95 protein-coding genes and 5 tRNA genes (2 of these 100 only partly in view) are annotated in these 115,343 nt (G+C 54.7%); 62 read left to right on the forward strand and 38 right to left on the reverse strand.

The annotated features are described in order from the left end of the window. The 5 genes from nhaD to ACQE3E_RS03045 form a co-directional block, all read right to left on the reverse strand. A protein-coding gene (gene nhaD, locus ACQE3E_RS03025; RefSeq protein ID WP_409521103.1) for a sodium:proton antiporter NhaD crosses the window boundary here: on the reverse strand, window positions 1-632 show its 5' portion. The gene continues 658 nt to the left of window position 1, outside the view; only the first 632 of its 1,290 coding nucleotides appear in the window; the start codon lies at window positions 630-632; its stop codon lies off the left edge, out of view. Between the two features lie 269 nt (window positions 633-901). Beyond that, a complete protein-coding gene (locus tag ACQE3E_RS03030; protein ID WP_313729121.1) occupies window positions 902-4,582 on the reverse strand; it encodes a pyridine nucleotide-disulfide oxidoreductase in 3,681 nt (1,226 codons plus the stop codon). Between the two features lie 110 nt (window positions 4,583-4,692). Beyond that, window positions 4,693-5,619: a protein translocase subunit SecF gene (secF, locus tag ACQE3E_RS03035; protein WP_064031587.1), complete on the reverse strand. Its 927-nt coding sequence runs from the start codon at window positions 5,617-5,619 to the stop codon at window positions 4,693-4,695. Between the two features lie 85 nt (window positions 5,620-5,704). Continuing rightward, window positions 5,705-7,162 (reverse strand): TrkH family potassium uptake protein, encoded by a 1,458-nt coding sequence (locus ACQE3E_RS03040; protein WP_064031632.1) that lies wholly within the window; start codon window positions 7,160-7,162, stop codon window positions 5,705-5,707. Between the two features lie 202 nt (window positions 7,163-7,364). After that, window positions 7,365-10,304 carry an EAL domain-containing protein gene (locus ACQE3E_RS03045; protein WP_313729120.1) on the reverse strand — a complete coding sequence of 980 codons (2,940 nt, stop codon included), beginning with the start codon at window positions 10,302-10,304 and terminating at the stop codon, window positions 7,365-7,367. A 237-nt stretch (window positions 10,305-10,541) separates the two neighbouring features. Between ACQE3E_RS03045 and ACQE3E_RS03050 the strand changes: the two genes are divergently transcribed. Next, window positions 10,542-11,066, forward strand: coding sequence for a phosphatase PAP2 family protein (locus ACQE3E_RS03050; protein ID WP_071155866.1), 525 nt, complete (start codon window positions 10,542-10,544; stop codon window positions 11,064-11,066). Then, complete coding sequence (locus ACQE3E_RS03055) at window positions 11,063-12,103, forward strand: MJ1255/VC2487 family glycosyltransferase (protein WP_313729119.1); 1,041 nt, start codon at window positions 11,063-11,065, stop codon at window positions 12,101-12,103. Before ACQE3E_RS03050 ends, ACQE3E_RS03055 begins: the two co-directional genes overlap by 4 nt. Before the next feature lie 8 nt (window positions 12,104-12,111). Here the strand turns inward: ACQE3E_RS03055 and ACQE3E_RS03060 are convergent, their stop codons facing one another. Continuing rightward, window positions 12,112-13,128 (reverse strand): efflux RND transporter periplasmic adaptor subunit, encoded by a 1,017-nt coding sequence (locus tag ACQE3E_RS03060; RefSeq protein ID WP_313729118.1) that lies wholly within the window; start codon window positions 13,126-13,128, stop codon window positions 12,112-12,114. Between the two features lie 159 nt (window positions 13,129-13,287). On the opposite strand from ACQE3E_RS03060, the gene gcvH reads away from it, so the two are divergent. From gcvH to ACQE3E_RS03085, 5 genes are all read left to right on the forward strand, one after another. Continuing rightward, entirely contained in the window at window positions 13,288-13,671 is a 384-nt protein-coding gene (gene gcvH / locus ACQE3E_RS03065) for a glycine cleavage system protein GcvH (RefSeq protein ID WP_064031582.1), read from the forward strand. 8 nt (window positions 13,672-13,679) lie between these two features. Further along, window positions 13,680-14,039: a diacylglycerol kinase gene (locus ACQE3E_RS03070; protein ID WP_064031581.1), complete on the forward strand. Its 360-nt coding sequence runs from the start codon at window positions 13,680-13,682 to the stop codon at window positions 14,037-14,039. Between the two features lie 100 nt (window positions 14,040-14,139). Further along, window positions 14,140-15,072 carry a carbohydrate kinase family protein gene (locus ACQE3E_RS03075; RefSeq protein ID WP_064031580.1) on the forward strand — a complete coding sequence of 311 codons (933 nt, stop codon included), beginning with the start codon at window positions 14,140-14,142 and terminating at the stop codon, window positions 15,070-15,072. Continuing rightward, on the forward strand, window positions 15,069-15,872 hold the full coding sequence (gene mazG / locus ACQE3E_RS03080) for a nucleoside triphosphate pyrophosphohydrolase (protein WP_313729117.1): 804 nt from the start codon (window positions 15,069-15,071) through the stop codon (window positions 15,870-15,872). The genes ACQE3E_RS03075 and mazG overlap by 4 nt, the downstream gene beginning before the upstream one ends. Next, a complete protein-coding gene (locus tag ACQE3E_RS03085) occupies window positions 15,869-16,294 on the forward strand; it encodes a hypothetical protein (protein WP_313729115.1) in 426 nt (141 codons plus the stop codon). Before mazG ends, ACQE3E_RS03085 begins: the two co-directional genes overlap by 4 nt. Window positions 16,295-16,309: 15 nt before the next feature. On the opposite strand, the gene ACQE3E_RS03090 is transcribed toward ACQE3E_RS03085, so the two are convergent. After that, window positions 16,310-17,116, reverse strand: coding sequence for a UDP-2,3-diacylglucosamine diphosphatase (locus tag ACQE3E_RS03090; protein WP_064031578.1), 807 nt, complete (start codon window positions 17,114-17,116; stop codon window positions 16,310-16,312). A 219-nt stretch (window positions 17,117-17,335) separates the two neighbouring features. Here ACQE3E_RS03090 and ACQE3E_RS03095 point away from each other — a divergent pair, with 219 nt between their 5' ends. After that, window positions 17,336-19,702 carry a phosphoketolase family protein gene (locus ACQE3E_RS03095; protein WP_313729114.1) on the forward strand — a complete coding sequence of 789 codons (2,367 nt, stop codon included), beginning with the start codon at window positions 17,336-17,338 and terminating at the stop codon, window positions 19,700-19,702. Window positions 19,703-19,951: 249 nt separating this feature from the next. On the opposite strand, the gene ACQE3E_RS03100 is transcribed toward ACQE3E_RS03095, so the two are convergent. After that, window positions 19,952-21,040 (reverse strand): IS5 family transposase, encoded by a 1,089-nt coding sequence (locus ACQE3E_RS03100; RefSeq protein ID WP_427501634.1) that lies wholly within the window; start codon window positions 21,038-21,040, stop codon window positions 19,952-19,954. Window positions 21,041-21,584: 544 nt separating this feature from the next. Between ACQE3E_RS03100 and ACQE3E_RS03105 the strand changes: the two genes are divergently transcribed. Both ACQE3E_RS03105 and ACQE3E_RS03110 read left to right on the forward strand, forming a co-directional pair. Beyond that, a complete protein-coding gene (locus ACQE3E_RS03105; RefSeq protein ID WP_313729113.1) occupies window positions 21,585-22,256 on the forward strand; it encodes a hypothetical protein in 672 nt (223 codons plus the stop codon). 160 nt (window positions 22,257-22,416) lie between these two features. Next, window positions 22,417-22,956: a DUF1697 domain-containing protein gene (locus ACQE3E_RS03110; RefSeq protein WP_313729112.1), complete on the forward strand. Its 540-nt coding sequence runs from the start codon at window positions 22,417-22,419 to the stop codon at window positions 22,954-22,956. A gap of 341 nt (window positions 22,957-23,297) precedes the next feature. On the opposite strand, the gene ACQE3E_RS03115 is transcribed toward ACQE3E_RS03110, so the two are convergent. From ACQE3E_RS03115 to pyrF, 20 genes are all read right to left on the reverse strand, one after another. Then, window positions 23,298-24,335, reverse strand: coding sequence for a coproporphyrinogen III oxidase (locus ACQE3E_RS03115; protein ID WP_313729111.1), 1,038 nt, complete (start codon window positions 24,333-24,335; stop codon window positions 23,298-23,300). 74 nt (window positions 24,336-24,409) lie between these two features. Next, on the reverse strand, window positions 24,410-26,272 hold the full coding sequence (locus ACQE3E_RS03120) for a polysaccharide biosynthesis protein (RefSeq protein WP_313729110.1): 1,863 nt from the start codon (window positions 26,270-26,272) through the stop codon (window positions 24,410-24,412). After that, the gene (locus ACQE3E_RS03125) at window positions 26,269-27,294 is read right to left on the reverse strand and encodes an MraY family glycosyltransferase (protein ID WP_313729109.1); all 1,026 of its coding nucleotides are present in this window, start codon (window positions 27,292-27,294) and stop codon (window positions 26,269-26,271) included. Before ACQE3E_RS03125 ends, ACQE3E_RS03120 begins: the two co-directional genes overlap by 4 nt. Window positions 27,295-27,299: 5 nt before the next feature. Next, window positions 27,300-28,265, reverse strand: coding sequence for an NAD-dependent epimerase/dehydratase family protein (locus tag ACQE3E_RS03130; protein ID WP_313729108.1), 966 nt, complete (start codon window positions 28,263-28,265; stop codon window positions 27,300-27,302). 31 nt (window positions 28,266-28,296) lie between these two features. Further along, window positions 28,297-29,439, reverse strand: a complete 1,143-nt coding sequence (locus tag ACQE3E_RS03135) for a glycosyltransferase family 4 protein (RefSeq protein ID WP_313729107.1) — start codon at window positions 29,437-29,439, stop codon at window positions 28,297-28,299. 15 nt (window positions 29,440-29,454) lie between these two features. Further along, window positions 29,455-31,392: an asparagine synthase (glutamine-hydrolyzing) gene (gene asnB, locus ACQE3E_RS03140; protein ID WP_313729106.1), complete on the reverse strand. Its 1,938-nt coding sequence runs from the start codon at window positions 31,390-31,392 to the stop codon at window positions 29,455-29,457. A 36-nt stretch (window positions 31,393-31,428) separates the two neighbouring features. Next, window positions 31,429-32,529 (reverse strand): glycosyltransferase, encoded by a 1,101-nt coding sequence (locus ACQE3E_RS03145; protein ID WP_313729105.1) that lies wholly within the window; start codon window positions 32,527-32,529, stop codon window positions 31,429-31,431. 15 nt (window positions 32,530-32,544) lie between these two features. Then, a complete protein-coding gene (locus ACQE3E_RS03150; protein WP_313729104.1) occupies window positions 32,545-33,579 on the reverse strand; it encodes a glycosyltransferase family 4 protein in 1,035 nt (344 codons plus the stop codon). After that, on the reverse strand, window positions 33,579-34,670 hold the full coding sequence (locus tag ACQE3E_RS03155) for a glycosyltransferase family 4 protein (RefSeq protein WP_427501211.1): 1,092 nt from the start codon (window positions 34,668-34,670) through the stop codon (window positions 33,579-33,581). The genes ACQE3E_RS03150 and ACQE3E_RS03155 overlap by 1 nt, the downstream gene beginning before the upstream one ends. An 84-nt stretch (window positions 34,671-34,754) precedes the next feature. After that, window positions 34,755-35,969 (reverse strand): hypothetical protein, encoded by a 1,215-nt coding sequence (locus tag ACQE3E_RS03160; RefSeq protein WP_427501212.1) that lies wholly within the window; start codon window positions 35,967-35,969, stop codon window positions 34,755-34,757. Between the two features lie 64 nt (window positions 35,970-36,033). Further along, the gene (locus ACQE3E_RS03165; protein ID WP_427501213.1) at window positions 36,034-37,113 is read right to left on the reverse strand and encodes a polysaccharide pyruvyl transferase family protein; all 1,080 of its coding nucleotides are present in this window, start codon (window positions 37,111-37,113) and stop codon (window positions 36,034-36,036) included. A 2-nt stretch (window positions 37,114-37,115) separates the two neighbouring features. Then, window positions 37,116-37,991, reverse strand: coding sequence for a nitroreductase family protein (locus ACQE3E_RS03170; protein WP_071155899.1), 876 nt, complete (start codon window positions 37,989-37,991; stop codon window positions 37,116-37,118). A gap of 59 nt (window positions 37,992-38,050) precedes the next feature. Beyond that, on the reverse strand, window positions 38,051-39,253 hold the full coding sequence (locus tag ACQE3E_RS03175) for a glycosyltransferase family 4 protein (RefSeq protein ID WP_427501214.1): 1,203 nt from the start codon (window positions 39,251-39,253) through the stop codon (window positions 38,051-38,053). A gap of 303 nt (window positions 39,254-39,556) precedes the next feature. Further along, window positions 39,557-40,015 (reverse strand): DUF411 domain-containing protein, encoded by a 459-nt coding sequence (locus ACQE3E_RS03180; RefSeq protein WP_064024111.1) that lies wholly within the window; start codon window positions 40,013-40,015, stop codon window positions 39,557-39,559. A 10-nt stretch (window positions 40,016-40,025) separates the two neighbouring features. Further along, a complete protein-coding gene (locus tag ACQE3E_RS03185; protein ID WP_071155903.1) occupies window positions 40,026-40,445 on the reverse strand; it encodes a secondary thiamine-phosphate synthase enzyme YjbQ in 420 nt (139 codons plus the stop codon). Then, window positions 40,445-41,515: a uroporphyrinogen decarboxylase gene (gene hemE, locus ACQE3E_RS03190; RefSeq protein WP_427501215.1), complete on the reverse strand. Its 1,071-nt coding sequence runs from the start codon at window positions 41,513-41,515 to the stop codon at window positions 40,445-40,447. The genes ACQE3E_RS03185 and hemE overlap by 1 nt, the downstream gene beginning before the upstream one ends. A 21-nt stretch (window positions 41,516-41,536) precedes the next feature. Beyond that, window positions 41,537-43,114 carry an SPOR domain-containing protein gene (locus ACQE3E_RS03195; protein WP_427501216.1) on the reverse strand — a complete coding sequence of 526 codons (1,578 nt, stop codon included), beginning with the start codon at window positions 43,112-43,114 and terminating at the stop codon, window positions 41,537-41,539. After that, window positions 43,104-44,186 (reverse strand): 3-dehydroquinate synthase, encoded by a 1,083-nt coding sequence (gene aroB / locus ACQE3E_RS03200; RefSeq protein ID WP_427501217.1) that lies wholly within the window; start codon window positions 44,184-44,186, stop codon window positions 43,104-43,106. Before aroB ends, ACQE3E_RS03195 begins: the two co-directional genes overlap by 11 nt. Then, the gene (locus ACQE3E_RS03205) at window positions 44,167-44,712 is read right to left on the reverse strand and encodes a shikimate kinase (RefSeq protein ID WP_064024119.1); all 546 of its coding nucleotides are present in this window, start codon (window positions 44,710-44,712) and stop codon (window positions 44,167-44,169) included. The genes aroB and ACQE3E_RS03205 overlap by 20 nt, the downstream gene beginning before the upstream one ends. Window positions 44,713-44,875: 163 nt before the next feature. Beyond that, window positions 44,876-45,601, reverse strand: a complete 726-nt coding sequence (gene pyrF, locus ACQE3E_RS03210; RefSeq protein ID WP_427501218.1) for an orotidine-5'-phosphate decarboxylase — start codon at window positions 45,599-45,601, stop codon at window positions 44,876-44,878. Window positions 45,602-46,582: 981 nt separating this feature from the next. On the opposite strand from pyrF, the gene ACQE3E_RS03215 reads away from it, so the two are divergent. Then, window positions 46,583-47,959 carry an undecaprenyl-phosphate glucose phosphotransferase gene (locus ACQE3E_RS03215; RefSeq protein WP_254786686.1) on the forward strand — a complete coding sequence of 459 codons (1,377 nt, stop codon included), beginning with the start codon at window positions 46,583-46,585 and terminating at the stop codon, window positions 47,957-47,959. On the opposite strand, the gene ACQE3E_RS03220 is transcribed toward ACQE3E_RS03215, so the two are convergent. After that, window positions 47,956-48,771: a VanZ family protein gene (locus tag ACQE3E_RS03220; RefSeq protein ID WP_427501219.1), complete on the reverse strand. Its 816-nt coding sequence runs from the start codon at window positions 48,769-48,771 to the stop codon at window positions 47,956-47,958. The two genes, ACQE3E_RS03215 and ACQE3E_RS03220, sit on opposite strands and share 4 nt — an antisense overlap. Before the next feature lie 570 nt (window positions 48,772-49,341). On the opposite strand from ACQE3E_RS03220, the gene ACQE3E_RS03225 reads away from it, so the two are divergent. The 12 genes from ACQE3E_RS03225 (at window position 49,342) to ACQE3E_RS03280 (ending at window position 62,072) form a co-directional block, all read left to right on the forward strand. Continuing rightward, window positions 49,342-50,826 (forward strand): lipopolysaccharide biosynthesis protein, encoded by a 1,485-nt coding sequence (locus ACQE3E_RS03225; protein ID WP_313729093.1) that lies wholly within the window; start codon window positions 49,342-49,344, stop codon window positions 50,824-50,826. After that, a complete protein-coding gene (locus tag ACQE3E_RS03230) occupies window positions 50,826-51,917 on the forward strand; it encodes a glycosyltransferase family protein (protein WP_313729092.1) in 1,092 nt (363 codons plus the stop codon). The genes ACQE3E_RS03225 and ACQE3E_RS03230 overlap by 1 nt, the downstream gene beginning before the upstream one ends. A 14-nt stretch (window positions 51,918-51,931) precedes the next feature. Then, a complete protein-coding gene (locus ACQE3E_RS03235; protein WP_313729091.1) occupies window positions 51,932-52,531 on the forward strand; it encodes an acyltransferase in 600 nt (199 codons plus the stop codon). Next, on the forward strand, window positions 52,521-53,762 hold the full coding sequence (locus tag ACQE3E_RS03240) for a glycosyltransferase (protein WP_313729090.1): 1,242 nt from the start codon (window positions 52,521-52,523) through the stop codon (window positions 53,760-53,762). The genes ACQE3E_RS03235 and ACQE3E_RS03240 overlap by 11 nt, the downstream gene beginning before the upstream one ends. A gap of 148 nt (window positions 53,763-53,910) precedes the next feature. Continuing rightward, complete coding sequence (locus ACQE3E_RS03245; RefSeq protein WP_313729089.1) at window positions 53,911-54,630, forward strand: class I SAM-dependent methyltransferase; 720 nt, start codon at window positions 53,911-53,913, stop codon at window positions 54,628-54,630. A gap of 80 nt (window positions 54,631-54,710) precedes the next feature. Next, window positions 54,711-55,988 (forward strand): O-antigen ligase family protein, encoded by a 1,278-nt coding sequence (locus tag ACQE3E_RS03250; RefSeq protein WP_313729088.1) that lies wholly within the window; start codon window positions 54,711-54,713, stop codon window positions 55,986-55,988. After that, window positions 55,988-56,863 (forward strand): glycosyltransferase family 2 protein, encoded by an 876-nt coding sequence (locus tag ACQE3E_RS03255; RefSeq protein WP_313729087.1) that lies wholly within the window; start codon window positions 55,988-55,990, stop codon window positions 56,861-56,863. Before ACQE3E_RS03250 ends, ACQE3E_RS03255 begins: the two co-directional genes overlap by 1 nt. 62 nt (window positions 56,864-56,925) lie before the next feature. Further along, window positions 56,926-57,543, forward strand: a complete 618-nt coding sequence (locus ACQE3E_RS03260; RefSeq protein WP_313729086.1) for a CatB-related O-acetyltransferase — start codon at window positions 56,926-56,928, stop codon at window positions 57,541-57,543. Window positions 57,544-57,558: 15 nt separating this feature from the next. Next, window positions 57,559-58,701 (forward strand): glycosyltransferase family 4 protein, encoded by a 1,143-nt coding sequence (locus ACQE3E_RS03265; protein WP_313729085.1) that lies wholly within the window; start codon window positions 57,559-57,561, stop codon window positions 58,699-58,701. Window positions 58,702-58,975: 274 nt separating this feature from the next. Beyond that, window positions 58,976-59,746 carry a WecB/TagA/CpsF family glycosyltransferase gene (locus tag ACQE3E_RS03270; protein WP_313729084.1) on the forward strand — a complete coding sequence of 257 codons (771 nt, stop codon included), beginning with the start codon at window positions 58,976-58,978 and terminating at the stop codon, window positions 59,744-59,746. Window positions 59,747-59,760: 14 nt separating this feature from the next. After that, complete coding sequence (locus tag ACQE3E_RS03275) at window positions 59,761-60,855, forward strand: Gfo/Idh/MocA family protein (RefSeq protein ID WP_313729083.1); 1,095 nt, start codon at window positions 59,761-59,763, stop codon at window positions 60,853-60,855. Window positions 60,856-61,205: 350 nt separating this feature from the next. After that, window positions 61,206-62,072: a hypothetical protein gene (locus ACQE3E_RS03280; protein WP_313729082.1), complete on the forward strand. Its 867-nt coding sequence runs from the start codon at window positions 61,206-61,208 to the stop codon at window positions 62,070-62,072. 365 nt (window positions 62,073-62,437) lie between these two features. Here the strand turns inward: ACQE3E_RS03280 and ACQE3E_RS03285 are convergent, their stop codons facing one another. From ACQE3E_RS03285 to ACQE3E_RS03295, 3 genes are all read right to left on the reverse strand, one after another. Beyond that, window positions 62,438-64,543, reverse strand: a complete 2,106-nt coding sequence (locus ACQE3E_RS03285) for a right-handed parallel beta-helix repeat-containing protein (protein WP_313729081.1) — start codon at window positions 64,541-64,543, stop codon at window positions 62,438-62,440. A 654-nt stretch (window positions 64,544-65,197) separates the two neighbouring features. After that, on the reverse strand, window positions 65,198-67,057 hold the full coding sequence (locus ACQE3E_RS03290; RefSeq protein ID WP_313729080.1) for a right-handed parallel beta-helix repeat-containing protein: 1,860 nt from the start codon (window positions 67,055-67,057) through the stop codon (window positions 65,198-65,200). A gap of 1,302 nt (window positions 67,058-68,359) precedes the next feature. Continuing rightward, complete coding sequence (locus ACQE3E_RS03295; protein WP_313729078.1) at window positions 68,360-68,698, reverse strand: hypothetical protein; 339 nt, start codon at window positions 68,696-68,698, stop codon at window positions 68,360-68,362. A 202-nt stretch (window positions 68,699-68,900) separates the two neighbouring features. On the opposite strand from ACQE3E_RS03295, the gene ACQE3E_RS03300 reads away from it, so the two are divergent. The 7 genes from ACQE3E_RS03300 to ACQE3E_RS03330 all read left to right on the forward strand — a co-directional run bounded on the left by ACQE3E_RS03300 (window position 68,901) and on the right by ACQE3E_RS03330 (window position 77,732). After that, entirely contained in the window at window positions 68,901-69,308 is a 408-nt protein-coding gene (locus ACQE3E_RS03300; protein ID WP_231883784.1) for a transposase, read from the forward strand. Next, complete coding sequence (gene tnpB, locus ACQE3E_RS03305; RefSeq protein ID WP_313727828.1) at window positions 69,284-69,634, forward strand: IS66 family insertion sequence element accessory protein TnpB; 351 nt, start codon at window positions 69,284-69,286, stop codon at window positions 69,632-69,634. Before ACQE3E_RS03300 ends, tnpB begins: the two co-directional genes overlap by 25 nt. A 31-nt stretch (window positions 69,635-69,665) precedes the next feature. Then, window positions 69,666-71,225 carry an IS66 family transposase gene (tnpC, locus tag ACQE3E_RS03310; protein ID WP_313728405.1) on the forward strand — a complete coding sequence of 520 codons (1,560 nt, stop codon included), beginning with the start codon at window positions 69,666-69,668 and terminating at the stop codon, window positions 71,223-71,225. A 447-nt stretch (window positions 71,226-71,672) separates the two neighbouring features. Then, a complete protein-coding gene (locus ACQE3E_RS03315) occupies window positions 71,673-72,317 on the forward strand; it encodes a hypothetical protein (RefSeq protein WP_313729077.1) in 645 nt (214 codons plus the stop codon). A 157-nt stretch (window positions 72,318-72,474) separates the two neighbouring features. Then, window positions 72,475-72,750 carry a hypothetical protein gene (locus ACQE3E_RS03320; protein WP_313729076.1) on the forward strand — a complete coding sequence of 92 codons (276 nt, stop codon included), beginning with the start codon at window positions 72,475-72,477 and terminating at the stop codon, window positions 72,748-72,750. Window positions 72,751-73,714: 964 nt separating this feature from the next. Then, complete coding sequence (locus ACQE3E_RS03325) at window positions 73,715-74,311, forward strand: hypothetical protein (RefSeq protein WP_313729075.1); 597 nt, start codon at window positions 73,715-73,717, stop codon at window positions 74,309-74,311. A 406-nt stretch (window positions 74,312-74,717) separates the two neighbouring features. Further along, window positions 74,718-77,732 (forward strand): hypothetical protein, encoded by a 3,015-nt coding sequence (locus ACQE3E_RS03330; protein ID WP_427501220.1) that lies wholly within the window; start codon window positions 74,718-74,720, stop codon window positions 77,730-77,732. A 93-nt stretch (window positions 77,733-77,825) separates the two neighbouring features. Here ACQE3E_RS03330 and ACQE3E_RS03335 read toward each other — a convergent pair whose 3' ends face one another. Further along, window positions 77,826-78,350 carry a helix-turn-helix transcriptional regulator gene (locus ACQE3E_RS03335; protein WP_427501221.1) on the reverse strand — a complete coding sequence of 175 codons (525 nt, stop codon included), beginning with the start codon at window positions 78,348-78,350 and terminating at the stop codon, window positions 77,826-77,828. 102 nt (window positions 78,351-78,452) lie between these two features. On the opposite strand from ACQE3E_RS03335, the gene ACQE3E_RS03340 reads away from it, so the two are divergent. Continuing rightward, window positions 78,453-79,130 carry a cytochrome b/b6 domain-containing protein gene (locus ACQE3E_RS03340; protein WP_427501222.1) on the forward strand — a complete coding sequence of 226 codons (678 nt, stop codon included), beginning with the start codon at window positions 78,453-78,455 and terminating at the stop codon, window positions 79,128-79,130. 44 nt (window positions 79,131-79,174) lie between these two features. Continuing rightward, entirely contained in the window at window positions 79,175-79,921 is a 747-nt protein-coding gene (locus ACQE3E_RS03345; RefSeq protein WP_427501223.1) for a VIT1/CCC1 transporter family protein, read from the forward strand. 349 nt (window positions 79,922-80,270) lie between these two features. Here ACQE3E_RS03345 and ACQE3E_RS03350 read toward each other — a convergent pair whose 3' ends face one another. Beyond that, on the reverse strand, window positions 80,271-81,038 hold the full coding sequence (locus ACQE3E_RS03350; RefSeq protein WP_427501224.1) for a symmetrical bis(5'-nucleosyl)-tetraphosphatase: 768 nt from the start codon (window positions 81,036-81,038) through the stop codon (window positions 80,271-80,273). 1,004 nt (window positions 81,039-82,042) lie between these two features. Here ACQE3E_RS03350 and ACQE3E_RS03355 point away from each other — a divergent pair. The 4 genes from ACQE3E_RS03355 (at window position 82,043) to ACQE3E_RS03370 (ending at window position 87,630) form a co-directional block, all read left to right on the forward strand. Beyond that, complete coding sequence (locus ACQE3E_RS03355) at window positions 82,043-83,659, forward strand: OprO/OprP family phosphate-selective porin (RefSeq protein WP_313729069.1); 1,617 nt, start codon at window positions 82,043-82,045, stop codon at window positions 83,657-83,659. Between the two features lie 146 nt (window positions 83,660-83,805). Next, window positions 83,806-85,233, forward strand: a complete 1,428-nt coding sequence (locus ACQE3E_RS03360) for an ATP-binding protein (protein WP_313729068.1) — start codon at window positions 83,806-83,808, stop codon at window positions 85,231-85,233. A 66-nt stretch (window positions 85,234-85,299) separates the two neighbouring features. After that, window positions 85,300-86,238: a cation diffusion facilitator family transporter gene (locus ACQE3E_RS03365; protein ID WP_064025726.1), complete on the forward strand. Its 939-nt coding sequence runs from the start codon at window positions 85,300-85,302 to the stop codon at window positions 86,236-86,238. Window positions 86,239-86,244: 6 nt separating this feature from the next. After that, window positions 86,245-87,630: a sigma-54-dependent transcriptional regulator gene (locus tag ACQE3E_RS03370; RefSeq protein ID WP_064025728.1), complete on the forward strand. Its 1,386-nt coding sequence runs from the start codon at window positions 86,245-86,247 to the stop codon at window positions 87,628-87,630. A 5-nt stretch (window positions 87,631-87,635) separates the two neighbouring features. Here the strand turns inward: ACQE3E_RS03370 and ACQE3E_RS03375 are convergent, their stop codons facing one another. Genes ACQE3E_RS03375 through hemA form a run of 4 tightly spaced genes read right to left on the reverse strand, consistent with a single transcriptional unit; the run spans window position 87,636 to window position 91,271 of the window. Then, window positions 87,636-88,058, reverse strand: coding sequence for a M67 family metallopeptidase (locus ACQE3E_RS03375; protein WP_427501225.1), 423 nt, complete (start codon window positions 88,056-88,058; stop codon window positions 87,636-87,638). Then, entirely contained in the window at window positions 88,055-88,936 is an 882-nt protein-coding gene (gene prmC / locus ACQE3E_RS03380; protein WP_427501226.1) for a peptide chain release factor N(5)-glutamine methyltransferase, read from the reverse strand. The genes ACQE3E_RS03375 and prmC overlap by 4 nt, the downstream gene beginning before the upstream one ends. Then, a complete protein-coding gene (gene prfA / locus ACQE3E_RS03385) occupies window positions 88,929-90,014 on the reverse strand; it encodes a peptide chain release factor 1 (protein ID WP_064025734.1) in 1,086 nt (361 codons plus the stop codon). Before prfA ends, prmC begins: the two co-directional genes overlap by 8 nt. Before the next feature lie 6 nt (window positions 90,015-90,020). Continuing rightward, window positions 90,021-91,271: a glutamyl-tRNA reductase gene (gene hemA, locus ACQE3E_RS03390; protein ID WP_313729064.1), complete on the reverse strand. Its 1,251-nt coding sequence runs from the start codon at window positions 91,269-91,271 to the stop codon at window positions 90,021-90,023. Window positions 91,272-91,419: 148 nt separating this feature from the next. Here hemA and ACQE3E_RS03395 point away from each other — a divergent pair, with 148 nt between their 5' ends. The 26 genes from ACQE3E_RS03395 to rplC all read left to right on the forward strand — a co-directional run. After that, a complete protein-coding gene (locus tag ACQE3E_RS03395; RefSeq protein WP_427501227.1) occupies window positions 91,420-93,144 on the forward strand; it encodes a tetratricopeptide repeat protein in 1,725 nt (574 codons plus the stop codon). After that, on the forward strand, window positions 93,144-93,710 hold the full coding sequence (lolB, locus tag ACQE3E_RS03400; RefSeq protein WP_064025740.1) for a lipoprotein insertase outer membrane protein LolB: 567 nt from the start codon (window positions 93,144-93,146) through the stop codon (window positions 93,708-93,710). Before ACQE3E_RS03395 ends, lolB begins: the two co-directional genes overlap by 1 nt. Further along, on the forward strand, window positions 93,707-94,576 hold the full coding sequence (gene ispE / locus ACQE3E_RS03405) for a 4-(cytidine 5'-diphospho)-2-C-methyl-D-erythritol kinase (RefSeq protein WP_313729062.1): 870 nt from the start codon (window positions 93,707-93,709) through the stop codon (window positions 94,574-94,576). The genes lolB and ispE overlap by 4 nt, the downstream gene beginning before the upstream one ends. A 9-nt stretch (window positions 94,577-94,585) precedes the next feature. Next, window positions 94,586-94,660, forward strand: a tRNA-Gln gene (locus ACQE3E_RS03410). Window positions 94,661-94,696: 36 nt separating this feature from the next. Beyond that, window positions 94,697-95,650 carry a ribose-phosphate diphosphokinase gene (locus tag ACQE3E_RS03415; RefSeq protein ID WP_064025744.1) on the forward strand — a complete coding sequence of 318 codons (954 nt, stop codon included), beginning with the start codon at window positions 94,697-94,699 and terminating at the stop codon, window positions 95,648-95,650. 55 nt (window positions 95,651-95,705) lie between these two features. Further along, the gene (locus tag ACQE3E_RS03420) at window positions 95,706-96,302 is read left to right on the forward strand and encodes a 50S ribosomal protein L25/general stress protein Ctc (RefSeq protein ID WP_082885371.1); all 597 of its coding nucleotides are present in this window, start codon (window positions 95,706-95,708) and stop codon (window positions 96,300-96,302) included. A 12-nt stretch (window positions 96,303-96,314) separates the two neighbouring features. Continuing rightward, the gene (gene pth / locus ACQE3E_RS03425; protein WP_313729061.1) at window positions 96,315-96,869 is read left to right on the forward strand and encodes an aminoacyl-tRNA hydrolase; all 555 of its coding nucleotides are present in this window, start codon (window positions 96,315-96,317) and stop codon (window positions 96,867-96,869) included. Between the two features lie 52 nt (window positions 96,870-96,921). Then, window positions 96,922-97,006 (forward strand) — tRNA-Tyr (locus ACQE3E_RS03430). Window positions 97,007-97,030: 24 nt separating this feature from the next. Beyond that, a tRNA-Gly gene (locus ACQE3E_RS03435) sits at window positions 97,031-97,104 on the forward strand. A 19-nt stretch (window positions 97,105-97,123) separates the two neighbouring features. Further along, window positions 97,124-97,199, forward strand: a tRNA-Thr gene (locus tag ACQE3E_RS03440). A gap of 35 nt (window positions 97,200-97,234) precedes the next feature. Continuing rightward, window positions 97,235-98,425, forward strand: coding sequence for an elongation factor Tu (gene tuf, locus ACQE3E_RS03445; RefSeq protein ID WP_281022268.1), 1,191 nt, complete (start codon window positions 97,235-97,237; stop codon window positions 98,423-98,425). Window positions 98,426-98,463: 38 nt separating this feature from the next. Beyond that, a tRNA-Trp gene (locus ACQE3E_RS03450) sits at window positions 98,464-98,539 on the forward strand. 38 nt (window positions 98,540-98,577) lie between these two features. Continuing rightward, window positions 98,578-98,958 (forward strand): preprotein translocase subunit SecE, encoded by a 381-nt coding sequence (gene secE / locus ACQE3E_RS03455; RefSeq protein WP_281022269.1) that lies wholly within the window; start codon window positions 98,578-98,580, stop codon window positions 98,956-98,958. Beyond that, window positions 98,959-99,492, forward strand: a complete 534-nt coding sequence (nusG, locus tag ACQE3E_RS03460) for a transcription termination/antitermination protein NusG (RefSeq protein ID WP_064023908.1) — start codon at window positions 98,959-98,961, stop codon at window positions 99,490-99,492. Window positions 99,493-99,593: 101 nt separating this feature from the next. Next, window positions 99,594-100,025 (forward strand): 50S ribosomal protein L11, encoded by a 432-nt coding sequence (rplK, locus tag ACQE3E_RS03465; RefSeq protein ID WP_064023907.1) that lies wholly within the window; start codon window positions 99,594-99,596, stop codon window positions 100,023-100,025. Continuing rightward, window positions 100,025-100,720 carry a 50S ribosomal protein L1 gene (gene rplA, locus ACQE3E_RS03470; protein ID WP_064023906.1) on the forward strand — a complete coding sequence of 232 codons (696 nt, stop codon included), beginning with the start codon at window positions 100,025-100,027 and terminating at the stop codon, window positions 100,718-100,720. The genes rplK and rplA overlap by 1 nt, the downstream gene beginning before the upstream one ends. 181 nt (window positions 100,721-100,901) lie before the next feature. After that, a complete protein-coding gene (rplJ, locus tag ACQE3E_RS03475) occupies window positions 100,902-101,396 on the forward strand; it encodes a 50S ribosomal protein L10 (protein WP_427501635.1) in 495 nt (164 codons plus the stop codon). Between the two features lie 47 nt (window positions 101,397-101,443). Next, window positions 101,444-101,815 (forward strand): 50S ribosomal protein L7/L12, encoded by a 372-nt coding sequence (gene rplL, locus ACQE3E_RS03480; protein ID WP_064023905.1) that lies wholly within the window; start codon window positions 101,444-101,446, stop codon window positions 101,813-101,815. Between the two features lie 129 nt (window positions 101,816-101,944). After that, window positions 101,945-106,021 (forward strand): DNA-directed RNA polymerase subunit beta, encoded by a 4,077-nt coding sequence (rpoB, locus tag ACQE3E_RS03485; protein WP_313729060.1) that lies wholly within the window; start codon window positions 101,945-101,947, stop codon window positions 106,019-106,021. A 69-nt stretch (window positions 106,022-106,090) separates the two neighbouring features. After that, complete coding sequence (gene rpoC, locus ACQE3E_RS03490) at window positions 106,091-110,290, forward strand: DNA-directed RNA polymerase subunit beta' (protein ID WP_071158708.1); 4,200 nt, start codon at window positions 106,091-106,093, stop codon at window positions 110,288-110,290. 145 nt (window positions 110,291-110,435) lie between these two features. Further along, complete coding sequence (rpsL, locus tag ACQE3E_RS03495; RefSeq protein ID WP_013820393.1) at window positions 110,436-110,810, forward strand: 30S ribosomal protein S12; 375 nt, start codon at window positions 110,436-110,438, stop codon at window positions 110,808-110,810. Window positions 110,811-110,823: 13 nt separating this feature from the next. Then, complete coding sequence (gene rpsG, locus ACQE3E_RS03500; protein WP_064023902.1) at window positions 110,824-111,294, forward strand: 30S ribosomal protein S7; 471 nt, start codon at window positions 110,824-110,826, stop codon at window positions 111,292-111,294. A 27-nt stretch (window positions 111,295-111,321) separates the two neighbouring features. Then, the gene (gene fusA / locus ACQE3E_RS03505; RefSeq protein WP_281022270.1) at window positions 111,322-113,415 is read left to right on the forward strand and encodes an elongation factor G; all 2,094 of its coding nucleotides are present in this window, start codon (window positions 111,322-111,324) and stop codon (window positions 113,413-113,415) included. 28 nt (window positions 113,416-113,443) lie between these two features. After that, window positions 113,444-114,634 (forward strand): elongation factor Tu, encoded by a 1,191-nt coding sequence (gene tuf, locus ACQE3E_RS03510; protein ID WP_281022268.1) that lies wholly within the window; start codon window positions 113,444-113,446, stop codon window positions 114,632-114,634. A 6-nt stretch (window positions 114,635-114,640) separates the two neighbouring features. Then, window positions 114,641-114,952: a 30S ribosomal protein S10 gene (gene rpsJ / locus ACQE3E_RS03515; RefSeq protein WP_020484801.1), complete on the forward strand. Its 312-nt coding sequence runs from the start codon at window positions 114,641-114,643 to the stop codon at window positions 114,950-114,952. Between the two features lie 30 nt (window positions 114,953-114,982). Continuing rightward, window positions 114,983-115,343, forward strand: the 5' portion of a protein-coding gene (gene rplC / locus ACQE3E_RS03520) for a 50S ribosomal protein L3 (RefSeq protein WP_064027404.1). It continues 281 nt past the right edge of the window; 361 of the gene's 642 nt are visible here — the first part of the coding sequence; it begins with the start codon at window positions 114,983-114,985; its stop codon lies off the right edge, out of view.

Raw genomic sequence — 115,343 nt, forward strand, 5'->3', positions numbered from 1 at the left:
AAAGCTCCTCGTTTCATTTTCGGAGCTTTTCCGACGGCGGCCGGGTGTTCGTTGGGTATCCAAAAATGCATCACGGCGGCTGGCAGCGCGAAATTGACGACGGCCGGAATGAACAGCGAATAGAAATCCACGAAGGGCACAACGCCGCTTTGCCAAACCAGTAATGTGGTGATATCGCCGAACGGACTGAACGAACCGCCGGCGTTGGTGGCAACAACAACATTGATGCAGGCCATCGTCATAAAGCGCTTATTATGCTTGCCCATTGCGACGATGACCGCGCCCATTAGCAGCGCGGTGGTCAGGTTGTTACACACCGACGACATAAAGAATGACATCACGCCGGTTATCCAGAACAACTTGCGATAACTGAAGCCCTTGCTGAGCAACCAGACACGTAGGTTGTCGAATACGCCGCGGCTTTCCATCGCATTCAGATAGGCCATCGACACCATGATAAACAAGAACAGTTCGGCGTAACTTTCCAGGCACGCACGGAAGGCGCGGCCGGCTTGTTCGCCCATCCCGCCTTGCACGTAAATCGAAGCAATGAAGGCCCAGATCAAGCTGGCCGCCAGCACCATCGGTTTGGACTTGTTCAGCTCGGTGATTTCCTCGGTCATCGCCAGCATGTACGCCAGCGCGAATATTGCGATCGACAGATAGCCGACCCAATGCCGAGTCAGGTTGAGGGCGACTTGGTTGGCATCGGCGTCAGCCCAGGCCAGTAGCGGTAGGAAAATTAACGAAATGGCAAGCAGGGTGCGCTGCAACACGTGTGAACTCCAATTTCAAAGGCTGTCGGCGAGGTGTCCGGCGCGGAATACTAAGGTTCGCGGCGCCTCGCGAGCGGTTCCGCCACCCGGTTCGGCGGGTGGCGGTGGGCCGAGCTGGATTGGCTCTAGCCGCGTTCGCTTTCCAACAAATAGGTTAGCCACAAGGACGACAATTTCTCCTGCACCGTATTTTGCCTCAATCGCGCATTCAGGTTGGGAAAGTCGACGTAATCCAGCGCTTGATCCTGGTTGTAGCAGGAATACATAAAGCTTTCCTCGCCGGTTTCCGGATCGACGTGTTTGCACATACATTGTGCGCAAACGCCTTTCATCATGCATTGCATCGGCGAATTGATCGAGCCGACGGCTTCGTGGCCTTCTTTCAGGTAAGGCTTCAATGCGCCGAAGCGGGCCGCCTTAACCGCCGCCATCATCCGGTCGGAACCGATCACGATCAAATGCTCGACATCCTGCAGTTTCAACGCGGTGTCGCCCAGTTGGCCCTCGGCATAGGCGATCATCGCTTCGACGATGTTGCCGACGAACGTTTTGTCCTGTGGACGGGTGACCGGAATCGCCTCGTTGCCCGGCAATTTATCGACCGCCCAGACGATGACGTCGGAAGCGTCCTCGATTTCAGGCACCTTGAACAAGTCGATGCGGTTGCGGTAGCCGGCAAAATACAACACCTTGTTGCCGGCGGCGCGCATGGCCTTGCCGATCGAGAACAATACCGCGTTGCCCAAGCCGCCGCCCAATAACAATACGGTTTTGCCGGTCGGGATTTCGGTCGGTGCGCCGGTGACGCCCATCAATACCAACGGATCGCCGGCCTTCCAGGTCGCACATAGACGGCTGGAGCTGCCCATTTCCAATGCAATCAAGGATACCAGGCCTTGGTCTTTGTCAACCCAGGCACCGGTCAGAGCCAAACCTTCGGCTGCCAGCGCGGTGCCTTCGACGACGGGCGCCAAGGACTCGTAGTTCTGTACTCGGTAGAATTGACCCGGCTCGAAGTTTTTCGCCGCCGCCGGAGCCTTGATCACGACTTCGATAATGGTCGGTGTCAGGCGGTTGACTTCGACGACATGGGCCAGGAACAATTCGTCGAGTCTATCCTGCATGGCCCGCCAGGCCGCGTCGCGCTCGGCTTGTTTTCCGGCATCCAGCTTGGCGATTTCGTTTTCGAACAGCTTGACGATATACGGATAACCGTCCTTGGCGCTGGCCATCGCTTTGACGACGTTGCCGGCATAAACCGGATGGTTGTCGCCGTAGAAGCTGATGTAACGGCCTTCGCTTTGGTACGAGGTAAACGGTGCGGGCTTGCCGACCTTGACTTGCGCCTCGTCGGCCATCGGTACCAGTTTGGCCTTGCCTTGCAGCCAGTCGGGTTCGTGGCGTTTGTAGAACTTGCCTTCCATCGCGAAAGTGCGTGGGTGTTCGGACTGGTAAATCGTATTCGGCGCGGTGCCGGCGGCGATAAACAGGCCGCGCAACGCGACTTCCTGTTCACCGACGGTGCGCCAACGGCCTTCCTGCAATTCCAGCTTCTCGAAGCGCACCGCTTTTAGGTGGCCGTAGTCGTCGTTGATGGCTTCCAGCGGACTCATGCCTTCGGCCAGATAAATCCCTTCCGACAGCGCTTCGTGGATTTCTTCGTGGTTTTGCCGATAGGCCGGCGAATCCTTGATGCCTTTGCGATAGAACATCGTCACGCCGCCCCATTGTTTCAGGAAGGGCAGGAAGTTCGGCGTTTCGCCGGCCGCCGCCGCGCGGGCGCGTTCGGCTTCGATCACCCGGCCGTGGGCTAGGAATTCTTCCAGGATTTCCAGTTCTTCCTTGTCGTAACGGCCGCGTACTTCGGCCTCGCCGTATTTGGCGACCAATTTGTCGTAACGTTTGGTGATTTTGCTGACTTGCAACGGATAGTAAGCCAGCAATTCGGTGGCGGTATCGATAGCGGTCAAACCGCCGCCGATCACGCCGGCCGGCATTCTGACTTGCAGGTTGGCCAGTGACGATTCCTTGGCCGCGCCGGTCAATTGCAAGCCCATCAAGAAGTCCGAGGCCTTGCGAATGCCGCGGGTCATGTTGTTTTTCAGATCGATGACAGTCGGTTTGCCGGCTCCGCTGGCGATGGCGATGTGGTCGAAACCCAGACCCCAGGCCTCGTCGATGGTGATCGTGCCGCCGAAACGCACGCCGCCGTAACATTTGAAGGCGCTGCGGCGCAGCAGGGTCAGGTAAATCACTTTCAAAAAATTCTTGTCCCAACGCACGGTGATGCCGTACTCGGCGACGCCGCCGAAGCCGAGCATTACTCGTTTATCCAGATCCTCGTAAAGCGCTTGGAAATCGATGATCGGTAACGGCGGATTGTCCCGGTCGCCGGTCAAATGCAAGGGCAGCGGTTCGATTTTCAACGCGTCGATGCCGACCACGCCGAAGCCTTCGTTGAGCAAATAATGCGATAGCGTGTAACCGGCGGGCCCCATGCCGGCCACCAAGACGTTTTTACCGTTGTAGGGCAGTGCGACCGGGCGCTTGACGTTGAGGGGGTTCCAGCGGGTCAACAGGCTGTAAATCTCGAAACCCCACGGCATGAACAGCACGTCGGTCAGGACGTTGGTTTCGATTTGCGGAATGTTGACGGCCTCGGTTTTTTGGTAAATGCAGCCGCGCATGCAGTCGTTGCAAATCCGGTGGCCGGTGCCTGGGCACATCGGGTTGTCGATGATGATCATCGCCAGCGCGCCGATGTTGTCGCCTTGACGCTTGACCAAGTGCATTTCGGAAATTTTTTCCTCCAGCGGGCAACCGGTCATCAACGAACCCAGGTGGTTGGCCTTGAAGGTGTTGTCTTTTTTGTTCTTGATGCCTTTCGAGCACGAATCATTGTCGCGATCGTGGCAGTAAATGCAGTGATCGATTTCGTACAGTGCCTGGCGTTGTTTGAAGCGCTTGTCGGTCAATGCAAAACCATCGCGGCGGCGGTGATGGTGTTCGTCGCAGGCCCAGACTTCGTAGCCGTCTTGCAAGACGCTGGCGTGCGCCACCAAGTTGTCCAGGTCGGTTTTTTCGGCGATCTTGAAGCTCAGCCATTTTTCGACGACGGCTTGCAGTTCCGGCACTTGTTTGGCGGCGAAGCTCCAGCGGCGGACGATGTCGAGCAGCGCGGCGGCGAAGGCGGCCGGGCCGTCGCTGATGACGGCCTTGCTCAATATCGGTGAATCGGTGACTTGTTGCTTCAATGCGGCAATGTCGGCATCGCTGAGATCGGCATTTTGGGTTAAACGCCAAAAGTCGGCGCCGAGCTGGCTGACCGCCAGTTCCGGATCGGTTGCATATAGCTCGGATCTGCCGGTTGCCGCCAGCAGGGCATCCAACTGTGCGCCGAGTTCGGCGATGTCCCAGTCCTCGATAGTCTGGCCTTTGAACAGTTTGGCCAAATTGCCGACGATTTGCGTGCGGTAAGTGAACACGCTGTCGAACTCGCCGCGAATCTTGTCGATTTGTTGATCGCGCACATCGCCGACGTTGAACAGTTTCGCGACGAAGGTGCCCACTAGCGGCGCCATTTTGACCAGAAGTTCCGAGATGTCCTCGGGCCTCATGCCCGCTCCGCCGCAGGCGCGGTAAGCCGCGATTTCCTTGAACAAGTTAGGATCGTGTTGCTCGACCGACAGGTCGAACACGGTCATCAGGTCGTTCAGTCGCCGACTGTCGTACAGGTCTCGATAGTCGAAACCGGGGATGCCTAAAGTGAGTTGAGTCAGGTCGCGGGTGTTTAACTGTTTGGTCATCAAGTGTTTCCGTGATAGTTCGCTTGAAGTGGAAAATCGTAGTCTGGCATCGCGGCCGTCGTCACGGCCGCGATATGGAGCGCGCCGTGGCGCTCCTTGCGTGGAATGTTTTACGGCAGTTGATCGACGGTTTCATCTTTTTCGGGCGGCATCAGGTCTTCCCGGGTCAAGCCCAGGCTTAACGCCAAGGAGCTGGCGATATAAATCGACGAATAAGTACCTTTGATGACGCCGATCAACATCGCAATCGCGAAGCCGTGTATGGTTTTGCCACCGAGGAATGCCAAGGCCAACAGGGTCAGGAATACCGTCAGCGAGGTCAGAATGGTCCGGCTCAAGGTGTCGTTCAGGGCGCGGTTGGTGATGTCGGCGATCGGTTCGCGGCGGCTGGTACGGACGGTTTCGCGAATTCGGTCGTAGACGACGATGGTGTCGTTGATCGAGTAACCGATCAGCGCCAGGATCGCCGATAGCACGGTCATGTCGAATTCCCAGCCGAACACCGAGAAGAAGCCCATCGTGATGATGGTGTCGTGGAACAGCGCGGCGATCGCGCCGACCGACAGCTTCCATTCGAAGCGTATGCTGACGTAGACCATGACGCCGACGAAGGCGAAGAACAGCGCCAAACCGCCGTCGTTGATCAATTCGTCGCCGACTTGCGGGCCGACGAACTCGACGCGGCGCAGCTCGCCGGCTTGGGCTTGACTGCTGTTGGCGACGGACAGGACTTTCTCGCTGAGTTCCTTTTGGCTGATGTTTTCGATCGGCTTTAGGCGGATCAAAATATCTTGCGAGCTGCCGAAATTTTGTAGGTTGGCGTCGGCGAAGCCTTGTTGTTCCAGGGTCGAGCGCATTTTGTCGATGTCGACCGATTGGTTGTAATGCATCTCGTAAACGCTGCCGCCGGTAAAGTCGATGCCCAAGTCCAGGCCCTTGACGAAAAACGAAATCAGAGAGATCAGGAACAGGGTGCCGGAGAAGAAATAAGCCAGCTTGCGCTTGCTGAGGAAGTCGATATGGCGTTCGGCGGTCATGACTAGGGTTTCCGATAATTGAAGTGGTGGCGGGGCCAATGCCGGACGGCGATGGCGCCCTCGGGCGATAAGGCTGGGAATTGTACTATTTTCTCCAGAAAGTGGGAGTAAAAAGCACGATCAGCGTGATAATTTCCAAACGTCCGAGCAGCATTGCCGCCGAGCAAATCCAGGTTTGAAAATCGCCGAGGCTCTGATAGTTGGTAGCCGGGCCGACTTGGTTTAGTCCGGGGCCGGCATTGTTGATGCACGCCAGAATCGCGCTTAACGCCGAGATCGCGTCCAGCCCGGAAAAAATCAGCGAAAAGGTCAGCACCACCACCGAGATAAAGTACATAAAGATAAAGGCCAGAACCGCGAAAATGATCTTATTGGGTATCGGCATGTCGCCGATCCGGATCGGGTTGATGGCCCTCGGATGGAGAATGCTGAACATCTCCCGGCTGGCCTGCTTCCAAAGCAGCAGTGTGCGAAACATCTTGATGCCCCCGCCGGTAGAGCCGGTGCAGCAGGTAATACAACTCAAATACAGCATCCACCAGGGGACGAACGGTGGCCATTTGTCGTAATCGACGCTGGCGAATCCGCAGTCGGTCGCGATCGAGACCAAGTTGAACGCCACGTGTCGCAAGCTTTCGAGAAAGGTGGAATACACACCGTTATCCCAAATGTACCAACTGCACAGCCAGATGCTAAACGCGACCAAGGCCAACATAGGCAACACTTCGGCATCCTGCTTGTAGGGCATTAGGCTTCCGAGGTGTACGGCCTGGTAATGCAGCGCGAAGTTCATTGCCGAAATCAACATGAACACGATCAAAACCAGTTCGATGGCCGGCGAGTCGTAATAGCCGACGCTGGCGTCGTGGGTGGAGAAGCCGCCCAGGCCCATTGCCGAGAATGCATGGCATATCGCGTCGAACCAACTCATTCCGGCCATTTTAAGCGAGGCGATGCACGCCAGCGTGATGCCGGCATAGACTAGCCACAGCAGGCGGGCGGTTTCCGTGATGCGGGGCGTGATTTTGCTGTCCTTGATCGGCCCGGCGATTTCAGCTTTGTAGAGCTGCATGCCGCCGATACCTAAAAGCGGCAGAATCGCCACCGCCAACACGATGATGCCGAGGCCGCCGATCCAGACCATTTCGTGCCGCCACAGATTCAGCGACGGCGCTAGCGCGTCCAGACCGATCAATATCGTGGCGCCGGTGGTCGTAAAGCCGGAAACCGTTTCGAAGAAAGCGTCGGTAAACGACAGGCCAGGGATGCCCCACAGTAGCGGTAGCGTTGCCGCCGCCGACATCAATATCCAAAACGAGGCGACCAGTAGGTAGCCGTCGCGGGTTTTAATGTCGCCGCGAAAGCGCATCGTCAGACCGGCCAGCACGCTGCCAAGGCCGATATTCAGCGACATGCCGCGGACGAAATGATCGGCCATGCCGTCGTCGAAGTAGAGCGAGGTGGCGATGGGCAGTGCGTAAGTCAGGCCGAAGACCATCAATATCAGGCCGAGTACGAATCCTAATGTACAAAAACGTTGCATAGTGCCCCGAGGTTGCCGGAGTGGGAACGGATCGATCATGGGTTGCCGGTAGCGCAAGGTCTTGCGCGACGCCGGGCGCGACCGTAAATTGTAGCAAACCTGGCGCGCGGCTAAAAATTCAATCGCCGCGCGCTCCATCGCGCCGGAAATTGCCAACCGGAGTCCGCCGGGATTGAAATCGCGCGAAGAAACCGTAGGCGATTCATTTGGTATAGCTTGCTCGGCCGGAGTCGAGCAACCATTGCTCGAATTGCTCCGCCGGCAAGGGAACGGTATACCAATAGCCTTGCGCGTAATCGCAGCCGGCCGCGGCCAGCAAGTCGCGCTGCCGTTCGGTTTCGACGCCTTCGGCGATGACCTGCATGCCCAGCGTGTGGGCCATGGCGATCATCGCCGCGCATAACACCCGGTCGTTCTCGTTGCTGTCCAGGTTGCGGACGAAGCTGCGGTCGATTTTCAGGAAATCGATGTCGTAGCGCTTCAGGTAGGCGAGCGACGAGTAGCCGGTGCCGAAGTCGTCGATCGCCACCTGGATGCCGGCATCGCGAAACAGTTGCAGCTTTTCGGCGACGATGGGTTTGCCGCCCAAGGTCAGGCTCTCGGTGATTTCGATCGTGACGCTGTCGCCCGGCAAACCGGCGTCGAGCAGAATTTGCAGCCAGTTCTTGTAAAAGGTTTGATCGGTCTGAAACTGTACCGGCGACTTGTTGACGCTGATCTGGAAATCGGGGCGAAAGCGCTCCCGCCATTCGCCGACTTGGCGGATCGCCCGCCGGAAAACCCAGTCGCCGATATCCAGGATCAAGCCTTGTTCTTCGGCCAGCGGGATGAAAATATCCGGCCCAATCAGGCCGCGTTGCGGATGTTGCCAGCGGATCAGCGCTTCGGCCTTGTAAACCGAACCGTCGCGCAGGTCGACGATGGGTTGGTAGTAGAGTCTGAGTTCGGCGTTGGCCAGGGCTTGGCGCAGGCCGTTGACGATGCTCAGTCGATTCAGCGCGACTTCGCGCATGTCCGAGGTAAAGTAGCTATAGCGATTGCGACCCTGGTGCTTGGCATCGTACATCGCTTGATCCGCATTTTTGCGTAAGTCGTCGAGCGCCTCGGCGTCGTCCGGGTAAAACGTGATGCCTATACTGGCCGAAATGTAAAAAACCTCGCCTTCCACATGAAAACTGGTCGCCAGTTTTTCCAGGATATGTTCGGCGATACGCGAAGTGGCGCTCGGCGACTCGATGTCTTCGAGAATCACGGTAAATTCGTCGCCGCCCAAGCGCGCGACCGTGTCGGTGGCGCGCACGCTGCCGCTCAGACGCCGAGCCGCTTCCTGCAGCAATTTATCGCCGATGTCGTGGCCCAGCGTATCGTTGATTTCCTTAAAATGATCCAGGTCGATAAACATCAAGGCCAGCGGAATGCCGCTGCGCTCGGATTTTTTGACGGCTAAACTGAGGTGTTCTTGAAACATCCGGCGGTTGGGTAGGCCGGTGAGCGGATCGAAATTGGCCTGGGTCCAGATCAATTCCTCGGCGCGCTTCTTTTCGGTGATGTCGGAGAACAGAGCCACACGCCGGTGCGGCGCGCCGGCTTCGTCGAAAATCGTATTGATCGTCAGCCACTCGGCAAAGATTTCGCCGTTTTTGCGCTTATTCCAGATTTCGCCCTGCCAGGAGCCGCAAGTGTTCAAACGATGCCACATTTCCTGGTAAAAGCCGGCATCGTGGCGGCCGGAATTGAGCATGCGCGGTTTTTTGCCGACCACTTCGTCCAGCCGATAGCCGGTCAATTCGGTAAAGGCCGGATTGATGTTCAGGATCGCCCCGTTGGCGTCGGTGACCATCATCGCTTCGCCGCTGTTTTGATAGATCAGCGAGGCCACTCGCATTTCGTCCTCGTTGCGCTTGCGTTCGGAGATGTCGCGAATGAATGCGGCAAATTCCCGGCCTTGCGCGGTTTCGACCAAGGTAACCGACAATTCCACCGCGAAATGCCGGCCCTGCCGATCGATCGCCAGGGTTTCGACGCGCATGTTCAGGCGGTTGGCGCCGGATGCCAGAAAGGTCCTCACGCCTTCTCGATGCTGCTGCCGATAAATCGGCGGCACGATGGTTTCCAACAGTTTCCGGCCCAAGGCCTGGTCCCTCGGCCAACCGAACATCGTTTCCGCCTGATGGTTCCAGCCGCTGATGGCCCCGCTTTCATCCATCAGCACGATAGCGTCCAGTGCGTTTTCGATGATCGCATCGAGCTTGAGTTGTTTTTCCAGGACCCGGTTTTCGCTGGCCAACAGTGCCGCCTGATAGGTCAGCTCGGCGATTTTGGCTTGGTGCTGGCGCAATTCGTCCAGTTGTTCGTGAATGATCTGATTGAGCAGGTCGATGTACTGGCCTTCGGTGTGCTTGACCACGTCGTGTTCGCCGACGGTGGCCAGCATGTCGCCCCGGTCGTCGACAACGACCAGGTGACGGACGCCGCGAGTCTGCATCAGTTGAACCGCGTCGATGACCAGATGCTCGGGAGACACGCTGAGCACCGGACTGCTCATCGCGTCGCCGACCAGCATATCGGCGGCTTGGCGGCGATAAAGGCGGACCATGTCGCGTTCGGTGACGATCCCTACCGGCTTGACGCCGTCGACGACGATCGCGCAACTGGCGCGGTTGGCGTGCATGCGGATGGCGGCGTCGCCGACGGTCGTGGTGCGGCGTAGCGACAGCACGTTGGTGTCCATGATGCTGGCGATCGTGCGCAGCCCGACGAATTCCTCGATCCCGCTGTGCCGGCGAAAATCGGTTTCAGTGACGATGCCGGTGAGCCGGCCTTCGTCGTCAACCACCGCCAGATGGCGTATTCCGTGCTGGATCAGCAGATGAACCGCGTCCCGGAAATCGGTGTCCGCTGGCGCGGTAATCAGTGGGGCGGCCATGAAATCGCCGACCGGCAACGCCAGATCGGTGCCGTTGCCGAGCAATTTGACCATGTCCCGTTCGGTGACAATGCCGAGCGGCATTTGCTGTTCGCCGATGACCAACGAGCTAATGCGGCGGCGCGCCATCATATCGGCGCAATCCGCCAGCGGTGTCGCGGGCGCGACTTGCACGACCTCCCTGGTCATCAAATCGGCAATGGTTTTTCGACTCATCCTAATCTCGTGGTGCCCTATGCGGTGTCAGGCCCGGCCGAGCCTTCCGCTATTTTAGCCCTTTCGCGCCGGATCGGGTTGTCACACAACCTTAAACAAACCTTCATTCCACTGTCACACGGCCAATTTAAGCTAGTCCCATCGCGTTAAGGACCAAATAACAAAAGGAAAAACGGTTTTCCAACGCCGTGCGGCCGTCGCGGTCGACACGCGCGGCAAAGTTGAGGGGGAAGGGCCATGAAGCTGATTTATTCGATACACAAATACGACGTTTCGTTATTTACCTGGCTGAACGGCGTCGGTGCGCACGCCAATTTGGTAGGTGTATGTCGATCGATTTCCAAGACCGGCGACGGCGTGCCGTATGTGATGCTGGCGATTTGGTTGTACTGGGACCAGGGCGGTCACGACCGGCTGCTACAAGCGCTGTTGCTGGCATTTTTGTTGGAGCGTCCGATTTATTGGTTGCTCAAAAACGGTTTCAAACGCAACCGGCCGCAGCAGGCGCTGCGCGATTTTCGCAGCACGATCAAGCCGTCCGACCAGTTTAGTTTCCCGTCCGGCCATACCTCGGCCGCTTTCATGGTGGCGACTCTGCTGGGCAATTTCCTGCCGACGCTGATGCCGTTGTTGTATCTGTGGGCGGCGTCGGTGGGGTTTTCGCGGGTAGTGTTGGGCGTGCATTTTCCGACCGATACGTTGATGGGGGCTCTGCTGGGCGTTGCCATCGCGATTTTTAGCTTAAATCAAACCTTATTATGAAAATATTTTACGGGGTGCAGGGGACCGGCAACGGTCATATCACCCGCGCCAGAGTGATGGCCAGGGAGCTTAACGCGGCCGGTTTCGATGTGACGTTTCAATTCAGCGGCCGGCCGGCCGACAAGTATTTCGACATGGAAGTGTTCAACGGCTACCAGCTCAAGGATGGCTTGACCTTCAATACTCACAAGGGTCAGGTCAGTTACGTTAAGACCGCGTTGCAAGCCAAGCCTATCCGCTTTGTCAAGGACATCGGCAGCCTGGACTTGAGCGGCTACGATTTGATCATCAGCGATTTCGAACCGGTGACGGCTTGGGCCGCCAAACGCCAGCGCAAGCCGGTGTTGGGTATCGGTCATCAATACGCCTTTGGCCACGACATTCCGCGGGCCGGCGGCGACCCCATCGCCGAGCGGGTCATGAAGTATTTCGCGCCCGCCGACATTGGTGTCGGCCTGCATTGGCATCATTTCGGCCAGCCTATATTGCCGCCCATCATTGAAACCCCGGCGTTTCCGCAAAGCGTGCAGGCGAACAAGATTCTGGTGTATTTGCCGTTCGAGGACATCGGCGAAGTGATGACGCTGCTGAGTCCTTTCGAAAATTACCAGTTTCATGTCTACGCGCCGGAGCCGATCGCCAGCCCCTACTCGCATATTCAGTGCAAACCGCTGTCTCGACAAGGCTTTCAAACCGATTTGTACGACAGTGCCGGCATCATCAGCAACGCCGGCTTCGAGCTGGCCAGCGAATCCCTGCAATTGGGTAAGAAGATACTGGTCAAGCCCTTGCACGCCCAGATGGAACAGATCTCCAACGCCGCCGCGTTGAAACAACTGGGTTACGGGCACACGATGTACAACCTGGACGCGGCGGTGATCGACGAGTGGTTGCGGCATCCGCACGCGGTGCATGTGACTTATCCGAACGTTGCCAAAGTCATCGTCGATTGGCTCAAGGACGGCATGCCGGCAATGGACGCCGACTTCACCGAACGGGTCTGGGAAAAAGTGGACGTGCTACAGGTCAGCTATTGATCCCGTCTTCAATCATCGCCTTCGCCGCTGGCGGTGCCTTTCAATTGCTGAGACAGCAACGTCTGCGCGCCGGTCGTGACGACTTCCTCGCCGGCTTGCAGGCCGGCCGTCACGAAATAGTCAAGACCGTCCGCCGCGTAGTCCAGCAACGGCCGCGCGCTGAAACGGTCGTCGGCCGCTTTGACGAACACCGTGGCTTGCCCCAAATGCCAGACCAGCGCGGAGGCCGGAATCCGCACGCCGGTCTGGCCGGTTTCGGCGCCGGGCAGCCAGGCCGTTAGCGGCGCGCCGTAGGGCAGGCGGCAGGCCCGACACAACATAAAGTAGCGGCGGCCCTGGCTGACCGGATCGACTTGCGGCGCCGGGGCGATGGCTTCGGCGGTCAGTTCGGTCTGGCGTTGGGCGTCGGCCTGAATTCGGGCCTTGCCGACGGCAAGATCGACGGGTGCGTCGGCCGGTAAGGTGATTTGCAATAGCTGGGCTTGGCCGGTCAGTAGCTGTTCGGCTTGCGGATGATTCGGGCGGGTGAACCAGTCGGTCAGCGTGACGCCCCAGGTCAGGCGGCTGGCGGCGGCGATCGCTTGTTGTTGGTAGCCGCTACTTGCCAGGCCGGATTTGTCGGCCTGCCACAGCGCTTGTTGTTCCTGGAGGCGGCGAGTGGAAACAATGTCTTGCCGGTGCAGGTCGCGGGTCCGGGCCAAGTTATGGGCCGATTCGTCGAATTTGGCCCGAGCGCTGTCCTGTTGGACTTGCGCGGCCAAATATTGCTGGCGGATTGCCAACAGCGGCTCCGGGTTCAGCGCGCTGCCGTAGGCCGAAAATTCGGAACGGCGCCGGCTGCTTTCCAGGCGACGGGTGACGATGCCGGCCAAACGTTGGCCGGACCGAGTCAGCGTCAGCGCCTCGGTGGTGGCGCCTGCGGCCGGGACCTGGCCGGGCTCGGCATCGTCCGGGTCGGTAGCCGCGGCGGCGCTGGCCGCGACCGAGGCAGCGAGCAGACAGGCCGGAATACGGAGATTGCGCATGATGTGATCGAGTGAATGTCTGAGAAACCGGCCGATTCGACGCCGGCGGATCGTCGAAATTATAAGGGTGCGCGCCAATGGCGCCCTGAATTTTTTGTTGTGTAAAAAAATTAGCCCGTTATGCTGTTGGGCTACCGTTAGGCTTTACAGGATATCGTCATGAGTGAAACGCCAGAAAACTTGAAATACGCGGCCACCCACGAGTGGGCCAAGCTGGAGGATGCCAACCTGGTTCGGGTCGGGATTACCGATTTCGCCCAGTCCGAACTGGGCGACATCGTGTTCATCGGCTTGCCGGAAGTCGGCAGGACCGTCAAGCAAGGCGAGCAATGCGCCGTGGTCGAGTCGGTAAAAACCGCGTCCGATCTGTACAGCCCGGTTGGCGGTAGCGTCGTCGCGGTCAACGACAGCGTGGCCGACGCGCCGGAGCAGGTCAACGACGCGCCGTACGCCACTTGGCTATTCTGCGTGCAGGCTGCCGATCCCGGCGAATTGGACGGCTTGCTGGACGCCGCCGCGTATACTGCTCAAATCGAGGCTTAGGAAACGGCATGGCCAATCAAAACGCAAAAGGATTGAAGCGCTTGGTGAATGCCTGCTTCTTCTCGATCGCCGGCTTCAAAGCCACCTGGCAACATGAGGAAGCGTTTCGCCAAGAGGTGGTTTTGTTCCTGGTGACTACGCCGCTGGCGATCTGGTTGGGGCATACCCCAATCGAAAAAGCCTTGCTGATCGGCAGCGTGGTGTTGGTGCTGTTGGTGGAACTGTTGAATTCGGCGGTTGAGGCCGTCGTCGATAGAGTCGGTTTCGAGCATCACGAATTGTCCGGCCGGGCCAAGGACATCGGCTCGGCGGCGGTGATGCTGTCGCTGATTTGGGCCGCCGCGACCTGGGCTCTGATCTTGTTGTAACGGCCGGACCGGTTCGGCCGGTTTGCTATCTTTGCCTTGTACCGGGCGCCAACATCCGGTACCTTAGCGCCCGCCGAAAAACGTTATTTCAAGGACAACAATGAGCGCACTTATCTGTGGATCGATGGCCTACGACACCATCATGGTGTTCCACGACAAATTCAAAAATCACATCCTGCCCGAGAAATTGCACATATTGAACGTGTCATTTCTGGTACCGGCGCTGCGCCGCGAATACGGCGGTTGCGCCGGTAATATCGCGTATAACCTGAAACTGTTGAACGAGGAACCGCTGATCATGGCCACGGTCGGCCACGATTTCGAACCCTACGCCCATTGGCTGAGCCAATGCGGCATTTCCAGTCGTTACATCAAGGTGCTGGACGACCATTACACCGGTCAGGCTTACATCACCACCGACGTGGAAGACAATCAAATCACCGCCTTCCACCCCGGCGCGATGAATTTCTCCCATCTGAACAGCGTGCCGTTGGCGTCCGAGATCAGCGTCGGTATCGTTTCGCCGGACGGCAAGCAAGGCATGCTGGAGCACGCCGAACAATTCGCCGAACTGGGAATTCCGTTTATCTTCGATCCCGGCCAGGGCATGCCGATGTTCGACGGCGACGAATTGTTGAAGCTGATGGATCTGGCCAATTACGCCACGTTTAACGATTACGAGTCGGAATTGATGCAACAGCGCACCGGCTTGAGTCTGGAACAACTGGCCGAGCGGGTCGACGCGTTGATCGTGACCTTGGGCGGCCAAGGGTCGAAAATTTATACGCGCGGCGAGTGCATCGACATCCCGTCGGCCCAGCCCAAGCAACTGGCGGACCCGACCGGTTGCGGCGACGCATTCAGGGCCGGCTTGTTGTACGGTCTGATGAACGACTACGATTGGGACGTGACCGGCCGGATCGCGTCGTTGCTGGGCGCGATCAAAATCGAGCACAACGGCACTCAAAACCACACCTTCACACTGGCGGAATTCAAGGCCCGTTACGAACAAACCTTCGGATCGACGTTTTGAGTTTAGCCAAAACCCAAGCCTTGCTGGCCTTGATGGCCCGGCTGCGCGACCCTGAGACCGGTTGTGCCTGGGATGTCAAGCAGGACTTCCGCAGCCTGATTCCCTACACGATAGAAGAAGCCTACGAAGTCGCCGACGCGATCGAGCGCGACGACTTCGACGATCTGCGCGGCGAACTCGGCGACTTGCTGCTGCAAGTGGTGTTTCATTCCCGAATCGCCGAAGAACGCGGCTTGTTCGATTTCGAGCAAGTCGCCGGCGCGATCGGCGACAAGCTGGTGCGCCGCCATCCTCACGTATTCGCCGACGCCAAATTCGACAGCGACGAACAGCGCCAGCAAGCCTGGGAAACCGCCAAGGCCGAGGAACGTCAACAAAAGCGGCCGGCCGACGCCGATGAAAGCGTGCTGGCCGGCGTCGCCCAAAGCCTGCCGGCTCTGGTGCAATGCGAGAAAATTCAAAACCGCGCCGCCAGTCACGGCTTCGATTGGCCGGCCGTCGAACCGGTGTTCGACAAGGTTCGCGAAGAATTGCAAGAAGTCCATGAAGCCTGGCAATCCGGCGATCAAGCTCACATCCACGAGGAAGTCGGCGATTTGCTGCTGGTGGCTGTCAATCTGGCCCGCCATCTGAAAGTCAATCCGGAAATCGCGTTGCGCGAAGCCACTCGTAAATTCACCCGCCGCTTCAATTTCATCGAACGCGAGGTCAAGGCCAGCGGCCGGCAATTGTTGGATTGCGAGCTGGCCGAACTGGACGCGTTGTGGAACGAAGCCAAGCGCCGCTTGCAAAGCCAATGAGTCGCTTGGCCGGTCCGATCAGGGGGGCGTGTCTCGCCGGGGCGCTATCGTTGGGGGTATTGGTGGCCGGGACCGTCCGCGCGGAAGTGCTGGGCACGATTTCCGAGGACTCGGCCCCGCCAACGGTGCCGGCCGAGAGCAGCGGCCGCGACGATCGGCGAATTGTTTACCGGGTCATTTGTACGCCGGAAGACCACGATTTACCTGATTGCGATCAATCCACTGTCGATGGCGGCGTTGTCCCGTCTTCGGCCAATGCGGTTGCGGTACCCGATTTACCGGCCGATGCCGAGGACGACGCCAAACTGGAGCGCGCGGCCGCCGAACCGGCGGCCGCCCATGCCCGAAAATCCGGCAAGTCTAAAAAAGCCGGAAAAAAGACCGCGGCCAAATCCAGCACCGGCAAGAAACGGCATCGCTAGCCGCCGAATCGGGTTTCAGGCCGCCTGGGCGTAACCGCCGGTGGCGGTTTGCGGCTCCGGCGCGGCATCCAGCAGGCGTTGGCTGTCTTCCAGCCAATGTACGATGCTCAACTGGCCGGCGGCATTCTCGACCAGGGCGGTACAACTTTCCACCCAGTCGCCGCAGTTGGCGTAAGTCTTGCCGAACTCCATATCGCTGATGTCGGCGTGGTGGATGTGGCCGCAGATGATGCCGTCCACCTTGCGCTTTTGGGCTTCCAGACTGAGGATGTGCTGGTAGTTGTCCATGAACGCCACGATATTCTTGACCTTATGCTTCAAATACGCCGACAGCGACCAGTATTTGTAACCCAAACGGGCGCGGATCGCGTTGAACCAGCGGTTGATGTACAGCAGCACTTCGTAAGCCTCGCCGCCGATGTAGGCCAAGCTCTTATTGTGGCAGACGATGCTGTCGAACTCGTCGCCGTGCAACACCAGAAAGCGCCGGCCGTCCTGGGTCTTATGGACCGCGTTTAGTTGAATGTCGATGCCGTTGAAATGCATGCCGGCGTGTTTGCGGAACATTTCGTCGTGGTTGCCGGGAATGTAGACCACGCGGGTGCCGGCCTTGGCTTTTTTGATGATGCGTTGCACGATGTCGTTATGCAGCGCCGGCCAGTAAAAGCCGCTACGAAATTTCCAGCAATCGATGATGTCGCCGACCAGATACAGGTAGTCGGACTCGCTGTTGTCTAGAAAGTCCCGCAAGTACTCGGCCTTGCACCCCTTGGTGCCGAGATGGGTATCGGAAATCCAGATCGAACGATAGTGCAATTTCATGGCACGCTCACCATAGCAGTTTGACATGAGTTCAGCATAAATCCGTTATGTGACAGCTCGGTAAAGCTTGCGTGACATTTCGGTTAAAGCTGCTTGGGCCGCCACTTTCGGCGTTGTCGGCTATGCTTGTGGCGTGGCGTCCAGCTTGATCGCTCCGTCGATCGGCATGGTTGTCGTTATCCGAATCGCCATCGTTTCAGCCGAACCTACGGAGTAGTCATGAGTACCGAAATCAACCTGTCCGACACCGAACTGCGCCAGATCGACGCCTACTGGCGCGCGTGCAATTACTTGGCCGCCGGGATGATTTACCTGCGCGACAATCCCTTGCTGCGCGAGCCGTTAAAACCCGAGCACATCAAGCGCCGCCTGCTTGGCCATTGGGGTTCCAGTCCCGGTTTGAGTTTTGCCTACGTGCATCTGAACCGCTTGATTAACAAGTACGACCAAAGCGTGCTGTTCATCGCCGGCCCCGGCCACGGCGCGCCGGGCGTGTTGGCGCCGGTTTACTTGGAAGGCACCTATAGCGAGATTTATCCGAACAAGGGCGAAGACGAAGAAGGCATGCGTCAGTTTTTCAAGGAATTCTCGTTTCCGGGCGGTATCGGCAGTCATTGCACGCCGGAAACGCCGGGCTCGATTCACGAGGGCGGCGAGCTGGGTTACAGCATTTCCCACGCCTTCGGCGCGGCTTACGACAATCCGGATCTGCTAGTCGCGGCCGTGGTCGGCGACGGCGAGGCCGAGACCGCCGCGTTGGCGACCTCCTGGCATTCCAACAAATTCCTGAATCCGGCCCGCGACGGCGCCGTGCTGCCCATCCTGCATCTGAATGGCTACAAGATCAACAACCCGACCTTGCTGTCGCGCATCTCGCATCAAGAGCTGGAAGACCTGTTCAAAGGCTACGGCTGGACCCCGTATTTCGTCGAGGGCGACGATCCGCTGACAATGCATCGGAAAATGGCCGAGACCCTGGAAACCTGCCTGCTGGAAATCCGCAAGATACAACAGGCCGCCCGTGCGGGCAGTGACGTGGTAAGGCCGCGCTGGCCGATGATCGTGTTGCGCTCGCCCAAGGGTTGGACCGGCCCCAAGTTTGTCGACAATCGCAAGGTCGAAGGCTTCTGGCGCGCTCACCAAGTGCCGATGGCCGAAGTCAGGGAAAAGCCGGCGCATTTGGCGCAATTGGACGAGTGGCTGAGGAGCTACCGGCCGGAAGAATTGTTCGACGCCAACGGCAGTTTAATTCCGGAATTGAAAGCACTGGCGCCGAAGGGGCCGCGACGGATGAGCGCGACGCCGCACGCCAATGGCGGCGTATTGCGCCGAGCATTGCGGATGCCGGATTTTCGCGACTACGCGGCGGCCTTGCCCGGCCCCGGCAAATCGGTCGCCGAGAACACCCGGCCGCTCGGCCTGTTCCTGCGCGACATTATGGCGGAGAACATGCGCAACTTCCGGGTATTCGGCCCGGATGAAAATTCGTCCAACAAACTGGATGCGATCTACGGTGCCAGCAAAAAAACCTGGCTGGCCGACTATTTGCCGGAAGACGCCGACGGCGGCGAATTGGCGACCGACGGCCGGGTCATGGAAATGCTGTCCGAGCACACGCTGGAAGGCTGGCTGGAAGGCTATCTGCTGACCGGCCGCCACGGTTTTTTCTCGACTTACGAAGCCTTCGTTCACGTCATCGATTCGATGTTCAACCAGCACGCCAAATGGCTGGCGATGATGAAGGCCGTGTCTTGGCGGGCGCCGGTGTCGTCGTTGAATCTGCTGATTACCTCGACGGTCTGGCGCCAGGACCACAACGGTTTCACCCACCAAGACCCCGGTTTCCTGGACGTGGTCGTCAACAAAAGCCCGGAAATCACCCGAATCTACCTGCCGCCCGACGTCAACTGCCTGTTGTCGGTCGCCAACCATTGTTTGCAAAGCACCAATTACATCAACGTCATCGTCTGCGACAAGCAAAAACACTTGCAATACCTGGACATGGACGCCGCGATCAAGCATTGCACCAAGGGTATCGGCATTTGGGAATGGGCCAGCAACGACAACGGCAGCGAGCCGGATGCGGTGTTGGCCAGCGCCGGCGACATTCCGACCAAGGAAGCCTTGGCGGCGGTGGTCCTGCTACGCGAGCATTTCCCGGACTTGAAAATCCGCTTCGTCAACGTCGTCGATCTGTACAAGCTGACCCCGGCCGCCGAGCATCCGCACGGCTTGAGCGACAAGGACTTCGACAGCCTGTTTACCGTCGACAAGCCGGTTATCTTCAATTTCCACGGCTATCCGTGGCTGATTCACCGTTTGACCTACCGCCGCACCAACCACAAAAATCTGCACGTGCGCGGCTACAAGGAAAAAGGCAGCATCAACACTCCGCTGGAATTGGCGATCCAAAACGAAATCGACCGTTTCAGTCTGGCCATCGACGTGATCGACCGGATACCCGCGCTCCGAGTCGCCGGCGCCCACGTCAAGGAAAAGCTCCGCGACCGCCAAATCGAATGCCGCAACTACGCCTACGAAAACGGCGTGGATCTACCGGAAGCCGACAACTGGCTGTGGCCGTGATCGTTTGCTAAACCCGTCGGCAGCCAGCCATTCCGGCGCCGCCGGAATGGCTGGGACATCGCCTCGGGCGCGGCGGAAACCTAACAGGCTGTTGAAATTTGCCGATATACCTTCGGTTTCGACGCCATTTTCCGAAGCACCGGGTGGTCTGGAAGCCTGATTGGGCCTCAAAAACCGGTTTTAGCCGGTTATATTCACCCCGAAGGGGGGGCAATTCCGCCTTTGGGCGGATTTCAGGCGCACTAGCGCCTAGGCGGTCGTGTAACGCCAGCCGAAAATGGCGCCCATCCGCGTTAGGTTATAGGCCGCAAACGTAAAAATCGTTTGCGCGGCGACTTTCTTCAAACCCCGGAATTTGGTCTGCCGTAGTGGGCCAACGGTCTTGGCCCAGCCGAAGACCTCTTCGATCCGCTTACGGATTTTGAGGCTTTTGCGGTAGCCGTTGTGTCGGGTGGTGCGGCCGTCGATGGCCGAGCCTTTGTCCTTGCTGGCGACATGCGGGGTCACCTTGCGCTGGCGTAGATTGGCGACAAAGTCTTGGGTGTCATAGTTTTTATCGGCACCCAAGGTCGCGCCCGGCTTGTGGATCGTACGCTTGACCATGGTTTGAGCCGCTTCGCGTTCCGCTGTTCCCTTGGCCTGAGTGACTTCGACATCGACCACCAGGCCGTTACGGTTTTCCATCAAAGCATGACCAAGAAATGCCAACTGCGATTTGTCGCCCTCGCTCTTTTTGTACAGCCGCGCATCGGGATCGGTACGTGATACGTGAGTCTCGTTACTGCGCTGCTCGCCCTTGAAGTTGACCGTGGGATTACGGCCGCCGTCTTCCGGCGGAGGGGTCGAGCCGTCTTTTTTGACGAAACTCTTGTGCGAGGCCCAGGCCTGAATCAGCGTACCGTCCACGGAAAAATGTTCGTCGGACAGCAACTTTTGCCAGTCCGCCAAGGCCAACACCCGTTCGAAAAACAAACGACTGATGCGCTCGTTCAGCAAGCGGTCGCGGTTGGCGCTGAAGGTGGAGTGGTCCCACACGGCGTCATCCATGGTCAAGCCGACGAACCAGCGGTAAAGCAGATTGAAGTCGATATGCTCCACTAACTGCCGCTCCGAGCGGATGGACAACAAGACTTGCAGCAGGCTGGCGCGTAACAGGCGCTCCGGCGGAATGGAATCCCGGCCGCGACGGGCGTAGAGCGCATCGAACTCGTCATCCAATGTGGCCAGCAACAGATCGACCACTTTGCGCAGCTTGCGGAGCGGATGTTTTTTTGGAATCCGTTCTTCCAGGGTTCGGTAACTGAACAGTTCTTCTTGGGTAATGTCGGCGCCGCGCATGGATTCGATGGAATATGTGGAAAACAAAAGCATTTTACCATGAATAACAACGTGTTACGAATATATCCAGCACCTAACTCAACGAATCAATGCGGCTTGCGGGGGAGATAAAATCAACAGCCTGCTAAGTGTTGTCGCCTGGCGCTTGGCTTGATTCAATGGCCGCGCCTTAACCGCGATTGCAGATCGTAAAATGATATATGGAAAGAACAGCACGAATTTAAACAACAGGTTTCCGCGCGGGAATCGTGGTTTGGTGGTATGCGGAAACTGTTTAATTGCTTGTTAGGCACACTCGTTATTTCAATAAATATATGGATTCTAAGAAGGACCGTAGGTCCGATTAGCGGTAGCGTAATCGGACGTATGCGATTTCGTTCCTCCGATTAAGCTACGCTAATCGGAGGAACTCTAACTGGGATACGACAAAAATCTCCAGGCAGCATAGTTTGTTTGTTTGACTGAAATTGCCCGCTTCTATAGAATCCGCGCAGCCTAGCCAAAGGTTAGGAAGCCTGCCAATTCAACAATTCAAGGAGAACTCATGTTTAGATTTTTGGATATTTCACGCGGGATCGCTCTGCTAGGCGGCATGCTGGCAATCAGCTCGGCACAAGCCACAGTAGTTGCCGGAGTGGATTTCGGCAAAACCGCAACCGCTCATTACGTTATTAACGCAACGGGGAGTTCGGCTACCTACAGACCCTCTTTAATCGTAATCGGCGCGGATGGCTCGGAGCCAAGCGAGAACTTTGGACCATTCAGCATATCCGGTTCATTTGACGTCGAACGCTATCAAAGCACGGCAAGCCCTTCTTCAACGTCGGCAAGCGGAGAAATCGCCAACAGGATATTGTTTACCAACGCCAATATCACGCTGAACGGCGCAATCCATAGCTTCGATTTTCCCAGCTTCTTTAGTGCCATGATTAGCGGCACGGCATTTCAGTCGGAGCCTGAATCTCTCGGTTGTTCCATCCCGTCAGGCGTCATTGCTTCCTGCGTGACAATGCCCAATCTAAACCCATCTTTTTGGTCCGGAACACTGAGCGATCAATCCATAAGCATTGACGGTTTCGCGGCGGTAGATAGTATAAAAGCGGGGTATAACTATCACATAGAAGCTTCCGTCATTCCGTTGCCAGGAGCCATATGGTTGTTTGCTTCCGTACTGAGTTTGGTTGGAATGAGCCAAAGAAAACGCCATAGCAATTAAGTTTTTCGCGAAGGACCGTAGATACTGTTAGCGGTAGCGTAATCGGACGTATGTGATTGCGTTCCTCCGAATACGCTGCGCTAATCGGAGCTTGTACTGTGGCGCGCGCCTTTTATGTCGAATGTTCGGTCGCTTAGAGATTTACTCTGGTACTGACAATATGAATACTTACGTTGCCTTTTTTCGCGGTATCAATGTCGGTGGCAGCCATTCGCTACCGATGAAGGAACTTGTTGCCGCCTTGGAACACATCGGGGCTCGGAAGGTTCGGACATATATTCAAAGCGGCAACGGGGTATTTGAGAGTACTGAAAATAACCTGGCTCATCTTTCCAAGCAACTTTCCGCCGAGATCAATATGCGCCGTGGTTTCGAGCCGCATATTCACATTCTTACTCTCGAAGCACTCTCCAAAGCCATCGCGGAGAATCCATTTCCCGAGGCGGTGATTGCCCCGAGTAGCTTGCACCTCGGTTTTCTCTCCGCATCGCCACAAAATCCAAATTTGGAGAAGCTTGCCGCCCTAAGAACGAATAGCGAACGTTTTCTGTTAACCGAGCACGTGTTTTACCTTCATGCGCCGGAGGGGATTGGTAGGTCGAGGCTCGCTGCTAACTCAGAGAAACTTTTGGGTATCTCAATGACGGATCGCAACTGGAAAACGGTTTGTAAAGTCATGGAAATGGCGAGTTCGGGATAGCAGCTTCCTAAGCTCGCAATGCGCCGGAGCCGCGCAAAAAGCCGCGCAGTTCATGGTTCGTTACTATGTTGGTTAAAGCTCGGCGGCCGGGTTTTCGTAGAGCCGAAGGCTAGGGGGACGGCAACAGTGGTGTCCGAGACAGCAATTGCGAAGCGCCTGCGAAAGCCGGCGTTCTAAAACCCTTCAATTTCATTGTGATTCGGCTCATTCCCGACAGATTTGACTTCTTTGCTTAGTTTGAGCAGTTGAGCCGTCACCTTGATGCTCTTCTAAATGGTAAGCAATGCCTACCCAAAGCCCGAGTTTTGAGACAAACCCAGCCGTCGAAGGCTTCATTTTCGTCAACGATGATTGCTGACCGTCGGCGGAATGGAGTTGCCGCTGGCTTGCAAGTCTATGGCCTCCGGATGCGCGGTGTAGTGTTGCCTGAGGCAAGCCGCGAACGCTTGCTTGGTCGCGTCTTCGATCGGGCAGGGGTCGGTTTCCGGCAGACAGGCCAGCAGGCCGCGCAATAAAGCGTCCTGCGGCGCCGGTATTCCGGCGAGCCACGAGGCCAGCAAGCCGCGATGAATTTGGGCCGGCAACGAAGCCAGAATGCCGATGTCGTTCTGATCGTGTACCAGCAAGCCGGAAGTGGTGCCGCGATCCAAGGTCAACACTTGGAAAAGATACAAGGTGTGGTAGTCGAGCTGGCGTTGGCGGTGTTCCTCGCTGGGTTGGGTGCGGGTCGCCAGCGCCGCCGCCAATATCGCGCAATAGGTATCGATCGCGGCCGTGCCGACGGCCTGGGCCAGCTCCAGATCGGCGTCGAAATCGCCGCTATTATGGTTTTCCAAATAAAAGTGGCTGACGCCGCGATGGCGCCGTAACGCCGGGATATAGAAGTAGCGGTCGCCTTGTCGCGCGGCTTCGTCGTAGAGCGCCGGCGCGGCTTGTTTCAGGCAGTCGGCAAACCGGGTCGTGTCCGATTCGATCGGGTTCGACGGATTCAGGTCGGCCATCATCCGCCAGTAACCGTTGCCGTCCTTCATTTCGGTCCAACTGATGTGGATGTGTACCGACGGCGCCAGCGGGTTGTTCGGATGGATGATCGTGGAAAGCGCCGACGCGGAAGCCAGCTTCTTGGCGGGGTCGTCGTCGTACTGAACTTGCGAGGTGTTGACCGAGGCGCGGTTGAATGCGTTCAGGTCGGTGGCCATGTAGCGGGCGCCGCCGCCGTGCCGGCCTTGGTCGCGCAGCCATTCGATCGGCTCGAATGGCTGGCCGTCGCCGAATTGGACCGCGATTGGGTTCAGTTGGCTCACGAAACGCCGCCTAAGCTCGCGGAGCATCGCGTAAGCGCGCTCGGCGCGCGGGGATTTTGCGTGAATCGCTGGCATATTCTGATTTCCGAGATTTAACGAGTTGGTTGAGGTGGGTTAGGCAACGGTCGCCGCGATGCGCCGATCGGGTGCTACCGGGGCGGATCGATGGTCTCGACTCGGTTTTGGGTTTGTTGTTGAAATTCAGGGACCAATTGTTTCAAACAAGATAGCAGCTCGCCGGCTTCGCGGCACAGGCAGCCGGCCTGCATGCGCTCGATGCTGGCCAGCCATTCGCCGCTGTCGTAGACCCTGGCCTTGGCTAGCCGCAGTTTCGGCAGGCCGGTGGCTTGCAAGGCCTCTTGTTCATGGAACAGCTCTTCGTACAATTTCTCGCCGGGACGCAAGCCGACGTATTCGATCGCGATGTCCCGATCCGGGATTTTGCCGCTGAGCCGGATCATTTGTTCGGCCAGATAACGGATCTTGACCGGCTCGCCCATGTCCAACACGAAAATCTCGCCGCCGGCGCCGGCGGTTTCGGCCTGCATGATCAACTGGCAGGCTTCCGGTATCGTCATGAAGTAGCGGGTGATGTCCGGGTGGGTGACCGTGACCGGGCCGCCGGCCTTGATTTGCTCGCGAAACAGCGGCACGACGCTGCCGGCCGAATCCAGCACGTTGCCGAAGCGCACCGTCGTGAAGCGGGTCGAGCCCGGCCGGTCCAGGTTCTGGCACAGGATTTCGGCGGCGCGCTTGGTCGCCCCCATCACGTTGCTGGGATTGACCGCCTTGTCGGTCGAAATCAACACAAAGCGCGCCACGCCGCCGGCGATGGCGGCTTCGGCGAGGATTTTGGTGCCGATCAGGTTGTTGTGCACGGCTTCGCGGACCTGATATTCCAACAAGGGCACGTGCTTGTAGGCGGCGGCGTGGAACACGATTTCCGGACGCTCGGTTTCGATCAGGCGTTGCACGGTTAAGACGTCGGCCACGTCGCCGAGCACCGCGACGCGCGGCAATTGTGGAAACAGCCGGGCCAGGTCGGCGTCGATCTTGTACAAATTGAATTCGCATTGGTCCAAGACGATCAGCCGCCGCGGCTTTACCTTCGCGAGTTGCTTGCACAGTTCCGAACCGATAGAACCGCCGCCGCCGGTGACCAACACGGTCTTGTCGCGCAGATGGGCCTGAATGCCGGGCCAGTCCAATTTGACCGGCGCCCGACCCAGAATGTCTTCGATCGAGACGCTACGCAGATTGGCCTTGGTGACCGCGCCGCTTAACAACTCCTTGACCGACGGCAGGGTTTGGAAATCGGCGCCGCAGCCTTCGCAGATTTCGACGATACGGCGCATCTGCGCGGCGTTGGCCGACGGCACCGCGATCAACACGGTTTCGATGTCCCATTGCTTGACCAATTCCGGAATTTGCTCGGCGTTGCCGGCCACCCGGATGCCGCGAATCTCTCGGCGAAATTTGCCCGGATGGTCGTCGACGAAAATGACCGGAACGTAGCCGCTGTCGTGATTCGCAAGCAGGTCGCGCGCCAGCATTTCGCCGGCCGATCCGGCGCCGACGATCAACGCCCGCCGGCCGACCCGCTCGACGAAGGCCCGCTCCTTCCAAAACCGGTACACCAAACGCGGCACGCTGAGCAGCGAGAATAGAATGATCACGTATAGCGGTACCACCGAGCGCGGCACGCCTTGCAGACGGTTGTAAAGAAACAGGCCGCAGGCGATCCAAAACACCCCGCTTAACACCGCCTTGCCGATCCGGATCAGGTCGGGCAGCGACGAATAACGCCAGACGCCCCGGTACAAGCCGAACAGCCAGAATTGCCCGACCTGGACGCCGATGACGCCGGGCAGAAACAGAAACGCCGAATACAGGTATTCGTCCGGAATCGCGTGCAGATTAAAGCGCAGCCAATAGGCGCCGAACCAGGCCAGCGGCACCATCGCCAGATCGTGCAGAAAGATCGTCGTGCGCGAGCGGAAACGCCAGGTCACGGCTGAAACTCGGGGTGGCCGGCTTGATAATGCCGGGCAAGCAGGATCAGCGGCGTGTAGGCCAGCGCGATCGCCGCCAGCGCGTAAGCGGGGCGGGAGAACACCCAAAATGCAATCGGCAACAGCCAAAGCAGATTGATCGCCCAGCAGGCCAGCAAGACGTTGGCGTGGCCGTGGCGCTTGGCGGCGTGTTGATAGGTGTGCGAGCAATGCGCCGCGTACCAGCGTTGGCCGCCGAGCGCGCGGCGCGCCAACGTGTAGCTGGCATCGACGATGAACAAGCCGTAAAGAATGACACCGCAATACAGCAGCGCCGGGGCCTCGCGCGTGGCCAGCACGATCAGCAAACCCAGCGCCAAACCGATGAAGCCGCTGCCGACGTCGCCCATGAAGATTTTCGCCTTCGGCCGGTTCCAGATCAGAAAACCCGCGCTGGCGGCGGCTAAGGTCAGCGCCGTTGCTGCTAGGCCGGGGTGGATGTAATGTAGCAAACCGGCCAGCGCCGCCGACACGAACAGGGCTTCCGAGGCGGCGATGCCGTCGGTGCCGTCCATGAAATTGAACAGATTCAACGACCAGACCAAGCCCAACAACGCTAAGGCATAGCCCAGGCTGCCCACTTGCCAAATCAGCCCGCCCAATAATCCGTCCAGCGGCGCCGGCATCAGCACGGCCGGTAAACCGTTCAGTAGCCAGACGGCCGTGCCGGCCGACAGCAGATGAACGGCCAGTCTTAAACGGGCGCTGACTTCGGCATGGTCGTCGAGAAAGCCGATCGCGGCGACCGGTAGCGCGGCGGCCAAGGCTAGCGCGGCGTCGGCAGGTAAACGGCCGTCGAGGTATAGCCAAGCCGAGGCGGCCGCGAAACTGATGACCATCGCCAAACCGCCGCCGCGCGGGGTTGGCGTGGTGTGGGAGCTGCGTTGATTGGGGATGTCCAGCACGCGGTTGCGCAAGGCGTAAAGACGGATCAGTCCGGTCAGGCCGGCCGACAGGCAAACGACGAGGAAGAAAAGCAGCACGCGGATCAGGTCAAATAGCGAATCAGGTCGGGCAGGGCGTCCCGAAGATTGCGGGTGGTAGTAAAGCCCAGTTCCCGGCGGATTTTAGCAGACGAATACCAGGCCGAATCGGTTAATTTCCGCAAGGTGTCGCTATCCAACGGCATGCGCTGCCGGCACAGCCGGTTCAGGCCGTCGCCGAACCGAGCGGCGGCGCGCAGAGCTTGGAACGGCACGCGCCAGCGCGCCGGCGGTTTGCCCAGCGCGGTGCGAATCCAGTCGTAAATTTGCCGGGTGGAATAGGGCGTATCGTCGGTGACGATATAGATTTGGCCGGCGGCGGCCGGGTGTTCCGCCACCAGGATCGCTGCCTCGACCAGATCGGCGACATGCACCATCGAGCGCCGGTTGCCGGTTTCCGGCAGCGGCGGAAATCGGCCTTGGTGGATGGCGCGTATCATCTGCGGCAAATTGCCCTTGTTGGTGTTGCCGTACACCATGCACGGCCGGATCACGACCGGATGCGGCACGTAGCCGCCGTGCAATACCAACTGCTCGGCGGCGTATTTGGAGCGGCCGTAAGGCGTGTCGGCCGGCGCGGACGCGGTTTCGTCCCACGGCGCTTGCTCGGCGTCGCCGACGGCCTTGACGCTGCTAAAATAAATGAAACGCCGCACGCCCGCCGCTTTGGCGGCTTCCAGTAATTTGTGGGTGCCTGCGGTATTGACCGCGAAGTACTCGGCCTCGTCCTGGCGATTTTCGGCCAGCGCATGGGCCTTGCCGGCCAGATGGAACACGGTATCGATACCGTCCAGCAACTCGGGCGGACAAGCCGCTTCGCCGGCCATGTCCCAGGCGAAGTCAATGCCGGCCGTCGTGGCGCGGCCGGCGGTTTTCGGCGCATGGCCGCGCACGCATAAGGCGTCGCGTAGGGCCGAGCCGATAAAGCCGTTGGCGCCGGTGATTAAAATCGAGCGGATCGCGTCGTTCATCAAGTGGACAGGGATGCGGCCGGAGTTGGGTTTAGTCGGGGGCGGCGTCGAGCAAGAGCCGATACACCGCGAGTGTTTGCGCCAGGACGATGGCGTCGGAGAATTCCTGTTCGACCTTGCGGCGGCCGGCTAGTCCCATGGCTTGGCGCAACGCTGGGTTGGTCAGCAGTTTTTCCAGCGCGGTGGCCAGGGCCGGTACGTCCTTGACCGGCACCAAATAGCCGTTCTCGCCGTCGGCGACGATTTCGTCGCAGCCCGGCGTGTCGGTCGTGACGATGGCGCGGCCGCTGGCGGCGGCCTCAATCAGGCTCTTGGGAATACCTTCGCCGTAAAACGACGGCAACACCGCGATGTGCGCGTCGCGCCAGAAGTGGGCGACGTCGTCGACGTGGCCAACGCAGCGGACGTCGCCTTGTCGGTTCCAAGCCGTCAACTGGGCTTGGCTGATCGGCGCGAGGTTTTCGTGATCGGGGCTGCCGACCAGCAACGCGTCAAACTCCAGGCCCTTGCGTTTCAAAAGGCCGACGGCGGCGACATACTCGCCGATGCCCTTGTCCCACAGCAAGCGGGAAACCAGGGCTATCGTTACCCGGCCGGGCGGTTCCGGGATGGCGCGAAATTCGTCGGTATCGACACCCGAACCCTTGATCAGGTGCAGGGCCGACTCGGGAACCCGCAACTGGTCGCGCAACAACGCGTAATCCGCGCGATTCTGGACGATGGTTTGGCTGTTGGGGCGCCGGAACAACAGGCTGAACAGCGGCTGGACCACTTTCCGCAGCCATTTGGCGCGTTGGTGTGACGACGAAAAAATCGTACCGAGGCCGGCCAACAGGTTGACCGTTTTCAGTTCCGGCATCAGCAATGAGACGATGCCGCCGTAAAGTACCGGCTTCAGCGCGACTTGGTGGACCAGATCGGGTTTTAGGTGGCGATAGGCCCGCCACACTTGCATCAAGGTGTTTAATTCGATCCACGGATTGGTGCCGCCGCGATCGACCGGCAGGTCGATCAGTTCGAAGCCGGCCGCGCGGATCGCGTCGCCATGGCGAGTGACGCGGGTCATGACGCTGATGTCGAAGCCGGCGGCTCGAGCCGCCTTGGCCAACGCCATCCGGTGCGAGCAGAAATACCAGTCCTCGGTGACGAAATAGAGCAGTTTCGGGTTTGCCATGACCGAATTATCCGCCTAGCCCGTCTGCTTTTCCAGCCATGCCTGAAACATTAATACGTTCCACAGCGGGTATTGACGATTTAAACGGCCACCTCGGTGGGCTTGCCAGGCCTCGACTATCGGTCGCGGTTTTAGAAAACCCTGCTCGCGCAAGCGGCGTTCGTTCAATAGGTCGTCGGCCCAGTCGCGCAACGGTTCGCGCAACCATTGGTCCAACGGAATCGAAAAGCCGGTCTTCGGCCGCTCCAGCAACGCCGGCGGCACGTGGCGGTAAAGCACTTGTTTGACGATATGTTTGCCTTGGCCGCCGCGGATTTTCATCGCCAACGGCAAGCGCCAGGCAAATTCGACCAATCGGTGATCTAGAAACGGCACGCGGGTTTCCAGGCTGACGTTCATCGCCGCTCTATCCACCTTGACCAGAATGTCGTCCGCCAAATAGCCGACGGTGTCGGACAGCATCATGCGTTCGACGAAACCGAAACGAGCGTCGGGCGATGGCGTTGCCGGCTCGCGGCCGTCGACGACTAACTCGGCCGGTTCCCGCCAGTGCGAAATCAAATGCCGATACAGCGCGTCCGGCGAGCGGGCATGCAGCACGCCGGCCAGTTTGTGCAATTTGTCGCCGGGGTTGGCGTAGCGCCAGGCGTTCGGCAATAACGGCGCGGCCAACCGGGCCAGCCGGTTCCACTGTTCGGCGCCGAAGCCGGTTAACAGATTCGCCGCGAGGGTGCGCGCGACGGGCGGCAACGGCGCCAATTTGCGCCATAAACCGGCACCGAGGAAATAGCGGTTATAGCCGCCGAACAATTCGTCGCCGCCGTCGCCGGACAGGCTGACCGTCACTTGCTCGCGCGCCAATTGGCTGACCAGCCAGGTTGGAATTTGCGAGGCGTCGGCGAAGGGTTCGTCGTAAATCGTCGGCAGATTCGGGATTACCGCGCGGGCCTGAGCCGCCGAGACGTAGAGTTCGGTATGCTCGCTGCCCAAATGGCGGGCCACCGCGTGGGCGTATTCGGCTTCGTTGTAGCCGGCTTCGTTAAAGCCGATCGTGAAGGTTTTTACCGGCCGCGCCGACTGCGCTTGCATCAACGCGACGATCAACGACGAATCGATGCCGCCCGACAAAAACGCGCCGAGCGGCACGTCGGCCAGCATCTGACCGGCGATCGATTGGTTCAGCAAGTGCTCCAATTCGGCGGCCGCCTCGGCTTCGTTGCCGGGATAGGGGGAGTCGATCCCGGCCGCCGCCGCGTTTGCCGTCGACCAATACGCGACCGGTTGCGGGTCGTCGCGCCCGGCGAAACGGACGTAACAGCCAGCCGGCAATTTGCCGATACCCCGGTAAATCGAAAGCGGGGCGGGCACGTAGCTCAGACGTAGAAACAGGGTCAGCGCTTCGCGGTCGATCTCGCCGCGAAAATCCGGATGCGCTCTCAGCGCTTTCAACTCCGAGCCGAACAGCAGCGTGCCGTTTTGCCGGCCGTAATACAACGGCTTTTCGCCCAACCGGTCGCGGGCTAGCGTCAACACGCGATCGCGCCGGTCCCACAACGCGAACGCGAACATGCCGACACAGGCGGCCAGGGTTTGTTCCAGGCCCCAGGCGGCAATGGCCGCCAGCAGGGTTTCGGTATCGGAGTGACCGCGCCAGACCGGCGCGCGGTTTTCGCGTTCCAACTGTTGGCGTAGCGCCAGGTGGTTGTAGATTTCGCCGTTGAAGGCGATGACGTAGCGGGCGCAAGCCGACGGCATCGGCTGGTGGCCGGCCGGACTCAAATCCTGGATCGCCAAGCGCCGATGCGCCAAACCCAAGCCGGCCTCTGCATCCAGCCACAATCCGCTGTCATCCGGGCCGCGATGGTTCAGCGTGGCGTTCATGATAGCGAGGCTGTCGCCAAGACGCGTGGAATCGCCGCCGTTGGGCTGAAAGATGCCGGCAAAACCACACATGGTTTCAGTGTCCTCGAATATTGTATGTAAAGGTGTTCATGCCAGCGCTTCCGGGAAAATCGCTTCAACCGCCCGCCGCCAAGTATAGCGTCGATTGTAGTCGCTCAGCTCCGGCTGGGTCCGGTCGGCCAAATAGGCGGCGATTTGCTCGGCCGCCGCGTCCGTGGCGAGCGAGCAGGGAATTTGGCAGGCGCCGGGCGGGGTGATTTCCGGCAACGAGCCGCCGTCCGACACGACGATTTTGCGGTGGAAGCGGGCGGCTTCCACCACCGGTAGGCCGAAACCTTCGTAGGCCGATAAAAACATCAAGGCGTCGGTGTGGGCATACAGCGCTAGGAGTTCGGCGTCCGAGACGTTGCCCAGCACGCGGATGTCGGCGCGGTCGGCGATATAGGCGTCCAAATCGAAATCGAAGTTCCGCCGGGAACCGGCCAGCGCCAATCGGCCCTGGTAACCGTGGCGGTCGCGCAGCAACTTGAAAATATCGACGATGCGGCGCAGATGTTTGTGCGGACGACGGTCGCCGACGTAAAGCAGATACGGCGGGTTCAGCAGCGGCGGTTCGATGTCGCCGCCGGCGTCGGTCAGCACCGGTCCTTCGTAAGCCACCCGGACTTTGCCCGCCCAGCGTTCGCCGACCTGTTCGAGTATATCCTGGCGAGTCGTGGCCGACACCGCGTAACAGGCTTGCGCCCTGGCGACGTGGTGGCGCAGCATTTGTCGGAAATACAGTTTCTTGGCGAAGCCGAGCGACTGCACATAGCCGTCCACCAGCAGCGGAATCAAGTCGTGGACGACGAAGGCGCTCGGTATCTTGATCCCCAGCGGCATGTCGAAATGCGGATAGAAATAGCGGTCGGCGCCTTGCCGGTTGACCCAGCGCGGCACCGAGACGTGTTGACGGAACGAAATCGGCGGCGCATCGACGGCGTGCAAGCGGCAAGCGCCGAGTTCCAGATAACGTTGCAGGGCCCGATAGTGCATGCCGTTGGGATCGCAGCCCCGGTCGATCAGCACGTCGATGGTCAGGTCGGCGCGGCGCGGACTGTCCAACAGGGCGAGTAGCAGCGAGGCGGTGTAGCGGCCCAGGCCGGTGTATTGCAGCGCGATCGGGCGGGCGTCGTAGATCAGTTTCACGGTGGTCTGCTTGGGTTAACGGTGATTGACGGCCGGCGCTAGACGTTCGGCGATTTTTGTCAGCCAGCTATCGATGTCGTCCGGATCGGCTACCAACGCCGTCGGGTCGGCGATGGCCTCCGGCAGGCCGCCGCGCGCCGAAGCCACGACGGGAATACCTAGGACTTGCGCTTCCAGCACCACGCGGCCGAATGCTTCGTGCCAGCGCGACGGGACGATGACCAGTTTGGCGTGGGCGTAAACCCGGCCCGGCGATTGCCACGGCATCGATATCAGATTGCCGTCGCGTCGCTCGGTCAGGTTGCGCCGGTCGAACAAATAAAACCGCTCGCCGGGCAAACGCGCGGCGATTTTACGGGCGATATCGCCGCCCTTGAGAATATTGTCGCCGATCAGGACGATGCCTTTGTTCGACACGTAGGTCGCGTGTCGCGCGAAATCGGCTTGTAGCGTCGCGGTATCCAGCTCCGGATATTCAATGTCGATGGGGGCGTCCGGCGCCAAGCCCTGCAATTCCTGGGCGATAAAGTGCGAATTGGCGATCAGCCGCGACTTGGCGATGGCACGGCGCAAATCGCGCAACCACAAGCGCTCCAGCGGCCATTCGGCGAGCCGGTACAGCGCGAACAACCATCTTTTCAAGCCTTGCCGGTAGTTTCGGTTCCAGCCCAGCCCGTATTCGTCGCGCACCAGATACACGGTTTGGCCGGTAAAAGCGTTGATTACCGCCGGTGCGTACAGGCCGTAAGCGTAAAGTGCGTCGAAATCCTTCAAAGAGCTACCGAGTTCGCTTAGCGCGGCGCGGTTGCGCCAGTAGGCGAAAAAGCGGAAGCGCACCGTATCGGCCGGCAGCGAAATCGAGCGAATGTGCCAGGTGTCCGGCAGCGGCATGCGCAGCGACTCGGCGCCGTGGCTGCGCAGATTGGCGACGATGACGGCGGTGATATTGTCGCCGGCGGCTTCGCGGCGTTTCAACAGCTCCAAGGTGCTGTGTTCGGCGCCGCCGATGTTGTAACCGAAGTACTTGGAAAAGATCGCGATACGGGCCATCAAAAATTCCCGCCGGCAAACTGTAAGATCGCTTCGGCGCGCCGATGCCAGGAATAACGTTGTTCGGCGGCGCTCAGCGCGTTGGCGGCACGGCGCGCGGCGGCGGCTGGGTCGCTCAGGAATGCTTCGAAGCCGGCGTCGATACTGGTCGCTTGCTCGGGATCGAAACAAAACCCGACGCTGTCGTCGAAGACTTCGCCTATCGAGCCGATGCGGGCGCCGAGTATCGGGGTGCCGCTGGCCATGTATTCGAACAATTTCAGCGGCGAGGTACACCAGTAAATCGGCGAATGCCGGGTTGTCATATAAAACAGCAGATCGGCGGCGACCTGGTACTCGCGTATCGTGTCCGCCGGGCGGTGCGGCACGAACTGGACGTTGCTTAGGCCACGGTCGCGATAGTAGTCGCGCCAAACTGCGCACTCGCCGTCCTTGCCGCCGACATGCACGACAGTGATCTGTTCGCGGCCGCGCGCCAGGTATTCGAACAGTTCGGCGCCGCCTTTGTAGAGGCTGCCGGTATGTACCACCAAGAGTGTATCGGTCGGCAAATTCAGGCGTTGTCTGAGCGCGGCTTTCGGCAATGCACGCAACGGCGCGTAGGCTTCCGGAAAGGCGGCATTGTGGGCCGGCAGCAGGTTGGAGTCGCTAAAGCCGTAGACCTTGCGGTAGTGTTCGGCCAATGCCAGGCAATTTGTGGTCATTTTAAAGCGGCCCGCTCGGTTCAATAGCCGAAACAGGGTTTTGGGCAGCCAGCCGTGCGGTTGATCGTGCGCTTCGTAAACTACTTGGCCGCCGGCGAAAATCACGCAGAACGCGACGACGATGTCGCGGGTGACAAATAGAGCCGAGCGCTCGGCACGAGCACCGCTCAACGCCGCCAGACAGGCTCGGATATAGCGTTGCCATTGCTTGGCCGACCAGGGCAGCGGACGGTGCGCGAACGGCGGATTGCCGCTCAACCCGCCGGGCGAAATCAGCAGAAATTGCCCGGCCAGCCGGTCGTGGTAGGCCTGGGCCATCGACAGGATTTGACGGGCCTGGGCGCCGGACGCGGACAAGCTGGCACGGGTGATGTAAATAACGCGCATGCGGTTCCAATATTTTCAGCTAACGATCATGAAGCGGTTTTTTCGGCCGAACAAGCAAAAAACTTGGCGTGGGAACGGCCGGGCTTAAGCCGAACGCCCTTCCGCGCCGGACCAGGCCAGCAGCAATTTCGCGGTCGCCACGTTCAATACGGTATTGACCAGCAAGGCCAGCGCCAGCGCCAGCGGCTGGGTTAACTCCAGCGCGGCCAGCAAGGCCAGCAAGGCCGTGGCCGGCAAATAACTCAGCGGCGACACCCAATAGACTTGGCGTTGGGTGATGGCGTTGCTCAGCGTCGTCCGCCACACCAAGAACGGCGAGCCGGCCAAAATGGCCAAGGCCGCCAGCAAGGTATCGTTCCAGCCCTGTTCCAGCGCCAGCGCCAATGCCGCCAACCCGGTGCTGAGCAGCACCGAAGTCGCCAGCACCCAGCGGGCTCCGCGTCGGTATTGATCGCCCAAATCGCGATCTTGCCGGAATAGGCCGTGACGGACATGCAGGCGTTGTAGCACAAAGTCGGCGATGTTGGTCACCAGGCCGCAGACCTTTTGCAAAAAACCGAACAGGCCGGCGCTGCCGAAATCGGCTTGCGCGGCCGGAATCAGCAGCAAGTAGCGCACGCCTAACTGTTGCAGCAATTTGGAGAAAAACAGCGTCATCGCTTGATAGACCAAGTCGCGGTCGAGCCGGCGCAACGACAGATTGGCGTTCAGCCGGTAGTGCCGGCAGATTCGCAAGTTGCTCAAACAGCCGCCCAATAATTCCAGCGTGACGATTTGCAGCGCGTCGCCGTACCAAACCAGCGCGGCGGTCAAGCCCAGGCGTAACGCCGTTGCCTGCGCCAATTGCGCGTCCAGCAACTCGGCGTAACGCTCCGGATCGGCGATTTTGGCGGCGTGAATTCGAAATCCGCAACCGGCCACACAGAACAGCAACATAGACCCAAACCCGGCGGATAAGGGTTCCGGATACAAAGTGGCGAACAGGCCCGCCGCCCACGCTAGGCTGATCAGACCGGCATAAGTCGCGGCGCGATCGATCAACGCGTCGCTGGCGGCTTTATCGAGCGACAATGCCGCGCGGCGGCGGATCAATTGCTTATCCAGTCCCGACGCCGTCAGCAAGGTTGACAGATTGAACAAGGCCAGCAAACTCATATATTCGCCGATTTCCGCGAACGGCCAGCGCCATTGCATGACCAATAAAAACAGGCCTTGCGAGGCAACGCTGAGCAGGCGCAGCCAGATCGGTTTGACTACCGCGCGGGCTCGGGCGCGACGGGGGCGGGACGGAGCCGGCATCCGGTCCTACCAAATACTGTCGTGGCGGGTTTCGCCGGTGTAGGCGGAACCCGCCAATGCCGGTCTAGTCCGCATTCGCCAGACGCGCCCGCAACTCGGCAAACATTGCGCGGACTTCGTTCAGTTTCTCGGCGCGGTTTTGCCGGTAGGCGCCCCGATAATACGCGCGCCCGGCTTCGACGGTGTCGGCGTCGACCAAATTCAGCGGATATTGCCAAGCTTTTAGTAGCGATTCGTATTTTTCCGACCAGCCGACCGTCAGCAAGGGGACCTGCGCGTATAAGGCCAGGCAGCAGCCGTGGTAGCGTGCCGATACGCAAATCAGCGCTCGCGGCAACCAGTCCCAAACCGCTTCGGGATCGGGCGCGATGCTAACCTCGACGCTACCGGCGAGCGCGGCGCGGATTTCTTCGAGGTAGGCGGCCTTCTCGCCGGTATAAAACGACGCGATGACCACTTTCCGGATTGCGTCTCCGTGAGCGCTCAGCATGCGTTGGGCGGCCGCGACGATGTCGGCGGTTTGCGATTTAAAGTTGGGAATCACCAGCAGCACGTCGCGCGCTGCCGGGTCGTTCGCGGTTTCGAACGTGGCCAGCCGGGGGTGGCACAATACGAAGTCGGAGCACAGGCCGATGGGCTGGGGCAGGCCGAGCGCGGCGGCGGCGGCGTGGGAATGCGCGTCGCGGGCGTACACGATGTCGGCCAAGGCATAGAGTCCTTGGAAAATCGGGCGGTGCGCAGCTTGCTGAATCGACAGCGAATGGGGCAAAAACGCGATCTTGGCGCCGGCGGACTTGGCGAGCCGCAGCAAATGCAACTTATTGTTCATCAGCATCGGCGCATTCGCGTGGTCGTGCAAATAGCCGCTGATGTCCAGCACCGTACCGATGTCGGTCAGCGTTTTAAAGCCGAGCCGGGCGAACGGGCCCGGCGCCAGTCGCGCGCACCATCGGTCCAAGCCACGACGGATCAGCGCGTTCGGCATCAAGAAATAGCCCCGGTACCAGGCGTGCCACTGCGAGCCGCGCGGCATTTCGATGACCGGCGCCGCGCCATCCAGTAAATGATGGGCGACGGTTTCGAACATCAGCCGCGAACCGAAATTTTCGTAGCCGAAGCCGGTCAGCAATACCTGTTTTTTCACGATCAAACCTTGCAAATGCGTCCGCTTTTCGGAGACTTACCGCTGGAAAGCGCGGGGTTTTGGTGGCCGACCAACAGACAGAATACGATCTTCTGGGTGGCGGGTAAATTCAGAACGGCGCGGGATTGGCGATCGGTGTTTGGGCGGATCGGCCAGTTCAAATAGCAAGTGGCCAAGCCCCGGCTTTGCGCGGCCAGCGCGAACAGCAAGGAGGCGAAGCTGCAATCCATGACCGGCACGTGGCGGTCGCGCGGATGGTTCACCGCCGCCAGATCGGCGACGAAGGCCAGCACCGTGCAATGCTCGACGCCGGTGAAATTGGTCAGGCCGATGCTGTTTGCCAGCAGCCAGTCGCGTTTTTCCGGGGTTTCGACGATCAGTACCCGGTACGCTTCGCGGTTGCACGACGTCGGTATATGGCGAGTGTCGTGCAGGATCTCGGCGATGGCGTCGCCGGCGGGGGCAGGCGCGATGAAATGCCGGCAACTGGTGCGTTGGGCGAAGGCGGCGCGCAAGCTGGCGTAGTCGGGTGCATCGAGCGGGATCGCGACGTCGGCCGGCGCTTCGACCGGCAGCGCCGGATTGGCGTGTCGTTGCCGATATTCGGCGAGGACGTGGTCGCCCCAATCGGCGATGGCTGGCGGCAATTGCGAACGGTAGGTTTCGAAGTCGCGTTCGGTTTGGCCGGCATAGGCTTGTCCGAACGGAATCCGGCATTCCGGGTTGCGCAAGCCTTTTTCCAGCCGATGAATGTTACGGCGTAGCAAATATTCCTTGGCCTTGGCGCCGCGCCGCTGGCGGATACCGGCGAACAGCAGGCGGTTGTCGGCCAGAAAGACTCGGAAATATTCGCGAAGAGACTTTAATTTGCTGAACACGGGTGATAGGTCAATGGATTGAGCGGGCTAGCTCCCCGCGTAGCCGGCGGATTCTCCACTTAGCGGGCGGCCTTGTCAATCGGAGCGACGCAAGCGTGGGCGCGGTCGGCGAGTTCCCGATACATCTCGACGACCTTGGCGGCGTAACCGTCCCAACTGAATTGGCGCGCGCGCGCGCGGGCGTTGTCGCCCATCGCGCGGATTTGTTCGGGATGGGTCTTGAACCACAACATCCGCTCGCGCAACGCGGCGCGGTCGCCGGCCGGGATCACGAAGCCGTCGATGCCGTCGCGCACCACCGAGCCGGACGCATCGCTGACGATGGCCGGCAGTCCGCAGGCCATGGCCTCGAACACCGCCTTGGCCGAACCTTCCAGCCAGCTGGGAAAGACAAACACATCGCAATTCGGCAGGTATTCGAAGGTGTTGACGAAACCCGGCGTCAGTACCGGGTTGGTGGCGGCTGCGACATCGATTTCGGGATACAGTCGGCCGCACAAATGCAGGCTGTCGCCGGCAAAGGCCGGATCGCGCCAGGCATCCAGCAGCAGATCGACACCCTTGCGGCGGTTAATGTTGCCGGCGAAGCAGAAGTCCAGCGCCGCGCCCGGTTTTTTGGGCGGACGCGGCTTAGTCGGGCCGGAAGGCGGGTCCACGCCGAATTCGGCAATGCGGATTTTGTCCGGCGTCACGCCGATGCGTTGCAATTCCTCGGCGACGAACCACGATGGCGCGGCAATCAAGTCGGCCAGTTCGCACGCGGCTTGCTCGAAATCCAGCATGCTGCGATGGGTCATCAGAAAATCGAGGTCGTATTGCTCGGCGATGCGCAGTGAATACGCGGTCGGTGCGACCGGCATGTCCAACAGGACCGGAATACCGGCCGTCTTCAATGCCGTCAGCAATCGCGGGCAGGCGTCCCAGACGTGGGCGATCGGCCGTGGTCCGGCGCTGGCTTCTTGCCAGTGGCGGGCCGCGAACCACTCGAACAATTTGACGTCCGGATAGCGATGATTAAAGCCGGGGGCCAGGTAAATTCGGGTGGCGTTCAACAGTCTGGGGAGATGGCCGAGCCAGCCCATGTCCCGGTAGACAAAGCCCGGCGATTTGAGTTGAGCTTGGCGCGACAAACAATAGCCGCTATCACCTTGGGCCGACAGCGCGCGGATGATGCGCTCGGTGCGCACGCCGATATTGCCGGGCTTGCCGACGATGGTATTGGCGAAATGGCGGATATTCAACATGGCCGGAGGAGTGGGCAATACCCCCGCCCGGCGAGAGGTGGCCGGGATGAAGGGATCAAAAAACCTAAATTTGCGATTTGATAACGATATTCCGTCATTCGGAGGGTGTCGTAAAAGCCCCTCTCCTTGCGGGAGAGGGGTTGGGGAGAGGGTTCTGTTTCGACTTTTACGACACCCTCATTCCGACGGAGGACGCCGAATCCAGCCGCGTCAGAACACAAGACTTGGCGTTCTTGATTTGAGGTCCACTCTCGGTTATCGGTGTTTAGCTAGGCTTAAACCGGGCTGGTAAAAGCCGGGCGGGCTTGCCGTGCCAGCCGATCAGCGACCGTTACCGTGTTCGGCATAAACTGCGTAATGCCCATCCTTATCGAAAGACACGACTTTGTAGTCGTCCTGGCGGCCGCCCATTTCCATGCCGGGGCTGCCCATCGGCATGCCGGGCGCGGCCAACCCGGCGACGGCGGGTTTTTCCTTCAGCAATTTTTGCACGTCGGCGGCCGGGACGTGGCCTTCGATCACGTAGCCGTCCACGACGACGGTGTGGCAGGACGCCAATTTCTCCGGCACGCCGTAACGGGCCTTGATTTGATCCATGTCCGAGCTGATCACGTCCTTGATTTTAAAGCCGCTGTTTTCGGCATGCTCCAGCCATTTGCCGCAGCAACCGCAGGTTGGGCTGCGGTAGACGGTCATTTCGGGTTGGCTGGATTCCTCGGCGAATAACAGACCGCTGAACATCGTAGCCAGCGTTAAAACGGAAATTTTCGCTATTTTCATAAGAGCCTCTTCATTCGCCATTCAGCGTTGCGATAATCGTGCGCGGCCCCGCGTGATTGCGGTGTTCGCATAAATAAATCCCTTGCCAGATGCCCAATGCCAATTGGCCGTCGCCGACCGGTATCGTCAGCGAGCTGCCGAGGATCACGGTCTTGATGTGGGCGGGCATGTCGTCCGCTCCTTCGAGGGTGTGACGGTAGTAAGGTTCATTTTCCGGCACCGCTCGGGAAAAGTAACTTTCCAGGTCGCGGCGCACATCGGCGTCGGCGTTTTCGTTGATCGCCAACGAGGCCGAGGTGTGTTGCAAAAACAAATGCAGCAGGCCGACTTCCAGTTCGCGAATTTCGGGCAGCTGGTTGACGATCTCCCGGTTGACCAGATGAAAACCACGCGGTTTGGCCGCCAATTGCAAGCGCTTTTGAAACCACATCAGCCGGCGCGATGGTATTGCGGACTGAATTCGCGCACGGCATCGACCATCGCCTTGACGTGCTCGGGGGCGATGTCCGGCAAAATGCCGTGACCGAGATTGAACACGTGGCCGGTGCCGTGGCCGAAGTCGTGCAGGATCTTGCCGACCTTGGCGCGGATCACCTCGGGCTTGGCATACAGCGTAATCGGGTCCATATTGCCTTGCAAGGCCACCTTGGCGCCGACGCGGGCGCGGGCGTTGGCGATGTCGGTCTGCCAATCCAAACCCAGTGCGTCGTAGCCGGTGTCGGCCATCGTTTCCAACCACAGGCCGCCGCCCTTGGTGAACAAGATGGTCGGGATTTGCCGGCCGTCGCGCTGGGTGTTCAGCAGTTCCCGCACCTGGCGGGCGTAGCTCAACGAAAACTCCAGATAATCGTCGTGGCTAAGCATGCCGCCCCAAGTGTCGAACAGCATCACCGCGTCGGCGCCGGCGGCGATTTGCGCGTTCAAATACGCGGCCACCGCTTGCGCCAGTTTGTCCAGCATTTGATGCATCAAGGCCGGTTCCTCGAACATCATGCTTTTGACTTTCTGAAAGCTTTTGCTGCCCTTGCCTTCCACCATGTAAGTCGCCAAGGTCCACGGGCTGCCGGAAAAGCCGATCAGCGGCAGTCGGTTGCGCAGATTGGATTTGATTAGACGCACGGCGTCGACGACGTAACGCAATTCGGTTTCAGGATCGGGAATCGGCAGGCGCTTGACGTCGTCGGCAGTGCGGATCGGATGGGCGAATTGCGGGCCCTCGCCCTCGGCGAAGGATAAACCCAAGCCCATCGCGTCCGGTATCGTCAGAATGTCGGAAAACAGGATGGCGGCATCGAAGCCAAAGCGCTCCAAAGGTTGCAGGGTTACTTCGCAAGCCAGTTCCGGGTTGGTACACAGTTGCATGAAACTGCCGGCTTTGGCGCGGGTAGCGCGGTATTCGGGCAGATAGCGGCCGGCTTGGCGCATCATCCAGACCGGGGTGCGTTCGACCGGTTGTTTTAACAGCGCTCTAAGGAATAAGTCGTTTTCTATTGTTGTCATCGGTGAGAAGGTGGTGAGTGATCAGCGTTTGCCGTCTTTTTGAATGGCCTTGAACCGGATCGGCTGGGCGGTTTGAAATTCGCCGGGCATCAGCGTTTTAAACTGATTGGCTTCCGCCGGGCTGGCGAACGAACCGTAAATCAGCACGAACTTTTCCTGATCGCCCTGGCGAATCGTGTAGTACTTCAGACTCTCGCTGTATTCCGCGTATTTTTTGAAAAAGCGCGGCAGGCCGGCTTTATTCGACAGCGTCATGACTTGCAGCGTGTAATGAGTGCCCGGTTGAGCGGCAATCCAGTCGCTATCGCCCTGATCCGACGGCTTGGTCGGTTTCGCCGGCTTTTCGGGCGGCTTGCCGGCGACGACCGGCGGCGTCGCGGATTCGGTTTTGCTCGGAACCGTCGGCGTCACGGCCGGTGTCGGCGGCGCAACGGGCGGAGTCGCCGCAGTGGTTGCCGCAATCGGCGCCGGAAGGCTGGGAGCAGCCACTGGCGCGGGCTGCGCTGCGACGGGTGCCGACGCGGTTTGCACGGCGTTTGGTTCGTTTTCGGCCGGCGCGGCTTTAGTCGTTTGCGGCGGAGTTGGAACTGACAGAGTGGATTGCGGCGCTGGCGGCGGCACCGGTTTTGCCGCGTCGGCGGGACGTTCGTCAACCTGCGCGGTCGGCGCCGGTCCGTCAAGCGGCTTGGATGCCGGTGCCGGCGTTTCAGCCGGGGCCTGAGCGGATGGATTCACCGGCTCGGCCGGTAGCACTTGGCTCGTCGGCTTGCCGAGGGACGGCGCGGCGACGAGGGTTTTCTCGTCATTGTTCGGCCACAACCAAACCATTGCACCCCCGGTGCCGGCGATCACCGCGATGACTCCCAGCCATAATCCCCAGCGCGCGCCGGTTCGGCCTTGTTGCTCGGCCAGTTTCGGCAGTTCTTCGAGTATCCGGCCGGGAATGCCGTGGGTTTCCAGGTACAGCGCTTCGATCAACGGGTCGGTGACCGCGTTGAACGAAATGGCGGAACCCGGTTGGGCCGACAGGTTTTGCAGAAAATCCCGATAATGGCGCTGCTTGAGCGGCGGCAGTTCGATGACGTGGGCGTCTTCGATGCGCCGGTCGGTACCGGCCTTGATGCTGAATTGGTCGTGGCTCAGTGCGAATACCAGATGCAGGCCCGGTAGCGAATCGGCGAATTCGATCAACATCGTGATCAGCCCCGGCATCAGATGGCCGGCATCGTCGATCAACAGCACCACCGCCTGCTTGCCGCAAAGTTCGCGCAGTCGAGTCAAATCGAAACTGGCGGCAAGATTAGGGATATTCAGGCTGCGCAACAATTCGTGGACGATAGTCTCGAAGCTCGACGCCGGTGTCGCTTTTAACAGCGAGATTTGCCATTGTTCGCGCTGGCTTTGTTGCAAGGCTTCCAGCAGCGTGGTCTTGCCGATGCCCGGCGGGCCGCAGACGACCAGGGCTTGCTGCAGATTGCTCAGTAAATGCACCAACAAGTCCAGCTTTTGGGCGCGCTCCGGCGTCAATAGGCTGCGCTCGGGCCTATGATCCAGCGTGCGCTTTTGGTAGCTGTAAGTCAGATTTTCGTTATCCGGCATAAGCGTTCAAGGTTGCCTGCAACGGCGCTCTCTCCACGCTGATCGGCAACAAGGCCTTGCCGAGCGCTTCCAACAAAATCACCCGAATCTTGCCGTCGACGTTTTTCTTGTCCACCGCCATCAAGTCCAGATATTGCTCGGAGCTCATCTCGGTCGGCGGCCGGGTCGGCAGGCCGGCGGCGTGCAAAATCGCCAGTACGCGCGCGACATCGGCATCGCTCAGATAACCCAGCCGGCGCGAAAGATCGGCCGCGAAGCCGGTGCCTATCGCCACCGCCTCGCCGTGTAGATATTGGCCGTAACCGCAACCGGTTTCGATGGCGTGGCCGAAGGTGTGGCCCAGGTTCAAGGTGGCCCGTACGCCGTTTTCGAATTCGTCTTCGCCGACTACCGCCGCCTTATTGGCGCAGGAGCGTTCGATCGCATAAGCCAAGGCCGCTTTGTCACGGGCCAGCAACTTCGGCATGTTGGCTTCCAGCCAGTCCAGAAACTCCGGATCGCGGATCAAGCCGTATTTGATCACTTCGGCCAAGCCGGCCGACAATTGGCGATCGTCCAGGGTATCGAGCACGTCGGCGTCGGCGATCACGCATTGCGGCTGATAGAACGCGCCTATCATGTTCTTGCCGAGCGGATGGTTGACGCCGGTCTTGCCGCCGACCGATGAATCGACTTGCGCCAGCAAGGTGGTCGGAATCTGGATGAAGGCGATGCCGCGCTGGTAGCAGGCCGCCGCGAAACCGCCCATGTCGCCGATGACGCCGCCGCCCAGCGCGATTAGCGTGGCATTGCGGCTGAATTTGTTGGCCAGCAGCCCGTCGAAAATCTTTTCCAGATATTGCAGGGTTTTGTACTGTTCGCCGTCGGGCAAGATGACCGTTTCGGTTTGGTAATCGCCGAGCGCGGCTAGCAACTTGGGCAGATACAAAGGCGCTACCTTGTCGTTGCTGACGATCGCGACCTGCTTGGAACGGATGTGCCGGGTCAGCAGCTCGGCTTGGCCGAGCAGGCCGGCGCCGATATAAATCGGATAGCTTCGTTGCTTGTCGAGTTCAACTCGCAGCTCTTTCATGGTTCTCCAGGGCGGCTTGATATTGCTGCAAAATGGTTTTGACGACGGTCTTGCCCGGCAACATGCCGGAATCGATTCTAAAGTCCGCGCATTCCCGGTACAGAGGGTCGCGGATGGCAAACAGTTCCTGCAAGCGCTGGCGTGGATTCTCGGTGCGCAGCAGCGGCCGCTGAGTATCGTGTTTGGTGCGGTGCAGGATTTTGTCGATCGAACAATGCAAATAGACGACAAAGCCGCGGGTTTTCAGGGCCTCGCGGTTTTCCGGCCGCAGTATCGAGCCGCCGCCGGTTGCCATCACGATGCCGTCCAGTCCGGTCAATTGGCGAATCATCGCCTGCTCCCGGTTGCGAAAGCCTTCCTCGCCTTCGTAGGCAAAGATGGTCGGGATGTCGGTGCCGGTGGTTTCTTCTATGACCTTGTCGCTGTCGTAAAACGGCCATTGCATCGCTTTCGCGACCTGCTTGCCTATCGTGGTTTTACCGACACCCATCAGGCCGATCAGATAGATATTGGGAGCTGGTTTCATGGCGCGGATGGGAAGCGGCTATCAAAAAATCCGGCCATTATGCCGTCTTTTGCCGTCGAACGAAACGCCAGCCAACCCGCGAACACGGCAAATCGAGATTTGCACTCCGCACAGCGACTCGAACAGACCCTACCGGAGTGCAAACCTCGGTTTGCCTCTCTGCTTATTCAAACTGAGCCGCTATTTGCCGCTGGATTTTTTCCGCCATGGTTTTGCGGTCCGCCGCGTCGCGGATCGGCCGGCCCACCACCAAATAATCGGCGCCGCTTTGGATGGCCTGTTCTACGCTGACCGCCCGTTTCTGGTCGTCATCTTCCCGGTTGTCGACCGGTCGTATGCCCGGCGTAATCACCAATAACTTGTCGCCCAACTGGGCGCGAATCAATTCCGCTTCCATGCCCGACGACACGATACCGTCGCAACCAATTTGCAGTGCCCGTTTGGCGCGCGACAGCACCAGTTCGCGCACGTCGCATTGAAAGCCCAAGTCGTCCAAATCGCCCCGGTCCAGACTAGTCAAAGCCGTCACCGCCAAGACCTTCAGATTGCCCTTGGCTTCGGTCGCGGCTTCCATGATGGAATCGTTGCCGTGTATCGTAGCAAGATCCACGCCCTTGCTACTCAGGGCTTTGATCGCTCGCCCGACGGTGGCGGGTATGTCGAAAAACTTTAGGTCCACGAAGACTTTTTTGTCGCGCGCCTTCAACCATTCGATAAAGCCGAAATAGTCGCCGGACATAAACAGTTCCATACCGACTTTATAAAACACCACGGAATCGCCCAGTTCCTCGACCAGGGCTTGGGCTTCGGCGATGCTGGCGACGTCCAGCGCCATGATCAGGCGTTCGCGAGGAGGAATAGGTTTTTGAGAGATAAAGGTATTTGACATGAGAAGTCCGAATTAACGTTAACGGCGAGATTTTAACCGCAAGCCGGATTTAAATTGGGAGCATTTGCTGGCCCGTCAAAGGCCTGGGCGGGGATAAACACGCAAACACCCTGTCCGCGCGGGAAGGGCGGAACAAAATGACTAAGCCGCGCGAGGCTTTCCTGCGATTTATCCAAGTCGGTGTAGGCCGAATTCGTGACCGTTTTCCGAGCGTGACGTGAACAAGCGACGGAACTTTTCCTGGAAAAACTTTCACGGAATGGATTTTTGCATCATTATTAACTTGGAAAAGTGGAGTAACCGATGACGAAAACATTAGGATGTCATTAAAAACGACAGATCGGAATGCCATTCGCGTATAAATCGGCCGTTTGTTTACGGCTGCGGGAATGCTCGCATTCGGGGCGGGGAGTCGTAAAGCATTGATTAGCAGGCTAAAGGTATCGCCGAAAGGCGTTTTGCGACTTTGTCGGCGTGATGATGAACCAAGATGGTGCGGTTGCAACGCTATGTGATGGTCGGCAAAAAACTCGACACTGGGCACTTAGCGCGTGTTGTGCCTGATGAAGATTGGCTTATCGGTGTATCCTTAAGGCGCACTCGGGATGGTGTGTTCGGTCACGCTTGACATTGCTGCGGTGGGCCACGAGTGGAACCAGCGTTTAGAGGTATGGCAATCGTCGGGGGCTTCCCGGCTAGCAGGGATAACTGGTGTGCATTTTGCTGGCAGTTACGTTTGAATCCAGTCGCCGCATCGAACGGCTGGCTTATAGAAGCGGCCTATCAGTGTTTGCAACGACTTAAAACACCGAAAGGCCGAATCGATAGTCGGGTAGGGAGCCTAGATTCATGGGGCTGAAATAAAGTGCTGATAAATTATTGGATCAGCGCGGATCAATCGGATGTTCAACGAATAGTCTATAACTTCTGGATATGAACCAACTTCGCTCAAAAGGATTTATCCGTCCCTTGCGGCCTGAAATGCAAGGGGTTAAACGCGCCATCGATACCGGGATCATTTTTGTGTCGATGTTTGCGTCGCTGGAGCTCTATCAAATCCCTTTCACGCGCGAGTATTTGATCCTCTTCATCGCTTGTACGGTGTTGTTCGGTATCTTCGCCGAACATCAAGAGATCTATCACGGTTGGCGCGGCGACCCGATGTTCGACGATGCATTGCGGATTTTACTGTCGTGGATAGGCTCGTTTGCGGTGGTGTCCAGCGGCGTGTACTTGCTGGAGCCGGATTTCGAATTCTCCAAGCAAGTGCTCGAGTTGTGGTTTCCGCTGGTGCCGTTGGGCATTATATTGGTGCACACGCTGCGGCGAGCGACATTGTCGTTTCTGCGTTTGCACGGCTTGAATGTCCGTTATTACGCGATATTGGGTGCCAATCCACTCGGCAAGCGCTTGAATATCGCGCTGACCGAAATGCCTTGGTTGGGCTACCATTTTGCCGGCTACTTTGACGATCGCGTCGAAAACCCGCAACGCCGCGAGCAAGGCGAGTTGATAGAAGACGACATTACCGGCGATTTCAAGGAATTGTTAAAGCGCAGTCAGCGTGGCGAGATCGACCATATCTACATTACCCTGCCGCTCCGCGCCGAAGTACGGATCAATCAGTTGATTCGCGAACTGGCCGACAGTACGGTGTCGGTGAATATCGTTCCCGATTTTTTCACCTTCAACCTGATGCAATCCAAACTCAGCAGCGTCAAGGGTATCCCGGTAGTCAGCGTGTTCGACACCCCGCTCAATTCGGTGTTGGACGGTATGGCCAAACGTCTGGAAGACTTGGTGTTGTGCGCGCTGATTTTGCCGCTGATCGCGATTCCGATGCTTCTGATTGCGCTCGCGGTCAAGGTCACTTCGCCTGGTCCCGTCATCTTCAAACAATTGCGTTACGGCGTAAAGGGCGAGCCGATCGAAGTCTGGAAATTCCGCTCGATGTCGGTCTGCGAAAACGGCGACACCGTCAAGCAAGCCACCGCCAACGACAGCCGGGTCACGCCGCTGGGCGCGTTTTTACGGCGGACATCGCTGGACGAATTGCCGCAATTTCTTAACGTTCTGCGCGGTACAATGTCCGTGGTCGGCCCGCGTCCGCACGCGATTGCCCATAACGAATACTATCGCAAGCAAATCCAGGGTTACATGCTGCGCCACAAAATGAAACCCGGCATCACCGGCTTGGCGCAAATCAGCGGCTGCCGGGGCGAAACCGAAACCATCGACAAAATGCAGGCCCGCATTCACTACGATCTGGAATACATCCGCCAATGGTCGCTGTGGCTGGACATCAAGATCGTATTCATGACCGTCTTCAAGGGCTTTGTCGGGGAGCAGGCGTATTAATTGTTTGCCCGCCGGTAGAACAGCAAACCGCACAACGCGGATGTCGCTAAACCGAAAACGATACCAATGCAGTCGATAAAGATGTCGCCCAGTTGCGGTCCTCTGCTCGGGATAAAGAGCTGTAAGATCTCGCTGCTGGTTGCGAACAGGCTCATCAAGAAAAACCGGCTGGCGGAAATCGGCCGAAACCGGTTGCCGGCGCCTATGGCCCAGGCGAGTAACGCAAACATCGTAAAATGGCCCAGTTTGTAAATATCGATGATCGGAATCGAAAAATCCAAATTAAACGTTTGTACAAATTCGGCGTGATCGCCGTGTGGTGCCAAAGCGGCGGCCGGCCATAGGGTTTCGCCGAGAATTTCCTTCAGCGATTCAGGCATCAAAACCCCGGCCAGAATGCCGAAAGTTGCCAGCAACACCAAGCGATTCGACGGGGTGTTTAAACGATTCATAACAAAGGGCCAGCCAATCCAAAAACCGAGGGCCAGCCAGGCCGCGAAGAGTACAGAACGGTAGCGGGCGAATTCAGGATTTAACTGTACAGCGTGCAAATTGAGTCCTGTAACCAGAAAGCGCCCTCGACTATGCACCAATTGGGCGCTGACTTGCAGACTAGTGGTATCCGGGCTGACTTGAAATACCCGTTGATGTTGGGTCCAATCGGAAGTGCCGAATAGCGATGCCAGCACATGTGGACGGTCGTAGCGCGGTTTCCCGGAATGGTCATAAGCCACGAGTACGATACGCGCGATTTCCCAGTCGAGCGGTCCCTTGACGACGTTTTCCACTTTGAGGGTTGCGGAAAGTTGCAATAATGTTCCGGGCGCGGAAGGTGGAAGCGACTGATTGATTGAGATAATTTTGTCGCCCATATCGCTGCTTAGAGCAATGCCGCTACGGGGTGTATTGCTGACGGCCGAAACCGAAGCATCGGTTGGTGAGCGAGTGGCTTCATCCGCCTGTTTAAAGGCTAGAACACCGTCACGGGACCACGACCAATGGGATAGCCCGTCAAGGAAATTCGGGTTTGCCAGAAGTTCCGGGCCGGCGCTCAAAACTTGCGGATACCGATTGAAATAACCAATAGTCGCCAGTCCGAGCAGAACGGCGCAGAGGACTTTAGGCAATAAGCGAGTCTGATATATGGGGTGATGGTCGGTTGATGTCATTCGTAGTCGAACAGCGATTTAGGTTGGAAAGCGAGCGGACGATTATTTAAAGCCGCTGGAAATTCTAACAGGAAGAGGTCAATTCAATCCGTGATGCGAAGATGGCAAGAAAATATAAATCGCAGTCGAACGACGTATAGCGGCCGGAGTAAAACCGGTTTGAAACAAGGCGAGTCGGCAAGCGATTTGAGTTTTTGATTTTCAACGAATTAAATGAGCATATTAAATAGCGTTAAATGGAATTATCTTGGAGTGGTAATCAAAGGCGTTTCCCAGTTGGCCGTGCTGGGCGTCATGGCCAGATTGTTGACGCCGGAAGAATTCGGGTTAATGGCGCTAGCCTTAGTTGCCGTTAAATTCGGCGGATATTTTTCGGACTTTGGATTGTCTGCCGCCATTCAGCAAAAAGACGAAATTGACGACGCGGATATTCAGTCTTCGTTTTGGTTTTCGCTCGTGACCGGCGTCGTGTTCTGTGCGGTTACCGTTTGGCTGGCAGAGCCGCTGTCGGTTTTTTTCGAATCGCCTAAGCTGGTGCCTGTCATCCAGTTGATGGCCTTTAATTTTGTACTGATCGGTGCCGCCGCGACATCCACTGGACTGATCAAGCGGCGAATGCAATTCAAATATTTATCGATACTGGAGACCGTAAACTATTTAATCTCCAACGGACTCATTGGTATCGTATTAGCTTATTTAGGTTATGGGGTGTACAGCTTGGCGATTGCGAACCTAAGCCAATCGCTGATTTTGCTGATCGCCTGCTACTTTAAGACCAAACACACGTTACGCATTAACTTAAGAATGTCCGCGTACAAACATATATTAACCTTTGGTGGAGGGTATTCGGTAGCCAGCTTTATGACGTTTGTCGGCTCGAATATCGACCACATTCTGGTCGGCAAGTTCTTTGAATCGGCGGAACTGGGCTTGTGGAACCGAAGCCGTAATATTATATCCCTGCCGGCATACAATCTTTTGGTTTCGATTACCCGCGTATTGTTGCCGGCCTATTCCCGCTATCAGCAACAACCAGACTTATTTGCGCAACTTTACTTGAAAAGCCTGACGATGACCGGCTTCTTCCTGATTCCGGTCGGCGCAGGCATGTATGCCGCCGCACCGCAATTAGTCGACGTTTTATTGGGGGCGAATTGGCAGTCGGCGGTCCCGTTCGTTTGCATGTCGGCTCTATTCGTACCGATAGAAATGCTGGCCAGCGTGGCGGCTACCGCATGCAGCGCATTGGGCGTGCTGTCCATGCAAATTCGGCTGCAAATCTATTTGCTGATCTTGTCGATACCAGCGATGTTGTATTACGCGGTAAATCATCAATTACAGATGATACTGTGGGTCTTGACAGGCTATTACTGGCTGCGCTTTACCGCATATATCCTGATTCTGGGATACAAACTAAAAATTAAAGTCGTCACGCATCTTCAAATTCTGGGGTCTCAGTTGGCCTGCGGAGCATGGGTTGCGGCGCTGATTTACTTGTTGGAAAACAAATTCGCTTGGATTGGGGCTTTTCGCTTATTGCCGGCCGAGGCCGCGTTGGGTGGTATCGGCTTAATGACTTTTATTGTTTTCGGCCCGGCGCGGTATTTTAGAGCAATCATTCGAGAGTTTTTAGCCGGTCGATCCGCGGCAAGTAAAACGGCACGAATGGCAAACTTAATATTAAAGAAAGGATATTGATGATGAAAAAACTCAGGCTGCTGTATCTGCCGGTCGAAACAGCCGAGGGCGATCAACGAGCTAGACGAAAAATTTTCGCCGACATGCTTTCCGAAGGCCGCTTGGAAGCGCTGGAAATCTTTTCGTATCGAATTTTCGGACGTGAACACGGTTGGGATGCCATGGCGGAAAAGGTCTACGAAATTGCAAAAGATTTCAGTGCGGATGCAATTTATTGGCATGGACTCTGGACCGGACATTTAAACGAGCAAATCATGGCAAGGATCAGGGATTTACCGACCAAGCCGGCGATCTGTAACGAAAACGGCGATCCGTTCGGCAATTTTTGGGTCGTGCCCTATCCTAAGTGTCTATTGTCTTTAATTAAGTACACCGATGTTTGTTTCAACTCAGGACTGGGGCGCGTAGCGGAATATTTGAAAAGACATGGCGCGAGGCATGTTTATTTATTGCCGCACGGATACGACGAGGTATCATTTGGCGAGCCTATAAAAACCGAAAGGGATTATCAGAACGACTTAGTGATGATCGCCAATCAATGGAAATCTCGCCGGCCCTTCGCATCCGCGCCCGGAGCTAAAGAACGGTCCAAGTTAATTGCCGCGCTACAAGAAGAGTTCGGAGATAAATTTGCGCTCTATGGAAAAGGCTGGGACAAGTTCCAGTGTGCCAGAGGGCCTATCGACTTTTTTAAACAGGTCGATGCATATAACGCATCCAAAGTCGCAATCGGTATTCCGCAATTTAGCGACATCGAATATTACGACTCCAATCGTCCGTTCAACACCATCGCAATGGGTATCCCTTACGTTTCCGGTTATTCGCCGAAATTTGATGAAATCTTGAAGGACGGGGTACATTGCCATTATTTCAAAACGCCCAATCAAGCCGTCGATAAGGTTAAATGGTTGCTCAGTATGCCTGAACAGCAAAGACTGGAGATGGCCTTAAACGCAGCTGACTATGTTAGGCATCATCACACCCAACGAAGCAGAATGGAAATTTTATTATCTACGTTGGAAGGGATTTGGACGCATAAACATTATAATTCTGCATTTCCTGAAGAAATAAAAAATTTTATCGCCCAATAAGTTTCAAAATTTAAATGAATATTCTCTTTAAAGTCGCCGGAAAGCTTCGATATTGGTATTGGCAAATATCGGCCAGAATGTTGGCTAGAGTGCATGGCGTGGTTTTGGGTAGGGGATGCAAATTCTATGGCATGCCGATATTCTCCATCGCTAAAGATTCGAAAATAATAATCGGCGATAGAGTTGTTTTTTGCTCCGACTCAAGATTTACCGCACTTGGCGTCAATCATCCTGTTATTCTTAGAACTTTGCAGCCGGGGGCAGTGTTGATGATAGGGGACGACTGTGGGCTTAGCGGTACGAGTATTTGCGCCGCCAAGTACGTCAGTATCGGTAAGAGAGCGTTATTAGGTGCAAATGTGTCGATATTCGATACCGATTTTCATGCAAAGGCTTCGGATAATCGCAGATATTGCAAAGACCCGGTCAAAATCGCCGTAAAACCTGTTGAAATATCCGATGACGTATTTATCGGAGCCAATTCAATTATCGTAAAAGGTGTATCTATTGCTGCGAATAGTATTGTAGGAGCTGGCGCCGTAGTTGTGCGAGATATTGCGCAGTCAAAAATTTATGCCGGAAACCCGGCTAAGGAAGTCGGCAATGTCGATTAAAAAAATTCTCTACGTCCAGCATTCCGGAGCGAATGGTGGGGCTCCGATGAGTCTGTTCTATTTGTTGGAGTATGTCAGAAAGCAATACGACATCGTTGTTTACTTTATTACCGAGGGTCCGGCTGTGGAATTCTACCGAAAGGCCGGCATTCGTTGTGTCGTAGATAAGCGGCTTGGAAAGCTGCCCCATTGCACCATCGAAAATCAGTCGCTGAATCCATTCGGCGCAAAGTTTTATTACGATTTAAAAACTTATACGCGGCACTATCTAAAATTGCTCCCAGGCTATTTGGCAATGAAGCAAATCATTGCCGCAGAGAAGCCGAATATCGTGCATTTGAACTCCACGGTATTGATTTCAGAAGGCTTGGCGGTTAAGTCGATGAATATACCCTTGGTTTGGCACCTGCGGGACTTTTTGGAATATGGCAATTTCCGCTTACGCTATTCAGTGTTGCGGAATATCATCTCTTATTGTGCCGATGTAACGATTGGGTTATGTGAGTCCGAGTTAAAGCGGATAGGCCCGAGCAAGCGCGGCGTCGTGATTCCCAATTTCGTGAATTTCGATAAGTTCGATTACCGCAAGGCCCGGCCAGTGTTCTTAAGGCAAAAGCTTGGGCTTTCGGAATCCGCCAAAGTCATTGCAATACTGGGTTGGCACACGCCGGCGAAAGGTGCGTTGACCTTATTGAAAGCGTTCGCGGCAGTCGCCGATAGGCATCGCGATGCGGTATTGGTGTTTTTTGGTGAGGGTGCTAAACACGCGGACAGCAACCCAGTCAAAAAGCTACTGAGTAAGCTGGTTGGCAAAAAGAATTTGCGTTCTGAATTGCAATGGGTGATAGAGCAACACGGTTTACAAAGTCGGGTGTTTTTTCCGGGCGTGATTTTCGATATTGCAGATTATATTGCTGAAGTCGATATCGTCGCGGCTCCTTTCACCGAGCCGCATTTTGCCAGACCCATATTGGAGGCGGGCGCGATGCGAAAACTAGTGATTACCAGCGACATCGACGGCACTCGTGAGATGGTTTTGAATGGGAAGGCCGGGTTGTTGGCGAAGTCCGGTGATATTCTCGATTGGTCGAATAAACTGGATTTAGCGTTAACGACGAATAATCAGGAGAAAATCGATTCTATGTTCGAGAATGCTTTTAATACCTACAATTCGAATGTTAACGCTAGCCGAACGATAGATTTATATAGTTTTTTGAATTATGATTATTGAGTTTGAAAGTATTGCGTAACGCGGATTGTTTCTGTTTTATTAAATTATAATTAATAGATTGCTCGCTCATTGCGAGGTGGGTTTAAAAAAAGCAGGTGGTAATGTGATGCTTGGGTAGATTTGCTAATTCTTTATTGTCGGAGGACTTATGAGCTGGAAAACATTGTTTATGCTGGTGTTAACCAATAACAAATGGATTAGGTTAATGCTTAGGCGGGTGGAGCTGCTAGAGGACATCAAGTGGTTTCAGCTTTTAAGTCCATTGAACGGAAGATATGTGCCTTGGACAGGGTCTGCTATGAGGCCTGGTGCGCTCCAAATGATTTTGAATGATATAGCGGTAAATAGGCGAACCAAAATTGTCGAGTTGGGCGGTGGATTGTCTACAATATATATTTGTCGCCTCTTGAGTCAAATGCGATCCGATGGAGTGAGCCGCAAAATAGTTTGTATAGAGCACGATGATGAATGGGTTAAGATATTAACCGCTATACTTAAGGCTAACGAAATTCCGGATGATTTATTTGAGATAATGCATTGCCCTCTGATTTCCAGCGCGAATACAACTGGGAGTTCATGGTATGCTGAGAATGAGTTCATGAAGGCTGTTACGGATATTGAATTACTGTTGATCGATGGCCCTCCCGCCTACAGAAAGGAAATTGAAATGGCAAGAGAGCCCGCGCTGCCTTATTTTTACAGCAAGTTATCCGAAAATGCTTCGGTTTATCTCGATGATATAGATCGATCAGGAGAGAGAAAGGTTGCCTATAAATGGTGCAAAAAATTCAATATCTCTATTTCAGTGTATAGACTGAGAGGGAGCTTTGCTGTTTTTAGAAAGTCGGTTGGTCTTTTTAATGTTTAATCCACTGATGAAGAGTTGAGTTCGAATCGAGTAAGGTTTTTATGGAACACAATATTTTTCAGTGTTGATAAGATATTAATATGATCGAGATTGCTATTTTTTTTGTTGTCGCCGTTTTTTTATTTCTTATGCCTACGGCGATCCCCTATTTGGCGCTGCTATATTTGTTCATTAACGGACTTGCCAGTCGAGAGTTTGTCGGCAGCCTGAAGTTTACACTGGGAAGTGTTAATATTCTTCCACTTGATTTGTTGTATGCCGTATCGGTAGTTTTTATGATGATCTTTTTTGTAAAGAAGTTTTTCTTAAAAACTGCGGTATATCGGGACTCAGCAGAAGCGAATGTTGTTATATTTTTGATAGTTTTATATTTTCTGTTTTACATGGGTAAGTTAGTCAACGGGTTTTTGAGTAATGTTCCGTTGGATAGCTTGGTTCGAATGTTCATGTCAGATACTCAGCAGGTTTATTTTTTTCTGCCATTGGCTATTTATAGTATTGGCAGTCAGTTTAAACGATTAACTGTTGTTGTTATTGTGTTGTCAATATGTTTTCCTTTGTATCAGCCGTTTTTGTATGGCTCTAAAGATACAATGACGGCCTTGAGGGGGCAGGATACTCTGAGGCTCGGGTTTGGTGATGGTAATGTACTTTTAGGTTTAGGTGCAATTGCTCTTTTTTGCTGGGAGTATAAAAAATATCTTACATTTTTACCGCTTTCGGGTATTTTAATGTTAGGTCATCGTTCTGCTTTTATTTCAATAGCGCTCGCTTTTTCGGCGCTTTCCTTTTTTAAAGGAAATAAAATAAAAAACCTTGTATTGATAGGGTTGTCTGGTGTGCTTATGCTGGCGGCTTTGACTGCGATGCAGAGTTTTGCGAACATAAATATGTTAGATAAGCTAATAAGCCGTGTTGAACAAACATTCGAGCCTACAAAAACTACCATGGTTAGGGCTGCGGTTATTACAACCGTCATAGAAGAGGTTGATAAACGTCCTTTTACCGGCTTAGAGTATCGGGAGCTAAAGGAAATAATTAAACGTGCGGAGTTCAGTCCGAGGGATTTTAATATTTATCATCCCCATAATTTTATCTATTTGTTTTTGATGGGCGGAGGTTTTTTGGGCTCGGCTTTGTTGTTTTTGGTTATTGGAAGATCAATGACGGCCGCATATGTGCTCGCCAAAACCGACGAGTTTAAATTGCACGGTAGTTATCTTTTTTCTAGTATATTGTATTTTTTGATCTTCTCATTAATGAATACAACAATGACAACGGTCGGTTACGCTCTTTGGTTTTTATGTGGTTGTGTTTTCTGGTTTTTTAATAAATATAAAGCTACCGGAATCGAGTGATGAAGATTTGGATTTGTGTTCCTGTGTTTAATCGCGTTGAATTTACATTAAAATGCCTTTCTACTATTAAAAAGCAAAGTTTTCAAAGTTTTAATGTTGTTATTTGCGACCATGGCTCTACCGATGGTACGACAGAAAAGATTGGGCAGGCTTTTCCAGATATCGTGGTGTTGAAGGCAGATAGTAGCTTATGGTGGACCGGTGCCATAAATATCTGTGTTGAATATGTGTTACAGCATGCCGAGCCTGATGACTTTGTGTTGACGTTAAATAACGATACAGAGTTGCCGGAGGATTATTTAGCTGAAATGGCCGCTCAAGCAGTTAAATATCCGCATGCGTTGTTGACGTCAGTGGTTCACGACATAGCTACCGGTAAAAGAGTTAGAGAAGGATTTCGGCAGAGTTGGTGGGGAGCTAAAGACCGGGCGGTATATTTCGCTCAAGACCATTGTCCGAGTGATGAAAACGCGATGCTGGTTAGTCTGGTTTCCGGAAGAGGGACTTTGATTCCGGTACAGGTGTTTCGCCAAGTCGGTTTATATGACGAGGTTCATTTGCCGCATTATGCCGCCGATTATGACTTTGGGCATAAAGCTCGGAGAGCAGGCTACCCGGCATATGTCTTTCAAAGCTGCAAAGTATTTTCGTATGTCGATGCTACGGGTATGACAGCGGTGCGAGATCAATTTTCTTTTAAGAAATTAGTAAATTTTTTGTCCAATATTAAGTCGCCAGCGAATTTACGCGCGCGGTGGTGGTATGGTTGGAATAATTGCCCTAGGTATATTTTTCCATTTTATATTGTAATTGATTTGGCTAGGGTGTTGGTTGGCTACTTTAGGTACTTTATACGCGGTCAATCAGTTGCTTAGCGCGCGGCGTGAGTTTAACTATATTTATTTTTGAAAATAAAATTTCCGCAGGCTAAACAAAGATGTTTAATAATTTATTAGCTGCTGGGCGTCGCATACAAACACAGTTAAAATTAATGCGCTCAACGTCGATTACTCGGGTTGGAAGAGACTTACATATCGGCGCGCGCGGTCGTTTTTGGGCGCCGAATGAAATTACCATCGGCAATGGTGTGTATATTGGTAAGGATGTGTTGGTGGAAACCAATGCGGATATTGGCGATTACGTTTTAATTGCGAATCGAGTTGCGTTGGTGGGGCGGCGGGACCACGACTTTCGATGCGTTGGTATTCCGGTTCGGTTTTCTCCGTGGATAGACAGCAAATCGTCACCGAATCCTTATCGAAACGACAAAGTGGTGATCGGTGCCGATGTTTGGATTGGCTATGGTGCCATCATTCTGTCCGGCGTCACGGTTTCTCGCGGTGCGATTGTCGCGGCTGGGGCGGTGGTAACGAAAGATGTGGGGCCATATGAGATCGTTGCAGGTAATCCGGCCCAGAAGGTGGGTATGCGCTTCAAAGACCAAGAAACCATCGATACGCACGAAGCATCCATCACTTCCGGACGTTTCGTCTCGTCGGAAAGAGGTTACGAGCATTGGGTTATCGAACCAGGTAAAAATTCAATACTTGATTAATCGATTGGATAGGACATGAAAAAAGTCGTCATTTTGCAACATCGGTTGTTGCATTATCGCTTGGGATTATTCGAAGGCTTGCGTTCGGCCAGCGCCGCTCGAGGCATAGATTTGCATTTGGTTCACGGACAGCCAACCAAGCGCGAGGAAAAGAAACGCGATGTCGGCACTTTGCCTTGGGCCAGCGTCGTCGTTAATCGTTACGTGTCTATCGGGGGCAAGGATATTCTTTGGCAGCCCTATCCGGAGGAGCATCGCGATGCGGAACTTGTGGTGGTGATGCAGGAAAATCGTTTGGTGTCCAATTATCCCTGGTTGCTGTTGCGTGGGTTTCATAAAACGAAGTTAGCCTATTGGGGGCATGGACGTAACTTTCAGACTACGAAACCGAGCGGTTTGCGGGAAAGATGGAAGCAGTACATGGTCGATAGCGTCGATTGGTGGTTTGCTTACACTGATATGACCAGGGATATTTTAATCGCGGACGGTTATCCTGCCGAACGCATCACCGTGTTGGACAATGCGATTGACAACGAACGATTCGAAGCCGATTTGGCGACGATATCGGATGATAGATTGCGGGAAGTTCGTGCCGAGTTGGGTATCGGCGATACCAGTCGCGTAGGATTGTATTGCGGATCGCTTTATCCGGATAAGCGGTTGGACTATCTGGTCGCCGCGGCCGACCGGATTCGCGAGTCGATTCCGGATTTTCAGGTGGTGATTATTGGCGACGGGCCTAGCGCGGCGGATATTCAGGCGGCAGCGGAAAGTCGCCCGTGGTTGCATTGGCGGGGCGTTCGAAAAGGGGTAGAAAAAGCGGCCTATTATCGCCTGGCCGACGTAATATTGAATCCCGGCCTGGTTGGCTTGCACGTATTGGATGCGTTTTGCGCCGGTTTGCCGATGGTAACAACGTCCGACGCGCGACATAGTCCCGAGATCGCTTATTTGAAGGACGGTGAGAACGGATTGGTCGTTAACGGCGCTTCGGATGCTTACGCCGACGCCATTGTGACACTACTTGGGGATTCCGAAGCCTACCAGCGGATACGCGCCAATGCGTTGGCCGCCGCGCGTCGTTATACGTTGACGAATATGATCGATCATTTCGTTGACGGCATGGAGCGGTGTTTGGCGATGGAGCGTAAAAAATAGGGCAAGTTTTGCCCATAGGGTTTTGCTGGCTTCTGAGAGCGCCCAACGGAAAACTGTTTTTAAGGCAATTGTCCTGGGTTTGGCAATCGTATAATAAGGCACATTGCCGAGAACTAGTTTTCTGTGGCAGACCTTATGCCGAATTGGGAAAGTTCGGTCTTATAGGGATAAAAACTCTTCCTCGTGGCTGTTCTTTGGGGTCATCGGACATAAGAGTAGAAACCGTGTTAATCGTGCTAGCGGTTACTCAATTATTTATTCAGAGGATTTTGTCGTGACAACCTTTACAGACAGGTTGATGGGGATGCCCGTTTACACCGGGCCCCACGCAGACGTTTTGGCCGAAATGGCTAGGGCGATTTCAGCGGGCGAAACCGGCCGATACATCTCGATCACCAATACCGAATCGATGTATCACGCCTTGCGCCGCCCGGATCATTTAAAATTCGTTCAAAACGCTAACTTTTCATTGTGCGACGGCGTGGGCGTCATCGCGGCCGGTTATTTTTGGGGCTTGAAAATCAACCGTTATAATGGCCCGATCTTGCAATTGGATTGCAGTGAATACGGTCAGTCCAGAGGGTGGCGGCATTTTTATTACGGCGGCAAGGAAGGCGTCGCGGATTTAATGGCGGAGAAATTGAAAGAACAATTTCCGCAAATGCAGGTGGTCGGCACCTACTGTCCGCCGTTTCGGGAACTGACCGCCGAAGAGGACGAGGAAGTCGTTCGCATGATCAACGAGACCAAGCCCGATATCGTTTGGGTCGGCTTAGGTCTGGTAAAGCAGGAAGCCTGGATCGCCAAGCATTTGCACCGGGTTCGCGCGCCCTGGATGGTTGGGGTTGGCGCGGCCTTCGATTACCATTCCGGCGCGGTGCCGTGGGCGCCGGAATGGATACGCGCGCTGGGATTGGAGTGGGTATTCAGGCTGATCATACAGCCTAAGTTAAGGGCTAAGCGTTATTGGTGGTCGTTTATATTCGTCGCCGAGGCCGCCGCGGCTGGTTTAATGCGGCGGTTTCAGCGAGCAAAAGTTAATTGAAAAGGAGTAATGCGGTGGTTCGTGTAGCTGTTGTAGGTTTGGGAAAAATGGGGTTGTCGCATCTGGCGATTATTAATGCACATCCCGATGTGCAGGTAACGGCGATCTGCGACGCGACTGGCTACGTCCTGGACGTGTTGAATAAATATACCGGGGTGCCGACGTTCAGCGATTACGACGTCATGTTGCGGGATGCCGAACTGGATGCGGTGGTGATTGCCACGCCGTCCAGCATGCACGGCCCGATGGTTCGCAAGGCATTGGAAAAAGGCTTGCATGTATTTTGCGAAAAACCGTTCAGTCTCAATCCGCAAGAATCCGAGGAACTGGCCGGTATCGCGGCGCAAAAAGGCTTGGTCAATCAGGTGGGCTACCATTACCGATTTGTCGGTGTGTTTCAAGAGGTCAAGCGTTTGCTGGACATGAACTTGATCGGCGATATCTCCCACGTTCTGGCCGAGGCTTACGGCCCGGTCGTGATGCGTCCCAAAGGCAGTTCGTGGCGAACTCAGCGTACCGCCGGCGGTGGTTGTCTTTACGATTATGCGGCGCACCCGCTGAATTTGCTGACTTGGTATCTCGGCATGCCGCTCGGCGTTGGCGGCAGTGTCTTGAACAGCGTATTTTCTAAGGAGACCGATGACGAGGTCTTCGGTACCTTGTATTACCCCGGCGGTATGAATGCGCAAATCTCGGTGAACTGGAGTGACGAGTCTTACCGCAAAATGAGCACTAAATTCAGCATTTGGGGGGCCAAGGGTAGAATCATCGCGGACCGCCAGGAGTTGCAAGTTTATTTGCGCGATACCGCCACGATACCGGCCGGTTACCAACAAGGCTGGAATGTCAACAACACCACCGCGTTGACGGAAGAAGTCTGGTTTTATGTGCGCGGCGAGGAATACTCCGCGCAATTGGATTACTTCGTTAAATGTATCGCCGAAAAACGTGCCGAAAACGTCAACTCGTTTGCCAGCGCGGCCGAAACCGACAAAGTGATCGCGATGATGATTGCCGATGCCGAAAAGGGGCCGTCGGTGAAAAACGACGAAGCTTTGCCGGTTACCGCCCCTAAAAAAGGCGGGCTGTTTTCGTTCTTGAGCAATTGACGATAGGCTGGTTGTGATCGTTATCGCCCAGGCTGGCTGAGCACGGTGTTGTAGGAGCGGCTTTAGCCGCGATTACGGCGGTATGCGTTAACTTAGCCGTTCGTGGTGAGCTAGTTGAACCATTAACGACTTAATCACCCGCCCTTCGGTTTTGCTCGGGACGAATGGTTAAGCCTTAACTAAACGGTATTGGGGTAGAAAAGAGGTTAGCGAACTGTGGGTTCGTTTTCCTCGTCTTAACTTTCCGCAGAGCGAGGGGGTAATAAACAGGGAATTTGCCCGCTTTTAGCCTTTGACGAATTGCTACCCGTTTTTAACAGTTACCCCATGAAGGGGCTGGAGTAGATTAGATGGACCAATTACTTTTTGGCGACAATCAATTTTTTGGCGTCAATCATATGTCGGAAGAAAAGGCGCGTGCTCAGGCCATGCGTTTTCAGGACATCGGGGCCGTGATCGAGGTATTGGACAATGCCTACGACGAAGGCATCAAAACCTTTATGTGTACCACGCACGAGCGGATAGCCTTGGTTTGCGACCACATGCGCGCCAACCCAACACGTTACGCCGATTATAAATTTTACCCTTGCATGCCTTATGCGCATAAATACGCCAATGCAATGACCGATCACGGTTTGTTGGGGGCGATCAAACACTTCTTGCCGGAAGAAGGCTTCCTGGATTCGGCTATGCGTGGCGGTATGTCATTGGCAAAAAAAGACATCGAAGGCATCACCACTTTATTGATAGACGCCGAGATGAAAATGTTCGCTGGCTTGCAAACACCGGTGATTTTCTTGCAGAACGTGGTCGTCGACTTTTTGCTGGGCCTGGGTTTTAACGAAGCCTTCCGGATATTTGCCAACCACGTCAAGGCGAGATACGGCGCCGAGCCCGGCTTTATCACGATGAATATGCCGAGGCTGTTGGATGTGTTGGAGGAATTGGGTGTCGAGAATCCCATCGTTTGCGCGAATATCAATAAAGTAGGATTCAGGATGTCCGGCGGATTCGAGGCCTACGAAACGGCCTTGAAAGAGAAAAAATTTCGAGCCATCGCGATGTCGGTATTCGCCTCCGGCGCCATCCCAGCCAACGAGGCTATCGAATGGGTCTGTGCCCAGCCGAATATCGAATCGATTGTCTTTGGTGCTTCCAGCAAAGGCAATATTCGGTCTACCCGCGAGTTGGTTGATCGGTATTGGCCTCGGAATTGATTTGCCGTCGCGAAATGGTTTTCACCACGACGTATACCTCCTCGCTCCAATAATGTCGTAACGCTAAGGATTGACCGTTCGTCCTGAGTCTGTCGAAGGGCGATTGGTTAAGCCGTTCATGGTTCGACAAGCTCACCACGAACGACTTAACTTAACGGCATTGCCCTACGGGAGAGGGGGGGCAAAAAACCGAACTTTGAAGTGCGATTACCATAGTAAATATACTTGTCACTGTTCGGAGTCTAGCAAAAGTCAGCTCGCGATCAAGAGTAAACTAACTTCTTCCGACTGCTGAATAATTGCGTACCATCAATTAAATTGCCGAAAATCTTTGAACGCGGAATTTAAGCTTAATTTGTACCATATTATTTAATCAAGCCAATATCGGCTGGAATAGTTTGAAAGCCGATGCGCTTTGCCGGCGATTCGGCACAAAAGACTGCTTGTTTGCCAACAATGCTAACGCATGGGTCAGCGATCGAGCTATCTTTTTCGACTCCTAGGTTAATCCAGTCTTGCCAATTAATGATCGATTTTTTCGTGCCTTTCTCGCTGAAGAAGTAATTGACAGCGACCTTGCCGGCGGTAGACCACACGATATTATTTCCTATTACAGTACCCATTGTGGGTAACCAGTATCGGAAGATTTGGCCATCTGATTTGCTGCTGACCACGACATTCCGCTCTATCCGGTTCCCTTCCGGCCAGATTTTGTTTGTCATAGGTGCCGCCAACTCAGGGTATTTTTGTTGCCAGTGTGCCGTTTTGTAGGGCGATGTATCCAATTTCTTTTGATTTTCACTCCAATTGAAGGTTTCAACCATTTGCGAGACCCAAATTGCCGAATCATTGGTGACGATTAGGTTATCGTGAATCTTGTTATCTCTTCCTCCATGTATGTGGATAGCGACAGATCCTGCGTTTTTGAATATATTGCCGCTGACATCGAAACCGCTGGCACCGTCATCCAAATACACGCCCATCGAATAATTCGGAGATTGGTAAATAGCCTGATTGTTGGCAATATCCACACTCTTCATACCATAACCGATCACCTCGTGAAGGTAATTGTTACGGATGATATTGCCTCGGGCCGACCAGTCCCGGCCCGTATAGATGGCCCCACAATCGGCCGCTTGCAGGCAAAAGTCGTGAATTTCATTTTTTTCAATTAAATGATCATTTCCTGTAAGAATGATTGCGTTGCTAGGCCCATATTCCAGCAAGTTATTGGTGACGATATTGCCAACGCCGTTTATTTCGATGCTTGGTCGATTCATCAATAATATTTGGCCGGTTTGGCCTATTTGATTGTTTCGTATTGTGTGTCCGGATACTTGTAATAGGTTTTTATCTCCCCCGGACACCACCATGCCTTGAGTCCCGGTATCGTGAACCTTGCTATTCGCCAGGGTTACGCGGCGGCCGCTCTTAATCTCCAGGCCTTTACTGCCGGTCTGACTTATTTCCACGCCATCGAAAAGCACATTCGAGGCATTCTTGACAATCACGGCCGTGTCGTCGCTATGTTTGAACTTTAATCCTTTGAAGCTGACATTGGCTATGTGATCGGCAATAAGCAAGTTCGGTAAAACACTAACTATCGCGGTACCGGGGGTGCTGTTTGCGCCGGCCTTTTCCGGCGGAATTAAAATGACCTCTTTGGCTTGGCGGTCGAAATACCATTCACCTGGCATATTCAGCAGTGCGCGCAAATTGCGCAGATAAAAACGTCTGCCGGATTGCAGCTTATATTTCGCGGGACTCGCGGTTTTGATGGTGTTGGCCGTGCTATCGATGGTTTCGACGCCAACATATTGATCGAACCAATCGTTGCCGGGGAAAATATGCAGTTGCGCATCGTAGACATCTTGACCCAGTGGTGGTAGCGATTCCATCGCGCTAAAACTGCTTTTGTCGTCGAATGGCAGTTTGATGTGCGCCCATTCCTGATCCGGCCAGCGTGCCAGGGTCATACGCTGGTCACCGACATAAACGTCGAAGGTCGGTGCGTTGCCCTGAATCCGGTCGCTATCGATAGAGTCGGTTTTGACAGGTACTTTCGAAAACGGACAGTGCCACAAATTGTCGGCGCCTGATTTGCATTGAATGGCTTGTCCACCGCTCAATATCGTGTCTGCACCGGGTTGAGCTTGCCAGACGATTTCGTGGTTCGGCGTACCGGAATCGGTGTCGTTAAACAGCAAAGAATGGTCCAGATAATAGGTGCCGCCAGCGATATTGACTTGAATGGTCTCGTCAGGTCCCCGGCTTTGTTTTGCAGTCCGGATTGCTTGCTGCGCCCGTTCCAGCGTTTTGAAAGGGCCGTCGTTTCCGGATTCATTGGGAAACTGGCGAGTTCCGGACCACGCATCGTTTCCATTCTGGCCGACAAAGTAATCCAAGGCCGCGGCTGGTGTGATGAAAACGATGAACGCCGTGGTGGTCAAGCTAAGGATCGGAAATTTCATAATGCGTTGTCCTGTGTCTAACAATTTTGATGAAACCGTACTCCGCAAGAAAAAACAAACGGCTAGGAGAGGGATTGGGCCGCGATGTTGAGTACCAGTGTAGTATAGAGGCCCTGGGGTGAGAGCCGTTCCATTGACCTAACGGTCATGAAAACGCTGCATTCCCCCGGCAAATGAAAGTTAGTGGCGTGGGAGCGGCTTTAGCCACGATTGACAGCCTTCCGACACTGGATGGGCTACCGGCCGTTCGGTGACTTTCAGAGTGACGATCTGAAAATGCTGTATTCCCCCGGCAAATGAAAGTCAGTGGCGTGGGAGCGGCTTTAGCCGCGATTGACAGCCTTCCAATACCGGATTGGGTGGCGGCGTCCGGTGGCTTTCAGAGTAAATCGTAGGTTAGAACCGTTACCTGGAAAAGCCTATCGCCTTGTTGGCGTTCACGGTGCGTGGCTGGATTCGCTTCGTGGCACGGTCGAGAAATCTAATAGTTGTAAAGGGAGTAATGCTTAACTTCGCGGTACCAGGGCAAGTGCCAGCTATTCTTGACTAACTATTTCCCTGTCGCGCCCTTGTGATCACAAGGGCGGCAGTTCCTGGGACTGAGGGTTCTCGCGTGTCGGGCGCCTAAAACCCGCAGGCTTCAGTTTTTCAAGCTTATTTTGCCAAGCCCATATCGGATGGCAGGCTTTTGATGCCCAGTCGGGTAATCGGCGAGTTGTCGCAGGTCAATCGAACCGTGCTGCCTACGATTGTTAGGCAAGGATCTTCGTTCAAGCTATCGGTTTCTAACCCTTGGGCAATCCAGTCGCTCCAAAGTGCGCCACCTTTCAATGCCCCGGTATCCGGTATTCTATAATCCACTCGAATGTCGCTGCTCGCGTGCCATGCTAAATTGTGATCTACTTGATTGCTTTCCGAAGCCAGTTGGTATCTTAAGGAGTAGCCTTTATAAGCCGTCGAGATTACAACGTTATGCTGAATAGTATTCCCTTCCAACCAGGTGTCGTGCGCCATCGGCTGAGTCAGTTCGGGATATTTAGTTTGCCATAATTCGCTATCAATAGGCATGGTTAACAATGACGCCCGATTCCAGTCCCAGTTGTAATATGGACTATACATCGACACCCATAAGCCAAACTTATTGGTTTTGATAATGTTATTTTCAACTACAGTGTCCCTGCAATTACCCAATTGAATGGAGTTGCTTCCGGCATTGACCAGTAGGTTGCCTAATACAGTGGTTCCGCTCAGGCCGTCGTCCAAATACACGCCTCTGGCACCTGTGTAGGTGTACTGAATTATATTTTTGGCGATATCCACATTCGCCAACCCGTAGCCATAAGAGTCATGGATGTAGTTGTAACGGATGATATTGCCTCGAAATGTCCAGTCGCGCCCAGCGTATATGGCTCCGCAATCATTGCTGTTTTGGCAAATCGAATAAATTTCGTTTTTTTCGATTACGTGGTCATTGCCGGCAAAGCGTATGCCGCCGCTAAGCCCTTGTGCAATTAAGTTGTGAGAGACGTGAGTTGCAACGCCTCCTATTTCCACACCGTATATCATTAGGTTGGTGCTGAAATTGTAAATTTTGTTGTTATAAATGCTGTTACCGGAAGCTTGCAATGTCGGTCTGTCGCCACCGGTTAGAGCGATGGCGCCAGTTCCGGTGTGATGAATAGCGCTGTTGGATATTGTGATATTGGTATTGTTATCATCGACAATGCTTTGCTCGTCGGCCGCAATGCCTTTCCCGCCAACATTATTGATTTCCAAGCTGTCGAAGGCCAGGCTGTCGGAGTTTATGATCGTGATCGCGTCGCCGGTGCTGTGCCTGAGTGTCAAGTTTTCGAAGCGTATATGGCTTGCGTCGGTCAGGTTAACTAGGTTTTTTGTCGACGAAATAACCGGCGATTTGGGGATCGAATCGTAAGGTGGAATGAAGAATAGCTGGGCATTATCCTTGTCGTAAAACCATTCGCCGGGGGTGGTCAGAAAATCCTTGGCGTTTTGCAGATAAAAACGTCGACCTTCGGCTAATTCATAGTTGCTTTCAGAGGCCAAGGTGATTTTATTGTTGGCTTGATCCAGGATTTTTACGCCCAAGTATTGATCATAATAATCGTTACCGGGAAAAATATGTACTTGCGCATTGCTCAGGTCTCCGGAGAAGGTTGGCAATTTCTGGAAAACGCTGAATTGGGTTTTAGCGTTCGACGGAGTCTTGATGTAAAGCCAGCCGTAGTCCGGATAACGGGCCGGTTGCATGCGGGATTCGTTTAAGAACATTTCGAACGCCGGGCCATTGCCCTTAATGCGGCTGTTGTCTTCGGCGGTTATGCTGTCGGTTATTGTGGAGTCCAGAGGGCAACTGAGGATTTGTTCGGGATTTTCGGCGTCGTAAGCTTGACAGCCTGTTAACAGTAGGCCGCCGGTAATCAACGTGGCGCCTTTTTCACCAAGCCAAGTAATGTCCTTACCGGCTTCTCCTGAATCGGCCTCGGTAAACTCCAACGGGGCTTTCAGTTGGTAGACGCCGGCGCTTATATGTACCGTCACCGCTTCGGTCAGATTGCCGGCGGCTTTCAGGTCGCGTATCGTTTGTTGGGCTTTGGCGAGGGTTTTGAACGGTCCGGTTTTGGTGGCAGTGTTTATTGTTGTGGACGATCCGTCCAGCCTGTCGTCCCCGTTCCTGGCAACGTAAATGTCCTTGGCTAGGGATACCGAACAGAAACAAAGCGACGCGGCACTGACTATCAGTCTTATTGACATAAACTTCTCCTAAAAGCTGGCTTGGCATACCTATGTTTCGCCGACCATGGCTTGCAAGCGGTTAAAAATATAATGAATTCGGGGAGGGTGTGTTTCCGTCCTGGGATACGAGGATACTTTAGGATTATTACAAGGATGGGGTTAGGTCTATATAGCACAGAAGGTCAATTTCTCCAACCCCTGGCGATCTGTTACCCGTGGTGCTATTCCCAGCGGCAGTGTTTTCCTGGCCGCTTCTGGATGTAGGAGCCGCTGCGTCGCGAAGGCGCGTAAAAGGCGGGGAATGGTGTTTTCTGGCTACTGATCATTCCGGTCTGGAACGAAAAAGAATTTTATCTTTAGCATTTCCAATGCCGGTAGGTCATTCCCCGTATGCGGAAGGTTGGGAGGAAATTACCTCAAATCAATAGGTTGTTTTACCTCCGCAGACTCGGATGGTTTGGTTTGGCATGGTTCCCGTTTGGACAGGCAAGAGGTTCGCTTCAACACTCAAGCATTTCCTCCTGATAGCCGACGATCTCTGATGAACATCGAGCAATCTATTTTTGCAAGTCAGACTTCTTGTTTTAACAGGCGCCATTGATTGTTGGACAGTCAGGCGTTTAATTTGAACACTGGATGATTTTTGTTTGACAGCGGGGCTTCCGTGATTGCAGCGCACGCCCCACGGGCTATCGGCGGCGGTTGTATGTTGTTTGTGAATTGAGGGCTGTTTATCGGAGAACGTCCGATGTTGATCGCGGAACGCTGGATGCCCATTGGAGAATTCTGTGTGTTGATCGGTCGGTTGCGGATGTTCTACGTAAATGTCCGCGTGTCGCTAACGGATGTCGGCCTGTTCGAATGGCGTCGTTGGTTGTTGCAGCTAAAGCGTTGGGTCTTATGATTCGACCTTTTGAGGTTTTGCTTTGAAAGCCTTTTGGCAAAGTAGGGACGCGCGGGAGCCGGAATGCTCTTAACTGCGGCAACGCTAATTCCGGCTGGGCGTGTTAGCTTTGCCGGGGTGTTGTGCCCGGCAAAGCCGTTAAACAAGCGTGTTAATCGCTACTTGGGATTGTTGTCGGAAGACGAGCCTGGCGTCTTGCGGGCAAAGCGTTTGCCCAAACTATCCAGATGCTCATCCAGGGAGCCGTCCTTGCCGGCTAGTTTGGCGGACTGATAGACAACTAGCGTTTGGGTATAGGCGTCGCTGCCCGCCGCTAAAAAAGTATCTTCCATTTTTTTCATCAGTTGTCTCATAGCCATCATCAGGGGTTCCAGATTTCTGACCATTTCGACATCGGCGCGGTATTCGTCCAGATCGAAGATACGCGGCAGAATACCTGTGTTTTGCGTGGCCAATGCCAGGCCTTGATCGACGAAGGCTCGGCTCTTGCCGCCCATTTTAGGCAGCCCCTTTCTATCTTCTATCGATAAGTCGATTAAAAACGGTAGCTGGGCCTGTATGTCTCCTATCAGTTTTAATACGGCTTCTTGTTGGTCTGGGAGTAGTTCTCCTTTAATCGTAAGCGGTCCTTTAACAGCATCTGTATAAACAGCTCGAAAGGAACGAAGATAGTGTCCACTTATAATCAGGTGGACACCTATGAAGGAGCATAACACGCGATTATCGCGGCCATTAATCGTGGGGCACGGGCGAGACGGCCGTTGCCTTTATGATCCGGAAGCCAAGCGGGAGCTAGTGAAAGTTTGCTTGCATTCGGGCACATCGGTTGCCAAGATCGCTCTGCAATACGGTATCAATGCCAATCTGCTGCGCAAGTGGATGGGGCATTACCGAGAAACAGGACATCCGAATCCGAACAGTCCATTAACGTTGCCGGCTTTTGTGCCCGTTCAGTCGCTGAGCGCAGAGAAACCGGCTGAGTCAGCGCTCAGTGCGGAGTTGCCCAACGGCGTTAAACTCGCGTTACAGCCTGTCGCACTGAGCGACCTGCCGGTGATTTTGAAGGCGTTGGCCGAGCTGCCATGTTTCGTTTCGACGCAGGATTGAAGGTCTACCTGCACCGCGAGCCGGTCGACGGCCGCAAGGCCATCAATGGTTTAGCGCTGCTGGTTGAGCAGGCATTAGGCTTGAATCCGTTCGAGCCGGCCATCTACGTGTTCAGCAACCGCCGGCGGGATCGGATCAAACTGCTGTTGTGGGACCGCACCGGTTTTTGGTTGATGCTCAAGCGGCTGGAAGCCGACCGTTTTCACTGGCCGAAAGAGGCAGCAGTTGTGATGTTGACGGTCGAGCAACTCCACTGGTTGTTAGCCGGTATTGACTTGGCCGCGATGCGGCCGCATCCGGCACGAACCTATACCCAAGTGGGCTGAAACGCGGATGTAAAGCCGGTAAAATAACGGCATGACGCCCACCATCACGCTGTCCACCGAAGACTACCAAGCCTTGCTGGCCGAGCAGCAACGGCTGGCGAGTCAACTGCGGTTGGTGACGGTCGAGCGGGATTTATTGAAAGAACGTGTGGATGCCTTTCTGCATAGGCTGTATGCCGCAAAATCCGAGGCGCGGGCCAATCCGGCCCAGCGCGACCTGTTCCTGAACGAAGCCGAAGTGTTGGCGCCGAACGGTGCTCCAATCGCCGAGGAAGCCACGCCCGAAGCGGTCGAGGTGGCCGGTCACCGCCGTAAGAAACGCGGTCGCAAACCGCTCGATCCGCATCTGCCGCGTGAGATCGTGCGCCATGAATTAGCGGAAGCCGAACGCATCTGTGCGCATGACGGTACTCGTCTGGTGGAAATCGGCGCTGAAATCAGCGAGCAGCTCGACATCGTGCCGCAACAGGTGCGAGTCATTCAACATCACCGCGTCAAATATGCCTGCCCGTGCTGCGATGAAAGCATTCGCGTGACGCCGGCACCGGTTCGCATCATCCCCAAAGGCTTACTCACCGAAACGGCATTAGCCTGGGTCGTCACCGCCAAATACCAGGATAGCCTGCCGCTGTATCGGCAAGCCGCGCTGTTGAGCCGTTTCGGCGGCGATCTGTCGCGCAACACGCTGGCGGCTAGCATGGTGCGGGTTGGCGACGCAGTGCAACCCATCATCAACTTGCTGCGCGACCATCTGCTCGATGCCGATCTGATCCTGGGCGACGAAACCGTGGTTCAAGTGCTCAAAGAATCCGGCCGAGCCGCGCAAAGCAAAAGCTATCTGTGGGCACAAATGACCGGCTCCGGACCGCCGATTCGGCTGTTCAGCTACACGCCGGGGCGCGGCGGAACGCATGCGCAGCCGTTGTATGAAGGCATCAAACCCGGCGCGGTACTGATGAGCGACGGCTATGAGGTGTATAACGCCATTGCAGCCAGCCGGGGTGCGATTCACCTCGGCTGTTGGGCGCATGCGCGGCGTTATTTTGTCGAGGCCGAAGCCGCCATTCCTAAAGCCGCGCGCGGCCCGGAGCAACTGGCGACGCAGTTTATCGCGGCGATGGGTGAACTGTACGCGATTGAAACTCAGACGGAAGACCTGAGCGTCGAACAGCGTGGGCAGCGGCGCCAGGAGCAAAGCCGACCGGTTTTGGTCAAAATCGAAGCCCTGCTGCTACAACATCTGCATGCGGTAATCCCCGGTAGTTTGCTGGGCAAGGCTTTGCATTACTTGTCATCGCAGTGGTCCAAACTGATCCGCTTCGTCGACAACGGCGCTTGGCCCATCGACAACAACCTCTGCGAAAACGCCATACGCCCCTTCGTGGTGGGCCGCCGCAATTGGTTGTTTTGCGATACGGTGGCCGGCGCCCGTGCCAGCGCTAATCTTTACTCGTTGATCGAAACCTGTAAGGCCAATAGCGTCGACCCTTACACCTATCTGGTCGATCTGTTCCGAAAGCTTCCCACCGCAAAAACTGTCGAAGAGTTCGAAGCGCTGTTGCCTTGGAATCTCGACGCCCTAACGGACTAATCGTACGCCAACGGTTAAGTCATTGTCCGTTTCAGTTCTAGTGCGTCCTTCAAAGATCGCTTACCTTTAATCAATTCGCTGGACATCATAACCTCCGAGTTTAGAAAGAATTTGGCGTTTGCCGTTTTGAAATGAACCTAGGGAAATGATGGGCGTTAGATGTTTTGGACAGAAAACGCCGCGAAACAATGCTGGGCATTGTTCAAAAATGACGAATTCCGTGGACTCGACACGGAGTATAGCGGAGGAAGTGCCAATGTCGCGGCAAACGCGAAAAGCAATTCGACATGGTCTGGGTTGACCGGCCGCGATTGGGTTGCGCGGATCGCAGGTAGGTGGGGTCGGCCTGTAAGACGAGGCTTACCTAAATGTACTTTGGTCTAATGTTGCTTGCTTTACCGACTCCGTAAACTGTGACGCAAGTTTAATCATTCAGGAGTTAAATTCATGCAAGTCGTAAAATCACTTCTGCTGGCCGGCTTTGTCGTACTATCCGCATCCAGCGTATCGGCGGTCCAAGCGAGTACCGTTTTAACGCCGGCCTCGGCAACCGTGATCAACCAGTCGGTTGCGGACGGTTCGTTTCAGGACGTTTACAGCTTTGCGATCGACAACGCCTATAGCGCCTACAACTTGTCCGGCGCCTTGAGCTTTCAATCTATTCAAACCGTGGTCAGCTTGACTAGCGATTTTGCGTCGCCGTTGGTGACCAGTACCACTGGCATCGCCAGCGCTAGCGTCGAGTTGCTGGATTCGTCCGCTGCTCTCGTTGCGACCGGTTCGTTGAGTTCTTTCTCGAGCGCGTCCGCGCCGACTTTGGTTTCTTTGCCGATCCCCGGTTTCCCGTCGTTTTATCAAGCATTGTTGACGACGTTCAATACCATTACGTTGAACAACGTCCCGGTAATCGGCGCGGGCAATTACTTCCTGAAAGTGCAAGGGTTGGCATTTAATAGCGGTACGTATACCGGTAGCTTGAGCGTATCGCCCATCGTGCCTGCTGCGGTACCTCTGCCGGGCGCCGCGTGGGCGTTCCTGACCGGTTTGTTGGGGGTATTGGGTGTACAACGCCGCCGTTTGATGAAAGCCTAGGCTTACGCATTGCTCGCCTCAAAAAGCCGGCGGTAATGCCGGCTTTTTTATGTGCGGCATATTGTCGCTGTTGCGGTGCCGAGGTGATAAATGCCAGTCGAAGATCAATGGCAGTGGCGTGCGACATGCTTTTATAAAGCAAGGCGATGATGGGGGTATGATCGATCTAAATTTACTGGTAGATTTTGCGAGTTCGCCGCTGGGAGCAGGCGTTTATTTCACAGAGGCTTTCGGCATCAATGATCGAGGTCAAATCATTGTCAAAGACTCTTGGTACGGTGCGGAATCATTGACTCCGATTGCGAGTGTACCCATCCCAGGTTCAATCTGGTTATTTGGTAGTGTTTTCATTTTGCTTGTTAATTCTTTGTCAGATTCTCCACGAGTTCGTCATGCCCGCCGGGAAGCGGGCATCCAGAGCCAAGGATGGTAGGCTCGAACCCATCCATGGTGCCTGGATTCCGGCGATCCATGCCGGAATGACAACTTACAGAAGAAGTAACGCCGGTTCGTTTGGGGGGCGTTTTGCTTTGGCCGGAATGGGATTCTGGCCTAAACTGGTAGTCTCGTGGGTTGGAATGCGCCTGGTCTGATTGTTTCGGTTAGAGATTTGTAGATTTTCGACAAGAATCAGCTACACTAAAAACCACGGGATCAATTGGATAAAGCGATTCCGTTAACGATATCGAATAGTCTATATGACGAGGAGGTTTGCGACAGTGTCTCTAACTTATATTTCTGTACTCGGTCGTTAAGACCTTTATTGATTCGTGGAATCAAATACCTAGAAAATACCAACGAACCCCGAAGACGCAAAATCTTCGGGGTTTCGTGTTTTAAGTGTCCAGCGATGCCGGAGAGTCGATGGGGATATGTTTGTTATCTCTCCCAATTGCGTTGACAAATGCGCGTGTTTTGCTTCGAATTGCCGGTTTGAACGGCGAATCCGACGGATGGCATTAGCTCATTGATCGCTTTCCCGGCAAAAACAAGCTTGCGGATAGCATTAACGGGCCTGTTGAAATGGTTCCACGCATGCCCTTTGGGTCGCCGGTAGGGTCTCCGTCATAGCAAAATCAAAAAGTCCAGGGTGTCGCCTACATCTTTAACACTTTAGTAAAGTCGCGGAGAAACGAAGAGCTATCCAAATTTCAGCATTGGCATTCCGGTGTTTGCCAGACGTTGAGCTAACGCTCAAGAAACTGCTACGTCGCCCCGGCAAATGAAAGTCAACGGCGTGGGAGCGGCTTTAGCCGCGATTGACAGCGTTCCGACACCGAATTGGGTGACCGCGTTCGGTGACTTTCATAGTAAAAAAGATGGAAAGGTATTAATCACAATAAAGTTATGGTATTTTGTTCCGGCGTAACTTGCGTGTTAAACCAGGAGGATTCGTTATGAAAGCTTGTCCTATTTTAGGTGTCATACTGCTTTTGGTTGCAAGCTCAACCAAAGCGGATTTTATTTATCAGCCGTTTAGCGGTAACGAACAGAACCCTTATTGGGGTGGGTTCGGAACCATTTCCATCCCTATTGCGATCACCGAGGATTTGGGCAACGGCTTATTTAGCTTTTTCGCTGCAAATTCCTACGATTGTTGCGGGTTTTCGGGCATTAACGGGACGTTAAGTTACGAAAATGGTGAGGTCACTCGTTGGGATTTCACAAGCTATCGGGGCGATGCGCGCATAGCAACTTATACTAGCGTGAGTCGCTTCGACGGGACCAATTTTTTCGAATCTTACTCGGTAAGCGACACCGGCAGCGGCTTTCCAAGCGACGGTGGCGTAGTGTATTCCAGCGCGCCGGGAACTTGGACTTACATTGATGTCCCGCCGCCACCGCCGCCGCGAATCGTTCCGATACCCTCATCTTTGTTCTTGTTTGTGTTGGGTATGGTGCAAATTGGGCTACTCCGGGTGCGCCGAGGTTTTTCAATTCCCATCCAACTCGCTCCGTTGTTTACTATTGGGACGTCGCGCTTCGGTTTCTAACCTATCCGCTTATCCGCTTATCCGCTTGGCAAGCCGGCCGGCGCTGTCACGGGCGCCGGGCCGTCACAGGATTGACGCGCACATCGTCGTAACGTCACTATATACGCCTTCGGCTGTTCAAATTTTGGTACATCCGCCCTCTTGCTCTTCGGAGGGCTGCCAGAGTCGGAGAATGAGAAAATTGGAAAATAGGCGTGCGGTGATTTTTGCCATTAAAGGACTATGTATGGAAACCTCCGAAATCAGAAAATACGAGTCTAAATCAATTGCTGAGTGCAATCCATCCGTACTCGCGCGGCAGCGAGGCCGCTTTGTCTTTGGGAGCTAGCGAAATTAACGGCGACGACGGTAGACAGTTTCTCGGGCGGTTAGCTGACTTGACGGGGGCGGCGTGGCGGCGGCGGACATGACCGGCCTGTCGGCTTTGGGCGGTAACAGCCTGCTTGAAGTGCAAGCAGGAGAGACCGAGGCACAGGCGCCCAGCCTGTCCGACTCCGGCTTACTGAGCAATATCAATGATGCCAATACCTGGTTATTTCCAGGCCACACGGCCGGTGCATGGCAAAATCCGTTTAGTTTTGCCGCGATTAAAACGAATGGTGCGGTGATAACCTGGGGTGGGACTACGGATTATTCCGGGGAGATGGCTAGCCAGCTCAACGGCGAGAAGGATGTCGTGCATGTGTATTCGTCCGGCGCCAGTTTCGCCGCCTTGCATGCGGACGGTTCCGTGTCGGTTTGGGGCGCAAGCCTCGGCGATTACCGCGACGCGATGCAAGCGCTGGACGGCAGCGTGCCGGCGCTACAAATGTTCTCGACCCAATTCGGCGCGTTTGCGGCGTTGCGCGCGGACGGATCGTTGGTGACCTGGGGTTCCATCGCCGCTTTCAACAGTTCGGACCCGATCGCGGCGCAACTGGACGGCACGATCGATGTGGAACAAGTGTTTTCAACCAGCCAGGATTTCGCCGCCTTACGTGTCGACGGGTCGGTGGTGACCTGGGGTTCGTCGTATTATGCCGGCGATAGCAGCGGCGTGGCCGGTCAGTTGGACGGTACGGTCGATGTCCTGGACATTTCTTCTACCGGCTATGCTTTTGCCGCGCTTCGCGCCGACGGCTCGGTCGTTACTTGGGGATTTTCACCGTTCGGCGGCGATGCTAGCACGGTCGCCGGTCAACTCGATGGCTCGCTGGATGTGCTGAGCATCGCGGCGAATTTCGTATCCTTCGCCGCTATTCGCGCCGATGGTTCGGTGGTGACTTGGGGCGAATCGACGTGGGGCGGTAACAGCGGCGCGGTTGCCGATCAATTGGACGGCACTGTTGACGTGGTGTGGATTTTTTCCTCGTTGTATGCGTTCGCGGCATTGCGTTCCGACGGTTCGGTGGTGACCTGGGGACGGGCATCCGACGGTGGCGACAGTCGTTCCGTGGCAAGCTCGCTGAACGGCACGGTGGACGTGGCGGATATCTACGCGACCGAGAATGCGTTTGCCGCGGTGCGTGCCGACGGCTCGGTCGTGACTTGGGGCGATGCGCAATACGGCGGCGACAGCTCGGCCGTGGCGGACGAAATCGACGGGACTATCGACGTGATGAAAGTTTGCGCCACGAATGGCGCCTTTGCCGCGTTGCGGGCCGATGGCTCGGTGGTGACGTGGGGCTATGCGTTCACGGGCGGCGACAGTAGTACGGTCAGCGCCGCATTGGATGGCACGGTCGATGTCGTGCAACTGGTCAGCAGTGGCGTGGCGTTTGCAGCGTTGCGGGCGGACGGCTCGGTAGTGACCTGGGGCGACTCGCAATTCGGCGGCAATAGTACTGCGGTCGCCGCCGAATTGCGGAAAAACGTGCTCGAGCTAGCCACCGTCGAGGATGACCGTCATTTGACGTTCGCGGTGAATCAATTGCCGGTGCTGTCGGGCGTCGACGATGCGACCTTCGCCGGGCCGTTCCAAAGCCGGACGCCGCAAATCGTGGACGGCGACGTCGGTGTCAGCGATGCCATTACCAATAACTTGGTGCGCGGGCAATTGCTGGTTTCCTACGATCCCTATTTCGCGGGCTCATACAGCGACAATCTGTCTTTCGTGGATGGCGTGGGCGGTATCGAAGTGTCCGGGCGGGCGCTGTCCTTCGACGGCCATGCATTCGCCGAGTTGGATGCGATAGAGAACGGGGCGCACGGCGGGCGATTGGTTTGCCACTTTACGACCGATTATGCGACGCCGGCCGCGATCGAGGCCTTAATCCAAGCCTTGGCCTACCAAAACGACCCGCAAGCCAATTCCTATAATTCGGAGTCGCGGGTTCTGACGATCCGCATCAGCGACGGCGAGGGGCAGACCAGCAGTCCGGTTCAAATCACCATCCATACCGTGGCAACCACGGTCGGAAACGATGACGCGATAGGCTATTTTGGCGGGGACCGGGCCGATGCGATCTTCGGTTTGGGGGGTAACGATACGTTGAACGGCCTGGCGGGCGACGATTGGCTCGACGGCGGGACCGGCGCCGACAACCTGATCGGCGGGGCCGGTAACGACACCTATATCGTCGATAACCTCAAGGACAAAATCGTGGAACTTGCCGGGCAGGGCGTCGATACCGTGGAAGCCGGCGTTAGCTTTACGCTGACCAAGTTTTTGGAAAATCTCACACTGACCGGCGCCAACTCCATCGCCGGGAAAGGCAATAGCTTGGCGAATACGATCACCGGCAATAGCGGCGGCAACGTACTGACCGGTGCCGCCGGCGACGACACGCTGGACGGCGGTTTGGGCAACGATAGCCTGCTGGGTGGAGCCGGCAACGATTGGCTGCTCGGTAGCTTGGGCGACGACCTGTTTAACGGCGGAGCCGGTATCGATACCGTCACCTTTGCCGAGGCCGGTAATGGCGTATCAGTGAGTTTGCTGACCAGCGGCACGCAAGCGACCGGCATGGGCAACGACCGTTTCGTCGGAATAGAAAACCTGATCGGCGGCGATCAAGCGGATTATCTAAGCGGCGGCAACGTCGGTAATCGTCTGGACGGCGGCGGCGGCAACGACGTGCTACGCGGTTTGAAAGGTAAGGATGTGTTGATCGGCGGCGATGGCGAGGACATCTTCGTTTTTGATACCAAGTTTTCGAAGGCCAATCTCGACAACATGCTGGATTTCGCTAGCGGAACCGACCGTATTCAACTAGACGATGCCGTCTGTAAGAACATGGGTGGTTTAGGTCCATTGGCAATGGACGACGAGCGATTTTACCTGGGCGCTAACGCCCACGATGCCAGTGACAGGGTGGTATACGATCCATCCTCCGGGACGTTGTATTACGATGCCGACGGAACCGGCGGCGCGGCGGCGGTTCCGATCGCTTTAGTAGCCAACCATGGCCCGGTCGTCGCGACCGACCTTTGGATTGCATGAGCGGCCGGAGGCGTTAGTCCGGGGCCGGGCTTGTAGGCGCACGAATCGTCCGAGGTTTGCTTGCCGCTACCCGGCGTGGCGGACGTCGGCGGCTTATCGCGGCGGGAGTAAGTCTTCCAGAAAAAAGGCCGACAGTTCGCTGCGTCCGGCGACCCCGGCCTTGCGATAAACCGCTTGCGCTTGGTCGCGTATGGTGCGTTCGCTGGTCCGCCGCAGCTCGGCGATATCGTTCAGACCGAGGCCTTTCAAAATCAACAAGCCGACTTCCGCTTCCGCCGGCGTCAAATGCCAAAGATCAAACTGCTTCTGAATTTGAGCAGCCAGCCCGGCGACCAGTTCGCGATTGGTTTCCCGCCATTGCCGGGCTTGTTGCTCGGCTAGTGCCAAATCCTGGGTCAGTCCGGAAATTTTAGACTGCGCGAGTTGGTAGCTTAGCCGGCCGAAGTAGACCAGTCCCGCCAGCGACAACATCAAAATGACCACTTCGGTCAGCAAGTGCGTCCAGGACACGCCATTGCGATAGTCGCCGAACAGATCGATAGCAATCAGCACGAACACCAGCAGGCTGACGGCTATGGCCCACAGGTTGAAACGTTTGTTATCGTCGATTAACGCCACGGATCGTCGCTTATCCGTCGGATGACGGATGTTAAAAGTCGCAGTTTAACCCACTATTCGTTCCAACTTAATTCGTATCGGACATCCGGTTGGAGACATGTCATGAGAAACGCTAAACAAGTAGTGAACGTATGGGACCCAGTGATTCGAATTGGACACTGGACTTTGGTGCTTGCCTTCTTTACCGCCTATCTGACCGAAGACGACCTTATGACCGTGCACGTTTGGGCCGGCTATAGCGTTGCCGGCTACCTGCTGCTTCGATTGGCGTGGGGGCTGATCGGCGGCAAGTACGCACGCTTCAGCCGTTTTGTTTACTCGCCGGCCAGGGTATTCGCGTATCTGAAAAACTTAGCCGCCGGAAAGCCGCAGCATTATATTGGCCACAATCCGGCCGGCGGCGCGATGGTGATCGCCTTGCTCTTGAGTTTGAGCGGAACCGCGTTGACCGGCATGAAGTTATACGCGGTAGAAGACAATAAAGGACCTTTCGCGGTATCGATAGGGCACGCGGAAACGTCATTCCGATTTATTGCCGCCGCCAAGGCGGACGAGGCTAAGGACGACGATGAGGATGGCAAATCAGCTGATGCCGGGGAACGGGAGGATCAACAAAGCGAAGAATTTTGGGAAGAGTTGCACGAGTTTTTTGCCAATTCGACATTGTTGCTGGTGTTATTGCATGTTTTAGGTGTCGTGGTTTCCAGCCGCGTCGACAAAGAAAACTTGGTGAAAGCCATGCTGACGGGTAAAAAAGACATCGATGACACTTATCAATAGAATCGCAAGCGCCGCTACGACATTATCGATGGCTAGGAGTCAAGTTGAAACATTCGGAATTCCATAATGCGGGGAGAATCGGCTGGTTGCGGGCCGCGGTGTTAGGCGCCAACGACGGCATTGTGTCGGTATCGAGCCTCATTATCGGTGTGGCGGCCTCCCATGCCGACCCGCAATCGATAGTGGTCAGTGGCGTTGCCGGACTGATGGCCGGCGCCATGTCGATGGCGGCCGGCGAATACGTATCGGTAAGCTCGCAAGTCGATACCGAACAAGCGGATTTAAAGCGGGAAGCGCGGGAGTTGGCGGAAAATCGCCATCACGAGCTAAACGAATTGACAACGATCTACGTGAATAGAGGGCTGCAACCCGAACTGGCTCGACAAGTGGCCGAACAATTGATGGCGCACGATGCTTTGGCGGCCCACGCGCGGGATGAGCTGGGTCTAACGGATATCGCCACCGCCCGGCCCTTGCAGGCGAGTATCGTCTCCGCTCTGACATTTTCGCTGGGCGCTTTGTTGCCGCTTTCGATGGCGATGATTTTCCCGCATTTGCCGTTAGCTCCAGTCAGCCGATGGCTGATGGCGGCCGGCGGATCGGATGCATTGCCCATGATTAGTGCGGTGGGGGCGATTTCCTTGCTGGCGCTGATGTCGTTGGGCGCACTGTCCGCGAGGGCCGGCGGAGCGTCGGTATGGTTGGCGGTCGGACGGGTTTCGTTTTGGGGGATGTTGTCGATGATCGTAACCGCCGGCGTCGGTTTGCTGTTCGGTGCGGCAACCGCTTGAGGGCGTAGCTCGCGCAGGCGGATGAATACGTCACCGCTTACAAGTGCTAAGCCGGCAAGCATTTCAATCGAAACCCTTCCTGTGCTGCCCCATCGCCCAAACACCGCAGGAACATCCCTTGGTTATGGAGGGTCCCTGATGCCAACTACTGGGAAACTTCTTCAATAAAAAGCAGATTGAGGATACATAAGCTTTGTGGTGCGAATCGCAAAAGTGTGCCGATGCTGCTGGTGAGCAGGGTCAGCGTTTCTGTATCGGGTTGGAATCCGCGCTTGCTTGGGCGCTTTGCAGAGCGACCGTTCGCCTGCTGCTTCGGGCCAGATAGTGACGAGGCTGCGGCGTTACCTTGCTAAGCCAGCGTATCCAGCGCTCTCAATGCCGAAGGGTCGCCGACGGCCGGTAGCGGCACCGCCCCGGTAAACGGCTCATCCTGAAAACCCGCGTCGTCGGCAAACACGACGCGTTGGCTAGCGGTAGGCCGGTCCGGCAAGCGGTACCATGGCATCAGACCGGCCGCTTGTTCGGAAACCGGGCCTCGAGCTTGGAAATCCATCTTGCCTTGTTCCGTGCAATATCTCATTTGAGTGAGTGCGTTGGCGATGTAATTCAAACGTTTCCAACCGCGTAATTTGGCGTGCCAGCGCGATTGATCTTGTTTGCGGTTCTCCAGAAAGGCCAGATAATTGCTTTGCGACAGTACCGACTCGACTTCGTAGGCAAAGGTCAACATCTGGCTGCGGGTCCATTCGGCCGGAATGCCGCTGTGGACCAGGGTGTAATTGAGTTTGCTGTCGTGGTGGATCAGGCCTCGTCGGCGCAGCCAATTCAGTAATTCGTCGCGGTCCGGGGCTTCCAGCACCGCGCGGTGGCTGTCTTGAGCGGGCGAGAAGCCGGCGGCTTGCATCAATAATTCCAGATCTTGGTTGCCCAGCACGCAGACCGCGCTTTTTCCCAGTCCCTTGACGTAACGCAGAACCTCCAGCGATTCCAGCCCGGCGCCGACCAGGTTGCCGGTCAGCCATAAGCGGTCGGTTGCGGGATCGAAGCCGACGTCGTCCAAGCATTTGCGCAAAGCACTGAAATGGCCGTCGATACTACCTATCGCATAAATCGTCATGGTCTAGTTCCGAGGGGAATCGTTAAGGGCACTCGATTTGGCTATCAAATTGGATGCCAGTTCGGCTGTCTGATGTTGGGTAGTCGATTATTTGACTCTAGCACTTGAATTTACTGAGGGGCGCGCTTGGTCTTCGGTTGAAAGCGGTATGCCGAATGGCGATTCCCTTCGGCGATTGCTTGATTATGCGGCTTGCTTTGTCGGGACTGCGACAAAAAGCCGGGCATGCGCTCGCGACAAGGAGCGGATAACGAGTGGGGTGCCGGCGGTGCCAACCCGCTTGGGTTCCATTGGACGGATTTAAGCCAACCATCCGTGGCGCTGGATGCCTGCTTCCCGGCCGGCATGACGGTCTTGAACATATCCGACAAAGTAGAATTCGAAACGGGGGATAAACACCTTGATGTCCAAGGTGCCGTTCGCTAAGCGGAGTCGAAGCGAAATGGCCGGCTTCGACTCCGCTCAGCCAGCGGCTACCTTGTCCGCCCAGCCACAGGCTTGCATTGCCCGCTCAGCCAGCGGCTGACATGGACGGTCGCTGTTTAACTTCCGGGCACTGGATACCCGCTTCCCGGCGGACATGGCGGCCTTAAACATATCCGACAAAGTAGAATTCGAAACGGGGGATAAACACCTTGATGTCCAAGGTGCCGTTCGCTGAGCGGAGTCGAAGCGAAATGGCTGGCTTCGACTTCGCTCAGCCAGCGGCTATATTGTCCGCTCAGCCAGCGGCGGGGATTGCCAGCTCAGCCAATGACTTACATGGACTGTCGCCGTTTAACGTCAGGCATTGGTAACCGCCTTCTGCCAAACGCCCTCCGAATAGCTACTCGAATTAGTTTTCGGCATCGTGGACCTTGTCGCAAAAACACGACGTTTTTTTGCGTTGCTGTCACGCTGTCACAAAGTTGTCATATTGCCTGCCTAAAATGCCTCCCAACTCGCCGAACAGCCGAAAGCGGCTCGGTAATGTGTTGATTTTATTAAATATCGGAGACATCGAAATGAAGTTTTCTAAACTGGGTTTGGCGGTGGCGGCGGTGTTGGGCGCCGGTACGGCCGGTCAAGCACTGGCATTGGACTTATACGTGGATACAAAAACCCAGCAGATTTTTGCCGAGCCGGGTCCAGGCCGGGCCAAGCTGGGTTCGTTCGAGCGAGTGGAAGACGGTGCAAACCAAAAAGCCGAGATGAGCGCACAGAAAGCCGAGATCGCGCACATTAAGGAAGAATTGGCATTGAAAAACAACGAATTGAAAGCGTTGGACGAACACGTCAAGGACGAGAAATACGGCGAGTTGCAAATCAACGAAAAAGGCATCAAGTTCGAAAGCAAGGACGGCAATTTCGAAATGATGATCAACGGCCGTATGCAAGTGGATTCCCAAACCAATGTCTCGGGCTTGAGCAACCACGGTATCGCCGACCCGACCGGGGCGAGTACCACTAATCAATTGGCCGACGGTGCCGGCATCCGTCGCGCGAGGATCGGTATCGAGGGTAGTTATTACAAGGATTTCGGCTACAAGTTCGAATACGACTTTGCGCGCGGCAACGGTACGGTGGCGAGTGGTCTAACCGACGCCTTCCTGACTTGGAACGGCTACGCGCCGTTTCAAGTGAAAGTTGGTCAGTTCAAAGAACCGTTCAGCATGGAAGAAGCCACCAGCAACCGCTATTTGACCTTCATCGAGCGTAATAACGTGGTTAATACGTTCTCGGATAACGACAATGCTTACAAAGTCGGCTTGGGTTTAGGTTACTCGGAACCGCGTTGGACCGCGAATATGGCATTGCAGACCGAATCGGTCGGCTCGGGCGGCGCGACGAGCAGCACCAGTTCCTTGAATGCGATGGGTAACACCAACCGCAATAACGGCTCCGGCGATACCGGTTGGGGCGTTACCGGCCGGGTGACCGGTCTGCCTTGGTTCGAAGACAAAACCAAGTTTTTGCATGTCGGTTTGTCGGGTTCCGAGCGCCAGATTGAAAATAATTTCCTGGCGAACGGTACGTTCAGCAACGGCGGCATCAGTTTCGGCAACCAGATCAACACCAATGTCGATAGAACCTATATTCTCAACACGGGTAACTTAACCGCTACCAACGGTTCCAGAATTGCCCAACGCATAGCTCGTTTCGGTGGTGAAACCGCGTTGGTCTACGGTCCGTTCTCGGCACAAGCCGAATACATTCAGGCCAACGTTTCCGGTAAAGGTTATCACGACGAGATGTTGAACGGTTGGTACGGTTACGCCAGCTACTTCCTGACCGGCGAATCGAGAGCGTACAAAACATCTACCGGCGCTTGGGATAGAATCAAGCCTAACCGCAACTTCAGCGCGCGCGGCGGCTGGGGCGCGTGGGAACTCGCGGCCGGTTACGATTATTTGAACTTGATCGACGGCAGCATCAACGGTGGCCGTGCGCAAACCGCCAAGTTCGGTATTAACTGGTATCCGAACTCGCATATTCGGATGATGGCTAACTTTGTCCATGCCTTAAACATCGACACTGCCGGCGTAATTAACGCCGCAAACGGCTCGGCGAACGCTCGTGCTCGCGCCTATAACAGTTCCAACTTCGACGTGGTTGAATTGCGCGCGCAAGTTGACTGGTAGTTGCCGTTTCGGGCAAGGATGCCTGCTAATCACCAAAAGCCGCCTCGATTCCTGAAAAGGACGAGGCGGTTTTTTTATGGTGCGTTGGGTGAGACCGAGTACCGTGGTAAATTTGCCGGCATTCATTGACTGCAAGGTAGTTGTTTATGTACCCCACGATGCGCCAGTTGCTGTTCCGTCCGGTCATTTTCGTCAGCTTCGTGCTGGGCATCCTGGTGGTTGGCGAATTGGCCGCCATCGGTCGGCTGACCTGGGTGAACGATCAACGCATTCATACCATAGAGCAGGACATTGGCCGCGGCCGGCATCTGGAAGAAACGATATTCGAATTGCTGCATTTGCAGCTCAGCTTGTCGGCCGAGGAAGGGGTCAGCGACGCCGAGAAGGCTCAAAAAGCCGCGATTCAGGCGCAATTGTTGGACAGTCTGCAAGATCACGACGCGGCGATTCCGGTCGATTTGCAGCAATTGCAGGACATATTCGCCAAGGCGGTGCAAGGCGATCGCACCAATCTGCTGACAGCCTTGCAAGTCATCAAGCAGGTGCTGGACAAGCAAGCCATGGAGGAAGAGAAACTGTTGATCAACATCGAGGACGATGGTCAATTGGAAATGCAGCTGGCGGTCATTTTGCCGTTTTTGTTGCTTTGGGTGGTTAGCTATTTCTTCCGAAACAACGTCTTGGAGCCGTTGGACGCTTTGAAAGCCTTGTTGTCCGGTCTGGCCGAAGGTGAAATGAAACCGATCACCCGGACCACCTCCGATCCGTTGATGCATTCGTTATTCGATCGCTACAACCATCTGGTGTCTCGCTTGGTCGAATTGGAGCAAGAGCATTTGGAACATACCGCGTCGCTGGAATATCGGGTGCGCCAAACCACGCACGCATTGCTCGAACGCAGTCAGCAATTGGCCAAGGCCGAGCGCTTGGCGGCGCTGGCCGAATTGGCGGCCAGCACTGCCCACGAGTTGCGCAATCCGTTGGCCAGCATCCAACTGGCGCTGGAAAATATGTTGGCGGAATGCCGCGACAGCGATTTGGCGGAACGCATGCAGTTGGTCTATCGCGAAGTGCAGCGCTTGACGCGCAATTTGAACGATTTACTGGCTTCGGCGCGCGGCAACGATGCGGCGGCACAGCGGATCGCGGTCGCGCCGGTCGTCGCCGAACTGCTGACCTTGCTGAAGTATCAGGCTCAGGAAAATATCGGATTCGATTGCGAAATCGACGCCGATGTTCACGTATTCCTGCCGGAAAGCGAGTTCCGGCAAGTGTTGCTCAATCTATTGTTGAATTCGATACAGGCGATAGGCCCCAACAGCGGCACGGTCAGAGTCACCGGCAGGGTCGAAAACGGGCGCTTGCTATTGACGGTGAGCGATAGCGGGCCGGGCTTTAGCGGCGATTTCCTGCGGCACGGCATTCGCCCTTTCGTCAGCCTTAAGGACGGCGGCAGCGGTTTGGGCTTGGCGATGGTGCAACGCTTCGTCAAGGATAGGCAAGGCCGGCTGGATCTGCGCAACAGCCCGGACGGTCACGCTTGCGTCACCCTGAATTTGCCGGTGACCGTTTAGATCGGCTTGGGCTTGGCGGCCGGCAACTGCTAGACTAGTCGGCCTTTTTTCATGGTTTTTCCGCCTATGTCTCAATCCAATTCGCTGACGGCTTACGGCTGGCTATCGATAGCGGCCGCGCTGAGCACGATAGCGCTGAAAAGTTACGCCTACTGGTTGACCGATTCGGTCGGTTTACTGTCCGATGCGTTGGAATCGCTGATTAACTTGGTCGCCGCGATCATCATGGTGATCGTGCTGAGCGTATCGGCCCGGCCGCCGGACGATAGCCACGCTTACGGCCACGAAAAGATCGAGTATTTTTCCAGCGGCGCCGAGGGCATCATGATTGTGTTGGCGGCTTGCAGTATCGCTTTTGCCGCCTGGGAAAGGCTTTGGCATCCGCAAGCTTTACAGCAGCTCGACTTAGGCATCGCGGTGTCGGTGTTCGCGTCGTTGATCAATCTGACGGTGGCGCGCATATTGATTGGTGTCGGGCGCTCACGTCAATCGATTACTCTGGAGGCCGACGGCAAGCATCTGATGACCGACGTCTGGACGACGGTCGGCATTTTAGGCGGCATTGCGCTGATCGCGGTCGCCAACCGCTACGACCGCGAACTGGCGCTGGCCCACCAACTGGGACTCGCAGGGTGGGACGTGCTCGACCCGCTGATTGCGTTTCTGGTGGCCGTGCAAATCGTTTGGGCCGGATTTCAGTTGATTACTCGGACGGTTGCCGGGCTGATGGACGCGGCGATGGCGCCGGACGAAGTCAGGGAAATTATTCAGGTGTTGGAGCATTACGCGGTCGAGCGCGGTATCGCTTACCACGCCTTGCGTACCCGCTACGCCGGCGCGCGGCGCTTCATGTCGGTGCACGTTTTGGTACCGGGTGGTTGGAGCGTCCAGCAAGGCCACGATTTGCTGGAGGAAATCGAAAGCCGTTTGATGGATTGCTTCGATAATATCGACATCGACACCCATTTGGAACCGATTGAAGATTTGGCCTCCTGGGAGCATTGACCGAACATGAACGACACGTTGCTGATTATCGAGGACGAAACCCTGCTCGGCTCGGAGCTGGCCCGATTTTTCCGAAAGAAGAACTGGGAAGTTTCGGTGACCGAATCGATACGCGAAGCCGAAGAGCATTTGTTGAAACAGGCCATCGATCCGCTCGTGGTTTTGTCGGATATGAATCTGCCCGACGGTAACGCTCTGGATTTGCTGGAGCGGATCAAGGATAAAAACGCTTGCAGCAGCGAATGGGTGTTTTTGACCGGTTACGGTAGCGTCGCGGATTCGGTACGCGCGGTGCGTTTGGGGGCTTACGATTTCGTCGAAAAGCCCTGCGAATTGGAGCGCTTGAATTTATTGGTCGAGGGCGCGGCCCGTAGCGCCAGGGCACAGCGCCGAGTATTGCAGCAGGCAACGGCCCAACAGCGCCGCTACAGCGTCGACGCGCTGATCGGCGGCAGTCCGGCGTCGGTGGCGCTGCGCGGCATGATGACGCAGATTGCCCAAGTGCCGTTTTCCAGTCTGATCGTCAGCGGCGAAACCGGTACCGGCAAGGGTTTGATCGCTCGTATCCTGCATTGCGCCGGCGCGCGGTCCCACGCGCCGTTGATCGAAATCAATTGCGCGGCCTTGCCCAGGGAATTACTGGAATCGGAGTTGTTCGGCTACGAGGCCGGCGCGTTTACCGGCGCCAAGAAGCGCCATCGCGGCCTGTTCGAGCAAGCCCATACCGGTACCTTGTTTCTGGACGAGATCGGCGAGATGGATCTGGATCTGCAAACCAAACTGTTGAAAGCCGTCGAGGACTTGCGGATTCGTCGCTTGGGCGGCGAGTCCGAAATCGACATTGACGTGCAGATCATCGCCGCAACCAATCTGGATTTGGCCGAAAAGGTCAGGGACGGGCAGTTTCGGCGGGATTTGTATCACCGGCTGAACGTGATGAGTCTGCGGGTGCCGCCGTTACGCGAGCGTAAACAGGACTTGGACGAATTGGTGCCGATATTCATCGCCGACAGTAATCGCAAGTCGGCCAAAAACGTCCGCAATATTTCCGAAACGGCCTGGCAGGCGCTCAAGCGTTACGACTGGCCGGGCAATATCCGCGAATTGCGCAACGTGTTGGAGCGTTGCGTGCTGTTGGCCAGCGATGAGAATTTTCCGGAACAATGGTTGCAGTTACCGGATCTCGGCGGTCAAACATCGGCGGGCGTGCGCGGCGACGGTATTTATTTGCCGCTGGATGGCAGCTTGAGTTTGCAGGACATCGAGAAATTCGTGATCCAGGAAGTGTTGAACCGGACCGACGAAAATGTCACCGCCGCGGCCCGCATGTTGGGCACGACGCGCGAAACCTTGCGCTATCGGGTCCAGAAATACAATCTGAAATGCAAATAATCCGTTCAGGATTCGGTCATCGTCAGCACCGCTTCCCGGCTGACGCCGTTGTGAATTTGAAAAGCGCGCAATTCCAATACGCCCTTGGTATTCAACGAAACGATCAATTGCAAGGCCGTCGGATATCCGCTTTGCTCGATGTCGGCCGGCGACGGGACGGCCGGAGCGCTGGGATGAGAATGATAGATAGCGAATAGTGTTTCGCCTTTATCGCGCATCTGCTTCATCGCGGCAATTTGTTGGCGGCTGTCGAGCAAAAAGCGGGTGCCGGGTGTTTCGGCATCGTTGGCGATCGGGTAGCAGCTAATGGGTTTGCCGTCCGCGTCGGCGCCGATTAGACCGCAAACTTCCGCCTCGGGCGACTGTTGCGCCAAGTACAGCAGTTGATTGGTGAGTTTGCGTGGGAGTTGGATTTCCGGTCTGTTCATAGGGGTTGCCATAGGCCTGAAGTAACGCGGGGATTGCCGGCGAGGTCGCGATGGGTAGCGACTGCCCGGTAACCGTGATTGTCGAAAATGGCTTGGACCGGCGCAGTTTGGTCGTAGCCGTGTTCCACCAACAAACGCCCGCCCGGCTTTAAATGCCGGCCGGCTTGTTCGGCGATCGACTCGATGTCGCTCAAACCCTGTTTTTGGCTGACCAGCGCCGAGCGCGGTTCGAAACGCACATCGCCTTGTTGCAAATGAGGATCTTCCGCGGCGATATAAGGTGGATTGCTCAGGATCAGGTCGAAGTCTCGCTCCGGCACTTGCGCAAACCAATCCGAAACAACGAAGCGGACATTGTCGACCGCGAGTCGTTCCGCGTTGCGTTCGGCGACGGCCAAGGCCGGGCTGGAATTGTCGCAGGCTAAAACCGTGCTCAACGGCCTTTCCGCCGCGAGCGTGATCGCCAGTATTCCCGAGCCGGTGCCGAGGTCGAGTATTTTGGCGGACCGGTCTCTTGCCAGCCCGGCGAGGCTGAGTTCCACCAACAGTTCGCTGTCCGGGCGCGGAATCAGCACGTCCGGGGTCACGATAAATTCCCTCGACCAGAATTCTCGCAGACCGAGTAGATAAGCGACCGGGTGGCCTTGGCTTCTCAGCGCGAGCATGCGCTGGAATTCTTCGGTTTGCGGCAAGTCCGGGTGACGTTCCGGCCAGGCCCGCAAATACGAGTGGGGTTGCCGCAAGCAATGACATAACAATACTTCGGTATCGAGCCGCGCGGACGGGGACGTGTTTGCCAGTTGCCGCTCGCCGGCCTCGAGTAGCGTTGCTATCGAGGTAGCGCCGGGGGCAATGACAGGTTTGGTACTATCAAGCATTGCCCAGTTGGGTTAGCAGTTCTGCTTGGTGTTCGTGGATCAACGGTTGGATAACTTGATCCAGGGCGCCTTCCATGATGTCTTCGAGTTTGTAGAGGGTCAGGTTGATGCGGTGGTCGGTGAGTCGGCCTTGCGGATAATTGTAAGTGCGAATGCGCTCGGAACGGTCGCCGCTGCCGACTTGCAGCTTGCGGCTTTCCGATTGCTCGGCGTGTTGCTTTTCCTGCTCGGCGGCCAGCAATCGCGCTTGCAGTACCGACATCGCGCGGGCGCGGTTTTTGTGTTGCGAACGTTCGTCCTGGCATTCCACCACCACGCCGGTGGGAATATGAGTGATCCGGATCGCCGAATCGGTGCGGTTGACGTGCTGACCGCCGGCGCCCGAAGCGCGGTAGGTATCGATGCGCAAATCGGCCGGATTGATCTCGATTTCGTCGACGCTATCGACTTCCGGCATGATCGCCACGGTGCAAGCCGATGTGTGTACCCGGCCTTGCGATTCGGTTTCCGGCACGCGTTGCACCCGATGGGTGCCGGACTCGAATTTCAATTGCGAATACACGTTCTGGCCGGCCACTCGCAGGATGACCTCTTTATAGCCGCCGTGCTCGCCGCGATTTTCGTTGATGATTTCCACGCTCCAACCTTGGCGCTCGGCATAGCGTTGGTACATGCGCGCCAGATCGCCGGAAAAGATCGCGGCTTCGTCGCCGCCGGTGCCGGCGCGAACCTCGAGAAATATATTGCGGTTGTCGTTGGGGTCCTTGGGTAGCAACAGGATTTGCAGTTCTTGTTCGAGTTGTTCCCTCAGTTGTTCGGTCGAGGCGATTTCCTCCTTGGCCATCTCCCGTAAATCCGGGTCGCTGTCCTTGGCCATTTCCCTGGCCGATTCGAAATTAGCTTCGTTTTCCCGATAAGCGTTGTAGCAGGCAACGATGGGTTCGAGTTGGGCGTATTCTTGGCTTAGGCTGCGGAATTGGTTTTGGTTGCTTTGCACTTCCGGTTGAGTGAGCAGTGCGGTGATCTCCTCGAAGCGCTCGCCGAGGTTTTCCAGTTTGGTTTGTATCGAGGGTTTCATCAAGGGTTAACGTAATTTGAAAATTTCGCGCGAGGCGGCGATAAGATCGTGGCGCTCGTTGGCGCCGGCTTCGCGCAATTGCGCGCAGGGCGTGTGGATTAGTTTATTGGTCAGCGTGTGGGCCAGGCGCTGTAACACTTCTTCGGCGGATGCGCCGTTGCCGAGCTGCTGAACGGCTTTTTGTAACGCTTCGTCGCGCGCCAATTCAGCTTGCCGGCGGTAGTCGCGAATGGTTTCTTGGGCGCCTTGCGAACGTAACCAGGCCAGGAAGTGTTCGACCTGGGTGTCGATGATTTCCTCGGCCTGCTCTGCGGCCCGGCGGCGCGAGTCCATGTTTTGGTTGACGGTATTTTGCAGGTCGTCGACGGTGTACAAATAGACGTCGCGCAATTGCGACACTTCGGCTTCAATGTCGCGGGGTACCGCGAGATCGACCATGAACATCGGCTTATGCTTGCGCTTTTTGATGGCGCTCTCGACCCGGCCCTTACCTAGAATCGGCAATTGGCTGGCGGTGGAGGAGACGACGATATCGGCTTCGGCCAGATGGTCGGGTAGTTCCGATAGCGCGATCGCATAGCCGTTGAATTGCATTGCCAGGGCGTGGGCCTTGTCGTAGGTGCGATTGGCGATGATGACACGGCCGATGCCGTGCTGATACAAATGCCTAGCGGTCAATTCTATCGTTTCGCCGGCGCCGATCAGCAGTGCGGTTTGTTCGCTGAGTTTATCGAAGATTTGCTGCGCCAGTTGCACGGCGGCAAACGCGACCGATACCGGACTGGAGCCGATCGCGGTATCGGTGCGAACCTTCTTGGCGGCGGAAAATGTGTGATGAAACAACTTGCTCAGATTCCTGCCCAGCGTGCCGGCCTGATAAGCCGCGTGGTACGCGGTTTTCATTTGGCCGAGAATTTGCGGCTCGCCGAGTATCATCGAGTCTAGGCCACAGGCTACGCGAAACATGTGGCGTATGGTTTCGCTGTCTTTATAGCTGTACAAATAGGGCGTAAACTCCGCCGGCCGAATTTGCTTGGTGTCGGCGATCCACTCGATTAAAGGTGCTTGGCTATCGTTGTCGGTTTGACAGTAAAACTCGGTACGGTTGCAAGTCGACAGAATGGCTGCCTCGTTGATTTCCCGCAGACTCCGCAGATTCCGTAACGTGAAATCCAGGACGTCCGTCGGGAACGACAGGCGTTCCCGGACGGCTACCGGCGCGGTGTTGTAGTTAATGCCTACGGCGAGAAATGTCATCGGCTGCGAACAATAGCACACTGAAAGTATCTTATTTTAAGGACTGCGCGGTTTTTGTCCAAATGCAAACAAAGCCGGCCCCGTTTCGGCGCGGTTTTCTGGTAATCTATGGCGCCATATTTCTTGAAAAAACGGGTCGAATGATTGCATGAATAAATGGATAGGCATCGCAATACTTTCCGCTTTGTCGGGGTGCGCGTTAGCGCCGGAACAGCCGGCGGAAAACGAGGCCGCGGCGGTCAAGCCCGAGGGCTTGGATTTTAGAGTCAACCGCAATACCGTGATCGACGAGGAAGTCTTGTATTTGCTGATGGCGGCGGAAATGGCCGGTCAGCGCAATCAATACGATTTGGCCATGGATGCCTATCTGCAAGCGGCCAAGCGCGTTAACGATCCGCGAATCGCCGAGCGAGCGGTAAAAATCGGTTTGTTCCTAAAGGACGAACGGCGCACGCGCGAGGCTTTGTCGATCTGGCTGGAGAAAGACGGAAAAAATCTCGGTGCCCGAAAATTCGCGGTGATGCTGGCGTTAAAAAATGGCGACCGCAGTGCGGCTGTCGATCACCTGAATGCGATGCTGAACGATGATCCGGCCGGTTTCGAGGCCGGAATGTTGGAAATGGCCAAGATTTTGGAAAAAGAAGGCCGGGTACAGTTCGCATACGACGTTTTGGACGAATTGGCCAGGCAGCGACCCGATCAAGCCGGCTTGTTGTTCGTTCAGGCAGTGTTCGCTTCATTATTGCCGAATAACGAATTGGCCCAGCAAAAAATCGATAGAGCCCTGGAGTTGCAACCCGACTGGAATAAAGCAGTCATTTTTCAAGCGCAATTAGCCGGTCGTGCCGGCGACATGGCCAAAGCCCGGCAGTTTTTGGAAAAGGCGGTCAAACAGGCGCCGGACGACAAGCAGTTGCGGAAAATGTTGCTGGAGGTGTTGATTAACACCGGCGGGTTCGATGAAGCGATTAAATTATGCCAAAGCGTTTTGGAGGATAAGCCTGACGATCTTGAGACGCTGTTTATGCTGGCGGTTATTTACTTGCAACAGAATCAATCGGACAAAGCTGAAAATTATTTAGAAAAACTCGTGAGTAACCCGGATTGGGAAAGTCAGGCCAGTTTTTATCTGGGAAAGATAGAACAAGAGCGTCAGCGGCCCGACAAGGCGATTGCCTGGTTCGACAAAGTGGGTGAGGGTAATTACGCATTTGACGCCGACATGGCGGCTTTGTCGCTATTGATGGCGCAGAAACGATTCGATGAAGTCGAGAGCCGAATCGGGCGGATGGAGACCAAGTATCCAGACCGGCGCTTGCGGGTGTTGCTGGCCAAAGCCGAGCTCTTCAATCAACAAAGCAATTACTCCGAAGCGTTTGGTGTGTTGTCGGAGGCGCTCAAGGAAGTGCCTGACAATCGCGAGGTCTTGTATGCCAGAGCGCTGGTTGCCGAGCGCTTGGACAAGCTGGATGTTCTGGAAGCTGATTTGTTAAAGATCTTGGAAAAGAAACCGGATGATATCGCGGCGTTGAATGCCTTGGGTTATACATTAACAGACAGGACAAATCGCTATAGCGAGGCTGAGAAATATTTGGAGAAGGCCCTGGTCTTGCAGCCGGATGAGGCGGTTGTGATCGATAGTTATGGATGGTTGCAGTTCAAATTGGGCAAGCCGGAACAGGCCTTGGTTTATTTGCGTAAGGCTTACGAAAAGCAGGCGGAAAACGAAATAGCCGCTCATATCGCCGAGGTGTTGTGGTCGTTGGGTGAGCAAAAAGAGGCCACGGAGTTTTTTGAAGGCGTTTACAAGAAATTTCCCGACGACGAATATTTACTTGAGTTTAAGAAGCGGTTTCTCCAGGTTACGCCGTAGTGAATCAGCGTGTTTGGTGGTTAGTCGTTCTCGGTTTGCTGGCCGGCTGCACTACGCTGTCGGAGGGGCCGGTTCTCGAATACCGGCTGGCTGACGCAGGTGCGGCGCAAACTTTAGATCGTTGGTATTTCGAGGGGCGTTTGTCCTTTGTCGACGAGCGGGAGTCGGTTTCGGCTAGTGTGAATTGGCGTCACTCCAACCAAGTCGATGAAATCGAATTGGTTGGGCCATTGGCGCAAGGGCGCGTTAGGATTTCCGTGAGCGGCGACGTTGTTGCGATCGATGACGGTGAGGCGCGTCGCGAACTTCGGGGGGATGTTGACTCGATGGTAGAGGAAGGGCTGGGTATTTCCCTGCCGATCAGTGCGTTGCGGTTCTGGGTGTTGGGCGCGAGTCAGCCGGAATCTACGGTTACCGTCCAGCCAAGCGGTTTTTTTCAGTTGGGGTGGTTAGTGATTTTTCAAGAGATGCTTCAGGTGGAGCGAGTCGCTTTGCCGAGGAAAATGAGTGTGCAGCGGGACAAAACCCGAATAAAGTTATTTGTGGATCGGTGGGATTTGTCGTGACGAGAATTCAAGAAAATCGTTGGGGTGAGCGTTGGCCGGCGCCGGCCAAACTCAACCTGATGTTGAGAATTACCGGTCGGCGACCTGACGGTTATCACTTGCTGCAAACCGTATTTCAATTAATCGATTTGTGCGATTGGTTAACATTTCATCCGCTTGACGAAGACGTGGTTGAATTGGTTACCGAGATTCCAGGCGTGGCGGCGCAAGACGATCTCACCGTCAGGGCTGCCTTGTTGCTAAAGCAACATACCGGATGCAAGTTCGGTGTGAGAATTCAGGTGGACAAGCTGTTGCCGATGGGTGGCGGTTTGGGTGGAGGCAGTTCGGACGCAGCGACGACATTGGTGGTGCTGAATGCCTTGTGGGGGCTGAATTTGTCGACCGAAACTTTAATGTGTTTGGGGTTGCGTTTAGGTGCCGACGTGCCGGTATTTGTTGCCGGGCATTCCGCATGGGGAGAAGGGGTGGGTGATGTCTTAACGCCAATGACATTGCCTGAATCCTGGTTTGTGGTCATTAAGCCGGACTGTCACGTGAACACGAAGGAAATTTTTTTAGCTGACAGGTTGACACGGGATAGTAAATCAATCAGAATGAGCGACTTTATTGCAGGGGATAGCGTAAACGACTGTCTCGCTGTGGTTAGGGAGTTGTATCTGCCCGTGGCGAATGCATTGGACGCCTTATCGGGTTATGCGGAATCTCAGTTGACTGGTACGGGCGCGTGCGTGTTCGCGCGGTTTGAAAGCAGGCTTTCGGCTGAGAAAGTTTATTCTGCTTTGAAGGGTGATTGGTCGGTTTATTTGGCCAAGGGGGTAAATAAATCCCCGCTTCATAAGATGTTCGGACACGGATCTGTTTAATCTAATTTTTGGGCTGTCGCCAAGCGGTAAGGCACGAGGTTTTGATCCTCGCATACCAAGGTTCGAATCCTTGCAGCCCAGCCATAATCCTCGTATGTAGCCTCTTGGGAGTATGCTTCAATGCACGAAGCTTCGGTAATGGTATTCTCCGGTAATGCCAATAAGGCGTTGTCCGAAGGTATTGTAAAGAAGCTTAATATGCGGTTAGGCATGGCCAGTGTTGGCCGGTTCAGCGATGGTGAGATTTTTGTAGAAATTGAAGAAAACGTAAGGGGGCGGGATGTCTTTGTAATCCAGCCTACTTGCGCGCCAGCCAACGAAAACCTGATGGAGTTGTTGGTGATGATCGATGCCTTGCGCAGGGCATCGGCGGCAAGAATTACGGCGGTAATGCCTTATTACGGTTATGCGAGACAAGACCGTCGCAGTCGCTCGGCTAGGGTGCCTATCACGGCTCGGCTGGTTGCCGACATGATAGGTAATGCCGGAGCAGATCGAGCATTGACGGTGGATTTGCATGCCGATCAGATAATGGGTTTTTTTGCAATTCCCGTTGATAACGTCTATGCGTCTCCCATTCTTCTGGGTGATATTTGGCGGCAAGAGTACGAAAATTTGATTGTTGTCTCTCCAGATGTTGGGGGGGTTGTTCGGGCGAGGGCTATAGCCAAACGGTTAGGTGATGCGGATTTGGCCATCATCGATAAGCGTAGGCCTAGGCCGAATGTGTCCGAAATCATGCATATTATCGGCGATGTCGAAGGGCGCACTTGCGTGATGGTCGATGATTTGGTCGATACGGCCGGTACTCTTTGTCATGCTGCGGATGCTTTGAAAAAGCACGGAGCGAATAAGGTGGTGGCCTATTGCACCCACCCGGTTTTATCCGGGGCGGCTGTAGACAATGTCAGAAATTCGGTCTTGGACGAGTTGGTTGTAACAGACACGATTCCGTTAAGTAACGAGTTGGTGGCTGTTGATAAGATTCGGCAGCTCAGTGTGGCGGAGATGCTGGCTGAAACAATCAGGCGGATCGCCGTAGGCGAGTCGGTTAGTTCGCTTTATGTGGATTAGGGTTTTATTAGTTTTTGGGCGAGTGCCTTTTGGGGTGCTGCTTTTGGAGAAATAAATGGCTAACGTATTTGAATTTGTAGCGGAATCTCGCTCAAGTGCTGGAAGTAGTGCTTCGAAAGGGGTTCGTCGCATCGGTAAGGTTCCGGCGATTATTTATGGTGCTGGTGCTTCCCCGCAAATGCTGGTGCTGGATCACAATGAAGTTGTTAAGCATTTGGAGCATGAGGCTGTTTACTCTCATGTGTTGGATGTGAAAATCGACGGTAAAACTGAAAAAGCCGTTTTGAAGCAGATTCAAAGACATCCTGCCAAGCCGCAAATTCTTCACATGGATTTTATGCGTATCGATGAAACGCATAAGTTGAAAGTTCATGTGCCGTTGCACTTTGTCAACGAGGCGGTTTCCGTTGGTGTTAAAAAAGGCGGCGTTGTTACTCATGCGATGGTCGATGTTGAGGTGCTTTGTTTGCCTGCGGCGTTGCCTGAGTTTATCGAGGTCGATTTGGCTAAGGTCGAAATTGGCGAGGCCGTACACTTGTCCGATCTCAAATTGCCTAACGGTGTTGAGGTCGCTGCCCTCCAGCACGGTGCCGAGCATGATCATCCTGTTGCACAAATCGTCAAATCTCGTTCTGGTGAAGAATCGGAATAACAGTGTTTTTTGATGATTAAGGTGCTGGTTGGTTTGGGTAATCCAGGTCGGCAGTATGAAAAAACCCGGCATAATGTCGGGTTTTTGTTTCTCGATCATCTTTTGCTTGGTTCTGGTGGGCGCTGGCGAAATGTAAGTGGGTTTGAGGCGGAGATTGGGGAGCTGGTTATCGGCAATAAGATGCTGGTGTTGGTAAAGCCTCAAACGTTTATGAACAGAAGCGGGTCTTCGGTTGCTAAGGTTTTAAAGTACTACAAATTTGCGAGAGAAGCGATGCTGGTTGCTCACGACGACCTTGAGTTACCGATGGGTGTGGTTAAAACCAAGCAGGGTGGTGGGCATTCGGGGCATAACGGGCTTCGCGACATTATCGCGCATTTGGGTTCAAACGAGTTTGCTAGGTTGAGGTTCGGCATCGGGCGTCCAGACATAGGAGAGCGTGTCGCTGATTATGTGCTGAGCTCTCCTTCTAAGGAAGTGTTATCAAGGCAGTCTATGTTGTTTGATGCTGTCTCGGCCAAAATAGAAGGGATGCTTAATGGTGAAGAGCTTGTCTACGGGCTTTAAAAAGATATTGACTGAAAGGTTTAAAACGAGGATAATTGACTGATTAAGTAAAGGAGGGGTTCCCGAGCGGCCAAAGGGATCAGACTGTAAATCTGCCGGTTCTACCTTCGGAGGTTCGAATCCTCCCCCCTCCACCACTTCATTTGAAATTAGAAGGCTACGCGGGTGTAGTTCAATGGTAGAACTCCAGCCTTCCAAGCTGATTGCGTGGGTTCGATTCCCATCACCCGCTCCATTTTCTGGAAGTTTATTTTGCTCATATAGCTCAGTAGGTAGAGCACTTCCTTGGTAAGGAAGAGGTCACCGGTTCAAATCCGGTTATGAGCTCCAGTTTGGTTGATTGTTTTGTGTAGGGTGTTTTTACAATGGCAAAAGAAAAATTTGAAAGAAAGAAACCGCACGTAAACGTGGGCACGATTGGTCACGTCGACCATGGAAAAACCACGTTGACCGCCGCGTTGACGAAAGTAATGGCGGAGCTGCAAGGCGGTGAAGCAAAAGCTTTCGATCAAATTGACAATGCGCCAGAAGAGCGTGCGCGCGGTATTACTATTTCGACCTCGCACGTTGAATACGAGTCTGCGTCACGCCACTACGCACACGTAGACTGCCCGGGTCACGCCGACTACGTCAAAAACATGATTACCGGCGCCGCTCAAATGGATGGCGCGATTTTAGTTTGCTCGGCCGCCGACGGTCCGATGCCGCAAACCCGCGAGCATATCCTGCTGTCTCGTCAGGTCGGCGTTCCGTACATCGTGGTGTTCCTGAATAAAGCCGACATGGTCGACGACGCGGAACTGATCGAGCTGGTTGAAATGGAAATTCGCGAACTGTTGAATCAATACGAATTCCCCGGCGACGACACCCCTATCATTATCGGCTCCGCGCTGAAAGCGTTGGAAGGCGATCAAAGCGAAATCGGCGTGCAATCCGTCGTCAAGCTGGTTGAAGCACTGGACAGCTATATCCCTGAACCAGAGCGCGCGATCGACGGCAAATTCTTGATGCCGATCGAAGACGTCTTCTCGATTTCAGGCCGCGGCACCGTCGTTACCGGTCGTGTAGAGCGTGGGATTATTAAAGTGGGTGAAGAGGTCGAGATCGTCGGCATTCGCGACACGCAGAAAACCACCTGTACCGGTGTAGAAATGTTCCGCAAACTGCTCGATCAAGGCCAAGCGGGCGACAACGTAGGTGTCTTGTTGCGTGGCACCAAACGCGACGACGTCGAACGCGGTCAAGTTCTGGCTCACGTGAACAGCATCAAGCCACACTCGCACTTTAAAGCCGAAATTTACGTGCTGTCCAAGGAAGAGGGTGGTCGTCATACGCCATTTTTCAACGGCTATCGGCCGCAATTTTACTTCCGTACCACCGATGTCACAGGCGCGGTTGAATTGCCGGAAGGCGTCGAAATGGTGATGCCTGGCGACAACATCTCCGTCACCGTCAAATTGATCTCACCGATCGCGATGGAAGACGGTCTGCGCTTTGCAATTCGCGAAGGCGGTCGCACCGTGGGTGCCGGCGTCGTGGCTTCAATTATCGAATAAATTGCCTTTAGGCGACTGCACAATGAGTTCTCTGGAATAGGTCAGTAGTTCAATTGGTAGAGCAGCGGTCTCCAAAACCGCAAGTTGGGGGTTCGAGTCCCTCCTGGCCTGCCACCCAGGGTTTCTTTCTTACTTACATCTTTAGTCAAGCAATGAACGCACAGGCAGAAGAAGCTACCTCGGTAGGCGATATAGTAAAGCTGGCTTTTTCGCTGGTTGTTATGGTAGCGGGCATCGTTGCGTTTTATTATTTTTCGGATTTCCAGCTTCTCTACCGCGTTCTCGGATTAGTTGCATTGATTTCTGGGGCGGTTGCGGTTTCATTTACGACCGCGAAGGGTAGAGAGTTTTGGGGTTTTATGCTTGAGGCCAAGCAGGAATTTAAGCGTATCGTGTGGCCAACTCGCGACGAAGCGGTCAGGACCACTTTGATGGTGTTCCTGATGGTATTTATTGTCGGTCTGATATTGTGGTTGCTTGATATGTTCCTGTTTTGGGGTGTTCAGCTTTTGATGAATCTGGGGATTAAGTAAATGGCGCTACGTTGGTATGTGGTTCACGCCTATTCGAATTTCGAAAATAAAGTCAAACAGGCCCTGGAAGAAAGAATCAAGCGCGAAGGCTTGAGCGAATACTTCGGCAAGATTCTGGTCCCAACCGAAGAGGTCGTTGAAATGCGAATGGGGCAGCAGCGCAAAAGCGAGCGTAAGTTTTTTCCCGGATATGTTCTAGTACAGATGGAGTTGAACGACGAAACATGGCATTTGGTTAGAAACGTTCCTCGTGTATTAGGTTTTATTGGAGGTGCCTCCGATAAACCTTCGCCGATTTCTGACAAAGAGGCGATGGCGATACTGAGTAGGGTTGAAGAAGGTGTGAACAAACCTCGCCCGAAAGTGTTGTTTGAAGTTGGTGAGGTGGTTCGCATCGTTGATGGGCCGTTCAAGGACTTCAATGGAAGTATCGAAGAAGTCAATTATGAAAAAAGCCGTTTGCGCGTTTCGGTCCTGATTTTCGGAAGGTCTACTCCAGTTGAGTTAGAGTTTGGACAGGTTGAAAAAGTCTAATTCTTGTATTGAGATTTTGTGAAAATCCCTGTCATCGAGGTGGCAGGGATTTTTGTTTGTTGGGGAGCTGGAAAGCGTTAATACCCGTTTAGGAGCGAAAAATGGCAAAAAAAATTGATTCGTACATCAAGCTGCAGGTGAAAGCAGGCGAGGCAAATCCAAGTCCACCGGTGGGCCCCGCGCTTGGTCAGCGCGGTGTTAACATCATGGAGTTTTGTAAGGCTTTTAATGCCCGCACTCAAGAGGTTGAAAAAGGCTTGCCTCTTCCCGTTGTAATTACGGTTTACAGCGACAAGAGCTTCACCTTTATTACTAAAACACCGCCTGCATCAATTTTGCTTAAAAAAGCGGTTGGCATTAAAAGCGGCAGCAGTAAGCCGAATTCCAATAAAGTTGGTACCGTTACGCGCGAACAACTCGAAGAAATCGCGAAAACTAAAATGGAAGATTTGAATGCGGCCGATATGGAAGGGGCGATTAAAACAATCGCAGGTAGCGCTCGTAGCATGGGTTTGAATGTGGAGGGCGTGTAATGGCTAAAATCACTAAACGTGCAAAAGCAATCAAGGAAAAAGTTTCTAGAAATAAACAGTACAGTATTTCAGAAGCAATTGGTTTGTTAAAAGAATTCGCCAATAGCAAATTCGACGAATCAGTCGATATTAGCGTTAATCTTGGTGTCGACCCTAGAAAATCCGATCAGAACGTTCGTGGTGCTTCCGTGTTGCCGCACGGGACAGGTAAAACCGTGAGAGTGGCGGTTTTTACCCAAGGCCCCAATGCCGATGCCGCTAAAGAAGCTGGCGCCGATATCGTTGGTATGGACGATTTAGCCGAACAAGTTAAGCGCGGCGAAATGAATTTCGATGTGGTTATTGCGTCTCCCGACGCGATGCGGGTCGTCGGTCAGCTTGGTCAAATCCTGGGTCCAAGAGGCTTAATGCCAAATCCGAAGGTCGGCACGGTGACGCCTGATGTTGCTACTGCCGTGAAAAACGCAAAATCGGGTCAAGTTAGGTACCGGACGGATAAGGCTGGCATTATTCATTGTTCTATCGGTAAGGTTTCATTCGATGAAGTGGCAATTAAACAAAATCTGGAGTTTTTGATTGCCGACCTTAAAAAAGCAAAGCCGACCGCCGCGAAAGGGGTTTATCTGAAAAAGATTTCCTTGTCTTCGACAATGGGGCCAGGCTTGTCTATCGACCAAAGCAGCGTCGATATCTAATCACATTCACGACTTTGGGTTGCCGGTAAACGGCAACCGTCAAAGACCGTAGGGGCGAAAGCTTAATCATCCTACGCAGACGGAAGCTGGAACCATCGATGGTGAAAGGGACCGTAAGGAGCATCGCAAAGATGCGTTTTATTGTTTCTGATATCACATCGGAAAATAATTGGAGAAAAATGTGGCACTCAATTTAGATGGCAAAAAAGTTGTCGTAGAGGAAGTTGCTGAATTCGCCGCCAAAGCCCACTCCGCAGTTGCTGCGGAATATCGTGGATTGACCGTTACCCAATTGACGAAATTGCGTAAAACCGCGAGAGAAACGGGCGTTTACTTGCGAGTAGTCAAGAACACATTGGCTAAACGTGCTGTTGCGGGAACTGAATTTGAATGTATGCAGGAGGGTCTGGTCGGACCGCTGATCCTCGCATTTTCAATGGAAGATCCAGGCGCCGCCGCGCGATTGGTAAGCGATTTCGCGAAAGAAAACAATAAACTGGTTGCGAAGGTTGTTGCGATCGGTGGTCAAGCATTTGATGGTTCCGAACTGGAGCGCTTGGCCAGACTGCCGACTCGTGATCAGGGCATCAGTATGCTGATGTCGGTCATGAAAGCCCCCGTCGAGAAACTCGCCAGAACCTTGGCGGCTCTCAGAGACGAGAGAGAAGCGGCATAACTATCGCCTTAACCAGTTAATTAGTATTAAATTTAGAGGAATTAAGAATGGCAATCTCAAAAGAAGATATTTTGGAAGCAGTCGCGAACATGACTGTCATGGAAATCGTTGATTTGATTTCTGCAATGGAAGAAAAATTTGGCGTATCCGCGGCTGCTGCAGTCGCGGTAGCTGCTCCGGCTGCTGCGGCGGCGGTTGTCGAAGAACAAACCGAATTTGATGTAATTTTGACCGGCTTCGGTGAAAACAAAGTCGCGGTCATTAAAGCTGTACGCGGATTGACCGGTTTGGGCTTGAAAGAAGCAAAAGACGCTGTCGAAGGTGCACCTACGACTGTCAAAGAAGCTGTGAACAAAGCAGAAGCAGAAGCCGCCAAGAAAGAACTGGAAGACGCAGGCGCAACTGTCGAAATTAAATAATTATTTCGACAGCACCTTGGGCAGCGAATGCCCAGCAAACCGGGCTGGCGGTATTTTACCGCCGGCCTTTTACTGTTTGTCAAACAAACGGTAGTAAATCATCCCTGACGACGAAGGTATAGAAGCAATATGGCCTATTCTTTTACCGAAAAAAAGCGCATCCGTAATAATTTTGGGAAAGGTTCGGAAGTACTCGAAGTTCCCTATCTCTTAGCAACACAGATTGATTCTTACGCAAATTTTTTGCAGTTGGGCGCGGACCCAGAAAAAAGACGCAATCAAGGATTACATGCTGCATTTTCGAGTGTATTTCCGGTGGTTAGCCACTCAGGATACGCGGTTCTGGAATATGTCAAGTATCGTTTAGGTGAGCCGGCGTTCGACGTCAGAGAGTGTCAGCAGCGGGGGGCCACTTTCTCCGCGCCATTGCGCGTAATGGTGCGCTTGGTGATTTACGACAAGGACGCCCCTGCCAATACCAAAGTCGTAAAAGATATTCGCGAGCAAGAAGTCTACATGGGTGAGTTACCGTTGATGACTGAAAACGGCACGTTCGTTATCAATGGAACTGAGCGCGTCATCGTGTCGCAATTACATCGTTCGCCTGGGGTGTTTTTCGATCACGATAAGGGTAAGACTCACTCTTCCGGTAAATTGCTGTTTAACGCTCGAGTGATTCCGTATCGCGGCTCTTGGTTGGATTTCGAGTTCGACCACAAAGACGCGGTTTATGTGCGTATCGACCGCCGCAGAAAGATTCCGGCAACGATCTTGCTGCGCGCCTTGGGTTACGACAACGAAGAAATGATTCAAATTTTCTTCGACACCAATAAGTTTTCGTTGACTGCCGACAAATTCATGTTCCACGTGATTCCGGAACGGCTGCGTGGCGAAATGGCGGTGTTTGACATAAAGCATGACGGTAAAGTGCTGATCGAAGAAGGTCGGCGCATCACCGCGAAACACGTTCGCCAACTCGAAAAATCCGGCGTCACCGAGATCGAGGTGCCACGCGATTATTTGTTCGGGAAGATTCTTGGGCACAACGTTGTGGATACAGCCACTGGCGAATTGTTAGCCAGCGTTAACGACGAATTGACCGAAAACCTGTTGCAAAAACTGATCGATGCCGGTGTCAGCGAGATCAACACCTTGTACGTAAACGATTTGGATCGGGGCCCATATATTTCCAACTCGATGCGCCTGGATACGACAACCAATCGCTTGGAGGCCTTGGTAGAAATTTACCGGATGATGCGCCCAGGTGAACCGCCCACGGTCGAATCCGCCGAAAACCTGTTCGAGAACCTGTTTTTCACCGACGAGCGTTACGATTTGTCGGCAGTCGGCCGGATGAAGTTTAATCGGCGCTTGGGCCGAGAGGAAATCATCGGTACGGGCACGTTGAGCAAGGAAGACATCATCGACGTATTGAAGGAGTTGATCAAAATCCGCAACGGAAACGGCATTGTCGATGACATCGATCATTTAGGTAATCGCCGGGTACGGTCCGTGGGCGAAATGATTGAAAACCAATTTCGGATCGGATTGGTGCGAGTCGAGCGAGCAGTTCGAGAACGCTTAACTCTGGCTGATTCCGAAGGGCTGATGCCGCAAGAAATTATTAACGCTAAGCCTGTGTCTGCCGCAGTGAAAGAGTTTTTCGGCTCCAGCCAATTGTCGCAGTTTATGGATCAAAACAATCCATTGTCGCAAGTGACCCACAAGCGCAGGGTCTCCGCGTTGGGTCCAGGCGGTTTGGCCAGGGAGCGTGCCGGTTTCGAGGTTCGCGACGTTCATACCACGCACTACGGTCGGGTTTGTCCGATCGAAACGCCGGAGGGACCAAATATCGGTTTGATCAACTCGTTGTCGGTCTACGCCAGGACTAACGAATACGGCTTTCTTGAAACGCCGTACCGGAAAGTAGTCAACGGTATGGTGACCGATCAAGTCGATTATATTTCGGCTATCGAGGAAGGCGAGTATGTGATTGCGCAGTCCAGTGTCGCGGTAGACGAACACGGTAAATTGGTCGAAGGCTTGGTATCCTGCCGCTACAAAGACGAATTTACGTTAGCTTCGTCAGAGACCGTGCAATATATGGACGTGTCCTCCAAACAAATCGTTTCGGTCGCGGCATCGATTATTCCATTCTTGGAACACGACGACGCTAACCGGGCGTTGATGGGCTCCAACATGCAACGGCAAGCGGTTCCGACCTTACGAGCGGAGAAACCGCTGGTTGGTACCGGTATGGAGCGTGTCGTCGCCAAAGATTCCGGCGTAACTGTTGTGGCGACCCGTGGCGGTCGTATCGAAGCGGTTGACGCGGCCAGGATCGTGGTGCGAGCCAACGATAATGAAACGGTCGCCGGCGTACCGGGTGTCGATATTTACAACCTGATTAAATACACCCGGTCTAACCAAAACACCTGCATTAATCAGAAGCCGCTGGTTAAATTGGGCGATATCGTTAACAAGGGCGACATCCTCGCCGACGGTCCTTCTACCGACTTGGGCGAGTTGGCTTTGGGGCAAAACATGCTGATCGCCTTCATGCCTTGGAACGGCTACAACTTTGAAGACTCGATTCTGGTCTCCGAGCGCGTGGTTAAGGAAGATCGTTTCACGACAATCCATATCGAAGAGAAAACTTGCGTCGCCAGGGAGACGAAGCACGCTCCGGAGGAGATTACCGCCGATATCCCGAATGTCAGCGAGGAAGCGTTATCCAAGTTGGACGAGTCTGGTATCGTTTACGTCGGTGCCGAAGTCAAGGGTGGCGACATCCTGGTCGGAAAAGTTACGCCCAAGGGCGAGACTCAACTGACGCCGGAAGAAAAACTGTTACGGGCTATTTTCGGCGAAAAAGCCGCCGACGTTAAAGACACCTCGTTACGGGTGCCTGGCAACGTAAGGGGTACCGTTATCGACGTGCAGGTATTTACTCGCGACGGTGTCAAGAAAGATAAGCGCGCTCTGGAAATCGAAGAAGCCGAAATCAAGCGTTATCGGAAGGATTTGGACGATCAGCTGAAAATTGTCGAGCACGATATTTTCGCGCGGGTCAAAGCGATGTTAGTTGGTAAGAAAGCTGAAAAAGGTCCGAATGGTCTGAAAAAAGGCGAGGATATCGTTCGCGAGTATCTGGATAGTTTGGTCCCTTCGGAGTTGATGAAAATCAAAACCCAAGACGAGGATATCAACGTTCAATTGGAAACGATCGCCGAGCATATCGAGCAACAACGCAAGGAATTCGACGAACGTTTCGAACAGAAAAAGAAAAAAATCACGATGGGCGACGATTTGGCGCCTGGCGTGCTGAAGATGGTCAAGGTTTATTTGGCGGTCAAGAAGCGTATTCAGCCCGGCGACAAGATGGCGGGTCGACATGGAAATAAAGGGGTTATCTCCCAAATCGTGCCGATCGAAGACATGCCTTACACGGCGGACGGTAATCCGATCGATATCCTGCTGAATCCGTTGGGCGTACCTTCGCGGATGAACGTCGGGCAGGTGTTGGAAACCCATTTGGGTTGGGCCTCGAAAGGCTTGGGCATCAAAATCGGCAAAATGCTGGAAGCTCAGGCCAAAGTTGTTGAAATTCGCGGTTATCTCGAAAAAATCTACAACTGCAGCGGACGGAAGGAAGATTTGGATTCGTTCTCCGATAAAGAGGTGCTGGAGTTGGCGGCCAATTTAGTTGGTGGCGTCCCGATGGCAACCCCGGTTTTCGACGGCGCATCCGAGGATGATATCCGGGAAATGTTGCGTCTGGCCGATCTGCCTGAACACGGACAAACTCGGCTTTACGACGGGTTAACCGGTGAACCGTTCGAGCGTGAAGTCACCGTCGGCTACATGTACATGCTCAAATTGAACCACTTGGTGGATGACAAAATGCACGCGCGTTCCACGGGGCCATATAGCTTGGTCACTCAGCAACCGCTGGGCGGAAAGGCGCAATTCGGCGGCCAGCGTTTTGGGGAGATGGAGGTGTGGGCCTTGGAGGCTTATGGCGCCGCTTATACCCTACAGGAAATGTTGACCGTGAAATCCGACGACGTTACAGGCCGTACCCGAATGTATAAAAACATTGTCGACGGAAACCATTCAATGGAAGCGGGAATGCCGGAATCCTTCAACGTTTTGGTCAAGGAAATACGTTCGCTTGGCGTCAATATTGAAATGGAACAAGAGTAATCGGGCTCTGGATTTGGTTCTGGACAACATCGGATAACAATTAGAGAGGATAAGCTCTTGAAAGATTTAATGAATTTTTTAAAACGTCAAGGTCGCACCGAAGATTTCGACGCTATCCGCATTGGTTTGGCTTCTCCCGACATGATTCGCTCGTGGTCGTATGGCGAAGTGAAAAAGCCCGAAACGATTAATTACCGCACGTTTAAGCCTGAGCGTGATGGTTTGTTTTGCGCCAAAATCTTTGGTCCTATCAGCGACTACGAATGTTTGTGCGGTAAATACAAGCGCTTAAAGCACCGCGGTGTAATTTGCGAAAAGTGCGGGGTCGAAGTAACGCTATCCAAGGTTCGTCGCGAACGGATGGGACACATCGATCTGGCCAGCCCGGTCGCTCACATTTGGTTCTTGAAGTCTCTCCCGTCGCGTATCGCGTTGCTGCTAGACATGACTCTGCGGTCGATCGAGCGCGTGTTGTATTTCGAGACATTCGTCGTCACCGATCCCGGTATGTCGCCGTTGGAAAAAGGTCAGTTGTTGACCGACGAAGAGTATTTGAATGCGATGGAAGAACACGGTGATGATTTTGTCGCCAAAATGGGCGCCGAGGCGATTTATGATCTGTTGAAATCCATCGACTTGAAAGATGAAATCAACAAGTTGAAGGAAGAGATCAATTCGACCAACTCCGACACCAAGATTAAAAAGTATTCTAAACGGCTGAAGGTCATCGATTCTCTGCTGGCGTCCAACAATCGTCCGGAATGGATGATTATGACCGTGCTGCCGGTGCTTCCGCCCGAATTGCGTCCGCTGGTGCCGTTGGACGGTGGCCGTTTCGCGACCTCCGACTTGAACGATCTGTACCGCCGCGTCATCAACCGCAATAACCGTTTGACTCGGTTATTGGACCTGAACGCCCCGGACATCATTGTTCGCAACGAAAAACGAATGCTGCAAGAAGCCGTCGATGCCTTGCTGGATAACGGCCGTCGCGGCCGGGCCATTACCGGTAGCAACCGGCGCCCGCTGAAATCGCTGGCCGATATGATCAAGGGCAAGCAAGGTCGTTTCCGCCAAAATCTGTTGGGCAAACGGGTCGACTATTCGGGGCGTTCGGTAATCGTGGTCGGTCCAACCCTGAGATTGCACCAATGCGGTCTGCCGAAAAAAATGGCCTTGGAGTTGTTCAAGCCGTTTATATTCAGCAAGCTGCAACTGCGCGGATTGGCGACCACGATTAAAGCCGCTAAAAAAATGGTCGAGCGCGAAGGCGCTGAGGTGTGGGATATCCTCGAAGAGGTCATCCGTGAGCATCCGGTGCTACTGAACCGTGCGCCAACGCTGCATCGTTTGGGCATCCAAGCATTCGAGCCGACCCTAATCGAAGGCAAGGCGATCCAACTGCACCCGTTGGTGTGTAGTGCGTTCAACGCCGACTTCGACGGCGACCAAATGGCTGTGCATATTCCGTTGTCGATCGAGGCGCAGTTAGAAGCTCGTACCTTAATGATGGCGACCAACAACATCTTGTCGCCCGCAAACGGAGAGCCGGTGATCAACCCGTCGCAAGACGTGGTTTTGGGCCTCTATTACATCAGCCGTGAAAAAGTCAATGCGGTCGGAGAAGGCAGCATATTCACCGATTTGGCCGAGGTTATGAAAGCCTTGGATGCCAAGACAGTGGAGTTGCAAACCAAGGTTCAGGTCAGGATTACTGAAAAACTTAAAAACGCTGACGGTGAGTGGGAAAGCATCACCAGTCGTAAACAAACAACGGTGGGGCGTGCCCTGATCTGGGAGATTGCTCCAGATGGCATGCCGTATGAGCTGATCAACGTTGATATGACCAAGAAAAACATTTCGAGGTTGATCAACTATAGCTACCGCTACTTAGGTATAAAAGAAACAGTCATTCTCGCCGACCAAATCATGTATTTGGGTTTCAAATACGCAACGAGAGCGGGTGTTTCGTTCGGTATCGAAGACATGGAAATTCCGGCTAAAAAAGCCGATATCATTCGTTCCGCCGAGGCCGAGGTTAACGAAATCCAGAATCAATATGCGTCAGGGTTAGTGACCGACGGCGAGCGATACAACAAGGTCGTCGATATTTGGTCGCGGGCAAACGATCAAGTTGCGAAAGTGATGATGGAAGGCTTGGGTGAAGACGAAGTGGTCGACGCCAAAGGTAATAACGTCAAACAAAAATCGTTTAACTCGATCTTCATGATGGCCGAATCTGGCGCGCGGGGTTCAGCGGCGCAGATTCGCCAATTGGCGGGGATGCGCGGATTGATGGCTAAGCCGGACGGTTCGATCATCGAAACGCCAATTACAGCGAACTTCCGGGAAGGTCTGGACGTATTGCAGTATTTCATCTCGACGCACGGTGCTCGTAAAGGTTTGGCGGATACGGCGTTAAAAACCGCTAACTCCGGTTATCTAACTCGACGTCTGGTTGACGTGGCGCAGGATCTGGTGATTGCCGAGCTGGATTGTGGGACCCAAAACGGTCTGACCATGACGCCGATCATCGAAGGCGGCGATGTGGTCGAGCCGCTGGTCGATCGGGTATTGGGCCGCGTGGCAGCAGTCGATGTGACCGACGCTTCCGGTTCAAAAGTGTTGATCCCGGCGGGTACGATGATCGATGAGAACCTGGTGACCGTTTTGGAGGAAAACGGCGTTGATAAAATGCTGGTTCGGTCGGTTATTACTTGCGAATCTCGGGTGGGCGTTTGCGCCAAATGTTACGGCCGCGATTTGGGACGTGGGCATCTGGTCAATAGCGGCGAGGCCATTGGTGTCGTCGCGGCTCAATCGATCGGTGAGCCGGGTACTCAGTTGACGATGAGGACCTTCCATATTGGTGGCGCGGCCTCCAGGTCGGCGGCTGTCAGCAATGTTCAAGTTAAATCCAGCGGTACCGCAAAACTGAATAACCTGAAGACCGTTAGAAACCGAGAAAACAACTTGGTCGCGGTATCCCGTTCCGGCGAAGTTGGCGTGATGGACGATTATGGCCGTGAAAGAGAACGCTATAAGATTCCGTATGGCGCGGTACTTTCGGTCGACGACGGCGGACGTGTCAGTGCCGGTGACATTATCGTCAACTGGGACCCGCACACTCATCCAGTTATCACCGAAGTGGATGGCTTCATTCAGTTGATCGATTTTATCGACGGTATCACCGTTCAAGAGCAGTCGGACGAAGTCACCGGGCTTACATCGCGTGTGGTAACCGATCCTAAGCAACGAAGTGCGGCCGGTAAAGAGCTGCGCCCCATGGTACGGTTGATAGACGAACAAGGTGGACAAATTAACTTACCTGGAACCGATATTCCGGCTCAATATTTCTTGCCCGCCGGCGCAATTGTCGGGGTTAAGGATGGTGGTGAAGTAAAGGTTGGTGACGTATTGGCCCGGATTCCGCAAGAATCCAGTAAAACCCGCGATATCACCGGTGGTTTACCGCGGGTTGCGGACTTGTTCGAAGCTAGAAAAACCAAGGATCCGGCCATTCTTGCCGAAGCTACCGGTATGGTGTCTTTCGGTAAGGAGACGAAGGGTAAGCAGCGCGTCATCATTACCGACGCCGAAGGGGAGCAATATGAAACGCTCATTCCAAAATGGCGTCATATCACGGTGTTCGAAGGTGAGTTTGTAGAAAAAGGCGAAACGATTGCCGAAGGGGAATTGACGCCGCACGATATTCTGCGTCTGAGAGGTATCGAGGAGCTGTCTGATTATCTGGTTAAGGAAATTCAGGATGTTTACCGTCTACAGGGTGTAAAAATAAACGACAAACATATCGAAGCCATCATCCGGCAAATGCTCCGGAAAGTTGAGATAACGGCTTCCGGCGAAACCGATTTTGTGAAAGGTGAGCAGGTAGAGCGCGTATTGGTCAATATTGTTAACGAACAGGCGGAAAAAGAAGGGAAAATTCCTGCTAGCTATGACTCGTTGTTGTTAGGGATCACTAAGGCATCGTTGGCGACTGAGTCGTTTATATCCGCCGCCTCTTTCCAAGAGACCACAAGAGTGTTGACCGACGCTGCAGTGCGAGGCATCAGCGATAGTCTGAACGGCCTAAAAGAAAATGTCATTGTTGGTCGTTTAATCCCGGCCGGTACAGGTCTGGCCTATCACGAACAAAGGCGGAAAAAACGACATGCCGACTTGGCGAGCGGGATGGATTCCGGCATGTCTTCAGTCGAAGTGGTCGATGTCGAGGAAGCGCTGAAACAGGCGTTGAATATAGAATAGCTCTAGTAAAAAAGCTTGACCTAACAATGATCTGCAGGTATTATGCTCTGCTCACATCAGCCAAGAGATTTGGGTGGAGCAATGCCATTCGGTTGGGCGACTAATTGTATTGCTTATTAACATTGCATATTTGGAGTAGTTAAGAATGGCCACGATCAATCAGTTGGTCCGTAAGCCTCGTGCTAAAAAAATCGAAAAGACCAATGTTCCGGCATTGGAAGCCTGCCCCCAAAGGCGAGGTGTGTGTACTCGTGTTTATACGACTACGCCTAAGAAGCCTAATTCGGCCTTGCGTAAGGTGGCTAGGGTTAGATTGACCAATGGTGCCGAGGTTAGTAGTTATATTGGCGGAGAGGGCCACAATTTACAAGAGCACTCCGTGGTTCTGATTCGTGGTGGCAGGGTCAAAGACTTGCCCGGTGTTCGTTATCACGTAGTTCGAGGAAGCTTGGATACTTCAGGCGTAAAAGATAGAAAGTGCGGGCGCTCCAAATATGGCGCTAAGCGGCCTAAGAAATAAAGGTTGGTAAACAATGTCTAGAAGAAGAGTTGCGGCGAAAAGACCGGTCAATCCTGATCCAAGGTTTGGTAGCGATATGTTGTCCAAGTTCATGAATATGATCATGGTGGACGGCAAAAAGTCTGTCGCTGAAAAAATTGTATATGGTGCGTTGGATGTGATTGAGCACAAAGGGCATAAAGAGTCGCTAGAGCTTGTGGCAAAGGCGCTGGAAAATGTGCAGCCTAGGGTTGAGGTAAAGTCTCGTCGCGTAGGAGGGGCAACCTATCAGGTTCCGGTGGAAGTGCGTCCTGCGCGTAGACTGGCGTTGTCAATGCGTTGGTTGATTGATGCTGCCCGTAAGCGTAACGAGCGGACCATGGCTGCGAAGCTGGCCGGGGAATTGCTAGATGCGTCCGAGGGTCGTGGCGCGGCGGCTAAGAAGCGAGAAGATACTCATAGAATGGCCGAAGCGAACAAGGCTTTCGCTCATTATCGCTGGTAAGGTTCGTGATGCCTTTGGGGTGATAACGTGGTTCGCAAAACGCCTATAGAGCGTTATCGAAATATAGGCATAATGGCCCACATTGATGCCGGGAAGACGACCACTACCGAGCGTGTTCTGTTTTACACAGGGGTTTCGCATAAGATCGGCGAAGTGCATGACGGCGCCGCGACAATGGATTGGATGGCTCAAGAGCAAGAGCGGGGCATCACGATTACGTCAGCGGCGACAACGTGTTTTTGGTCTGGAATGTGGAAGCAACATTCCGAGCACAGAATTAATATTATCGATACGCCAGGGCACGTTGACTTTACGATTGAAGTTGAGCGGTCTCTTAGGGTGTTGGACGGCGCTTGTGCGGTGTTCTGTGCGGTAGGAGGTGTGGAGCCTCAGTCCGAGACAGTTTGGCGGCAAGCTAACAAATACCACGTTCCTCGTTTAGCATTCGTTAATAAGATGGATCGTACCGGGGCTGACTTTTACAGGGTATTAGAGCAGATAAAGGGACGATTAGGTAGTAACCCTGTGGCCATGCAGCTGCCAATAGGTGTAGAGGACGGTTTTAAGGGGGTTGTTGATCTTATTGAAATGAAGGCTGTGTATTGGGACGACACCAGTATGGGGCTGAAATTTCAGCAAGGGGAAATTCCTGTCGACATGGTTGTTCAAGCTGGTGAATGGCGGGAAAAATTGCTTGAAGCGGCTGCTGAGGCGTCCGAAGAGTTTATGGATAAATATCTTGAGCAAGGCTTGTTGAGTAATCAGGATATTAAGTTAGGTATCAGAGCGCAAACGCTTAATAATAAAATTGTTCCGGCGTATTGCGGCTCCGCCTTTAAAAACAAAGGCGTTCAGTGTGTATTAGATGGTATCATTGACTATTTGCCATCCCCTTCAGACATTGATGCTGTGGTAGGGCATGTAAATGACGAATTAGATGCTATACGTCAGCCGACTGACGACGAATCTTTTTCCGCGTTGGCTTTTAAAATCGCCACCGACCCGTATGTTGGGATGCTGACATTTCTGCGGGTTTATTCAGGTGTTTTAAAATCCGGCGATGCTGTTTTGAATGTTGCAAAAGGCAAGCGTGAACGAATTGGACGCATTGTCCAAATGCATGCCAATAGTCGGGAAGAGATTGGAGAAGTTCGAGCCGGCGACATCGCCGCCGTAATCGGATTAAAAGAGGTTACTACCGGTGATACGTTCTGCGATATGGCGCATCCCATTTTGCTGGAGCGTATGGAGTTTCCTGAGCCGGTAATCTCTGTTGCGGTAGAACCGAAAACCAAAGCCGATCAAGATAAGATGGGCAATGCGTTGGCAAAACTGGCGCAGGAAGATCCGTCCTTTCGTGTGAGTTCCGATCCGGAATCCGGGCAAACGCTAATAGCGGGCATGGGGGAGCTTCATCTCGAGATCATTGTCGATCGGATGCGGCGCGAATTTAATGTCGAAGCTAATGTCGGCGCACCGCAGGTGGCGTACAGGGAAACGATACGTAAGTCCTTGGAGTGCGAGGGTAAATTTATTCGACAGACCGGCGGCAAAGGGCAGTACGGTCACGTGTGGCTCAAGTTGGAGCCCAAGGCGGCTGGTAGCGGCTATGAGTTCGTAAACGGCGTTGTAGGTGGGGCTGTTCCTAAAGAGTATATCCCTGCGGTAGATAAAGGTATTCAAGAGCAAATGGAAAACGGCGTACTCGCTGGTTTCCCAATGGTGGACGTCAAGGTTACTTTGTTCGATGGTTCGTATCATGATGTCGATTCGAATGAAATGGCTTTCAAGATAGCAGGGTCTATGTGTTTCAGGGATGGGGCTAAGGCTGCAAATCCTGTATTGCTGGAACCCATTATGAAAGTGGAAGTAGTCACTCCAGAGGATTATATGGGGGAAGTCGTTGGTGACGTTAACCGGCGCAGAGGGGTTATTCACGGCATGGAAGACGTACCGGCTGGTAAGGTAATTAGTTGTGAAGTGCCGCTCTCGGAAATGTTTGGCTACGCAACCGATTTGCGATCGGCCACGCAAGGTAGAGCAACCTACAGTATGCAGTTTGAAAGATATAACGAAGCACCTGCGCATATAGCGGAAGCGATTATTAGAAAAGTATCTTAAATTTTTTATAAATATCAGGTATCGAGTCATGGCAAAAGAAAAATTTGAAAGAAAGAAACCGCACGTAAACGTGGGCACGATTGGTCACGTCGACCACGGAAAAACCACGTTGACCGCCGCGTTGACGAAAGTAATGGCGGAGCTGCAGGGCGGTGAAGCAAAAGCTTTCGATCAAATTGACAATGCGCCAGAAGAGCGTGCGCGCGGTATTACTATTTCGACCTCGCACGTTGAATACGAGTCTGCGTCACGCCACTACGCACACGTAGACTGCCCGGGGCACGCCGACTACGTCAAAAACATGATTACCGGCGCCGCTCAAATGGATGGCGCGATTTTGGTTTGCTCGGCTGCCGACGGTCCGATGCCGCAAACCCGCGAGCATATCCTGCTGTCTCGTCAGGTCGGCGTTCCGTACATCGTGGTGTTCCTGAATAAAGCCGACATGGTCGACGACGCGGAACTGATCGAGCTGGTTGAAATGGAAATTCGCGAATTGTTGAATCAATACGAATTCCCCGGCGACGACACCCCTATCATTATCGGCTCCGCGCTGAAAGCGTTGGAAGGCGATCAAAGCGAAATCGGCGTGCAATCCGTTGTCAAGCTGGTTGAAGCACTGGACAGCTATATCCCTGAACCAGAGCGCGCGATCGACGGCAAATTCTTGATGCCGATCGAAGACGTCTTCTCGATTTCAGGCCGCGGTACCGTCGTTACCGGTCGTGTAGAGCGTGGGATTATTAAAGTGGGTGAAGAGGTCGAGATCGTCGGCATTCGCGACACGCAGAAAACCACCTGTACCGGTGTAGAAATGTTCCGCAAACTGCTCGATCAAGGCCAAGCGGGCGACAACGTAGGTGTCTTGTTGCGTGGCACCAAACGCGACGACGTCGAACGCGGTCAAGTTCTGGCTCACGTGAACAGCATCAAGCCGCACTCGCACTTTAAAGCCGAAATTTACGTGCTGTCCAAGGAAGAGGGTGGCCGTCATACGCCATTTTTCAACGGCTATCGGCCGCAATTTTACTTCCGTACCACCGATGTCACAGGCGCGGTTGAATTGCCGGAAGGCGTCGAAATGGTGATGCCTGGCGACAACATCTCCGTCACCGTCAAATTGATCTCACCGATCGCGATGGAAGATGGTCTGCGCTTTGCAATTCGCGAAGGCGGTCGCACCGTGGGTGCCGGCGTCGTGGCTTCTATCATCGAGTAATTAACCATGGCAAATCAAACTATCAGAATCCAATTAAAGGCATTCGATCATAAACTCATCGATCAATCCGCCGGAGAGATAGTAGAGACAGCGAAGCGGACTGGCGCCCAAGTTAAGGGTCCGATTCCTTTGCCTACTAGAAAAGAAAGATTCACAGTACTTATTTCGCCCCACGTTAACAAAGATGCGCGCGACCAGTACGAGTTGAGAACTTATAAGCGGTTGCTTGATATAGTCGAGCCAACCGATAAAACAGTCGATGCCTTGATGAAGTTGGATCTGGCGGCTGGCGTAGATGTACAAATCAAGCTGAAATAAGCAGTAAGTAATAATTTTGAGGATTGGCAGATGTCAATAGGTCTTATTGGTCGTAAATGTGGTATGACCCGGATTTTTTGCGAAGACGGTTCAGCGGTACCAGTAACTGTGCTCCAAATTGACTCGAATAGGGTCATACAAGTGAAAAGTATCGAAAAAGATGGGTATCGTGCGGTTCAAGTTGCTGCGGGCGATATCAAGTCTTCGAAAGTCAATAGAGCAATGGCCGGTCACTATGCATCTGCCAACGTTACAGCGGGTAGGGGGTTGTGGGAGTTTCGGCTGAGCGACGAACAAGGTGTCGATTTGGCGCCCGGCGCATCTTTGGACGTAAATGTTTTTGAAGCCGGACAAAAAGTGGACGTTTCCGGCACAAGTATCGGTAAAGGTT

Origin of the sequence: Methylomonas sp. MED-D, from assembly GCF_050276835.1 — a bacterium.
GTDB classification, from domain to species: Bacteria; Pseudomonadota; Gammaproteobacteria; order Methylococcales; family Methylomonadaceae; genus Methylomonas; species Methylomonas koyamae_A.

Excerpts from the sequence above, each read along its gene's own strand:
- ACQE3E_RS03030 (WP_313729121.1), bottom strand. The coding sequence starts at position 4,582 with ATGACCAAACAGTTAAACACCCGCGACCTGACTCAACTCACTTTAGGC.
- secF (WP_064031587.1), bottom strand. The coding sequence starts at position 5,619 with ATGACCGCCGAACGCCATATCGACTTCCTCAGCAAGCGCAAGCTGGCT.
- ACQE3E_RS03040 (WP_064031632.1), bottom strand. The coding sequence starts at position 7,162 with ATGCAACGTTTTTGTACATTAGGATTCGTACTCGGCCTGATATTGATG.
- ACQE3E_RS03045 (WP_313729120.1), bottom strand. The coding sequence starts at position 10,304 with ATGAGTCGAAAAACCATTGCCGATTTGATGACCAGGGAGGTCGTGCAA.
- ACQE3E_RS03050 (WP_071155866.1), top strand. The coding sequence starts at position 10,542 with ATGAAGCTGATTTATTCGATACACAAATACGACGTTTCGTTATTTACC.
- ACQE3E_RS03055 (WP_313729119.1), top strand. The coding sequence starts at position 11,063 with ATGAAAATATTTTACGGGGTGCAGGGGACCGGCAACGGTCATATCACC.
- ACQE3E_RS03060 (WP_313729118.1), bottom strand. The coding sequence starts at position 13,128 with ATGCGCAATCTCCGTATTCCGGCCTGTCTGCTCGCTGCCTCGGTCGCG.
- gcvH (WP_064031582.1), top strand. The coding sequence starts at position 13,288 with ATGAGTGAAACGCCAGAAAACTTGAAATACGCGGCCACCCACGAGTGG.
- ACQE3E_RS03070 (WP_064031581.1), top strand. The coding sequence starts at position 13,680 with ATGGCCAATCAAAACGCAAAAGGATTGAAGCGCTTGGTGAATGCCTGC.
- ACQE3E_RS03075 (WP_064031580.1), top strand. The coding sequence starts at position 14,140 with ATGAGCGCACTTATCTGTGGATCGATGGCCTACGACACCATCATGGTG.
- ACQE3E_RS03085 (WP_313729115.1), top strand. The coding sequence starts at position 15,869 with ATGAGTCGCTTGGCCGGTCCGATCAGGGGGGCGTGTCTCGCCGGGGCG.
- ACQE3E_RS03090 (WP_064031578.1), bottom strand. The coding sequence starts at position 17,116 with ATGAAATTGCACTATCGTTCGATCTGGATTTCCGATACCCATCTCGGC.
- ACQE3E_RS03095 (WP_313729114.1), top strand. The coding sequence starts at position 17,336 with ATGAGTACCGAAATCAACCTGTCCGACACCGAACTGCGCCAGATCGAC.
- ACQE3E_RS03100 (WP_427501634.1), bottom strand. The coding sequence starts at position 21,040 with ATGCGCGGCGCCGACATTACCCAAGAAGAACTGTTCAGTTACCGAACC.
- ACQE3E_RS03105 (WP_313729113.1), top strand. The coding sequence starts at position 21,585 with ATGTTTAGATTTTTGGATATTTCACGCGGGATCGCTCTGCTAGGCGGC.
- ACQE3E_RS03110 (WP_313729112.1), top strand. The coding sequence starts at position 22,417 with ATGAATACTTACGTTGCCTTTTTTCGCGGTATCAATGTCGGTGGCAGC.
- ACQE3E_RS03115 (WP_313729111.1), bottom strand. The coding sequence starts at position 24,335 with ATGCCAGCGATTCACGCAAAATCCCCGCGCGCCGAGCGCGCTTACGCG.
- ACQE3E_RS03130 (WP_313729108.1), bottom strand. The coding sequence starts at position 28,265 with ATGAACGACGCGATCCGCTCGATTTTAATCACCGGCGCCAACGGCTTT.
- ACQE3E_RS03135 (WP_313729107.1), bottom strand. The coding sequence starts at position 29,439 with ATGGCAAACCCGAAACTGCTCTATTTCGTCACCGAGGACTGGTATTTC.
- asnB (WP_313729106.1), bottom strand. The coding sequence starts at position 31,392 with ATGTGTGGTTTTGCCGGCATCTTTCAGCCCAACGGCGGCGATTCCACG.
- ACQE3E_RS03150 (WP_313729104.1), bottom strand. The coding sequence starts at position 33,579 with ATGGCCCGTATCGCGATCTTTTCCAAGTACTTCGGTTACAACATCGGC.
- ACQE3E_RS03155 (WP_427501211.1), bottom strand. The coding sequence starts at position 34,670 with ATGCGCGTTATTTACATCACCCGTGCCAGCTTGTCCGCGTCCGGCGCC.
- ACQE3E_RS03160 (WP_427501212.1), bottom strand. The coding sequence starts at position 35,969 with ATGCCGGCTCCGTCCCGCCCCCGTCGCGCCCGAGCCCGCGCGGTAGTC.
- ACQE3E_RS03180 (WP_064024111.1), bottom strand. The coding sequence starts at position 40,015 with ATGAAAATAGCGAAAATTTCCGTTTTAACGCTGGCTACGATGTTCAGC.
- ACQE3E_RS03185 (WP_071155903.1), bottom strand. The coding sequence starts at position 40,445 with ATGTGGTTTCAAAAGCGCTTGCAATTGGCGGCCAAACCGCGTGGTTTT.
- hemE (WP_427501215.1), bottom strand. The coding sequence starts at position 41,515 with ATGACAACAATAGAAAACGACTTATTCCTTAGAGCGCTGTTAAAACAA.
- ACQE3E_RS03195 (WP_427501216.1), bottom strand. The coding sequence starts at position 43,114 with ATGCCGGATAACGAAAATCTGACTTACAGCTACCAAAAGCGCACGCTG.
- aroB (WP_427501217.1), bottom strand. The coding sequence starts at position 44,186 with ATGAAAGAGCTGCGAGTTGAACTCGACAAGCAACGAAGCTATCCGATT.
- ACQE3E_RS03205 (WP_064024119.1), bottom strand. The coding sequence starts at position 44,712 with ATGAAACCAGCTCCCAATATCTATCTGATCGGCCTGATGGGTGTCGGT.
- pyrF (WP_427501218.1), bottom strand. The coding sequence starts at position 45,601 with ATGTCAAATACCTTTATCTCTCAAAAACCTATTCCTCCTCGCGAACGC.
- ACQE3E_RS03215 (WP_254786686.1), top strand. The coding sequence starts at position 46,583 with ATGCAAGGGGTTAAACGCGCCATCGATACCGGGATCATTTTTGTGTCG.
- ACQE3E_RS03225 (WP_313729093.1), top strand. The coding sequence starts at position 49,342 with ATGAGCATATTAAATAGCGTTAAATGGAATTATCTTGGAGTGGTAATC.
- ACQE3E_RS03230 (WP_313729092.1), top strand. The coding sequence starts at position 50,826 with ATGATGAAAAAACTCAGGCTGCTGTATCTGCCGGTCGAAACAGCCGAG.
- ACQE3E_RS03235 (WP_313729091.1), top strand. The coding sequence starts at position 51,932 with ATGAATATTCTCTTTAAAGTCGCCGGAAAGCTTCGATATTGGTATTGG.
- ACQE3E_RS03240 (WP_313729090.1), top strand. The coding sequence starts at position 52,521 with ATGTCGATTAAAAAAATTCTCTACGTCCAGCATTCCGGAGCGAATGGT.
- ACQE3E_RS03245 (WP_313729089.1), top strand. The coding sequence starts at position 53,911 with ATGAGCTGGAAAACATTGTTTATGCTGGTGTTAACCAATAACAAATGG.
- ACQE3E_RS03250 (WP_313729088.1), top strand. The coding sequence starts at position 54,711 with ATGATCGAGATTGCTATTTTTTTTGTTGTCGCCGTTTTTTTATTTCTT.
- ACQE3E_RS03255 (WP_313729087.1), top strand. The coding sequence starts at position 55,988 with ATGAAGATTTGGATTTGTGTTCCTGTGTTTAATCGCGTTGAATTTACA.
- ACQE3E_RS03260 (WP_313729086.1), top strand. The coding sequence starts at position 56,926 with ATGTTTAATAATTTATTAGCTGCTGGGCGTCGCATACAAACACAGTTA.
- ACQE3E_RS03265 (WP_313729085.1), top strand. The coding sequence starts at position 57,559 with ATGAAAAAAGTCGTCATTTTGCAACATCGGTTGTTGCATTATCGCTTG.
- ACQE3E_RS03280 (WP_313729082.1), top strand. The coding sequence starts at position 61,206 with ATGGACCAATTACTTTTTGGCGACAATCAATTTTTTGGCGTCAATCAT.
- ACQE3E_RS03285 (WP_313729081.1), bottom strand. The coding sequence starts at position 64,543 with ATGAAATTTCCGATCCTTAGCTTGACCACCACGGCGTTCATCGTTTTC.
- ACQE3E_RS03295 (WP_313729078.1), bottom strand. The coding sequence starts at position 68,698 with ATGGGCGGCAAGAGCCGAGCCTTCGTCGATCAAGGCCTGGCATTGGCC.
- ACQE3E_RS03300 (WP_231883784.1), top strand. The coding sequence starts at position 68,901 with ATGAAGGAGCATAACACGCGATTATCGCGGCCATTAATCGTGGGGCAC.
- tnpB (WP_313727828.1), top strand. The coding sequence starts at position 69,284 with ATGTTTCGTTTCGACGCAGGATTGAAGGTCTACCTGCACCGCGAGCCG.
- tnpC (WP_313728405.1), top strand. The coding sequence starts at position 69,666 with ATGACGCCCACCATCACGCTGTCCACCGAAGACTACCAAGCCTTGCTG.
- ACQE3E_RS03315 (WP_313729077.1), top strand. The coding sequence starts at position 71,673 with ATGCAAGTCGTAAAATCACTTCTGCTGGCCGGCTTTGTCGTACTATCC.
- ACQE3E_RS03320 (WP_313729076.1), top strand. The coding sequence starts at position 72,475 with ATGATCGATCTAAATTTACTGGTAGATTTTGCGAGTTCGCCGCTGGGA.
- ACQE3E_RS03325 (WP_313729075.1), top strand. The coding sequence starts at position 73,715 with ATGAAAGCTTGTCCTATTTTAGGTGTCATACTGCTTTTGGTTGCAAGC.
- ACQE3E_RS03330 (WP_427501220.1), top strand. The coding sequence starts at position 74,718 with ATGACCGGCCTGTCGGCTTTGGGCGGTAACAGCCTGCTTGAAGTGCAA.
- ACQE3E_RS03340 (WP_427501222.1), top strand. The coding sequence starts at position 78,453 with ATGAGAAACGCTAAACAAGTAGTGAACGTATGGGACCCAGTGATTCGA.
- ACQE3E_RS03350 (WP_427501224.1), bottom strand. The coding sequence starts at position 81,038 with ATGACGATTTATGCGATAGGTAGTATCGACGGCCATTTCAGTGCTTTG.
- ACQE3E_RS03355 (WP_313729069.1), top strand. The coding sequence starts at position 82,043 with ATGAAGTTTTCTAAACTGGGTTTGGCGGTGGCGGCGGTGTTGGGCGCC.
- ACQE3E_RS03360 (WP_313729068.1), top strand. The coding sequence starts at position 83,806 with ATGTACCCCACGATGCGCCAGTTGCTGTTCCGTCCGGTCATTTTCGTC.
- ACQE3E_RS03365 (WP_064025726.1), top strand. The coding sequence starts at position 85,300 with ATGTCTCAATCCAATTCGCTGACGGCTTACGGCTGGCTATCGATAGCG.
- ACQE3E_RS03370 (WP_064025728.1), top strand. The coding sequence starts at position 86,245 with ATGAACGACACGTTGCTGATTATCGAGGACGAAACCCTGCTCGGCTCG.
- ACQE3E_RS03375 (WP_427501225.1), bottom strand. The coding sequence starts at position 88,058 with ATGAACAGACCGGAAATCCAACTCCCACGCAAACTCACCAATCAACTG.
- prmC (WP_427501226.1), bottom strand. The coding sequence starts at position 88,936 with ATGCTTGATAGTACCAAACCTGTCATTGCCCCCGGCGCTACCTCGATA.
- prfA (WP_064025734.1), bottom strand. The coding sequence starts at position 90,014 with ATGAAACCCTCGATACAAACCAAACTGGAAAACCTCGGCGAGCGCTTC.
- hemA (WP_313729064.1), bottom strand. The coding sequence starts at position 91,271 with ATGACATTTCTCGCCGTAGGCATTAACTACAACACCGCGCCGGTAGCC.
- ACQE3E_RS03395 (WP_427501227.1), top strand. The coding sequence starts at position 91,420 with ATGAATAAATGGATAGGCATCGCAATACTTTCCGCTTTGTCGGGGTGC.
- ACQE3E_RS03415 (WP_064025744.1), top strand. The coding sequence starts at position 94,697 with ATGCACGAAGCTTCGGTAATGGTATTCTCCGGTAATGCCAATAAGGCG.
- ACQE3E_RS03420 (WP_082885371.1), top strand. The coding sequence starts at position 95,706 with ATGGCTAACGTATTTGAATTTGTAGCGGAATCTCGCTCAAGTGCTGGA.
- pth (WP_313729061.1), top strand. The coding sequence starts at position 96,315 with ATGATTAAGGTGCTGGTTGGTTTGGGTAATCCAGGTCGGCAGTATGAA.
- tuf (WP_281022268.1), top strand. The coding sequence starts at position 97,235 with ATGGCAAAAGAAAAATTTGAAAGAAAGAAACCGCACGTAAACGTGGGC.
- secE (WP_281022269.1), top strand. The coding sequence starts at position 98,578 with ATGAACGCACAGGCAGAAGAAGCTACCTCGGTAGGCGATATAGTAAAG.
- nusG (WP_064023908.1), top strand. The coding sequence starts at position 98,959 with ATGGCGCTACGTTGGTATGTGGTTCACGCCTATTCGAATTTCGAAAAT.
- rplK (WP_064023907.1), top strand. The coding sequence starts at position 99,594 with ATGGCAAAAAAAATTGATTCGTACATCAAGCTGCAGGTGAAAGCAGGC.
- rplA (WP_064023906.1), top strand. The coding sequence starts at position 100,025 with ATGGCTAAAATCACTAAACGTGCAAAAGCAATCAAGGAAAAAGTTTCT.
- rplL (WP_064023905.1), top strand. The coding sequence starts at position 101,444 with ATGGCAATCTCAAAAGAAGATATTTTGGAAGCAGTCGCGAACATGACT.
- rpoB (WP_313729060.1), top strand. The coding sequence starts at position 101,945 with ATGGCCTATTCTTTTACCGAAAAAAAGCGCATCCGTAATAATTTTGGG.
- rpoC (WP_071158708.1), top strand. The coding sequence starts at position 106,091 with ATGAATTTTTTAAAACGTCAAGGTCGCACCGAAGATTTCGACGCTATC.
- rpsL (WP_013820393.1), top strand. The coding sequence starts at position 110,436 with ATGGCCACGATCAATCAGTTGGTCCGTAAGCCTCGTGCTAAAAAAATC.
- rpsG (WP_064023902.1), top strand. The coding sequence starts at position 110,824 with ATGTCTAGAAGAAGAGTTGCGGCGAAAAGACCGGTCAATCCTGATCCA.
- tuf (WP_281022268.1), top strand. The coding sequence starts at position 113,444 with ATGGCAAAAGAAAAATTTGAAAGAAAGAAACCGCACGTAAACGTGGGC.
- rpsJ (WP_020484801.1), top strand. The coding sequence starts at position 114,641 with ATGGCAAATCAAACTATCAGAATCCAATTAAAGGCATTCGATCATAAA.